Raw genomic sequence first — 113845 nt, 5'->3', positions numbered from 1 at the left:
AGGTCGATGTGTACGACGCCATGCCCTCCGTGGGTCGCAAATTCCTGCTGGCCGGTGTCGGCGGCATGAACATCACCCACTCCGAAGCCTTTCCGGCGTTCCTGGCCCGCTACGGCGAGCGCGCAGCGAACCTCGCACCGTTGCTGCGCAGCTTCGGTGCCGATGAGTTGTGCCGCTGGATCCATGAGCTGGGCATCGACACCTTTGTCGGCAGTTCCGGCCGGGTCTTTCCCACCGACATGAAAGCCGCCCCGCTGCTGCGGGCCTGGCTCAAGCGCTTGCGCGACGGCGGCGTGGCGATCCACACGCGCCATCGCTGGCTCGGTTGGAACGCCGACGGCAGCCTGAAGATCGCCTCGCCGGCAGGCGAACACACGGTGCGACCCGCCGCGACGCTGCTGGCGCTGGGTGGCGGCAGCTGGTCGCGCCTGGGCTCCGACGGCGCGTGGATGCTGCCCCTGGAACAACGCGGCGTCACCCTGGCACCGCTGCAACCGAGCAACTGCGGCTTCGACGTCCAGGCCTGGAGCGAACTGCTGGTCAGCAAGTTCGCCGGTGCGCCGCTGAAGAACGTTGCCCTGGGCCTGGACGACGATGTGCCGCGCCTGGGCGAATGCGTGATCACCGCCACCGGCCTGGAAGGCAGCCTGGTCTATGCCTTGTCGGCGTCGATTCGCGAGGCCATCAACCAACACGGCAGCGCCACGCTCCATCTGGACCTGCTGCCTGGCCGGCCTGTGGACAAAGTCTCCCAGGCCCTGGGCAAGCCACGCGGCTCACGCTCGATGGCCAAGCATCTGCACAGCCAGTTGGGCCTGGATGGGGTCAAGGCCGCACTGCTGCGCGAACTCACCCCCGCCGACGCCTTCGCCGACCCAGCACGGCTCGCCCAGGCCATCAAGGCCCTGCCCATCACCCTGGTCAAGCCTCGTCCGCTGGATGAAGCCATCAGCAGTGCCGGCGGCGTGGTGTTCAGCGGCCTGGACGAGAACCTGATGCTGAAGTCCGTTCCGGGGGTGTTCGTTGCAGGGGAAATGCTCGACTGGGAAGCGCCGACCGGCGGCTACCTGCTCACGGCGTGCTTTGCCAGCGGCCGGGCAGCGGGGTTGGGAATGGTGGAGTTTCTTCGAGACAGCAGCGTTTAAGCTACGAGCCTGGCGCGTCCACTTGCAGCTCGTAGCTTGCAGCTTGCCGCTGCCCCTCTAAGGTTTGCGCTTGCGCGGCCCGGTGTTGAACACCGGCACTTTACGCACAGGCTTGACCGAAGGCTCCACCGGCGCCGCATCACCGCTGTCCACCCATTTGCCCAGGTTGCGCTTGCCGCCACCGCCGGTGGCTTTCGGTTTCTTCGGCTTTTTCGGTTTCTTGATGACCTGGCCGCTGGCGTCGGTTTCCGGGACCCGGTGTTCCGGCTCGAAATCATGCTCCGTTTGCCGAGGCAACGTCTGACGAGTCAGGGTTTCGATGGCTGACAGCAAATTCACTTCGTCGGCGCAGACCAGGGAAATCGCTTGCCCGGTCGAGCCCGCCCGACCGGTACGGCCGATGCGATGGATGTAGTCCTCGGCCACGATCGGCAGGTCGAAATTCACCACCAACGGCAAATCCTCGATATCCAGGCCACGAGCGGCAACGTCGGTGGCGACCAGGATCTGCACCTCACCCACTTTGAAACGGTCCAGGGCACGCTGGCGCGTGGCCTGGGGCTTGTCGCCATGGATGCCATCGGCGTTGACGCCCAGGCCCTGGAGTTTTTCCACCAGCGCATCGACCCCGTTACGGGTCTTGGCGAACACCAGCACCTGCTTCCACTTGTCCTTGCGCATCAAGTGCACGAACAGTTCCGGCTTGCGCTTCTTGTCCACCGTCACCACCCATTGCTTGACGGTGTTGGCCGCCACGTTGCGCGGGCTCACTTCGATGCTCAGCGGGTCGTTGAGCATCTGCCCGGCCAGCAAGCGGATCGCGTCGGAAAAGGTCGCCGAGAACAGCAACGTCTGGCGCTTCTTCGGCAGCGCCCGGTAGATATTCGCCAATTCCTCGGAGAAACCCAGGTCGAGCATGCGGTCGGCTTCGTCCAGCACTAGGGTCTGCAGCTGGTTGAATTTCAGGGCGTTCTGGCGGAACAGATCGAGCAGGCGCCCCGGCGTGGCGACCAGCAGGTCGACGCCTTTGCGCAGCTTCATCATCTGCGGGTTGATGCTGACGCCGCCGTACACCGCGTAGGTGCTCAACGGCAGGTTCTGCGCGTATTCACGCACGCTTTCATGGACCTGCTCGGCCAGTTCGCGGGTCGGCACCAGGATCAGCGCCCGCACCGAGTTGGCCGCCACTTTCGGCCCTTCGGTGGTCAGCAACTGCAACAGCGGCACGGCGAAACCGGCGGTCTTGCCGGTGCCGGTCTGGGCCGCGGCCATCAGGTCACGACCGGCCAGCACCGCCGGCATGGCCTGGGCCTGCACCGGGGTCGGGGTCTGGTAGCCGAGCGCGTCGAGGGCGCGCAGCAAGGGTTCGATCAGGCCAAGGGAGGCGAAAGTCATGGAAATACCGTAGGAAAAGTCAGCGCATGGTGTGCAATGCGCGGCAGTTTACCTCAATTCAGGATTCGACCGGCGCAGGCTTGGGCTTGCGCCACTGGGGCAGCCCGATCAGCACCACGGCGCTGATGATCACCAGCATCGCCAAGGCCTCTTCAATGCCGATGGTCTCGCCGGCAAACACGATACCCAGCAACACCGCCACCGCCGGGTTGACGTAGGCGTAGCTGGTGGCCGCCGCAGGACGGACATGCTTGAGCAGGTACATGTAGGCGTTGAAGGCGATGATCGAACCGAAGAAGGTCAGGTAGGCCAGCGCGAACCAGCCCTCGAACGGCGGTACGCGCTCCAGGTGCTCACCACTGACGAAGCTGCCGATCAGCAGCACCACGCCGCCCACCAGCATTTCAATGGCGCTGGCCATCGCCCCCGCCGGCAGCGGCACGTGTTTGCTCAGCACCGAGCCAAAGGCCCAGGACGCGGCCGCGAACAACAGCAAAGTCGCACCCAACGGGCTCGATTGCAGGTTGGAACCCAGGTTGAGCATGGCGATGCCAATCAAGCCAAGCACGATCCCGGCCCATTCCAGACGGGTATTACGCGCGCCCCAGAAATATCCGCAGAGCAAGGTGAACAACGGCACCGTGGCCACGGCCAGGGCCGCCACCCCGGACGCCACGCCCGAGTGCTCGGCCACGCTGACCGCGCCGTTGCCAAAGCTGAGCAGCAACACGCCGATGAGGGCACCGGCCTTCCACTGCGCCCAGGTCGGCGCCGGTGCCCCACGCCAGCGCAAAAAGCCGTACATCAACGACCCGGCCAACACAAAGCGAATACCCGCCAGGAGCAGCGGCGGCCAATGCTCGACGCCGAGGCGGATCACCAGATAGGTCGACCCCCAGATGACATACAAGGCAAAAAAGGCAGCGATCAATGGCAGAGGAAAACGGCGTAGGCCCGGCATGGTCAGCTCGAAGTCAGGACAAGGAGAGCCGCTATTCTAGAAAGGCGACGAGCGGAAAATAAGCTACAAAACCTGTTTATCGCAGCCATACACTTTTCAAAACAAGGAGATCGACGCTATAAACCGTGCTTTCGAAAGTCATGTCAGTTGGAAGGCCTACCTGTGGATAAATACGACCGCATGCTGCTCGCCGCCCTGTTGGAAAACGGCCGGGCTTCCTACGCCGACCTGGCCCGCAAAGTGAACCTGTCGGCGCCGGCCGTGGCCGAGCGCGTCAGCAAGCTGGAGGCCAGCGGGGTGATCACCGGCTATCAGGCCAAGGTCGACATGGCGAAGATCGGCCTGCCGGTGCAGTGCGTGATCGAACTGCGGATGAACCAGCACGGCAACCAGAAGGCGTACGACGACTTGTGCAAGATCCCCCAACTGACCGAATGCCACCGGGTAACCGGCGACCCCTGCGTGATCATGCAGGCAGCAGTGGGTTCGATGCCGGAGCTGGAAGCACTGATCAACCGCATCGCCAAGTTCGGCTTCAGCAAGACCTCGATCGTGCTGTCCAGCGCCATTGAAAAGCGTGTGCCACTGGGGCAGTTGGAGGGCAACGGGAAATAAGGATCACTGACCCACCTGCGTGGGAGCGAGCTTGCTCGCGAATGCGGTGTATCAGTCGCACATTTACCGACAGCCCCACCGCATTCGCGAGCAAGCCCGCCCCCACAAGGGTTCTGTGGTGCGCTCAGAATCCGCGATGGCGCTTGAGATGTTCATTGATCTTGGCCGCCGGCACTTTCTGCAGGCGGCACAACAGATCATGGGACAACGTCTGCAACCCATGCTTTTGCCGCAGCTCCGAGGCCAGATGCGCGGTGAGGTTGGCGGCCATTTCGGCGTCGGCCATGGCCCGGTGCGCCTGGCCGGTGTGGGGCAGGCCGGCGAAGGTGTTGAGCGTGCCGAGCTTGTGGTTCGGCGCAGCCGGCATCAGGCGCCGGGCCAGCAGCAACGAGCAGGCGAAGTTCTGCAGGCGGGTGCGCTTGATTCGTCCCAGTTCGAAGTCCCAGAACTTCTGGTCGAACGCGGCGTTATGAGCCAGCAGCGGCGTGATGCCGACAAACTCATTGACCTCGTTCATCACCTTCTCGGCCGGCGGAGCGCTGCGCAGCATGGCGTTGCTGATGCCGGTCAGTTGCTCGATGAAGGCCGGAACGCGCACACCGGCATTCATCAGGCTCTGGTAACGGTCGACAATCCGGCCCTGTTCGAGGATCACCACGGCAATCTCGGTGGCCCGGCAACTGCTGCTGGGAGTGATGCCGGTGGTTTCAAAGTCGATGACTGCGATGCGTTCCAAACCTGCTGAACTCCGTAAAAATCAATTCTTGAGCAACAACGCGCCTTCGATGGGCACGTAGCGGCTGGCGGCGCGGATCAACGAGTTGGCGGTCAGCCCCGGCACGCCATAGGCCACCGCCTGCACGCCATGCTTGCTGATGATGCGTTCAAGCAGCATGTCGAAATCGCCATCGCCGGAGGCCAGCACCACTTCATCGACATGGTCGGCGGCGTCCATGATGTCCAGCGTGATGCCCACGTCCCAATCGCCCTTGGCCGAGCCGTCGCTGCGCTGGATGTAGGGCTTGAGCTTCACGGTGAAGCCCAGGTTGCGCAGGATCTGCTGGAACTGCTGCTGCTTGCTGTCGCCACGGTCGATCGCATAGGCATAGGCCTCGACGATCTGCCCCTGCTTGCTGACATCGGCCCACAGCGCGGCGTAGTTGAAGTGACAACCGTAGGCCTGGCGCACCGTGTAGTAGAGGTTCTGGACATCGGCGAACACTGCAATTTTCTTCACCGCGTTTCCTCTTGGCTGCACGAGCGCAGGCCATCTGGCCCGAAAAGTCGCCAGTATGCCAGCCAAGGGGAATGTTCCGCGAATAATCGGCCCGAGGCGCCAGGGCGCCCCGGACGAATGGCAGGTCAGACGAAGGAGTCGTCGTCGCCGAAGAAGGACCCGTCGTCGCTGTAGTCGGCGTCGCTGAAACCATCCGAATCGTTGCCGTACGCCTGGTTATCGGCCACGCGCTGGTCATCGCCCCAGCCGTTGTCACCGGTGTCATTGACCGGTTGAGCGGGCTCTTCCTTGATGACTTCGACGATCTCCTGGGGTTGCTGGCCGCTGTGAAACAAGCTGCTGATGCCTTGTGCCAGCATGACGCCACCGGCCACGCCCGCGGCGGTTTTCAGCGCACCGCCCAGGAAGCTGCTCGCCGCCGGGGCCTGCTGTGGCGTTGCGCCATAATTGCCCGGCGGCGCGTTGAAGCCTTGTTGGGCCGGGGCATTGAAAGACGACCGGGGCGGCTCGCGCCAGCCGCCACCGCTGGAGGGCGGTGGGCTCGCCGGACGGGCGTCGCGATTGCTGCCGCCGAAAATACTCGACAGAAAACCACCGCCACCACTGCTTGATGCCGGCGCCTGGCTCCGGGCCTGCTGCAGCTCGGCCTGCAATTGCTCGACTTGCTGGGCGAGCTGCCGGTTCTGCTCATCCAGACGCTTGATCGCGGCCTCCTGCACCAGAATCGCCTGGGCCATGAAATAGCCCGCGGCGGGCTGGCTCGCCAGGTGTTCCTTGATCCGCGCCTCGGCCTGGGCGTCGCGCGGGGCTGAATCCTTTTCGGCTTGTTGCAGCCGTGAAAACAGTCCATCGATCAGGGTTTGTTCTTCGCTGTTCATGGCGACCTCATCAGATTGCCGGGTAGAAAACCATTCCGATCACAAGACCGGTGCCCATCAGTAATGGGGCTTGCCTGGGCGGTTTCAACGGTCTTTACCAGATGTTTACGTTTGCTTGTGCGGGCACCTGATCGGTTAAAGTGTCGGACCGCTTTTAGACCTGCGATGCGACCCATGAATCCGTTTGACGTGCTGCGCGACTCTTTGTATTTCTCCAAGCGCCATCTGGGCCGGATCGCCCAGCTGTGCCTGCCCTTGGTCATACTCGAGGCCCTGCTGCAGCAAGGCGTGGACAGCGCCGTCGGCCCGGAAGGCTTTCCCGGCTACAGCGTGATCGTCGGGCTGCTGGTGTATCCGCTCTATACCGCCGCGCTGATTCTGTTTCTCGACGCCCGCAGCCGCGGCGAGGCGCCACGCCCGCGCGACCTGCTCGCCACGGCACTGACCCTGTGGCCACGCTTTGCCTTGTTGACCGCCCTCAACACGCTGCTGATCCTGGTGGGCATTACCTTGTACTTCCTGCCGGGCCTGTGGCTGATGGTGACCCTGGCCTTCAGTGAATACCTGCTGGTGCTCAGAGGCCTGACGCCGCTGGCCGCCATGAAGGAAAGCCTGGCCATGAGCCGCGGCAATTTCTGGCGGATCCTGGCGTGCATCCTCTGCGTGATGGCGCCGCTGTGGCTGCTCAAGGGCGCCAGTGTCTCGGCGTATCCGGGCCCCCTGAACCCGGTCATCAGCCTGTTGATCGACAGCGTCCACAGCTTCCTGCAACTGTTCACCAGCGTGGTGTTGTTCCGCATCTTCATGCTGCTCGAAGCAAGGCCCGAGAACCGCTGAGCCACGCGGCGCAAGTCCCGGGCTTGGGCTTGGAAACCGCTCTCGGTTATGCTCGGGCTCACTTTTGCGTTCGCCCATAAGCTGAGCCATGACCCGTCTACTGCGCTATACCCTGCTGGGCCTGCTGTTGATCCTGTGCCTGGCCGCCCTGGCGATCTACGGTTCGACCTGGCGCCCACACCCCCGGGAAACCCTGCCGGTCAGTTGCGCCGCCAACGCAGCGCCACTGATGCCCGGCCAGGCCTTGAAGGTGATGACCTGGAACGTGCAGTTCCTGGCCGGCAAGCGCTACGTGTTCTGGCACGATCTGGCCCAGGGCGACGACGAAAGTCCGACCCTGGAAGACATGGCCTTCAGCCTCGATGAAGTGGCGCGGGTCATTCGCGACGAGCAACCCGACATCGTCCTGCTCCAGGAACTGGACCATGGCGCCAAGGCCAGCGACTACCAGGATCAGCTCAAGCTGTTGCAGGAGCGCCTGGCCGATCTCTACCCCTGCGCCACCAGCGCCTTCGACTGGAAGGCCGAGTTCATCCCCGACCCGCATATCTTCGGCAGTGTCGGTCGACAACTGGCGACGCTGAGCCGCTATCGCATCGACCACGCCGAACGGGTGCAACTGCCGGTGGCCGATGCCAACTTCATCAGTCGCCAATTCCAACCCAAGGATGCCCTGCTGGTGAGTTACCTGGCGCTCAAGGACGGTGGTCGCCTGGCAGTGCTCAACACCCACCTGGAACGGGCCACCGAACCGGACGAGACCTTGCCCCGGCAAGTGGCCGCCGTGGCCAGGGCCTTGGACAAACTCGAATCGTCCGGCACGCCGTGGCTGATCGGCGGCGATTTCAACCTGCTGCCCCTCGGCCAATACCGACGCCTGCCGGTAGAACAGCGCACGCCCTACTCCGCCGACAGCGCCCTGCACCTGCTGTGGGACAAGTACCCGATGATCCCCACCAACAACGAAGCCAGCGGCATCGACCGCGAGCACTGGCTGACCCACTACCCGAACGACCCGGGCCTCAACGGCCCTGACCGCACCGTCGACTACCTGTTCTACAGCCCGCGGATCAAGCGGGTGCAAGCCCAGGTACGCCAGGACGACACATTGCGGATCTCGGACCATCTGCCGGTGATTGCACGGTTTCTGTTGCCGGCCGCCCCCTAGCCACTCCGCCAGCCCTGACAGCCGCCCATGGAATGCACGCCCCACTGATCGGACTCACCTGGAGAACTCCCCATGACCGTCATCGCGCTGATCAACCCTGAGCATGACCCCCACCTGATCGCCGATTGCCTGATCAGCGCCGACGGGCCGGACAAGCGCCAGTCAATGTCTGTCTGGGTGCCTTCGCTGGGGCTGATACCGACTGACTGGCATGACCAGGACGGGCCGTTCCATATCGCCCGCATGGGGCGTAAAACCTACCTCCTGCCGAACCACAGCGGCATGCTCGCCTTTGCCGGGGACTGCCGGTCGGCCTATGAATTCTGGGTGGCGTTATCACAATCCATCGAGATCAAGCTCGGCTATCAACCCGACGCGCTGATTGAGGCGGCCATGATCGATCAGGTCCTGATGAGCATGGGCGCGACCGCGAGCGCCTTCCACATGCTGGGTGTGCTGCTGGATGGACAAGGCGGCCGGCGCGCCTATGTCCATCGCCCCGAAGCCACGGTGACCACCGAGCACTTTGGCACCTGCTACCTGGCCGGCTCCGGGACGCACCACCTCAAAAGCAAGATTCAAACCGAAGACCAACGCTTCACGTCCATCCAGCATTGGGACTGGGCACACATTTCGCCGACTGAAGAACTGGCGGAGTCCGTGTGTTCCGACATGCTCTACTACGAATCCGACATCAACAACGGGCGCAGGCCCAACACTCCTATCCATGACAGGTTCGGTGGCTTCTACGAATGGTATGGCATCGCAGCGGCCGGGATAAAAACCATGCCGCCCAGAATCGACCTGAACATCCTCGTCAAGGACGATTGCCTGTACCTGACCCGACTGCATTTTTGCGAAACCGTTCACCCGCCCGCCGGCGATCCTCTCTTCAAAGGCTCGCAGATCATCCTGAAGGTCCTGACGTTCTGCCTGCGCACCCAGGCGTTCGACCCGCACAGGCTGTTCGACAACCTGACATTCACTTTCAAGCGGGCGGACGGGGTGCTCATCGAGCGCTTCTTCAACCATTACGACAGGCAGGCCGGTTCACCGCTGTCGGACCCCAGGATTTCAGGAACCGTTCCGGCGGACGTCCTGCAAAAGGATTTTGGCGATGGCTTGTCCGTCAAGAGAGTGCGCCTGACGGTCTCGATCAACGGCTATGCGGTGGCAAAAGGGGTGACCGAAAGCGACGAATCGCTCGCCCCCGCCAGGCTCCAATACACCAACGGCCAACTCTCGGTGACCTTCTGCGAGAAAATAGGCCTCTTGATTGCAGACATCGTGGAAAGGCACCTGAGCCAGCCGCCTGCCACGAAACCGGCTTGAGTCCAACGCCGACGCATCGTCAGGCCTTGCGCGGCTTGGCCCGCGCCGTCGCCTCCGCCACCAGCGGATCGTCAGGCCAGTAATGCTTGGGGTAATGGCCCTTGAGGTCTTTCTTCACCTCGGCGTAGGTGCTGCGCCAGAAGTTCGCCAGGTCCTGGGTGACCTGCACCGGCCGGCGCGCCGGTGACAACAGGTGCAGCTTGACGACCTGGCGGCCACCGGCGATGCGCGGGGTGTCGGCCAGGCCGAACAGCTCCTGCAGGCGCACCGCCAGGATCGGCGGGTGTTCGCTGTAGTCCAGACGGATCGACGACCCCGAGGGCACGCTCAGATGGTGCGGCGCCAGTTCATCCAAGCGTTGCGGCAGCGGCCAGGGCAAGCGGTTGTGGACGATACTCGAGAGGTCCAGGTTGGCAAAATGACTGAGGCGCGACACCCGTCCCAGGTACGGCATCAGCCAGTCTTCGAGGCTGTCCAGCAATGCCCCGTCGCTGACGTCCGGCCATTCGCTCTCGCCCTTGGCCTCCAGGTCGAGCCGGCGCAACAGCGCCACCCGCGCCTGCCACTGGCGCAGTTCCGGGGTCCAGGGCAACAGTTCCAGGCCCTTGCGCCGCACCAGGTTCACCAACGCCTGACTGCGCGACGCCTCGTCCAGGCCGGTCAGCGGCTCGCGACTGAGCACCAGTTCGCCGACCTTGCGCTGGCGCTCGGCACGCAGCACGCCTTCGCGCTCGTCCCAGTCCAGTTGATCCACGGTGCGCACCTGCTCGGCCAGCACCGAGTCGAACAGCGCCGGGTCGATATCCGTCGCCAGGTAGATCCGTTCTTCCCGCTGGCCCTGGCGGCTGCCCAGGTCGGCGACCACCAGCCACGCATGTTTCATCAGGCTGTCGGCCTCGGCGAACTGAGCCGCGCGGCCGTTGGCCAAGCGATACTCCGCGCCGCCGGGCCGCCGCTGTTGCGCGACGCGGTCCGGATAGGCCAGCGCCAGCAAGGCGCCGAGCCAGCGTGGGTGATCGGGATCGGCGACGGCTTGTTCGGCTTTGCCTCGTAAATAACCGCGATATTGCCGGGCCAGTTGCCGCGCCCGCTGCACGCCGCCCTGGGCACTGCGAGTCGCCCGTTCTTCGCCGGAGAGCAACACCAGGCGACTGTGCAAGTCCGCGCCAGCGCCGCGCAGAATGTCGCGCTCGCCCAACAGCGCGGCGACGTTGCAGGCCATGTCCGCCAACCCCAGCGCCTGGCCGCGCAACAGCAAATGGGCGATGCGCGGGTGGGCAGGCAGTTCGGCCATGGCCTGGCCGTGGCGGGTCAATTGTTCGCCTTCCAGCGCGCCCAGTCGTTGCAGCAGGTCCTGGGCCTGGGCATAAGCCGCGGCCGGCGGGCTGTCGAGCCACACCAGTTGCTGCGGCGCCATGCCCCAGCGGCCCAGTTGCAGGGCCAACCCGGCCAGGTCCGCCGAGAGAATCTCCGCGCTGGCGTAGGCGGCCAATTGTTCGTGCTGGTCTTCGGACCACAATCGATAGCACGCCCCCGGCTCCAGGCGCCCCGCCCGGCCGGCCCGCTGGGTGGCGCTGGCGCGGGAGATGCGCTGGGTGTCGAGCCGGGTCATGCCGCTGCCCGGATCGAAACGCGGGACGCGAGCCAGGCCGGCATCGACCACCACCCGCACGCCATTGATGGTGAGGCTGGTCTCGGCGATGTTGGTCGCCAGCACCACTTTGCGCTGGCCCGGCGGCGCGGGGTCGATGGCGGCGCGTTGGGCCGCAAGATCCAGTTCACCGTGCAAGGGACACAGCAAGACATTGCCGCCCTCGCCCAGGGCGTCGGCCAACTGCTGGTGAACCCGGCGGATCTCCGCTTGCCCGGGCAGGAACACCAGCACGCTGCCGGTTTCATCGTGCAGCGCTTCCAGCACGGTCTGCACCAGGCGTGGCTCGATGTACTCGCCCAGCTGGAACGGACGCCCCCAACGCACCGTGACCGGGAACATGCGCCCTTCGCTGCGCAGGATCGGCGCATCGCCCAGCAGCCCGGCCAGGCGCTCGCCTTCGAGGGTGGCGGACATCAGCAAGATCTTCAGCGGCTGGTCGTCGCGAAACAGCTCCCGGCCATTGAGGCTCAGGGCCAGGGCCAGGTCGGCGTCGAGGCTGCGTTCGTGGAACTCATCGAAAATCAGCAGCCCCACGCCTTCCAACGCCGGGTCGTCCTGCAAGCGCCGGGTGAGGATGCCTTCGGTGACCACTTCGATGCGGGTCCTGGGCCCCACCTTGCTGTCCAGGCGGATCCGGTAGCCGACCGTTTCACCGACCTTTTCCCCCAGCTCGCTGGCCAGGCGCTCGGCCGCTGCCCGGGCGGCCAGGCGCCGCGGTTCGAGCATGAGGATGGTCTGCCCGGCCAGCCAGGGCTCGTCCAGCAAGGCCAAGGGAACACGGGTGGTTTTACCGGCACCGGGCGGCGCTTCGAGCACGGCTTCATGGCGGGACGCCAAGGCTTGGCGCAGGGCGGGTAAAACTTCATCGATCGGCAAAGAAATCATGCTGGCTCCAAAACAGAGGGCCGAGTATAACGGCGAACTGTTTAGCGTGGTCTGGACTCCAACCAGCAACGCCTTTATCTGCTCAGGAGATTGTGATGCGTATTCCCTTTCGCGTGATCGGCGGCGTCCTGGTCGCTACCCTGCTGACCCAGCTCAGCGCCTGCGGCTCGATCTTCTACCCCGACCGCCGTGGCCAGATCGACGGCAAGATCGACCCGGCGATTGCCGCGCTCGATGCCGTCGGCCTGCTGTTCTACATCATTCCCGGCCTGATCGCGTTCGCGGTGGACTTCGCCACCGGCGCCATTTACTTCGAGCCGGGAAAAAGCGTCCAGATCGAGCCAGAAAAACTCAAGCCGGCCATCAACCCCGACGGCACAGTCAATAACCACGTGTTGCAGGCGATCCTGGAACGCGAACTGGGCCGCAGCTTCCCACTGGACGACCCGCGCCTGATCCAGCACAAGGGCAGCGCACAGCAACTGGCCGCACTCGGTCTCAAACCCGCCGCATGAAGGACGCCACTGAAGGAGCGAGCGCACCATGACCACGGCGACTGAACACGCGCGCCTGCTGCGCCTGGCCACCCGTGCCTCGGTGGCCGTGGCGCTGATCCTGGTAATCGCCAAGGCGCTGGCCTGGTGGCTGAGCGGTTCGGTGAGCATGCTCGCCGGCCTGACCGACTCGGCACTGGACGGCGTCACCTCGCTGCTCAATCTGCTGGCGGTGCATTACGCCCTGCGCCCCGCCGACGATGACCATCGCTACGGACACGGCAAGGCCGAATCCCTGGCGGGCATGGCCCAGGCGCTGTTCATCGGCGGCAGTGCCGTATTGATCGGGTTGCAGGCCATCGAGCGCCTGAAGCAGCCTGTTCCGGTGGAGGCGCCCTGGCTCAGCGTTGGTGTGATCGTGTTTTCCCTGGCGCTGACCGTGGCGCTGCTGGCGCTGCAACATCGGGTGATTCGCGCCACCGGCTCCAATGCCGTGCGTGCCGACTCGCTGCACTATCGCTCCGACCTGTTGCTCAACGGCAGCATCCTGATCGCCCTGGTGCTCGCCGGGTTCGGCTGGTACCAACTCGACGCCTGGTTCGGCCTGAGCATTGCCGCCTACATTTTGTGGAGCGCCATCCAGATCGGCCGGGAAAGTTTTGCGGTGCTGATGGATGAAGAACTGCCCCCGGACGTCAGCCAGCACATGCTGGAACTGGCCTGCGCCGTACCCGGCGTGCTGGGCGCCCATGACCTGCGTACGCGGATCTCGGGCAACCACTGGTTCGTGCAGTTGCACCTGGAACTGCCGGGTGAGTTGACCCTGTCCATCGCCCACGGCATCAGCGACCAGGCCGCCGACGCCATCCATCGCGCTTACCCCAAGGCCGAAGTGCTGGTGCACGCCGACCCGTCGGAAGTGGTCAAGGGCGCGAGGGCCTGATGCGCCGCCTGTGGCGAGGGAGCACACTCCCTCGCCACAAAGGGCGCTGACGCTTCAGTAACTCACCTGGTAACCACGGCTGCTCAGGCAACTGCCCTGGGCCTGCCGGTAGGTCTGCACCACCTCCGGCGCGGGTGGATAGGTGTAGTTGCGCGAGTCGAAACCACTCTGCTGCACCGCCCACCGATAACAGTCGTAGCCGTCCTGGTTGACCTGCTCGGGTGACTGGCCGTTGGCCGGATAAGCCACCACGTCGTAGCTGTTGCCCTGGGGTTGAGGTTGCGGGTTGGCCACCGGCGGCTCGACCACGACGTAATCCTGGGTGTTGGCCTCATAGACGTAATAGGCGCCGGCGGCGAGAAAGAACAGCGAACTGCCGATCCACACCTCTCGAGCGTAATCCGGCAGATACCGGGTACGAATGCCGCGCGGTGGCGCGACCACCACATAGCGTGGCCCTTGCGGGCGATACCAGTAGCCGCCGGAATAGAAATAATCCTGGCCACGATAAGGCACGCGGTAGTTGCGATCCGGGAAGCGGTCGATCACGTACCCCGGGCGATATTGCGGGCCTGGGCCCCAGCCATTGCCGTGCCCGTCCGGGCGGCCGGGCCAATGCTGTTCAGGGCGGTTGTCATGGCTTGGACGTGGCCCGCCGTTGGGATAGCCATCGCCGCGACGCGGGATATCGCGGTAATACCCCGGTTGCGGTTCACGGGTCTGGTTCACGCTGTCGGGTCGCCCCTGGATCGGCAAGTTATTGCCCGGCGGCGACGGCGGCCGGCCGTAGCCATTGGGGTCACGGGGGTCTCGATCATAGGAAGGGCCGCCCTGGCGCTGGGCACCCGGCTCGAACTGCCGGCTGTTGTCGCCTCGGATGATCTCGTTGTTCCGGGACCGAGGTTGCTCGATGTGGCCCTGGTCGTTGCCGCCGCGCGGATCGTAGCCACGGCCGCCGTCCGGGCCTCCGCGGTTTTGCTGATCATCGGCCATTCCCTGCGCACTGACACTTGCCCACAACAGACCAACACCTGCCAAACGCCAGATGCGCGACTTCATGTTATTCCTCACGACGGTTCAGGGCCTGATGATAAGACTGGGAAACCCCCAGGCCGGTTCTGCGACAGGTTATCAGCCACGAGGTTTATTTCGCAGGCATAAAAAAGGGAGGCCCGTCGGCCTCCCCTTTAGAATCTAGTCCGTGCTCGACGCTTTTGACGTCGGCTCACCTCACGCCGTCTTCTGGACAGTGTGCAGCTCGGGGGTCATGAGTGGCCTGTGTGGCTAATTCGAGCACTCACCTTCGGCGCCAGAGCTTGCCTCGCTGCGTTGCCATTCCTCGCCGTAGCGGGCTACGACTCGTCATGGCGCCTTGCGTGGCAAACACTGGCACTCGAAGTTGAGCACACGAATTAGCCGTACAGGCCACTAGCACCGGTGGGTGCTGCGACCGCAGCCGGCCGGATTGGGCGGGCTGCACTGGACTGTTTGTCCGAGCAGTGATCTTGGTGATAAGGATAGGCCTGGGGCGCCGACAGATGATTGCGAATATTGCTCAAATAAACATGGCTTGCGCAATTTTTAGCCCTGGATAGATAATATTCCGCAATTATCCAGATAAAGGCCCGACCGATGAGCAAACTCGACCGATACGACCTGAGTATTCTGGCGGAATTGCAGCGCGATGCACGCATCTCCAATCAGGAACTGGCCGAGCGCATCGGCCTGTCGCCCTCGCCCTGCTCGCGCCGGGTCAAGCAATTGGAAGACGACGGCTACATCACCCGCCAGGTCGCCCTGCTCGACCGCAAGATGCTCGGCCTGAGCCTGACGGCCTATGTGCTGATCGGCATGGATCGCCACACCCCCGAACGTTTCGAAAACTTCGAAGCGGCGATCCGCAACCTGCCCCAGGTGCTGGAATGCAGCCTGGTCACCGGCATGGACGCGGACTACCAGCTCAAGGTGGTGGTGCCGGACATGGACCACTACCAGAAACTGCTGCTGGGGCACCTGACCCGGATCGATGGCGTCACCAGCGTGCGGTCAAGTTTCGTGCTGAACCAGGTACTCAACAGCACCGAGCTGCCGTTGACTCACCTGCGCAGCTGACCGCTTTTGTGGCGGGGGAGCTTGCTCCCTCGCCACAACGCGTCAGCCGATGGATAGCTGCGACACACCGCCGCAGGCCAATCCCGCGCCCGCGCCTCATGCCGTATACTCGCCGCGACTTTTCAACCCCGCTTACGCCGGAGTGTCCTGATGGATCCTGCTGTTTTCGAAGAGTGGATGATGACCGGCCTGGTCAGCATCCTGATCATTTTCATGGGTTTCATCGTCTGGGACCTGGCGAAAAAATCCAAGGCCGGGCGTTTCGGCTCGTTCATCCTGTTTTTCGTGCTGGGTCTGGGCGTCGCGGCGTTCGTCATCAAGAGCGTGGTGATCGGCCTGATCGAAACCGGGGCGTTATAAGCGCGCCGGCACTTCCTTCCACTGGCCCTGATCGAGCCCTTCGAGGGTCCAGTCACCGATCCTGACCCGCACCAGCCGCAGGGTCGGCAAGCCGACCGCCGCCGTCATGCGGCGCACCTGGCGATTGCGCCCTTCACGGATCACCAGCTCCAGCCAGCTCGTGGGCACGCTGAGGCGAAAACGCACCGGCGGGTTGCGCGGCCACAACGCCGGCTCATCCAACTGGCGAGCCTCGGCCGGCAAGGTCATGCCGTCGTTCAGCTCCACCCCCTCGCGCAAACGCTGCAATTGCTCGGCGCTCGGCTCCCCCTCCACTTGCACCCAATAGGTCTTGGCCAGCTTATGCCGGGGGTCGGCGATGCGCGCCTGCAGTTGCCCATCGTTGGTCAGCAACAGCAACCCTTCGCTGTCGCGATCCAGCCGCCCGGCCGGGTAGATGCCAGGCACGTCAATGAAATCCTTGAGCGTCGCCCGCCCTTCACCGTCGCTGAATTGCGTCAGCACGTCGAAGGGTTTGTTGAACAGGATCAGCTTCGGCTCGGCCGGCGGTGCCTTGGCGGCACGACGCGGGGCACTGGCTTGGGGTTTCGCACCAGGGCGGCGGGAGGCGGGATGTGGCGGACGGGGCATGGCGAATACAACATCTAACGGTCAGGGCCACCCATGCTAGTGGCCCGACCGTCAAATGACCACCGTCGGATCAGCGGAACGGCGGCTCGTCGAAGCTGCGCAGCTTGCGCGAATGCAGCGAGTTGAGTTCGGTGCGCAGCAGGTCCAGCGCGGCGATGCCGATCTTCAAGTGCTGGTTGACCGCCCGCTCGTAGAACGCGTTGGCCGACCCCGGCAGCTTGATCTCACTGTGCAGCGGCTTGTCCGAAACGCACAGCAACGTGCCGTACGGCACCCGCAGACGATAGCCCTGGGCGGCGATGGTGCCGCTTTCCATGTCCACCGCCACGGCGCGGGACAGGTTGATCAAGGGCCGTTCCTGGGCCCAGCGCAGCTCCCAGTTGCGGTCATCGTAGGTCAGCACGGTGCCAGTGCGAAGGCGCTTCTTCAACTCGTCGCCCTTTTCCCCGGTGATGTTCGCCGCGGCCTGCTGGAGCGCCAGTTGCACCTCCGCCAGGGCCGGGATCGGGATATTCGGCGGCACCACTCGGTCGAGGATGCCATCACGGCGCATGTAGGCGTGGGCCAGCACGTAGTCGCCGATGGTCTGGGACTGCCGCAACCCGCCACAGTGGCCGATCATCAGCCAGCAATGCGGGCGCAACACCGCCAGGTGGTCGGTGATGTTCTTGGCATTGGACGGGCCGACCCCGATGTTCACCAGCGTGACGCCGTGGCCATCGCTGGCCTGCAAGTGGTAGGCGGGCATCTGGTAGCGGTGCCAGACCACCCCGGCGGCGATGGCCGAGGCTTCGCTGTGGTCCATGTGCTTGTCGATGATCACGTTGCCCGGCAACACCATGCGCACGAAGCGCGGGTCGCTGCGCAGTTGCTCAAGGCCATGGACGATGAACTGGTCGACATAGCGGTGATAGTTGGTCAGCAGGATCCAGGGCTGCACATGGCGCCAATCGCTGCCGGTGTAATGCACCAGCCGACGCAGGGAAAAGTCCACCCGGGCGGCGTCGAACAGCGCCAGGGGCAGCGGGTCGGTGTTTTCCCAGTCGTAGAGGCCGTCGGCGATGCCATCGGTGGCGGCCGACAGGTCGGTGCTGGGGAACACCCGCGCCAGCACCGCGGCGGTCACGCCGGAACCGGCCAGCTCGTCGCCCTGTTCCACCACGTAGGGATAGGGAATGTTCTGCTCGCTGACGCCCACTTCGACAGTGACGGTGAAGTCGTGCATCAGCGGGACCAACTGCTCAAGCAGGTATTTACGGAACGCGGCCGGATGGGTGACGGTCACGCAGTAGGTGCCCGGCAGTTGGACCTTGGCGTAGGCGCGAGTGGTTTGCGGAACTTCACCGTGGCAGTGGTAGGTCAGGCGCAGGGCGGGGTAGCGAAACAGCGCACGTTGCTCGGCATCCGGCTCGATACGGTCCTTGAGATAACGCATGAGCGCCTGGTTCAGCGCGGTGGTCGCACGCTCGTGCAGGGCCGCCAGGCGATCCACGGCTTGTTCGGCGGTTTGAACGACAATAAACGCTTCGGTCACGATCAGCTTCCTGTGTTCTGACTTGCAGGCCCTCATCTTGCCTGCATCGCCGCCCGACGGGAACAGTGGCGTAGTGGACTCGATCGATTCCCTGTGGGAGCGAGCTTGCTCGCGATTGCGGTATATCAGCCACCACAGATGCTGGATGGACCGACGCCTTCGCGAGCAAGCCCGCTCCCACAGGGTTATGTGTTGTGTCTAAAAACCATGCGGGGTGGAGCGCGTCACGATCGCTTCGACATTCAAGCCCCGAGGCAAGGTGCCGTAGGCACGGCCCGCGGCACCCAGGCGGCTGGCGATGAAGGCATCGCTGACGTCGCTGTTGCCCGCTTCGAGCAACAACCTGGCTTGCAGGCCGACGGCGATGTCTTCGGTCAATTGCCGGGCACGGTACTGAATGTCGTCGGTGTCCTTGAACGCTGCCTGCAACCGATGGATATGAGCGGCCAGGCGTTTGTCGCCATGGCCGTCGCCCAGTTCGTTGAACAGCACCTCCAACACGCCCGGCTCCTTCGACAACGCCCGCAGCACGTCGAGGCACTGCACATTGCCGGAACCTTCCCACGTCGAGTTGACCGGCGCCTCCCGGTACAGGCGCGGCAGGATGCTGTCCTCGACGTAACCGGCGCCGCCCATGCACTCGGCGGCCTCGTTGATCATCGCCGGGGCGCGCTTGCAGATCCAGTACTTACCCACCGCCGTCACCAGCCGGGCGAACCGGGCCTCATGGTCGTCGCTCAAGTGGTCCAGCGCCCGGCCCATGCGCAGGCTCAAGGCCAGCGCGGCCTCGCTTTCCAGCGCCAGGTCGGCCAGTACGTTCTGCATCAGTGGCTGCTCGCTCAACAGCTTGCCGCCGACCTTGCGATGCGCGCAGTGATGGCTGGCCTGGGTCAGCGCCTGGCGCATCAGGGCGCTGGAGCCGACCATGCAATCGAAGCGGGTCATGGCGACCATCTCGATGATCGTCGGCACACCGCGCCCTTCCTCGCCGATCATCCAGGCCAGCGCCCCGCGAAACTCCACTTCGCTGGAAGCATTGGAACAGTTGCCCAGTTTGTTCTTCAGGCGCTGGATGTAGAACTGGTTACGGGTGTCGTCCGGGCGATGGCGTGGCAGCAAAAAGCAGGTCAGGCCCTTGTCGGTCTGGGCCAGGGTCAGGAAGGCGTCGCACATCGGCGCCGAACAGAACCACTTGTGACCCACCAGCTCATAGGCCTGGCCGGGGCCGCTGGGGCCCACCGGGAAAGCCTTGGTGGTGTTGGCCCGAACGTCGGTGCCGCCCTGTTTCTCGGTCATTGCCATGCCGAGGGTGACCCCAGCCTTGTGGGCCATACCGACGTTGCGCGGGTCGTACTCGGTGGCGAGCACCTTCGGCAGCCAGCGCTCGGCCAGGTCAGGCTGCAAGCGCAGCGCCGGGACACTGGCGAACGTCATGGTCAGGGGGCAGCCGGTACCGGCCTCGGCCTGGCTGTGCAAATAGGTCATCGCCGCACGGGCCACGTGGGCGCCAGGCTGCGGATGGGCCCAAGGCAAACTGGGCAGGCCATGCTCGACGGCGGTGCGCATTAACTGGTGATAGGCCGGATGAAACTCCACCAGGTCGATCCGGTGGCCGTAGCGGTCATGGCTGGCAAAGACCGGTTTATTCTGGTTGGCCAGGAACCCTGCCTCCATCAGCGGCCCGCCGGCCAGCGCCCCGTACGCATCGATCCGCGCCTGCGCCCAGCCCGCGCCAAAACGCTGGGCCCACTGCTGCAGCGGCAGGTCGATGCGATACAGGTTGGCACCCTCCAGGGACGGTGGCTGGTTGGTGACGTCGTGGGTTTCGGCGAACTGGTGCAGGTTCATGACGGGGCTCCTTGGTCAGCCAGCAGAGGTTCAGTTAAGCACCGCCTCCCGGCCGAACAAAGTGTCATATGCGCCTAAATGTCGGCGCGTTCACCCTGCTTCGGACACAGCACCCGCCGCTGGAGCATGGCCTGCAACGCCTCGAATTTCACCGGTTTGCCCAGGTAATCCACCAGGGCGCCCGACGGGCAGCGCTCATGCCCCAGGTTCGGGCTGACCACCAGCACCGGCAGCTCCTCGCAACCGGGCAGCGTGCGAATCTGGCAGCAGACCGACACGCCGTCGAAAGGTGGCGACTGGCAATCGAGCAACACGGCATCAAAACTTTCGCCCTGCAACAGTTCCAGCGCCGCGCGGCCGCTGTCGGCCGTTCGCACGCGGTAACCCAGCTTGAGCAGCATGCCGCGCATCACCAACTGATCGATGCTGTTGTCGTCCGCCAGCAGCACCGTGCAGTCCTGGGGCAAGCGCGCGCCCAGGCGTTCGCCGAACACGAGCGATGACGGATCAGGCGCGGGCAAGGCGACATCAAACTCGACGTCCAACTGGAAACGACTGCCGCGACCCGGCTCCGAGGTGTGGGTCAGGCGCCCGCCGAGCAACTCCACCAGTTGCCGGCAGATGGCCAGGCCCACGCCGAGGCCGCCATACTCGCGGGTCATCGAACCGTCCAGTTGGAAGAACCGCTGGTACAGGGTCGCTTCACCCAGGTCGGTAAAGCCGATACCGGTGTCGATCACCGCGAACGACAACACCAGCCCATCGAGCTGCGTCGACCGGCCGCTGACGCGCAACGCCAGGCCGCCGACCCGGGTGAACTTGATGGCGTTGTCCAGAAGACACTCCAAGCACTGGGCCAGCTTGCAGCGGTCGCCCAGCAGCCGATCCGGCAGGCTCGGGGCCACGTCCACCTTGAAATCCAGGCCCTTGGCCGCCGCATTGGCCCCGAACTGCACCTCCAATGCCGCGATCACCTCACGCAGGCTGAACGGAACCGGACAGGCCTTGAGCTTGCCAGCCTGCAACTCGGTGAGCGTGAGGATGCCGTTGACCATGCGCATCATGTCCCGCGCCGAACCGGCGGCGGTCTGCTGATACTGGGTCATCTCCTCGTCCATCTCGACGGTCTCCATCAACTCCAACGAACCGATCACCCCATTCATCGGCGTGCGCAGCTCATGGGTCAGGGTAGCGAGGAATTCATCCTTGAGTTTGTTGCCTTGGGCCAGTTGCTGGTTGAGCACCTCCAGTTTCTGCCCGGCGTCGAGCAGGATCTGAGCCTGCTGCTCGCGCATGGCATTGATGCGATCGGCCAGGGCCAGGGACAGCAGCGCCACTTCGATGGCCGAGCCGATCTGGCTGGCGTACATGGTCAGGAACACGTTCGGCAGGTAGCCGAGCACCATCAGCGTATTGACGACGCCGCCCAGCAGAAACGCCGACCAGGCAATGATGAAATACCGCGCCACCCGCAGGCCACGCCACCAGGCAAACAGCCCGGCGGCGAAGATCACCACGGTGAAGACCAGGGCCAGTACCGTTGCCAGGCGCAACGCCAGGGCATAGCTGGTCATCAACGACAGGCCGACCACCACGGCGCTGTAGGCGACCAGGGCCAACAGCAGCCGATCGAGCCAGCGACTATGTTGGGCTGTTTGCAGGAAGCTGCGGGCGAACTGGCTGCCGAACAGGCCTGCGCAGCCGATGAAGAAGGGCGTCGCGGCGTTGGCCCACCAGGGGTTGTCCGGCCAGAAATACTCCACGGCCGCGCCGTTGACCGACAACTGGTAGAGTCCGAACGAAGCGATGTAAACGATGTAATAGAGGTAGCTGGTGTCCCGCACGCTCAAGTAGATGAACAGGTTGTAGACCAGCATCCCCAACAGCACGCCATAAATGATCCCAAGCACGTACAGGCGCACCGGCTGCTGCTCCAGGTAGGCGGTGCTCGACCACAACGTCAGCGGTGCCTGGATCGACCCCTGGCTTTGCAGGCGCAGGTAGACGGTGCGCTGCTGTTCGGGCTTGAAATCGATGCTGAACAGGTAGTTGTTCTGGCGGATTTCACGACTCGCGAAAGGCAGCGCGTCGCCGGTGCGGCGCACCAACTGATACACCCCGGCAGCATCGGGCAGGTACAGGTCGAGATGGTCCAGCGGCGGATACGCCAACTCCAGCAGCCAGGTGCGCTGGGCGTCCGGGTTCGCGGGGCGGTACTGCAGGTCGACTTTCAACCAGAACGCTGAACGCGAGTAGCCGGCGTTCAGCGTGGCTTTGTCATGGGGCTTGAAGCCGCCGGCCGCGGCCTGGGCCAGGACGTCATCGAGGCCGGCATTGCCGCTCGCGTCCTCGAACACTTGCAGGGCTTGGCCCAGGGGCAGGTTTTGGGTGAACTCATCGAATTCCAGAGCACTTGCCAAGGGGGACAAGCACAGTAACAACATCAACAAATAGCGCATTTAAGCCCCAGCATGGCCTGTCCGGTTGAGTCAGGAAGTCCCCCATTCCCTGAGTAGACGTAAAACCGGCATTACCTGTTATGAGTTGGATCCATCCCTAGCATAGCCGTTGATGGCCAATTTGCACCATTGAAATTTTTCCCACAGAAGGCTCTAGAACGGGCGTTCCAGGGGAAAGCATTGAGATAGAGCTGTTGCTTCGGTCAGATTACCGGATAAGCCTCGGGGCCTCGTCACAGGTGCGCGCCGATCGAAGGGTTTGGTGGTAAGCTCGCGCACCATGAATATCTACAGCTCTCGCCCCGTTGTCCTCTGTCTCTCCGGCCACGACCCCAGTGGTGGCGCCGGCTTGCAGGCAGATATCGAAGCCCTGCTCGCCCAGGGCTGTCATGCCGCTCCGGCGGTGACCGCGTTGACCGTGCAAGACACAGTCAACGTCAGTGATTTCCGCGTGCTCGATCGGGCCTGGGTGTTGGCGCAAGCCAATGCCGTGCTCAACGATTCGACGGTGGCGGCGGTCAAGTTGGGCATGCTTGGTTCACTGGAAATGGTCGACACCGTGGTCGAACTGCTCCAGGCGCACCCGCACCTGCCCATGGTCTGCGACCCGGTGCTGCGCGCCGGCGGTGGTGGACGGCTGGGCAAGGACGAGGTCGGCTACGCCATGCGCGAACGCCTCTTGCCCCTGGCGATCATCGCCACGCCCAACCTGCCGGAAGCACGCATCCTCGCCGAACTGCCCGAGGGCAGCGCCGATGAGTGCGCCGAAAAACTGCAGCCTTTCGTCAAGCACCTGTTGATCACCGGTGGCCACGGCGATGAACATGAAGTCCATAATCGCCTGTACAGCCGCGATGGCCGCCGCGAAACCTTTACCTGCCAGCGCCTGCCCGGCAGCTATCACGGTTCCGGCTGCACCCTCGCCAGTGCCCTGGCCGGCCGCCTGGCCCAGGGCGAACAGCTCGCCAGTGCCGTCAAGACCGCACTGGATTACACCTGGCGCACCCTGCGCGACGCCGAGCGACTGGGCCAAGGCCAGTTCGTGCCGCGTCGCCTGCCGCTGGATTTCTGCTCATAGCACCGGAGGCCTGTGGAATGAAATTACGTGGCCTTTACGCCATCACCGACGGCCCGTTGCTGGCCGGCAAATTCCTCGCGTATGTCGAAGCCGCGCTGGAAGGTGGCGTCGCCCTGCTGCAATACCGCGACAAGAGCAACGACGAGGCCCGTCGCCTGCGCGAAGCCGAAGCGCTGCGCAACCTGTGCGAGCGCTACAACACCCAGTTGATCATCAACGACGACGCCGAACTGGCCGCGCGCCTGGGCGTCGGCGTGCACCTGGGGCAGACCGACGGCCCGCTGGCCCCGGTGCGGGCGCTGCTGGGAAGCAAGGCGATCATCGGCTCCACCTGCCATGCCAGCTTGGAGCTGGCCGAGCAGGCCGCCGCCGAAGGCGCCAGCTATGTGGCATTCGGGCGCTTCTTCAGCTCCAGCACCAAGCCCGGCGCCCCCGGCGCACCGCTTGAGTTACTCGCACAAGCCCATGCCAGGCTGCACGTTCCGGTCTGCGCCATCGGCGGCATCACCCTGGACAACGCCGCCCCGCTGGTGGCCCACGGTGTCGACCTGCTGGCCGTGGTCCATGGCCTGTTCGGCGCCGACAGCAGCGCAGAGGTGACGCGCCGCGCCCGCGCCTTCAACGCCCTGCTGCAGCCCCAATAATCTTTTTTTTCGATTTCGAGAGCCCCAACCATGTCCCGTTCCGAAACCCTGTTTGCCAATGCCCAGAAACACATTCCCGGTGGCGTGAACTCTCCCGTCCGGGCGTTCAAGAGCGTCGGCGGCACCCCGCTGTTCTTCAAGCACGCCGAAGGCGCGTATGTGACCGACGAAGACGACAAGCGCTATGTCGACTACGTCGGTTCGTGGGGTCCGATGATCCTCGGCCACAGCCATCCGGAGGTGCTCGACGCCGTGCGCCAGCAACTGGCCCACGGCCTGTCCTATGGCGCACCCACCGCGATGGAAACCGAAATGGCCGACCTGGTCTGCTCGATCGTGCCGTCAATGGAAATGGTGCGCATGGTCAGTTCCGGCACCGAGGCGACCATGAGCGCGATCCGCCTGGCACGCGGGTTCACCGGGCGCGACAGCATCATCAAGTTCGAAGGCTGCTACCACGGCCACTCCGACAGCTTGCTGGTCAAGGCCGGTTCCGGAGCCCTGACCCAGGGCGTCCCGAGCTCGGCCGGCGTGCCGGCGGCGTTTGCCAAGCACACCCTGACCCTGCCGTTCAACGACCTCGAAGAAGTCGAGAAGATGCTCGCCGACGTCGGCCAGGAAGTGGCCTGCATCATCGTCGAGCCGGTGGCCGGCAACATGAACTGCGTACCACCGGCACCGGGCTTCCTCGAAGGCCTGCGTCGCCTCTGCGACCAGCATGGCGTGGTGCTGATCTTCGACGAAGTGATGACCGGTTTTCGCGTGGCCCTCGGCGGCGCCCAGGCCCACTATGGCGTGACGCCGGACCTGAGCACCTTCGGCAAGATCATCGGCGGCGGCATGCCGGTGGGCTGCTTCGGCGGCAAGCGCACCATCATGGAATGCATCGCCCCGCTGGGCCCGGTCTACCAGGCCGGTACGCTGTCGGGCAACCCTCTGGCCATGGCCGCTGGCCTGACCACCTTGCGCCTGATCAGTCGCCCGGGTTTCCATGCCGAGCTGACCGACTACACCACGCGCCTGCTCGACGGCTTGCAGGTTCGCGCCGACGCGGCCGGCATCCCGTTCGTCACCACCCAGGCCGGCGGCATGTTCGGCCTGTACTTCAGCGGCGCCGATGACATCGTCACCTTCGAAGACGTCATGGCCAGCGACGCCGATCGCTTCAAGCGTTTTTTCCACCTGATGCTCGAAGGCGGCGTATACCTGGCGCCGAGCGCATTCGAAGCCGGCTTCACCTCCATCGCCCATGGCGAGGCGGAGTTGAAAATCACCCTCGACGCAGCCGAGCGAGCGTTCGCAGCCTTGAAATAAGCCTGTGGATAACTGACGCTGGCTGATGCCGGCGTCAGTGATTGCCGACAACCCCCTATCCTTTTCCTACGGATTTCGCCGCGAAGCAGCCGTTGGCATTCCCTCGCAGCAGAAAAACGAGTAAAGACTTTGTAAGGATGGCCCCGCTTATTTCATAATGCGCGCTTATTGGATCCCCCGGAGGGTCCGCGCGCCCCTCAGAGGTAAGTCGATTCCCATGAACCGCACCGGCCGCACCCTTGCCTTGGGCTGCCTGTTGCTCCTTCAGCCCCTGCTGGCGAATGCACAGGCAGGCGGCAACTCGTTGTTGATCCCGGCGCTGGGCCGTTGCACGCTCAACACCCAGCCACAAGATCTCGCACCGGCCCTCGACGCCTGTCAAAAAGCGGCGGATGCAGGCGATGCGCAGGCACAGTACGAGTTGGGCGAGTTCTACTACGAAGGCAAGGCTGCGCCGCGCGACCTCAAGCAAGCCCTCGACTATTTCGAAAAAGCCTCGCTGCAAGGCCATGCCCAGGCGCAATTCAAGCTGGGCGGCATGTTCTTTCATGGTGAAGGCGTACCCGCCAACAATGTCCAGGCCTACATCGTCCTGAAGATGGCGGCGGTCAACGGCGCCGAAGACGCCCTGGACACCGCCGACGAAGTCGCCGAGCAAATGCCCCGCGACGAGCTGGAAGTCGCCACCCAGGTGCTCGGGCAGATCTTTCGCAAGTACCTGATGGAACTGCAGAACGCCGACGGGCGCACGCCGTTCTCGCCACTGCCCTGAAACCGCAGCCCCCCAGTGGCTGGGAGTATCTTATTGTGGCGAGGGAGCTTGCTCCCGCTGGGTTGCGAAGCAACCCCAAAGATCCTGGAAGCGCTTCGCACTCCAACGGGAGCAAGCTCCCTCGCCACAAAGCCCGCTTGCAGCAACCAAGAGGCTTTACGCCTTACTTCTCAGGCATCGGCATCGGAAACGGCATCACATTGCCCACCCCACTGCGGGCTTCGCTGATTTTCGGCGTGCCCAGGCGTTCGACTTCGTCGATGCGCACGATCGAGTGCATGGGCACGAAACTGCGTACCACGCCCTCGAACTGAGCCTTGAGCTTTTCCTCGCTCGGGTCGACGACCACTTGCGTGCGCTCCCCAAAGACGAATTCTTCCACTTCCAGGAAGCCCCACAGATCGCTCTGGTAGATCTGCTTGGCGTACATTTCGAACACCTGGCCCTGGTTGAGGAAAATCACCTTGTAGATTGGAGCTTCACGTTTGGTCATGGCTGGCGAAACACATCGGCGGGTAAAAATGAGGGCGCAAACTATAGCATAGCCACTGCTCCGGCAGCGGTAGGAACCCGCTGACTTGTTCCCTATAATGCGCGGTTCTTTGAATCACGTGATGACCCGTCCATGGCCAAGAAGCTTTACATCGAAACCCACGGTTGCCAGATGAACGAGTACGACAGCTCGCGCATGGTCGATCTGCTGGGCGACCACCAGGCCCTGGAAGTCACTGCCCGCGCCGAAGACGCGGACGTGATCCTGCTCAACACCTGCTCGATCCGCGAACGTGCCCAGGACCGGGTGTACTCTCAGCTCGGCCGCTGGCGCGAGCTGAAGCTGGCCAACCCGGACATGGTCATTGCCGTGGGCGGTTGCGTGGCCAGCCAGGAAGGCGCCGCCATCCGCGACCGCGCGCCATACGTGGACGTGGTCTTCGGCCCGCAGACCCTGCACCGCCTGCCCGAGATGATCGACGCCGCGCGCGTGACCAGGCTGCCCCAGGTGGACGTGTCGTTCCCGGAGATCGAAAAGTTCGACCACCTGCCCGAACCACGCATCGACGGCCCGAGCGCCTATGTCTCGGTGATGGAAGGTTGCAGCAAATACTGCACCTTCTGCGTCGTGCCCTACACCCGCGGTGAAGAAGTCAGCCGGCCGTTCGACGACGTGATCGCCGAGATCATCCACCTGGCGGAAAACGGCGTGCGCGAAGTGACGCTGCTGGGCCAGAACGTCAACGGCTATCGCGGCCTGACCCACGATGGACGCCTGGCAGATCTCGCCGAACTGATCCGCGTCGTGGCGGCGGTGGACGGCATCGACCGCATCCGCTACACCACCTCGCACCCGCTGGAGTTCTCGGACAGCCTGATCCAGGCCCACGCCGAGGTCCCGGAGCTGGTCAAACACCTGCACCTACCGGTGCAATCGGGTTCCGACCGGATCCTCGCCGCCATGAAACGCAACCACACGGCCCTGGAGTACAAATCCAAGCTGCGCAAGTTGCGGGCCGCCGTGCCGGGCATCTGCATCAGCTCGGACTTCATCGTCGGCTTCCCTGGCGAAACCGAGAAGGACTTCCAACAGACCATGAAGCTGATCGAAGACGTCGGCTTCGACTTCTCCTATTCCTTCGTCTACAGCCAGCGCCCCGGCACGCCGGCGGCCGACCTGGCGGACGACACCCCCGAAGAGTTGAAAAAAGAACGGCTCAACGCCCTGCAACACCGCCTGAACCAGCAAGGTTTCGAGATCAGCCGACAAATGGTCGGCTCCATCCAGCGGATCCTGGTGACCGATTACTCGAAGAAAGACCCCGGCGAATTGCAGGGACGCACGGAAAACAACCGCATCGTCAACTTCCGTTGCGACACCCCAGCCCTGATCGGCCAGTTCGCCGACGTGCACATCGACGCCGCGCAACCGCACTCCCTGCGCGGCTCCTTGATCCAGTAGTACCTCAGTTTCCTGTGGGAGCGAGCTTGCTCGCGATAGCGGTTCGGCACTCAACATCTGCGTTGAATGTGACACCCTCATCGCGAGCAAGCTCGCTCCCACCAGGGCCACACCAAGCCCTGTGATCGAATTGCCCCGCTTAAGAGCTTTCGCACCCAGCCTACTGGCGCTATCCTTGGTTTCATCTCAATTGCCCCTGGGCGGCTAAAAACGACCTTGAACGCACCCATCGAACCTCATCGTTTCATTCTCGAGCCCTTTGAGGCTCGCCGCTTCGCCAATCTGTGCGGGCAATTCGACGAGCACCTGCGCTTGATCGAACAGCGCCTGGCCATCGAGATCCGCAACCGCGGAAACCAATTCGAGCTGATCGGCGAACCCAAGCACACCACCTCCGCGGAAAACCTGCTGCGCCGCCTCTACCGGGAAACCAAGGGGAGCGAGTTGTCGCCAGACACCGTGCACCTGTTCCTCCAGGAGTCGGCGGTCGAAGAGCTGGACAACCCCGCGCCTTCGGAACCGGCCGTCGCCCTGCGCACGAAAAAAGGCATGATTCGCCCGCGCGGCCTGAACCAGCAGCGCTACGTGAAGGAAATCCTGGGTAACGACATCAATTTCGGCATCGGCCCGGCCGGTACCGGCAAGACCTACCTGGCCGTGGCCTGCGCCGTCGACGCGCTGGAGCGCGAACAGGTACGGCGCATCCTGCTGGTGCGCCCGGCGGTCGAAGCCGGAGAAAAACTCGGCTTCCTGCCCGGCGACCTGACCCAGAAGATCGACCCCTACCTGCGCCCGCTCTACGACGCGCTGTATGAAATGCTGGGCTTCGAATACGTCGCCAAGCTGATCGAGCGCCAGGTCATCGAGGTCGCCCCGCTGGCCTACATGCGTGGTCGCACCCTGAACAACAGCTTCATCATCCTCGACGAAAGCCAGAACACCACGGTCGAGCAGATGAAAATGTTCCTGACCCGGATCGGCTTCGGCTCCACCGCGGTCATCACCGGCGACATCACCCAGGTCGACCTGCCTCGCGGGACCAAGTCCGGGCTGAACCATGTCATCCAGGTGCTCAAGGACGTGCCAGGCATCAGCTTCACGCACTTTTTGCCCAAGGACGTGGTCCGTCATCCGCTGGTGCAGCGCATCGTCGAAGCCTACGAGCGCTTCGAGAGCCGCGCCGACGAAGACACGGCCGAAGGCAAGGGCAGCCGCCACAATGCTTGAACTCGACCTGCAACTGGCCAGCGAATACCCGGCCCCCAGCGAAGCCCAGTTCCGCCAATGGTGTGAACTGGCCTTGCGCCAGCGCAGCGCCGATTCGGAGCTGACGATCCGCCTGGTGGACGAGCCCGAAGGCCGCGAGCTGAACCACACCTGGCGGCAGAAAGACTACGCCACCAACGTGTTGTCATTTCCCGCCGACGTGCCCGACGAACTGCTCGACATCCCGCTGCTGGGTGACCTGGTGATCTGCGTCCCGGTGGTGGAGCGCGAAGCGCGCGAACAAGGCAAGACTGGCGAGGCCCACTGGGCCCATCTGGTGATTCACGGCTGCTTGCATCTGCTCGGTTACGACCATATAGAAGATGACGAAGCCGAGGAAATGGAAGCACTGGAACGAACGTTGCTTGCAGAGCTGGGTCATCCCGACCCTTATACCGGCGACGAACACTGATACATCAACCTGTAACGACAAAGGATTCAGAGTAATCGCTATGAGCGAAGATCGATCGAGCAACGGGCAGAAGTCATGGCTGGGCAAGCTCACCCAGGCTTTTGCCCATGAGCCGAAAAACCGCCAGGAGCTGCTGGAGCTGCTGCGCGATGCACACCAGAACAAACTGCTGGACAGCGAAGCGCTGGCCATCGTCGAAGGCGCCATCCAGGTCGCTGACCTGCAAGTACGCGACATCATGGTCCCGCGCTCGCAGATGATCAGCATCAAGGCGACCCAGACACCCCGCGAGTTCCTGCCCGCGGTGGTCGACTCCGCTCACTCGCGCTACCCGGTCGTCGGCGAAAGCCATGACGACGTCATGGGCGTGCTGCTGGCCAAGGACCTGCTGCCGCTGATCCTTCAGGAAAACGGCGACAGCTTCAACATCAAGGACCTGTTGCGCCCGGCCACCTTCGTGCCCGAGTCCAAGCGCCTGAACGTGCTGCTGCGTGAATTCCGCGCCAACCACAACCACATGGCCATCGTCATCGACGAATACGGCGGCGTGGCCGGCCTGGTCACCATCGAGGACGTGCTCGAGCAGATCGTCGGCGACATCGAGGACGAGCACGATGTCGAGGAAGACAGCTACATCAAGCCCCTGCCCAGCGGCGACTTCCTGATCAAGGCCCTGACGCCGATCGAGAACTTCAACGAATTCTTCGACAGCCAATTCTCCGACGATGAGTTCGACACGGTCGGCGGCCTGGTGATGAGCGCTTTCGGGCACCTGCCCAAGCGCAACGAAACCACGGAAATCGGCTCCTGGCGCTTCCGCATCCTGAACGCCGACAGCCGCCGGATTCACCTGCTGCGCCTGTCGCCCATTGCCCGATAACCCCTACGAGCCCCGCTAAGGACACACATGCGCTGGATAAACCGCCCCGGCTGGCCCGGTAACCTGCTGGCCGTGGCGGCCGGCGCGATCACCACCCTGGCCCTGGCACCGTTCGACATCTGGCCGCTGGCACTGCTGGCGGTCGGACTGTTCTATGCCGGCTTGCGCGAGCTGTCGCCACGCCAGGCGCTCGGCCGAGGCTGGTGCTTCGGCTTTGGTCTGTTCGGCGCCGGCACCAGCTGGATCTACGTCAGCATCCACAACTTCGGTGGGGCCTCGGTGCTGCTGGCCGGGTTGCTGATGCTGTTGTTCATCGCCGCCATTGCCTGGTTCTTTGCCCTGCCGGCCTGGCTGTGGGCGCGCTGGCTGCGGCGCAACGAAGCGCCGCTGGCCGATGCCCTGGCGTTCGCCGCGCTGTGGTTGGCCCAGGAAGCCTTCCGTGGCTGGTTCCTCACCGGGTTCCCGTGGCTCTACTCCGGCTACAGCCAGCTCGATGGCCCCCTGGCCGGCCTCGCGCCACTGGGTGGGATGTGGCTGATTTCCTTCACCCTGGCCCTGACGGCCGCGCTGCTGTACAACGCGCGCCGGTTGATCGGCACCGGCCGCAAGGGCTTCATCGCCGCCGGCGTGGTGTTGCTGGTCGGCCCGTGGGTGGCCGGCATGGCGCTCAAGGGGCATGCATGGACCAGCCCTTCGGGCGACCCGCTGAGCGTCGCGGCGATCCAGGGCAACATCGAACAAAGCCTGAAGTGGGACCCGGAACAGCTCAACGCCCAATTGGCGCTGTACCGCGACATGAGCTTTACCTCCAAGCGCGTCGACCTGCTGGTCTGGCCGGAGACAGCGGTCCCGGTGCTCAAGGAGTCGGCCCAGGGCTACCTGGACATGATGGGCAGCTTCGCCGCCGAGCGGCATTCGGCGCTGATCACCGGCGTGCCGATTCGCCAACTGGTGCGCCACGAAAAGCGCTACTTCAACGGCATCACCGTGACCGGCGAAGGCGACGGCACCTACCTCAAGCAAAAACTCGTGCCGTTCGGCGAATACGTGCCCCTGCAGGACCTCTTGCGCGGGCTGATCGCGTTCTTCGACCTGCCCATGTCGGACTTCGCCCGGGGCCCGGCCGATCAGCCGTTGCTGCAGGCCAAGGGTTACCAGATCGCGCCGTTCATCTGCTACGAAGTGGTCTACCCGGAGTTCGCCGCCGGCCTCTCGGCGCGCAGCGACCTGTTGCTGACCATCAGCAACGACACCTGGTTCGGCACCTCGATCGGCCCGTTGCAGCACCTGCAAATGGCCCAGATGCGCGCCCTCGAAGCCGGACGCTGGATGATCCGCGCCACCAACAACGGCGTCACCGGCCTGATCAACCCCTTCGGCCAGATCACCGCGCAGATCCCGCAGTTCGAGCGCGGCATCCTGTATGGCGAAGTGGTGCCGATGCACGACCTGACGCCCTACCTGCAATGGCGCTCGTGGCCGTTGATCAGCCTGTGCGTGCTACTGCTGGGCTGGGCGCTGATGGCAGGGCGAATGGCCAGGACGGTATAACTCGCTCCCCATGTGAATGAAAAACCCCGTGGCGAGGGAGCTTGCTCCCGCTGGACTGCGCCAGCAGGCCCCTGTTTTTCAGGGGCCGCTTCGCGCCCCAGCGGGAGCAAGCTCCCTCGCCACAATAAGCGTTCACCTTGACGATTCAGCGATAGAACAACCAGTACCCGACCAACCCCACCGCCTCATTCATCAACTGCCCGGACTGCCAGATCGACTTGAACTCCGGCATCCAGCCGCCCAACGGCCGGGCGTTATCCGCTCCCAGGAACCCCACCGGCGCGGGCACCACTTCAAAACCCGAGCGCTCGAAGCTCATGACCGCCCGCGGCATGTGCCAGGACTGGGTCACCACCACGACGCGACGGACACCCTCGGGCAGGAGGATCTCGGCGCTCATCCGGGCATTTTCCCAAGTGGTGCGGCTGCGCCCTTCCTGCCAGCGTACGGTGACCCCGAAATCATCCAGCAGCGAATCGGCCATCAGCTTCGCCTCGCTGGGCGGAGTGCCGTAGTGCAGGCCGCCGGTCGTCAGCACCGGTAGCCCCGACGCCTTGGCCAGTCGGGCGGCATAACGCTGACGCTCAAGCCCCACACCGGTGGGCTGGTCGGCGCCCCAGGCCAAGTCGCCGCGCTCGCGGCCGGAGCCGAGCACGACGATGGCGTCGGCGCGCTGGGCCAGGCTCGTCCATTCACTGCGCGCCAGCGGCGGCTCCTGCTCCAGGGCCTTGGCGCTCCACTGCACCACCACGGGCAGGCTCATCAGCCAGAAGCCGCCCAGGCCCACGATAAAGCACAGGCGAGCCAGGCGCGGCCGGGAGTTGCGCCACCACCAGGCAAGCGCCAGCAGCAGCAAGAGAATGCCCGGCGGCAAGAGAAGTTGTTTGATGAAATAGCGAAACGGCATCGGGCATCTCCATAGATGCCCGAAGCCTAAGTGGGTTGACGCAAAGCGACAACAGATTCGAAAGGACCTTGAATCAAAAGAGCGACCTGGGTGGGTCCGGTTCTAGTTCAACTACATTGACCGGAGCCTGACGGCTTCCTTGTCCGGCGTCCGGTCCTTGAGCCATACCACCTTGGCCGAACGGGGCGCCTCGTGACGCTGGGGTACCTGGGCTCCGCTCGGGCGGGCCGGGTGTCCGACCTGTTCGAGGTAAGCCTTGACCAGTTCGAACTCTGCGGGGCTGAGGCCGCGCAGTTCCAGCTCTGCCGGGCGCTCGTCGCGCAAACGACCGGCGGTTCTTGCAGCGTCCAGGGCCATCCCGAGACGATCGATCAGTTTTTCGTACAACTCAGGTGTCGTTACTTTTCGCTGTGATTCAACCATCCCTCACCTCATTGAAGATAAGACTCACTCCCCATTGAGAAGCTTAGCTTCGCTTGGCAAACCGGCAGGACGCCGCGACCAACGGCCCTGAACGCCCGACACGGGCGGTGGTCGGCAACCGCCGGCATGCAATCAGGGTTTCCCTCGGCAGAGCGCGGTCATGTATGCTACGGCGCTTCCTGTAACTCCACTTCCAGCTTGGCTGGGCATCGAGAACGCCGCATACGGCGTCGTCTGCGTCCAGCATGGCAACGAAGAGGATTGGGCCACCCCATTCAGTACAAAAGTAGCCATGCACGAACACTACCAGCCCCGTGAAATCGAAGCCGCCGCCCAGTCTTTCTGGGACGAGCAAAAGTCCTTTGAAGTCAGTGAACAGCCAGGCAAGGAGACCTACTACTGCCTGTCGATGTTCCCTTACCCCAGCGGCAAGCTGCACATGGGGCACGTGCGCAACTACACCATTGGCGACGTGATCTCCCGCTACCAGCGCATGCAAGGCAAGAACGTCCTGCAACCCATGGGTTGGGACGCCTTCGGCATGCCGGCGGAAAACGCCGCGATGAAGAACAACGTGGCGCCCGCCAAGTGGACCTACGAAAACATCGCCTACATGAAGTCCCAGCTGCGCAGCCTGGGCCTGGCGGTGGACTGGTCTCGCGAGGTCACCACCTGCAAGCCCGACTACTACCGTTGGGAGCAGTGGCTGTTCACCCGCCTGTTCGAAAAAGGCGTGATCTACCGCAAGAATGGCACCGTGAACTGGGACCCGGTGGACCAGACCGTACTGGCCAACGAGCAAGTGATCGACGGTCGCGGCTGGCGCTCCGGCGCGCTGATCGAAAAGCGCGAGATCCCGATGTACTACTTCAAGATCACCGCCTACGCGGATGAACTCCTGGAGAGTCTCGACGAGCTGACCGGCTGGCCCGAGCAGGTCAAGACCATGCAGCGCAACTGGATCGGCAAGTCCCGGGGCATGGAAGTGCAGTTCCCCTACGACGTCGCCTCGATTGGCGAAGCCGGCACCCTGAAGGTCTTCACCACCCGTCCGGACACCCTGATGGGCGCCACCTACGTGGCCGTGGCCGCCGAGCACCCGCTGGCGACCCTGGCGGCCCAGAACGATCCCGCGCTGCAGGCGTTCATTGCCGAATGCAAGGGCGGCAGCGTCGCCGAAGCCGACGTCGCCACCCAGGAAAAGAAAGGCCTGCCGACCTCGCTGTTCGTCGAGCACCCGCTGACCGGCGAGAAACTCCCGGTGTGGGTCGCCAACTACGTGCTGATGCACTATGGCGATGGCGCCGTCATGGCGGTGCCGGCCCACGACGAACGCGATTTCGAGTTCGCCCACAAGTACAACCTGCCGGTCAAGCCCGTGGTCCGCACCAGCGCCGGTGACCAGACCCCGGCGCCGTGGCAGGACGCCTACGGCGAACACGGCGAGCTGATCAACTCAGGCGAATTCAACGGCCTGGATTTCGCAGGTGCGTTCGACGCCATCGAAGTGGCCCTGATCAAGAAGAACCTCGGTGCCTCCCGCACCCAGTTCCGCCTGCGCGACTGGGGCATCAGCCGTCAGCGCTACTGGGGCTGCCCGATCCCGATCGTGCATTGCGGCACCTGCGGCGATGTACCGGTACCGGAAGATCAACTGCCCGTGGTCCTGCCGGAGGACGTCGTACCCGATGGCGCCGGATCGCCCCTGGCCCGCATGCCCGAGTTCTACGAATGCAGTTGCCCGAAATGCGGCGCACCGGCCAAGCGCGAAACCGACACCATGGACACCTTCGTCGAGTCCTCGTGGTACTACGCCCGCTACGCCTCGCCGCACCATGAAGGCGGCCTGGTGGAAAAATCCGCCGCCGACCACTGGCTGCCGGTGGACCAGTACATCGGCGGTATCGAACACGCCATTCTCCACCTGCTGTATGCGCGCTTCTTCCACAAGCTGATGCGCGACGAAGGCCTGGTGAGCTCCAACGAGCCCTTCAAGAACCTGCTGACCCAGGGCATGGTGGTCGCCGAGACGTATTATCGTCGCGAAGCCAACGGCGCCTACACCTGGTTCAACCCCGCCGATGTCGAGCTCGAACGCGACAGCAAGGCCAAGGTCATCAGCGCCAAGCTGATCGCAGACGGCCTGCCGGTGGAAATCGGCGGCACCGAGAAGATGGCCAAGTCGAAGAACAACGGCGTCGACCCACAGTCGATGATCGACCAGTTCGGCGCGGACACCTGCCGCCTGTTCATGATGTTCGCCTCGCCGCCCGACATGAGCGCCGAATGGTCCGACTCCGGCGTCGAGGGCTCGCACCGCTTCCTCAAGCGCGTCTGGCGCCTGGCCCAGGCCCACGTGGCCCAGGGCCTGCCGGGCAAGCTGGACGTCAACGGCCTGAACGACGAACAAAAAGCCGTTCGCCGTTCGATCCACCTGGCCATCAAGCAGGCCAGCCATGACGTCGGCCAGAACCACAAATTCAACACCGCCATCGCCCAGGTGATGACGTTGATGAATGTCCTGGAAAAAGCCGCCCAAGCCACCGAACAGGATCGCGCCTTGCTCCACGAAGGCCTGGAAGCGGTGACGCTGCTGCTGGCGCCGATCACCCCGCACATCAGCCACGAGCTGTGGAATCGACTGGGTCACGCCGACCCGGTGATCGACGCCCGCTGGCCGTTGGTGGACGAAACCGCGCTGGTGCAGGACAGCCTGACCCTGGTCATCCAGGTCAACGGCAAGCTGCGCGGCCAGATCGACATGCCGGCCAGCGCAACGCGCGAAGAAGTCGAAGCCGCCGCACGGGCCAACGAGAACGTGCTGCGCTTCGTCGATGGCCTGACGATTCGCAAAGTGATCGTCGTGCCCGGCAAACTGGTCAACATCGTCGCAAGCTAATTGGATCGGGCGCCTGGCCGCGGGCCGGGCGCCGAATATGACCTGGGAGGCCGCGTTGTCGGCCCATAGGGTTTCAAGGGGAGCAACAAGATGATCAAACGTAATCTGCTGGTCGTGGGCCTGGCGGTCCTGTTGAGCGCCTGCGGCTTCCAGCTGCGTGGCACCGGCACCACCGAGCTGGCTATCAAGGAGCTGGACCTCAGTGCGCGGGACGCCTACGGCGAAACCGTGAAAATGCTGCGCGACACGCTCCAGAACAGTGGCGTGAAGGTCTACAACGGCGCGCCCTACAAGCTGGTGCTGACCAATGAACAGCAAAGTCAGCGCAGCCTGAGCTACGCCGGCGCCGGGCGTTCGGCCGAATACGAGCTGACCAACGTGCTGAGCTATGAAATCCGTGGCCAGAACAACCTGTCGTTGCTGGACGACAAGCTCCAGGTGCAGAAGGTCTACCTGCACGACGGCAACAACATCACCGGCTCCGACCAGGAATCGACCCAGGTGCGTGGCGAAATGCGTCGCGAGCTGGTACAGCGCATGATGCTGCGCCTGCAACGCCTGAGCCCGGCCCAGTTGGAGCAATTGCAACAGACCGCCGACGCCCGCGCCAAGGCCGAAGCCGACGCGCTGGAAGCGGCACGCAAGGCGGAGGCGGAAACACCGCAGCAGTCGCCTCTGGAAGTCCCGGCTGAATAAGCCGTGCGGGGTGCTCCGGCGCCCCGCCCATCTGCGCTCATGAGCTGCATTCCATGAAACTGGCCCCCGCCCAACTCGGCAAGCACCTGCAAGGCGCCCTCGCGCCGGTCTACATCATCAGTGGCGATGACCCATTGCTGTGCCAGGAAGCTGCCGACGCCATCCGCAGTGCCGCTCGCCAGCAAGGGTTCGATGAACGCCAGGTGTTCGCCGCCGACGCCAATTTCGATTGGGGCACGCTGCTGCTGGCCGGTGCGAGCATGTCCCTGTTCGCTGAAAAGCGCCTGCTGGAGCTGCGCCTGCCGTCCGGCAAGCCCGGTGACAAGGGCGCCGCCGCGCTGATCGAGTATTGCTCGCGGCCTGCCGAGGACACGGTCCTGCTCATCAACCTGCCGAAACTCGATGGCAGTGCGCAGAAGACCAAATGGGGCAAGGCCCTGGTGGAGGGTCAGCAAACCCAGTTCGTGCAGATCTGGCCGGTGGATGTCAGCCAACTGCCGAGCTGGATCCGCCAGCGCCTGTCCCAGGCCGGCCTCTCGGCCAGCCAGGACGCGGTGGAGCTGATTGCCGCCCGCGTCGAAGGCAACCTGCTGGCCGCGGCCCAGGAAATCGAAAAACTCAAGCTGATGGCCGAAGGCGGGCAAATCACCGTGGAAACGGTGCAGGCCGCCGTGGCCGACAGCGCTCGCTTCGATGTCTTCGGGCTGACCGATGCGATCCTCAACGGCGAAGCTGCCCACGCCCTGCGCATGCTTGAAGGCTTGCGAGGCGAAGGCGTCGAGCCACCGGTGATCCTCTGGGCGCTGTCCCGGGAATTGCGCCTGCTGGCCAATCTGTCGTTGCAGTACAGCCAGGGTGTACCGCTGGACAAGGCCTTCAGCCAGGCCCGCCCGCCCGTATGGGACAAGCGCAAGCCGCTGATGAGCAAGGCCCTGCAACGTTACTCGGCGCCGCGCTGGGCACAACTGTTGCTCGAAGCACAGCGCATCGACGCGCAGATCAAGGGCCAGGCCGCTGGCTCGCCGTGGATGAGCCTGAGTCGGTTGTCGCTGTTGATGGCCGGGCAGCGACTGGCGCTTCCAGCGGAATAAACACCGCCTTGCCAGATGCTTTTGTGGCGAGGGAGCTTGCTCCCGCTGGATCGCGAAGCGATCCCAAAAAAGCGATGAGCGCTACGCACTCAAGCGGGAGCAAGCTCCCTCGCCACACAAGCGCGCTGGTCGCAAACCCTGTACACATTCCGCCGGCCTGCCAGGACTGGACAGCCCCCCAACTCTGGCCCATGATTCGCCCCGCACAACCCACCCCCATGAGAGATCCAACCATGAGCAAAAAGCCATCCCGGCATGGCCCCAACAAGGCCAAGTCCATCGTCGCCCAGCCCCTGTTCCGCAGTCGCCAGGAACGACCCGCCAAGGGCAAAGGCAGCTACCGCCGCGAAGCCTTCCAGTCTGACAACTGGGAGGCTTCTTGCTTTCTGGCCGCTTGAAACACCTGGACAAGCCCTACAGCCCTTTCGCATGTTAAGGTCAGCACCTGATTTGTATTTCTGGACCCGTGCATGCCCTTTTGTCTTTCCCGTCGCTTGCCCCTGCGCCAGCTGATTGCCGCCACCAGCATCGCCCTGCTGGTCGCCTGCGCTGAAAAACCCACCGCCGCCGACGCCCAACCGCTCCAGACCGTCCCCGCCGTGACCGCCCCGGCCGTGGTGCCGCCTGTCGTGCCCACTGGTGAAAACCTGGACATCGTCCCCACCCAGACCTTCGCTGAATGGCAGGCCGGGTTTCGCAAGGACGCCTTGGCCGCCGGGATCCGTCCCGATCTGTTCGATCGCGCGTTCATCGGCGTCAGCCCCGACATGAGCGTGATCAAGGCCGATCGCAGCCAGCCGGAATTCACCCGCCCCGTGTGGGAATACCTCGATGGCGCCCTGTCGCCGCTGCGGGTCAACAAAGGCAAGGCGCTGATCCAGCAGAACGCCCAAGTGCTGCAGAGCATCGAGCAACGCTACGGCGTCGATCGCGACGCGCTGGTGGCGGTGTGGGGCATGGAAAGCAACTTTGGCCAGTTCCAGGGCACCAAGTCCGTGATCAATTCCCTGGCGACCCTGGCCTACGAAGGCCGACGCCCGGGTTTTGCCCATGCGCAATTGATCGCCGCCCTGCAAATCCTGCAACAGGGCGATATCGCACCGGAAAAAATGCTCGGCTCCTGGGCCGGCGCCATGGGCCAGACCCAGTTCATTCCCACCACGTACAACACTCACGCGGTGGATTTCGACGGCGATGGCCGCCGGGACATCTGGGGCAGCTCCACCGACGCCCTGGCCTCCACCGCCCACTACCTGCAAAGCTCCGGCTGGCAACGCGGCCAGCCGTGGGGGTACGAGGTAGAGTTGGAAAAGGGTTTCGACTACGCCCTGGCCGACGGCACGACCCGCAAACCCTTCTCAGAATGGATACGCCTGGGGGTTTCCACCTACGACGGCATGCCGATCCCCCCGGCTGAACGGCAACTCTCCGCGGCCCTGTTGCTGCCCGCCGGCCATCGCGGCCCGGCGTTCCTGGTGTTCGACAACTTCCGCGCCATCCTCAAGTACAACAACTCTTCGTCATACGCACTGGCGGTGGGTTTATTGTCGGGGCGCTTCAGCGGTACCGGGCTGGTGTATGGCCAGTGGCCCAAGGATGACCTGCCGCTGAGCCGCAGCGAGCGCATCGAACTGCAGACCTTGCTGAGCACGCATCAATACGACGCCGGCACCCCCGACGGCATCATCGGCGCCAACACCCGCAAGGCAATCCGCAGCGCCCAGCAGTCACTCGGCTGGCCGGCGGATGGGTATCCGACGCATAAGCTGCTGGAGGCGTTGCGTAGCCGTTGAAGGTTGTCTTAATGGCCACTGCCGCTTTCGCGGGCAAGCCCGCTCCCACAGGTTGATCGTGTTTCCATGAAGGGACGCGGTCCCTGTGGGACCGGGCTTGCTCGCGAAGACTGAGTCGCAGACGACACAGGATTAGCGTGTAACCACCACATCCTGCTCCAGCACCAGCCGCTTCTCCCCCGCATCCAGCCTGACCAACGCCCCCATCGGCAAGGTCAGGTTCGGATCACAATGCCCACTGCGCCAACCGGACAGCACCGGAATGCGCAACGGCTCGAAGGTCTGCTTGAGCAGGCGATTCAACGCTTCGACCTCCACCCCCGCCACATCCCCCACCAGCACGCCGCGCAGCTTGGCCAACGTGCCAGCCAGGCGCAACTGGGTCAGCAGCCGGTCAATGCGATACAGCGGCTCGTTGACGTCCTCAATGAGCAGGATCACACCGTCTGCGTCGATCTGGTAAGGCGTGCCCATGGTCGCGGCAATGATCGAAAGGTTGCCCCCCAGCAAACGCCCATGGGCGATGCCGGGCTGGACAGTGGTCAATGGATAGGCCTCGGGATGACTCAGCACACTGCCGGCCTTCAACTGCCCATGCAACAGGCTGAAAAACGAGGTGACAGTCGGGGGTTGTTTGTCGCCCAAGAGATCGGCATTGAGCAACGGCCCGTGAAAGGTGACGAATCCGGCATAACGGTTGATGGCCAGGTGCAGCGCGGTGATGTCGCTGTAGCCGACGAAAGGCTTGGGGTTGCGCCGCAACAGGTCGTAATCGATGCGATCGAGCAAGCGTGGGGTGCCGTAGCCGCCGCGCAGGCAGATGATGGCACTGACCTCAGGGTCGGCGAAGGCTGCATGTAGATCGTTGAGCCGTACCTCGTCGCTGCCGGCCAGGTAGTTTTGCTTTTCGTAGACGCCTGGGAATATTCGCAGTTCGTGCCCCCTTGAGCGCATCCATTGGATGGCTTTTTCCGTGTCCAGGGGGGCGGGGCCGGCGGGGGCGATCAGGGCGATCAGGCCTTTGGGGGGGAGGGCTGGGACGGGGTGATGAGGGGTTAGGGTGTCCATGGGCTTCCGGTTTGTCGGCTTGCTTAGTGTGTATATCCGTTTTTTTTGTAACGGCCACTTAGGGTTCCGCCCTTACGGCGGGTTACTTTTTTCAAACGCCAAAAAAGTAACCAAAAACGCTGTGCCCCACCACTCGGCACCTCGCCTAGGCGAGGTGTTCCCTCACTCCGGCATTGCGCCGTGGGCCCGCCGCGAAGGGCCCTCCATGGCCCAGCGCGGCTAACCCGGCATCCGTGCCGGGTTGCCCACTGCGCAATGCCTGCGTTCGGCCATCGTGGTTGATGGGGCGTTCAGATCAAAGTCAAAAGCAAAGCAAAGCAAAGCAAAGCAAAGCAAAGCGAGGGCACGCTCAGCATGTGTGTAGCTGATCCACCGCCATCGCGAGCAAGCTTTGCTCCACGGCCCAGACCCACAGCGTTGTAAGGATGCAGAACCGCCCAAAACAGACCAGCCACCAGACTGCTTCGCTTTTGACTTTGATCTTGATCTTGATCTTGCGCCCCATTAACCACGATGGCTGAACGAAGGTATTGCGCAGTGGGCACCTCGGCATGGATGCCGAGGTAGCCGCGCTGGGCCATGGATGGCCCTTCGCGGCGGGCCCGCGGAGCAATGCCTTCGTTCAGGCATGCCGAGCCTAGGCGAGGCACCGAGTGGTGGGGCGAAGCGTTTTTGGTTACTTTTTTGGCGTTTGAAAAAAGTAACCCGCCGTAAGGGCGGAACCCTAGGTAGCCGTTACACAAAAAACGGATATACCCACCATCCCAAAAACCAACGCTAAAAAATCAGGAGCCGAGCAACTCAGCCTTGACCAGTTTCGCCTGCTCATCCGCATGATACGAAGACCGTACCAACGGCCCCGAAGCCACATTCTTGAACCCCATCTTGTACCCCTCCTCGGCAAACCAGGCAAAGGTATCCGGATGCACAAAACGCTGCACCGGCAGGTGACTACGCGAAGGCTGCAGATACTGCCCCAGGGTCAGCATGTCGATGTCATGCTCACGCATGCGCTTCATGACCTCGATGACCTCATCATCGGTCTCCCCCAGGCCCAGCATCAGCCCGGACTTGGTCGGAATGTGCGGCATCATCTGCTTGAAGCGTTGCAACAGGGTCAGCGACCACTGGTAGTCCGAGCCCGGACGCGCAGCCTTGTACAGGCGCGGTACGGTTTCCAGGTTGTGGTTGAACACATCCGGCGGCTCGGCGGCGGTGATTTGCAGGGCGATGTCCATGCGGCCACGGTAGTCGGGCACCAGGGTTTCGAGTTGCACGTTCGGCGACAGCTTGCGGATCTCGCGGATGCAGTCGGCGAAATGTTGGGCGCCACCGTCACGCAGGTCGTCGCGGTCCACCGACGTGATGACCACGTACTTGAGCTTCAGGTCGGCAATGGCCACGGCCAGGTTTTCCGGCTCGCTCGCGTCCAGTGGCTTCGGCCGGCCATGGCCGACGTCGCAGAACGGGCAGCGACGGGTGCAGATGTCACCCATGATCATGAACGTGGCGGTGCCACCGGAGAAGCACTCGCCCAGGTTCGGGCAGGACGCCTCTTCACAGACACTGTGCAGCTTGTGCTTGCGCAGCAGCGCCTTGATACGGTCGACCTCCGGGGAAACCGGGATGCGCACGCGAATCCAGTCGGGTTTCTTCGGCAGTTCGGTGGTGGGGATAATCTTGACCGGGATGCGTGCAACCTTCTCGGCGCCGCGCAGCTTGACGCCGGCCTCGACCTTGGCACGCGGGGCCGGACGCTCGGTAACATCCTGCGTCGGGATTATGGTTTGCACTGCATCAGTAGTCATATCAGTCGATTCCGCCCGTGAGGGTCGTCTGCTCAGCGTAGTCGAGGTGTTTGACGAGCTGCGCGCGCAGCCGGGCACTTACCTCGGCAAATTCAATCGATCCTGCGTGATCGCGCAACTGGGTCATCGCCAGCCCCGCATAGCCACAGGGATTAATCCGTCGAAACGGTTCAAGGTCCATGTCCACGTTCAAGGCCAGGCCATGAAACGAGCAACCGTGGCGAATCCGCAGCCCCAGGGAGGCGATCTTGGCCCCGTCGACGTAGACCCCCGGCGCATCCGGCTTGGCCGCGGCCGTCACACCGTAGCTGGCCAGCAGCTCGATCAGGCAGGTTTCCATGCGGGTGACCAGCTCGCGCACGCCGAACCCCAGCTTGCGCACATCCAGCAACAGGTAGGCGACCAGTTGGCCGGGACCATGGTAGGTCACCTGGCCGCCGCGGTCGACCTTCACCACCGGGATATCCCCCGGCAGCAACAGATGCTCGGCCTTGCCGGCCTGGCCTTGGGTGAACACCGGCGGATGCTCCACCAGCCAGACTTCATCGTCGGCGGTGTTGCCCCGTTCGTTGGTAAAGCGTTGCATCGCGTGCCAGACCGGCTCATAGGCCATCTGGCCCAGTTCGCGAAAACCCAGCGTGCCCGGCATCACAACACCATGTGTACGAAACCGGTCGCCCGCAGTTCGCTGTTGATGTCGTAGAGCTGTTCCTGGCCGGTGGCCAGGATGTGCAACTGGATCGTCGTGTACTTGCCGTTGGTGCTCTGGCGCTCGGCCAGGGTCTTGAGGTCAACGGTCGCATGTTTCTCAAGGATCGCGATGATCTTGTCCTTGAAGCCCACGCCGGTGTCGCCGATCACCTTGATCGGGTAATCCGCGCAGGGGAATTCGATTTTTGGAGCCTTTACTTCTGGGTCTGTCATGGCGTAACGGCCTCGTAAGCCCGGGTAACGAACATGGCCCCGCACCGGATCGGAACGGGGCCATGCAGGTCAACAGCTGGAATCAGTTGAACAAGCCGTAGAAGAATAGACGGATGCTATCCCACATGCGGCGGAAGATACCACCTTCCTCGACCGCGTCCAGCGCGATCAAGTCGGCGCTGTGCACCACCTTGTCGTCCAGTTTGACTTCGACTTTACCGATCACGTCGCCCTTGGCGATAGGGGCGGTCAGTTGCGGGTTCATGGTCATGCTGGCAGCGAGCTTCTTGAGCTGGCCTTTAGGCAGAGTCATGGTCAGGTCCTGGGCCAGACCGGCCTTCACCTGGCTGCTGGTGCCTTTCCAGACCTGGGCCTGGGCCAGCTCGGTGCCCTTCTGGTAGAAGGTCTGGGTTTCGAAGAAGCGGAAACCGTAGGTCAGAAGCTTCTGGGTCTCGGCGGCACGGGCCACTTCGCTGTTGGTGCCGAAGACGACGGCGATCAGGCGCATGCCGTCACGCACGGCCGAAGACACCATGCAATAGCCAGCCTCTTCGGTGTGACCGGTCTTCAGGCCATCGACGGTCTTGTCGCGCCACAGCAGCAGGTTGCGGTTAGGCTGCTTGATGCCGTTCCAGAAGAACTCCTTCTGGGAGTAGATGGCGTAGTGCGCCGGGTCTTCGTGGATGATCGCCCGTGCCAGGATGGCCATGTCGTGAGCCGACGAGTAGTGCTCGGGGTTCGGCAGGCCGGTCGGGTTCATGAAGTGGCTGTTGGTCATGCCCAGGTCGGCCACGGTCTTGTTCATCATGTCGGCGAACGCGTCTTCGCTGCCGGCGATGTGCTCGGCCAGGGCGACGCTGGCGTCGTTGCCGGACTGGATGATGATCCCGTGCAGCAGGTCGCTGACGGTCACTTGCGAGCCCACCTTGATGAACATCCGCGAACCGCCGGTACGCCAGGCGTTCTCGCTGACGGTCACCGGATCGTTTTCACCGATCTGGCCGCGACGGATTTCCAGGGTGGCGATGTAGGCGGTCATCAGCTTGGTCAGGCTGGCCGGTGGCAGGCGCTGGTCACCATTGTTCTCCACCAGCACGTTGCCGCTGCTGGCATCCATGAGCACATAGGACTTGGCGGCCAATTGTGGCGGCGATGGCATCATCTCGACCGCGAACGCGGCAGGTGAAAGCAGCAGCGGGACTAGCAGGCAAAGGCGTTTGGCAAAGGTGGTGATGTTCATCCGTCTCTCGAAATCGCTAATGGAAACTGCCCGGAGGCAATACTTAACAGGCAACCTTCCTGGCTATGCCGATCAATCAAAAACAAGGCCTGCTCCGTATCCCGTGGCGAGGGAGCTTGCTTCCGCTGGAGTGCGAAGCGCTCCCAAAAAGGAAGGGCCGCTCCGCAGCCCAGCGGGAGCAAGCTCCCTCGCCACAGGGGTTGTGCCGGACTTAACTGATTGGCAGTGACCTCTTGGCTGCCGCGTATTGTAGTTGCTCACTCACATCCCTTGCCGGGCTTTTTGTTATGCGTGGAGCCAACAACCTGACCCGCTCGAACCGCAAGCGGGCCATCAATCAATCACTCGGCGGTGACCAGGCTCGGCGAACCGAGATTGGCCAGGCGCACGCTGTTCTGCACCTGCTGGACCTCACCCGGAGAACCGATCGGCCCCAGGCGCACCCGATGCAGGGTCTGCTGGTTGCGCACGATCGAGCTGATGAACACCGGGGCGCTCACCATCGAGCTGAGCTTGGACCGGAGCAGTTCGGCAGCGTCCGGGTTGGCGAACGCGCCCACCTGCAGATACTGGCCAGACGCTGTTGCAGAAGCGTTTTTTTTTGCTTCCAACTGCACCGGCACTACGGCCGCCGCGTGCTGCTGCGGCGGTGGCGTCCATTGTTCGACCGTGCCGGTGGAAGCGGTTACGGTCGGCGCGGCATTTTGCGCCACTTTTGGCTCGTTGAGCATCAAAGGCGCCGGACGGCCACGTTGGGCCCACCATTCCTGCGGGTCGATGCCCTCGACCTTGACCCGCGCGGTGCCGATTTCAGCGTAACCGAGCTTTTTCGCCGCCGCGTACGACAGGTCGATGATACGGTCGGAATAGAACGGCCCACGGTCATTGACCCGCAGGATCACGCTCTTGTTGTTGTCCAGGTTGGTCACCCGCACGTAGCTGGGCAGCGGCAGCGTCTTGTGGGCCGCGCTCATGCCGTACAGGTCATACACCTCGCCATTGGCAGTGTTCTGGCCGTGGAACTTGGTGCCATACCAGGATGCCGTGCCCGAGGCGACGTAGCGCTTGGAGTCGGCCATCGGGAAATAGGTCTTGCCCAGCACGGTGTAGGGGTTGGCCTTGTAGGGTCCGGTGTGCAGGGTCGGGGTGGCGTCGGGGATGCGCGAGACATCGACGTCCCACCATGGCGCACCGTCCTTGTGGGCACGGTTGATGTCCAGCCCCGGCGCCGAGCGCACGGCGGTGGAGTTTTTCTGCGCCGGCGCGCGGCTGGTCGAACAGCTGACGACCAGCAGCGACAGCGCAGCCAACACCACGAGCTTGAGGGGCTTGGCTTTCAGGGGTTGATAGGTAGGCAATGCCCGCATTATTTGACGCCCCGTGCTTTGACCAGCTCTTCAGACAGCTGATATACGGCCATGGCGTACATCACACTGCGGTTATAACGCGTAATCGCGTAGAAATTCTTCAGGCCCATCCAGTACTCGGGGCCCTGCTCGCCTTCCAGGCGCATCGCGGTGACCGGCATGTCGTCACGCAGCGCATCATGACTCGACCAGCCCAACGCCCGCAACTCCCCGACGGTTTTCGTCGGCTCGATGCCTTCGGTCAGGCCTTCGTCCACCTGGTCGCCACGCACGTCGGCGCGACTGACCACCGGCTGGCCGGCTTCCCAGCCGTGACGCTTGAAATAGCTGGCAACACTGCCGATGGCATCGGTGGGGTTGGTCCAGATATTGATGTGGCCGTCGCCGTCGAAGTCCACCGCGTAGGCGCGGAAGCTGCTGGGCATGAATTGCGGCAGGCCCATCGCCCCGGCGTAGGAACCCTTGAGGGTCAACGGGTCGACCTGTTCCTCGCGGGCCAGCAGCAGGAACTCACGCAGCTCCTTGCGGAAGAACTCGGCGCGCGGCGGGTAATCGAAGCCCAGGGTCGACAGCGCGTCGATCACCCGGAAATTGCCGGTATTGCGGCCAAAAAAGGTCTCGACACCAATGATGGAGACGATGATCTGGGCCGGCACGCCGTATTCCTGCTCGGCACGGGCCAGCGCGGCTTCGTGCTGGCGCCAGAAGTCCACGCCCCGGGCGATACGGGCCTCGGTGATGAACATCGGCCGGTATTCGCTCCATTGCTTGACCCGCTCGGCAGGCCGGGAAATGGCATCCAGGATCGACTGCTTGCGTTCGGCCTCGCGGAACACGCCCATCAGCTGTTCCCCGGCGAAACCGTAGTCGCGGGTCATCTCGCCGACGAATTCAGCCACTTGGGGCGAGCCTTCGTACTCGCCCGCCAGGACCTGCGGCGTACCACCGAGAAAGCCCACCAGGCCGATCCACGGCGCATATCGCGTCGACCAGCCACGCATTGCTTGCATTGAACTCTTCACCTTATTCAAACCTGTGCGATCCACTTGCGATGGGTATGGATCGACATCAAAACCCCAAACGCTGACAGTAGTGTCACCAGCGAAGTTCCTCCGTAGCTAATGAAGGGCAACGGCACCCCCACCACCGGCAACAGGCCACTGACCATACCGATGTTGACGAAAACATACACAAAAAACGTCATGGTCAGGCTGCCCGCCAACAACTTGCCAAACAGCGTCTGGGCCTGGGCGGTGATCACCAGCCCTCGGCCGATCAGCAGCAGGTAGATCAGCAACAGCACGCAAATGCCCACCAGGCCGAACTCCTCGCCCATCACCGCGATGATGAAGTCGGTGTGGCTTTCCGGCAAAAAGTCCAGGTGCGACTGGGTGCCCATCAGCCATCCCTTGCCGAATACCCCGCCGGAACCGATGGCGGCCTTGGACTGGATGATGTTCCAGCCGGTGCCCAACGGGTCGCTCTCGGGGTCGAGGAACGTCAGGACGCGTTGCTTCTGGTAGTCGTGCATGACGAAGTACCACATTGCCACCGACACCGGCACCGCCGCGGCGACCACGCTGAGGATCCAGCGCCAGCGCAAGCCCCCCATGAACAGCACGAAGGCGCCGCCGGCCAGGATCAGCAGCGAGGTGCCGAGGTCTGGCTGGCGCACGATCAGGATGAACGGGATCCCGATCAGCAACAGGCTGATGCACACGTGCTTGAGCTGGGGCGGCAAGGTGCGCTTGGACAAGTACCAGGCGATGGTCGCCGGCATGATGATCTTCAGGAATTCCGAGGGCTGGAAGCGAATTACCCCGGGGATGTTGATCCAGCGGGTGGCGCCCATGGCGTTGTGGCCCATCACGTCCACCACCACCAGCAGGCTGACACCGATCACATAGGCCAACGGCACCCAGCGTGCCATGAAACGCGGCTCCAACTGGGCAATGACGATCATCGACACCAGGCCGATGCCGAACGAGGAGGCCTGCTTGGCCAGCAGGTCCCAGCTCTTGCCGCTGGCCGAATACAGCACGAACAGGCTGCCGGCGGCCAGGGTCAGCAGCAGGATCAGCAGAGGGCCATCGATGTGCATGCGCTGCAACAGGGTGGCACGACGGCGCATCACGTCTTCGCTGGAGAGGATGCGGTCGAAATTATTCTTCACGGGCCGTAGCCTCCGCGGTGATGGGGCTTGCGTACTCGGGCTTGAGCTGGCCGTGCTCGTCCAGCAACCAGGCGTCCATCACCTGGCGCACCACGGGCGCGGCGACACCGGAGCCCGACTCACCGTTCTCGACCATCACCGCCACGACGATTTTCGGATTGTCGGCCGGGGCAAAGCCGACGAACAGGGCGTGGTCGCGGTGGCGCTCCTGGACCTTGGAGCGGTCGTACTTCTCACCCTGCTTGATCGCGACCACCTGGGCCGTACCACTCTTGCCGGCGATGCGGTACGGCGAACCGATGGCCGCCTTGCGGGCCGTACCGCGAGCCCCGTGCATCACCTGCTGCATGCCGTTGTTGACCTTCTGCCAGTCCGACGGGTTGTGCAGGATGATGTCCGGCATCGGGTTCGGGTCCACCGGCTTCTGGCCTTCGATGGTCTTGGCCAGGTGCGGGCGATACCACTTGCCCTTGCTCGCCACCAGCGCTGTGGCCTGGGCCAGTTGCAAAGGCGTGGCCTGCATGTAGCCCTGGCCGATCCCCAGGATCAGGGTTTCGCCGGGGAACCAGGCCTGGCGCCGGGTGGCGCGCTTCCACTCCCGGGACGGCATCAGGCCGGGGGATTCTTCGAACATGTCCAGGGAGACCTTCTGGCCGATGCCGAACTTGTTCATGTAGGACGACAGCCGATCGATCCCCAGCTTGTGGGCCAGGTCATAGAAGTAGGTGTCGTTGGACCGCATGATCGCCGTTTCCAGGTCCACGTAACCGTCGCCGGTGCGGTTCCAGTTGCGGTACTTGTGGTCGTAATTGGGCAGCATGTAGTAGCCCGGGTCGTAGACGCGGCTCGACGCCGTCACCACGCCGGAATCCAGCCCGGCAATCGCCACGGCCGGCTTGATGGTCGAGCCCGGCGGATAGAGGCCGCGCAGCACCCGGTTGAACAGCGGCCGGTCGATGGAGTCACGCAGCTCGGCGTAGGCCTTGAAGCTGATGCCGGTCACGAACAGGTTCGGGTCGAAACTCGGCTGGCTGACCATCGCCAGGACCTCGCCGGTATTCGGATCCAGCGCCACCACGGCGCCCCGGCGCCCGCCCAGCGCCGCTTCGGCGGCCTCCTGCAGCTTGATGTCCAGGCTCAGGACGATGTCCTTGCCGGGGATCGGGTCGGTGCGCTTGAGCACCCGCAGTACCCGGCCACGGGCATTGGTCTCGACTTCTTCGTAACCCACCTGGCCGTGCAGCTCGGGCTCGTAGAAGCGTTCGATACCGGTCTTGCCGATGTGGTGGGTGCCGCTGTAGTTGACCGGGTCGAGGGTCTTGAGCTCTTTCTCGTTGATCCGCCCCATGTAGCCGACCGAGTGGGCAAAGTGCGGCCCCTGGGGATAATGCCGCACCAGTTGCGCCACTACCTCGACGCCGGGCAGGCGGAACTGGTTCACGGCGATCAGGGCGATCTGCTCCTCGGTCAGCTCGAACAGGATCGGCACCGGCTCGAACGGCCGGCGCCCCTGGCGCATGCGCTTCTCGAAGATCGCCCGGTCCTCGGGGGTCAGTTGCAGCACTTCGACGATCACGTCGAGCACCTGCTGCCAGTCGCCGGAACGCTCGCGGGTCATGCTCAGGCTGAAGCTGGGCCGGTTGTCCGCCACCACCACGCCATTGCGGTCGAAGATCAGCCCACGGGTCGGCGGAATCGGCTGCACGTGCACCCGGTTGTTTTCCGACAGGGTCGAGTGGTACTCGTACTGGATCACCTGGAGGAAGTACAACCGCGCGATCAGCACCCCGATCAGCGTCACCACCGTGATGGCGCCGAACACGACGCGGCCCCGTACCAGGCGGGCGTCTTTTTCGTGGTCCTTGATGCGGATCGGCTGAGGCATGGGGCAGGATTACTTGTGGTAAGGGTGTCCGGACAGGACTGTCCAGGCACGGTACAACTGTTCGCCGATCAGGATCCGCACCAGCGGATGCGGCAACGTCAACGGCGACAACGACCAGCGTTGGTCGGCCCGGGCACAGACTTCCGGCGCCAGCCCTTCGGGGCCGCCGACCATGAAATTGACCGTGCGCGAATCCAGCCGCCAGCGATCGAGCTCCACCGCCAGTTGCTCGGTGCTCCAGGGCTTGCCATGGACTTCGAGGGTGACGATCCGCTCGTTCGGCCCGACCTTGGCCAGCATGGCTTCGCCTTCCTGGCGGATGAAGCGCGCCACGTCGGCGTTCTTGCCACGGGTATTGAGCGGAATTTCCACCAGTTCCAGCGCCAGTTCGGACGGAAGACGCTTGGCATACTCATGCCAGCCTTCTTCCACCCACTTGGGCATGCGGGAACCGACGGCGATCAGGCGCAGTCGCACAGCGAACCCTTACTGCTGGTCTTTGTTGAGCTTGGTGAAATGCTCATGGGTGTTTTCCGGGCTGTGGTGACGGGCATCCGCCGCACGGCTCTGCTCGGCACCGGCCCACAGGCGCTCCAGGTCATAGAACTGGCGGGCCGAGGCGGTCATCATGTGCACGATGACGTCATCCATGTCCAGCAGGACCCAGTCGCTGTCGCCCTTGCCTTCTTCACCCAGCGGCTTGACGCCCTGGGCCTTGACCGCTTCGCGGACCTTGTCCAGCATCGCGCCGATCTGGCGGTTGGAGGTACCGGTGGCGATGATCATGAAGTCGGTAATGCTCTGCTTGTCACGAACGTCGATCACCTGGATGTCCTGGGCCTTGACGTCTTCCAGGGCGGCAACGGACACCTTGACCAGTTCTTCGCCGGCCAATGCGGCGCCCACGTGGGCCTCTACCGGCAGCGGGGCGCTCTTGAACGTGCCCTTGCGCTTAACTTTGCTTACGTCTTTGTCAGTCATATAAAACTCGTTTTGCTCATGTGTTCGGGCGCTTCGCTACACGCATTCACGTGCCTTGAAGCGCGCCTCTTTCAGTTCGACGCACGGTACAGCCCGTGCGCATCGATGTAGGCCAGGACCGCGTCGGGCACCAGGAAACGTACCGACTTACCGCTGGCCAGCAGTTGACGGATCTGGGTGGCGGATACCGCGAGCGGCGTCTGCCAGACGAATGCAATCTGTCCGCTCGGCCCTTTCAGGGCCAGCGGGTCGCTCACCGAGCGAGCCGCCAGCAGGTTGCGCAAGGCATCCGGCGGCTCGCTGTCGGCATCCGGGCGTTGCAGCACCAGGATGTGGCAATGCTGGAGCAACTCTCCCCAACGGTGCCAAGTGGGCAGGCCGCAAAATGCGTCCCAGCCCAGAAGCAGAAAAACCTGGGCATCGGCGGCCAGTTCGGCGCGCATCAGCTCCAGGGTGTCAATGGAGTAGGACGGTTTGTCCCGCAGCAATTCGCGGGCGTCCACGACCAACGGCGCCACACCGGCCACCGCGCACTCGACCATCGCCAGACGGTCCTGCGCCGAAACCCTCGGCATCTCCCGATGAGGCGGCCTGGCGCTGGGCGTCAGGCGTAGCTCATCGAGGCCCAGGGCATCGGCCACTTCCAGCGCACCGCGCAAATGGCCGATGTGCACCGGGTCGAACGTGCCACCCAGGATGCCGATGCGCTTTGGCGAGGTGGTCGCCGTCACAGCGGTCTTAGTCATAGGGGCCAGTGGGTCAAGGTCGCCCAAGTCAGGCCGGCTCCTGCCCGCGCAACTGGCCGTCGCCCACCACGATGTACTTCTCGCAGGTCAGGCCTTCGAGCCCCACCGGGCCGCGGGCGTGCAGCTTATCAGTAGAAATGCCGATCTCGGCACCCAATCCGTATTCGAAACCGTCGGCGAAGCAGGTCGGGGTGTTGATCATCACCGAGGCCGAGTCCACCTCGGCCACGAAGCGCCGGGTTTCGCCCTGGTGCTCGCTGACGATGGCGTCGGTGTGATGGGAACCGTGGCGATTGATGTGCTCGATGGCCTGGTCCAGCCCGTCGACCACGCGGATCGACAGGATCGGCGCCAGGTATTCGGTGTCCCAGTCTTGTTCGGTGGCGGCCACCGCCTCGATGATCGACCGGGTGCGCTCGCACCCACGCAGCTCGACGCCTTTTTCGCGGAACTGGGCCGCCATCGCCGGCAGGAAGGCCTGGGCCACGGCCTGGTCCACCAGCAGGGTTTCCATCGCGCCGCAGATGCCATAACGGTAGGTCTTGGCATTGAAGGCAATGCGCTGGGCCTTCGGCAACTCGGCGTGGGCACTGACGTAGACGTGGCAGATGCCATCCAGGTGCTTGATCACCGGCACGCGGGCATCACGGCTGATCCGCTCGATCAGGCCCTTGCCACCGCGCGGGACGATGACGTCGACGAACTCCGGCATGCTGATCAGCGCGCCGACGGCGGCGCGGTCGGTGGTTTCCACCACCTGCACGACGGCCGCCGGCAGATCGGCCTCGGCCAGGCCGCGCTGGATGCAGGCGGCGATGGCGCGATTGGAATGGATCGCCTCGGAACCGCCACGCAGGATGGTCGCGTTACCCGACTTCAGGCACAGGCTGGCCGCATCGATGGTCACGTTGGGCCGCGACTCGTAGATGATCCCGACCACACCCAGCGGCACGCGCATCTTGCCCACCTGGATGCCCGACGGCCGGTAGCTCATGTCGCGGATCGCGCCGACCGGGTCCGGCAATGCCGCGACCTGACGCAAGCCGACGATCATGCCGTCGATGCGGGCCGGGGTCAGCGCCAGGCGTTCGAGCATGGCCGGCTCGAGGCCATTGGCCTGGCCGGCGGCCAGGTCGAGCTCGTTGGCGGCGGACAACTCGGCGCGAGCGGCGTCCAGCGCATTGGCGGCGGCTTGCAGGGCGCGGTTCTTCTGCGCGGTGCTGGCACGGCCGATGATGCGCGACGCGTCGCGAGCGGCGCGACCCAGGCGGGTCATGTAGTCAAGAACGGACTCAGTCATGGTCTGTGTGGTCTTGGCGGTGAGGAAAGCGGCAGATTATAGCTGTCGTAACCCTCGACTAACAGCATGGACTCACAGCGGTGACCGGCGGAGGATCAAAAAGGCGCCGACAGCCCGGTTCACGTGCGTGTTCAGTGGTGATTAAGCTTCGCATTGCTATCATCGCCCTTCCTTTGGCCTCACTGCGTCTATCGCCATGACCGATCCAACCCCTTCGCCCCAGCCCAAGGCCCTGCCCCACGGCTTTTTCGATCGCGACGCCCAAATGCTTGCCCAGGACCTGTTGGGCAAGGTCATCCGCCACAAGGTCGGGGACCTGTGGCTCAGCGCGCGGATCATCGAGACCGAAGCGTATTACTTCGCCGAAAAAGGCAGCCACGCCTCACTCGGCTACACGGAAAAACGTAAGGCTTTGTTTCTGGATGGCGGCCACATCTATATGTACTACGCCCGGGGAGGCGATTCGTTGAACTTCAGCGCCCAGGGCCCAGGCAATGCCGTGCTGATCAAGTCGGCCTATCCGTGGGTCGATGCCGTCTCCGGCCCGGCGAGCCTGGCGCAAATGCTGCTGAACAACCCCGACGCCCAGGGCCAGCCGCGCACGCCGCAGAAGCTCTGCGCCGGCCAGACTTTGCTGTGCAAGGCCTTGGGGCTCAAAGTGCCGGAATGGGACGCCAAACGCTTCGACCCCGAGCGCCTGCTGGTGGAAGATGTCGACGTGCCGACGGTCAATGTCATCCAGACCACCCGCCTGGGGATCCCGCAAGGGCGCGACGAGCACCTGCCCTACCGTTTCGTCGACGCGGCCTACGCCCCCTGGTGCACCCGGAACCCGCTGCGACGCGGACAGGTCGAAGGTCGCGATTATTTTTTGCTTTCATAAACACACCGCACAACCCTGTGGGAGCGAGCTTGCTCGCGATAGCGTCGAGTCAACTGAATGGATGTTGACTGACACACCGTAATCGCGAGCAAGCTCGCTCCCACAGTTGATCTTCAGTGACCGCAGGTTTTGTGTTCACAACAGAATCCCACAGGGGGTTCGGTGCATGCCGATCAATATTCAATGGAGTTGTTCTTATGAGCCAATGGCTCGATAGCATCACCGGCTGGCTGAGTGTCAATCCGCAATGGCTGGCGGTGGCGGTGTTCATCGTCGCCTGCGTGGAATGCCTGGCGATTGCCGGGTTGATCGTGCCGGGCACGGTGTTGTTGTTCGCGATCGCGGTGCTGGCCGGCAGCGGCGCGCTGTCGCTGGGCGAAACCTTGCTGCTGGGGTTGCTCGGCGGCTTGCTGGGGGACCTGGTGTCGTATTTCCTCGGCCGCCACTTCCACCAGAACATCCGGCGTCTGCCGGGGCTGCGGCATCACCCGGAATGGATGAACGCGGCCGAGAGCTACTTCCAGCGCTACGGCATCGCCAGCCTGCTGGTGGGGCGCTTCATCGGCCCACTCAGGCCTATGCTGCCGATGGTGGCCGGGATGTGCGACATGCCGTTCCCGCGCTTCGCCGCCGTCAGCCTGCTGGCCGCCTCCGGCTGGACCGTGGCGTACCTGCTGCCCGGCTGGGCCACCGGCGCGGCGTTCCGCCTGCCACTGCCCGAAGGTTTCTGGCCACAGGCCGGGGTGGTGGTCGGCAGCATCGCGGTGATGATCGGCCTGAGCGTCAACAGCAGCATGCGCCGTCACCGGCATGCCACCGCGCTGATTGCCGGCCTGGGCCTGGTGATCCTGATCGGCCTGTTCATCGGTTTTCGCTACCTCACAGCCTTCGACCAGGGGTTGATGACGCTGGTCCAGGAGCACCGCAGCCCGACGCTGGACGAAATCGCCGTGACCTTCACGCTGATCGGCGAATTCCACTTCATGCTGATCTTCAGCTCCCTGCTGACCGGCCTGCTGTTATTGGCGCGCCAATGGCGGCAGGCAATCTTCGCCGGCGGCACGATGCTGCTCACCTCCCTGGCCAATACCGGCAGCAAGCACTTCTTCGCCCGTGTGCGCCCAGAGATTCTCACCGACCCACTGACCAGCTACAGCATGCCCAGCGGCCATGCCTCCGGTGCGTTCGCGCTGTTCCTGGCGCTGGCCGTCCTGGCCGGTCGCGGCCAACCGCCCCGCCTGCGCCTGACCTGGCTGCTGCTGGGCTGCCTGCCGGCGCTGGCGATTGCCTTGTCGCGGGTGTATCTCGGTGCTCATTGGCCGAGCGACATCATCGCCGGCGCCATGCTCGCCGCCTGTGTCTGCGCCGCCGTCCTGTGGCTGAGCCAACGCCAGGCGCCGCTACCGGCCATGCCGCCGAAAATCTGGTGGCTGATCCTACCGGCGATGGTGGCCGCGTTCAGCTTCTTCAGCTTCCGGCACCTGCCCCATGGCCTGCTGCGGTATGCCTATTGAGCGGCAGACCAATGAACACTTGAGATCCCTGTGGGAGCGGGCTTGCTCGCTCCCACAGGGGATCAGTGTTATTCAGTGAAATATGAGTGGGGTCAGGCGAAGAGTTCGCCCTGCAACTCATCGAGCAAGGCCTGGATCGCATCCAGGCGCTGCTGTGGGTCATCGAGTTGCAGCAGGTCGATCTTGTCCAGTTCGTTGAACGGCAACAGATAGGCCAGCTGGTTGGCCAGCGATTGCTGGCCGGTCGCTTCGGTGCCCATGTTCAAGGCTTCGACCATCGGGTGCTCGGCCAGGGCCTTGAGCAACGCCACCAGGTCGGCGTCCTCGTCCTGCAGCGGTTGCTCCGGCTCGTCCTCCAGCCACTCGACATCGGCGACCGTCAACTGATCCGGCTGGACGCTGCTGCCATGCACGATAAAACGCCGCCCGCCCTTCACGCGGATGCCCAACAGGCCGTTGTCCTGCTGGGAAAAGTCGGTGATCAGCGCCTCGCAGCCCACCCGCGCATAACCTTCCGGGGCAATGCCCACTTCCTCGCCATCGAGGATGCACACCACCCCGAACCCTTCGCCTTTTTTCATGCAGCGGCCGATCATGTCGAGGTAGCGCGCCTCGAAAATCTGCAAATCGAGGATGCAACCGGGGAACAACACGGTGTTCAACGGGAAAAGCGGCAAGCTCATAACCAGTTCCTTAGACTGTCATCGACACCACCAACGGCAGCAACACCGCCGTGGCTACGCCCATCAGACTCATCGCCAGCGCCGCAAAAGCACCGGACTCTTCGCTTTCCTGCAAGGCCACGGACGTGCCCACCGCATGGGCCGCCAACCCCAACGCCATACCGCGGGCCTCCGGGCTGTGCACCTTCAATCCGTTGAGGATACTCGGGCCCAGAATTGCCCCAAGCACGCCCGTGATCAAGACGAACACCGCCGCCATGGCCGCCACGCCGCCAATCTGCTCGGCCACCAGCATGGCGATCGGCGAGGTCACGGACTTGGGCGCCATGGTCATCAGAATCATGTGCTCGGCGCCGAACACCCAGCCCAGCAGCACCGCAGAGCCGGTGGCGACCACCCCGGCTATCACCAGCGTAGTAAAAATCGGCCAGAACAATTGGCGGATCCGCCGCAGGTTCAAATACAACGGCACCGCCAGGGCGACCGTGGCCGGCCCCAGCAGGATACTGAGGATTTCAGTGCTCTTGCGGTATTCGGCGTAACCAATGCCGCAACCGACCAGCACGCCGATCAGCAACACCATCGACATCAGCACCGGCTGCAGGAATACCCAGCGGGTCTTTTCGAACGCCGCCAATACCAGTTGATAGGCGCCCAGGGTGATGCCGATGCCGAACAGCGGATGATGGATCACCGAGGTCCAGGCGCCTTGCCAGTCGAGGATCATTCGCTGTCCTCCGCCGCGGCGACGTGACGCCGTGCCAGGCGCTGCATCAACACCCCGGTCAGGGCCACGGACAGGATCAACGACAAGGTCAATGCGCCGACGATGGCCCAGAAATCGGCCGCGATTGCCCGCGCATAGACCATCACCCCCACCGCCGGCGGGACCAGCAACAACGGCAAGTAGCGCAACAGGCTGCCGGCGGCCAGGCTCAGCGGCTCACTGACTTCGCCGCGCATGATCAGGTAACCCAGCAACAGCAGCAGCCCCACGATGGGCCCGGGCAACACCGGCAGGAACAAATGATTGATCGCAGTGCCCAGCAATTGGAACAGCACCAGCCAGGTCAGGCCCCGTAGCAACATCCGCTCTCTCCCCTGCAACAGATCCAATGAACGCGCCAACTCTGTTCACGGCGTGACGGTGTGGCGAGGGAGCTTGCTCCCGCTGGGCTGCGCAGCGGCCCCATTGTATGAGCGCTGCGCACTCAAGCGGGAGCAAGCTCCCTCGCCACGGAATCGAACGCGCACGTCAAGTGAACGGAATCGCAAAGAATGCGCCCGCATTATAAGCATGCCCGCGCTATGGGTCGGCATTCGTAAAAAGCATGGTCGGTGACCTTACGTGCGCGCCATGTTGATCTACAGTGGTTCTCCGGGGGCGCAAGTCCCCGCTCCAGAAAAAGACAACGCCGATGAACCCAAGGAGAGTCTCAATGCCCTACGTCCCCGTTGCAGCGCTCAAAGATTATGTCGGCAAGGAACTTGGACGTTCCGATTGGCTTACCATCGACCAGGACCGCATCAACCTGTTCGCCGAAGCCACTGGCGACTTTCAGTTCATCCACGTCGACCCGGTCAAGGCCGCGCAAACCCCGTTCGGCAGCACCATCGCCCACGGTTTCCTGTCGTTGTCGCTGATGCCCAAGCTGATGGAAGACATCCTGATCCTGCCCGAGGGCGTGAAGATGGTCGTCAACTATGGGCTCGACAGCGTGCGTTTCATCCAGCCGGTGAAAGTCGATTCCAAGGTCCGGCTCAAGGTCGAACTGGTGGACGTCACCGAGAAAAAGCCTGGCCAATGGCTGCTCAAGGCCACCGCCACGCTGGAAATCGAAGGTTCGGAAAAACCCGCCTACATCGCCGAGCCCCTGTCGCTCTGCTTCGTGTAGACCTTCGCGGTTGCGAAACCGCCCAGGGCTGTTTCGCATCGCTTCTCTGTATCCAGAGGGTGCAGCTGCGGCATACTCGTGGCCTGATGACCTGGATCCCGTTATGCGCTTACTCGTTCCCCTGACCCTGACCCTATTGCTCACCGCCTGCGGCGACGGCGAATCGCTGCTGCCTCCCGACGCGCGCCTGCCCGACGGCGGACGCTATCGCGGCGACCTGGTGGACGGCCTGCTGCAAGGCCAGGGGCGTATCGACTACCCCAACGGCAGCTGGTACGCCGGGCAGTTCGACAAGGGCCAGTGGCACGGCACCGGGGAATGGCATGGCAGCAACGGCGAGGTCTACCGCGGCCAGTTCCAGCACGGCCTGTTCCACGGCCAGGGCAGCCTGACCACGCCCACCAGCAGCTACACCGGCGGTTTCAAGCAGGGCCGGCGCGACGGCGAAGGCACGCTCAAGGAAAACGGCATGACCTACCGCGGCGAGTTCAAGGCCGACCGGTACTCAGGCCTCGGGCGCCTGGAGCTCGACGACGGCAGCCAGTACCAAGGCCCCTTCGTCAATGGCAAGCCCAACGGCGAAGGCCAGCGCTTCGATGCCAGCGGCAACCAGTTCACCGGGCACTTCGTCGACGGCCAGCTGCAAGGCAAGGGGACCTTCAACAGCGCCGACGGCGACGTCTATGTCGGCGGTTTCAGGAACAACCAACTCAACGGTCGCGGCCGATACGAAAATGCTGACGGCGACGTCTGGATCGGCCAGTTCAAGGACGGCGCGCTGACCGGCAAGGGTGAATTGATCGGAGCCGATGGCAGCCATTACCTCGGGCAGTTCAACGAGTGGCGATTCACCGGCCAGGGGCGCCTGAACCTGCCCGACGGCAGCTTCTACGTCGGCCAGTTCGAGAACGACAGCTACCACGGGCGCGGCACCTTGGCATTGACTGACGGCACCGTGCAAAGCGGCACCTGGGCCAAGGGCCAACGGGTGCGCGACGCCGATGGCCGGCTGCTGCCGGACGTGCTGGAACTTGGCCTGCTGGCCCAGGGCCGCCTGCTGGAAGACGCCCTCGCCAATATCCCCGCCTCCACCCCGGCGGTGGAGCTGTACAGCCTGACCCTGGGTGGCGATGGCAAGCAAAGCGTGTTCCTGCGCGAATCCGACTACGTCGCCAACATGCTCGCCAGCCGTTTCGGCGCCTTTGGGCAGATCCGCCTGGTGAACCACCGCGATCACCTCGGCGACCGGCCCATGGCCAGCCGCGAAAGCCTGCGCCGCGCCGCCGCCACCCTGGCCGAACGCAGCGGCCCGGAAGACCTGATTTTCATCTACCTGACCAGCCACGGCACCAGCGAGCATGAACTGGTGCTTGACCAGCCCCGCATGGAGCTGGCCGACCTGCCCGCCGACGAACTGGCCGCGGTCCTGGCGCCGCTGAAGAACCGTGACAAGATCGTGGTGATCTCAGCCTGCTACTCCGGCGGTTTCATCCCGGCGCTCAAGGATGAACGTACCCTGGTCATGACCGCCTCGCGGGCCGATCGGGTGTCCTTCGGTTGCTCCGAGGAAGCCAACTTCACCTATTTCGGCGATGCCCTGTTTGCCCAGGCGCTGAACCAGACCGACGACCTGGAGCAGGCCTTCAAGAAGGCCAAGGCCACCGTCGCCGAGCGCGAGCAGGCGGACAACTTCGAAGCTTCCGAGCCGCAGATCTGGGCACCCAGGACGGTCCTTTCCCACTGGCAACTGCTGCGCAAGCAACAGGCGCGAAAAGCATTGCAAAGTGCTGCATTGAACGACGGGGCCACAAAGAGCAACTAAGCTGAACCGTATCAAGGGGGAAACACTATGTACTTGACGCCTCAGCATGTTTTGCTCGCCGGTGCCACCGGGTTGACCGGAGAGCACCTGCTGGACCGGCTGCTCAACGAGCCGACCATCAGCCGGGTCCTGGCACCCTCCCGCCGACCACTGGCCGGGCATCCGCACCTGGAAAACCCGGTTGGGGAGCCGGCCGAGGTGCTGCCCCGCCTCAGCGGCCGGGTCGACATCGCCTTTTGCTGCCTTGGCACCACCATCAAGAAAGCCGGTTCGGAACAGGCCTTTCGCGCGGTGGACCTGGATCTGGTCGTGGCCTTCGCCAAGCGTGCCCGGGAGCTGGGCGCCCGGCACCTGGTGGTGATCAGCGCGCTGGGGGCCGACCCCAAGTCGTCGATTTTCTACAACCGGGTCAAGGGCGAAATGGAAGCGGCCCTCAGGGCCCAGGACTGGCCGCAGCTGACCCTGTGCCGGCCTTCCCTGCTGCTGGGCGATCGCGTCGAACCTCGCCTGGCCGAGCAACTGGCCGGGCCGTTGTCGAAGCTGATCCCAGGCAAATACCACGGCATCGAAGCCTGCCAACTGGCCCGCGCCATGTGGCGCCTGGCACTGGAGGAACAGGACGGGGTGCGGGTGGTAGAGTCGGATGAGTTGCGTAAGTTGGGTAAGTAATTCGGTATCGCCTGGCCAGACACCATCGCGAGCCTACTCGCGATGGGCTTCCTCTCTCAGTCCCCCCGTGGCGAGGGAGCTTGCTCCCGCTGGGCTGCGCAGCAGCCCCAAGTCTTTCAATTACATCCCGCCAGTCGCCCGGAACCCCATCCCCATCGCCGTAAACAACGACAACGGCAACAACACGGTATCGAGCAACGCACTGGCCGGCAGATCGACGCCGGGATAGCTCGGGGCCTCGGCGCCGAAACGGTCCTTGGCGCAGCAGCCGCCATTGAGGGCGTAGAGATCCAGGCGCGTGCCCGCATACACCACCGGCGCACCGGGCTTGGCCGCGTCCAGGGTGCGAGCGGTGGCGCAACCGGTCAGTTGCAGCGCCAGCAGTACCACCAGGATCTTATTCATCGCTGCTCAAATGATGCTCGCCCCAACGCGGCAGCATGTCCTGAGGGATGTTCAGCAGGTTGAGGATCCGCGCCACCACGAAATCGATCAGGTCGTCGATGGTCTGGGGCTGGTGATAGAAGCCTGGCGAGGCCGGCAGGATGGTCACGCCCATGTTCGACAACTTGAGCATGTGCTCCAGGTGAATGCTCGAATACGGCGCTTCCCGCGGCACCAGGATCAGTTGGCGGCGCTCCTTGAGCGTCACGTCCGCGGCCCGTTCGATCAGGTTGTTGCACGCCCCGGTGGCAATCGCCGACAACGTCCCGGTGGAACACGGCACCACCACCATGGCGGCCGGCGCGCCGGAACCGGACGCCACCGGCGACATCCAGTCTTCCTTGCCGTACACGCGAATCTGCCCGTCCGCCGCGCCGGTGTATTCGGTGAGGAAGGCCTGCATCATCTGGGGCTTGGGCGGCAAGGTCACGTCGGTCTCGGTGGCCATCACCAGTTGCGCGGCCTTCGAGATGAGAAAGTGCACCTCGCGGTCTTCCCGCACCAGGCAATCGAGCAGGCGCAAGCCGTACTGGGCACCGGAAGCGCCGGTCATCGCCAGGGTGATGCGCTCCGGACCGTTGTTCATCGCAGCGCCTCGGCCAGTTTGCCGTGCAGGCCGCCGAAGCCGCCATTGCTCATGATCACCACGTGGGTACCGGGCTGGGCCTGGCTTTTCACACGTTCGATGATGCCTTCCAATGAATCGCTGACAATCGAGGGCACGCTGCACAGCGCGGCGGTGGCGCCCAGGTCCCAGCCGAGGTTGGCCGGCGCATACCAGATCACCTGGTCGGCATCGACCACGCTTTCCGGCAGGCCATCGCGGTGCGCGCCCAGTTTCATGGAGTTGGAGCGCGGTTCGATGATCGCAATCAATGGCGCGTCGCCAATGCGCTTGCGCAAGCCGTCGAGAGTGGTGGCGATGGCGGTCGGATGGTGGGCGAAGTCGTCATAGATCGTAATGCCACGCACCTCGGCGACCTTCTCCATGCGCCGCTTGACGCTCTTGAACGCGCTCAGCGCGGCCACGCCCATGGCCGGTACCACGCCGACATGCCGGGCCGCGGCCAGGGTCGCCAGGGCGTTGGCAACGTTGTGCTGGCCGGTCAGGTCCCACTCCACGACGCCTTGGGACTGGCCTTCGAACATCACCTCGAATTGCGAGCCGTCGTCCTTGAGCAACTTCACTTGCCACTGCCCACCCGCACCGGTGGTTTGCACCGGGGTCCAGCAACCCATTTCGATCACCCGCTGCAAGGCTGGTTCGGTGGTCGGGTGAATGACCAGGCCTTCGCTTGGAATGGTCCGCACCAAGTGGTGGAACTGCCGTTCGATGGCTGGAAGATCGGGGAAGATGTCCGCATGATCGAACTCAAGGTTATTGAGGATCGCGGTGCGTGGGCGGTAGTGGACGAACTTCGAGCGTTTGTCGAAGAACGCGCTGTCGTACTCGTCGGCCTCGATCACGAAGAACGGCGTACCGCCCAGGCGCGCCGACACCGAGAAATTCTGCGGCACACCGCCGATCAGGAAGCCAGGGCTCATGCCCGCGTGCTCCAGCACCCAGGCGAGCATGCTGCTGGTGGTGGTCTTGCCATGGGTGCCGGCCACGGCCAGTACCCAGCGGCCCTGCAACACGTGATCGGCCAGCCATTGCGGCCCGGACACGTACGGCAGGCCTTTATTGAGCACGTACTCCACCGCTGGATTGCCACGGGACATGGCGTTGCCGATCACCACCAGGTCCGGCGCCGGCTCCAGTTGTGCCGGGTCGTAGCCTTGGGTCAGTTCAATGCCCTGGGCTTGCAGTTGGGTGCTCATCGGCGGGTAGACGTTGGCGTCGGAACCGGTCACGTGATGGCCCAGCTCCTTGGCCAGGACCGCCATCGAACCCATGAAAGTGCCGCAAATACCGAGAATATGGATGTGCATAGTCGACCTCGTAAAACATGGCCGCAGGTTAGCCTAGGGAGGGGGAAATCGCACCTTGTGTTTCGAACTTACGGCCATTGGGACAGCGCCCGTCCCCAGCTTTTGTGGCGAGGGAGCTTGCTCCCGCTTGGGGGGCGAAGCAGCCCTGAGCTTTTCAGGTCGATCCAAATCCCAAGGCGACTGCTGCGCAGTCGAGCGGGAGCAAGCTCCCTCGCCACAACAGCAATCCACATCCACATCCACAATCAGCAATCAGCAATCAGCAATCAGCGGGCGATGGCATGTTTGCGCAGCTTTCTATACAGCGTATTACGGCTGATCCCCAGCTGCTCCGCCGTGTTGGTCATGTGCCAGCGCGTCTGTTCCAGCGCATTGAGCAACGCCAGCCGTTCGGCATCTTCCAGCGGGTGTTCGGTGGCAGGTGCCGGCTCGACTGGCGGCCGCGCCTGACGAATCATCGCCGGCAAGTCCTCCACGCCAATCCGCCCGTCCTCGCACAGCGCGACGAGGGTGCGCAGCACGTTGCGCAACTGGCGCACATTACCCGGCCAGTCGAACGCCAGCAGCGCCTGGCGCGCCGGCTCGTCGAGGGTGACCATCTCGGCGCCGCGCTCTTCGGCCAGCAGAAAATCCAGCAACTGCGCTTTGTCACCGCGCTCACGCAACGCCGGCAGGGGGATTTCCAAGCCGTTGAGCCGGTAATACAGGTCTTCGCGGAAACTGCCATCCTGCACCCGCTCGAACAACTGCCGGTGGGTGGCGCTGATGATGCGCACGTTCACCGCCTCCGGCTCACCACCGATCGGCACCACCTGCCGGTCTTCCAGCACCCGCAGCAACCGGGTCTGCAAGGCCAGGGGCATGTCGCCGATCTCGTCCAGGAACAAAGTGCCGCCGTCCGCCTGTTGCAGCTTGCCGCGCATGCCTTCCTTGCGGGCGCCGGTGAAGCTGCCGCCGCGATAGCCGAACAGCTCGCTCTCGATCAGGCTTTCCGGGATGGCCGCGCAGTTGAGGGCGACGAAGTGTTTCCCGGCACGCTGGCTGGCGTGGTGCACGGCCTTGGCGAAGGCTTCCTTGCCGGACCCGGTTTCACCGTTGATCAGCAAGGGAACGTCCCGCTCGAAGACCCGCAGCGCCTTGCGAAAATGCGCCTGCAACGACGCATCCCCCAGGCAGATCCCTGGCAGGCGCGCCGGCTCGCTGGGCTTGAGCGCCGGGGCCAGCGGAACCGGCACGCTACGCGGCTGGCCTCGCAACACGGCAAACAGGTGCCGACCGTCACGGGTGCGCAACGGCCAGCTGGCACTGGCGTGGGCGCTGGCCCGTGCGAGCAACTCGTCCAGCGAACAATCGAAAAAGGCTTCCACCGGCTGGCCCAGCAAGCCGCCACGAATGTGCCCGAGCAAATTCAGCGCACTCTGGTTCACGGCGCAAATCCGCCCTTCGCCGTCGAACGCTAGCAACCCTTCGCTGAACAGCCCCACGGACTCGGCCTGCAAATGAAAGCGCAGCAGCCATTGGTTGTCGAAGCAGCGCAGGAAATAACAGCTTTCGATCATCTTGGCCGAGAGGTTGACCAGCGCCATGGTGTGAAACTGGCTCTGGCGCGACACATCCGGCCGGGCCGAGGACACGTCGAGCACGGCCAGCAGTTCGCCATGCGGGTCGAAGACCGGGCTGGCTGAGCAGGTCAGGCCGGTGTGGCGACCGCGAAAATGTTCTTCCTGGTGGATGGTCAGGGCCTGGCGCTCCACCAGGCAGGTGCCGATGCCGTTGGTGCCCTCGCAAGCCTCGCTCCAGTCGGCACCGAGCCAGAGGCCGGCCCGTTCGAAGATCTTGCGCTCGCTGGGGGCGGTAACGCAGTTGAGGATCACCCCGCGGGCGTCGGTCAGCAACACCGCATGGCCGGCGCCGGAGAGCTGCTGATGCAGGCTGGTCATTTCGTTGCCGGCGATGTGCAGCACCTGTTGCAGGCGCTCGCGGCTTTCCAGCACCCGGCCATGCTCAAGCACCGTCGGCGCAAGGTTCTGGGCCGGGTCGAGGTGATAATCCTCAAGGCAGCGCAGCCAGGAACGGGCAATCGACGGATCGCTGCCAGGCCCCTGCAAATGGGCCTTGCCCTGGGTGACCGTCAGGACCTGCTGGGCATGGCGACTCAGATGGTTGCTGTGCATTTCTTATTATTCTCCCCGAAGGACCTGCCTCACTGGAGCAACTGGCGAATATCCAACCGTGAACACCGAACCCCGTGGCGAGGGAGCTTGCTCCCGCTCGACTGCGCAGCAGGCGCAATCGGTGTTGATGCGACAAAAAAGCTTGGGTCTGCTGCGCAGCCCAGCGGGAGCAAGCTCCCTCGCCACAAAAGCTGTCTTATCACCCAAATACATTTGCCAGAGATTCCGATCGAAGCCCAGCATCCTCCAGCCCAACCGCCTTTGCAATGCTGGCGCGACCCATCAGTCACAGGTTGTGCCAGATACGGCACAAAGTGTCACACCCTGCGTACCGCTATCGTCACACAACCCATCCGTTTATCCGAGCAACTCCTCCTAAAGTCTTGATTTCCGGGCCCTGCAAGGCAATGGCCCGACCTTTGCTCTACGCTTGATTACCGGCGCTCAATTTTGCGCGGCCTCCCGTATAAGCACAAAAGCCAAGGAGAACTCATCATGCGTTACGCTCACCCCGGTACTGAAGGCGCTATCGTTTCGTTCAAGAGCAAATACGGTAACTACATCGGCGGCGAGTTCGTCGCGCCTGTCAAAGGTCAGTACTTCACCAATACTTCTCCGGTCAATGGCCAGCCCATTGCCGAATTCCCGCGCTCCACGGCCGAAGACATCGAAAAAGCCCTGGACGCCGCCCACGCCGCCGCGGATGCCTGGGGCGCCACCTCGGTCCAGGCCCGTTCGCTGATCCTGCTGAAAATCGCCGACCGCATCGAACAGAACCTCGAAACCCTGGCGATCACCGAATCCTGGGACAACGGCAAGGCCGTGCGCGAAACCCTCAACGCCGACATCCCCCTGGCCGCCGACCACTTCCGTTACTTCGCCGGTTGCCTGCGGGCCCAGGAAGGCGCCGCCGCCGAGATCGACGGCAACACCGTGGCCTACCACATCCATGAGCCGCTGGGCGTGGTCGGGCAGATCATCCCGTGGAACTTCCCCCTGCTGATGGCCGCCTGGAAACTCGCCCCGGCCCTGGCGGCCGGCAACTGCGTGGTGCTCAAGCCTGCCGAGCAGACCCCGCTGGGCATCTGCGTGCTGATGGAACTGATCGGCGACCTGCTGCCGCCTGGCGTGCTGAACGTGGTGCAAGGCTTCGGCAAGGAGGCCGGTGAGGCCCTGGCCACCAGCAAGCGCATCGCCAAGATCGCCTTCACCGGTTCCACTCCGGTCGGCTCGCACATCATGAAATGTGCCGCCGAGAACATCATCCCGTCCACCGTGGAACTGGGCGGCAAGTCGCCGAACATCTTCTTCGAAGACATCATGCAGGCCGAGCCGAGCTTCATCGAAAAAGCCGCCGAAGGCCTGGTGCTGGCGTTCTTCAACCAGGGTGAAGTCTGCACCTGCCCGTCCCGCGCCCTGGTGCAGGAGTCGATCTACGACGAATTCATGCAAGTGGTGATGAAGAAGATCGAACAGATCAAGCGTGGCGACCCGCTGGACACCGACACCATGGTCGGCGCCCAGGCGTCCGAGCAGCAGTTCGACAAGATCCTCTCGTACCTGGAAATCGCCAAGGGCGAAGGCGCCCAACTACTGACCGGTGGCCAGGTGGAAAAACTCGAAGGCAACCTCGCCAGCGGCTACTACATCCAGCCGACCCTGCTCAAGGGCACCAACAAGATGCGCGTGTTCCAGGAAGAAATCTTCGGCCCGGTGGTGAGCATCACCACCTTCAAGGACGAAGCCGAAGCCCTGGCGATCGCCAACGACACCGAGTTCGGCCTCGGCGCCGGCCTGTGGACCCGCGACATCAACCGCGCCTACCGCATGGGCCGGGCCATCAAGGCCGGTCGCGTCTGGACCAACTGCTACCACCTGTATCCGGCGCATGCCGCGTTCGGCGGCTACAAGAAGTCGGGCGTCGGGCGTGAAACCCACAAGATGATGCTCGACCACTACCAGCAGACCAAGAACCTGCTGGTGAGCTACGACATCAATCCGCTGGGGTTCTTCTAAGCCCTTGGGGCAAGGCAGGTTCTCCTGCTTTGCCCCTTCGACAGCTATCGCGAGCAAGCTCGCTCCCACAGGGATCTGTGGATAACTCTTTTTCCAGGGTTGGCAACGGTTCCACTGTGGGAGCGAGCTTGCTCGCGATGGCGCCCTCACTGACAACATCAATTTACCGCCCCAACGCTCTGGCACGAGCCTTGCGTGCCCGCTCCACACCGCACCCGAAAGTCCAACAGATCAAACAATAAGAAAACAGAGAGGACTTATGACAACTTCCACCCAACTCAAACCCACACTCGGCACCCTGCATTTATGGGGCATCGCCGTTGGCCTGGTGATTTCCGGCGAGTACTTCGGCTGGAGCTATGGCTGGGGCACCGCCGGGACCCTCGGGTTCCTCGTCACCGCGCTGATGGTCGCGCTGATGTACACCTGCTTCATCTTCAGCTTCACCGAACTGACCACCGCCATCCCCCATGCGGGCGGGCCGTTCGCCTACAGCCGGCGGGCGTTTGGCGAAAAAGGCGGACTGATCGCCGGGATCGCCACGTTGATCGAATTCGTCTTTGCGCCACCGGCCATTGCCATGGCCATTGGCGCCTACCTCAATGTGCAGTTTCCGGAACTGGACCCCAAGGTCGCGGCGGTCGGCGCGTACGCGGTGTTCATGACCCTGAACATCCTCGGCGTCAGCATCGCCGCGGCGTTCGAGCTGGTGGTCACCGTGCTGGCGGTGGCCGAATTGCTGGTGTTCATGGGCGTGGTTGCGCCTGGCTTCAGCTTCAGCAATTTCGTGCTCAACGGCTGGTCCGGTGCAAATGAGTTCAGCCTTGCCTCAATACCGGGCATTTTTGCGGCGATTCCGTTCGCGATCTGGTTCTTCCTCGCCATCGAAGGCGCGGCCATGGCCGCCGAAGAAGCCAAGGACCCGAAACGCACGATTCCTCGCGCCTATGTCAGCGGCATCCTGACCCTGGTCTTCCTGGCGATCGGCGTGATGATCATGGCCGGCGGCGTGGGCGACTGGCGGCAACTGTCGAACATCAACGACCCGCTGCCCCAGGCAATGAAAGCCGTGGTCGGCAACAATTCGACCTGGATGCACATGCTGGTCTGGATCGGCCTGTTCGGCCTGGTGGCGAGTTTCCACGGGATCATCCTGGGTTACTCGCGGCAGTTCTTCGCCCTGGCCCGGGCCGGCTACCTGCCGCGGGGCCTGGCAAAACTGTCGCGCTTCCAGACCCCGCACCGGGCAATCCTGGCCGGCGGCGTGATCGGCATCGCCGCGATCTACAGCGACGGCCTGGTGAACCTGCAGGGCATGAGCCTGACGGCCGCGATGATCACCATGTCGGTGTTCGGCGCCATCGTGATGTACATCATCAGCATGCTCAGCCTGTTCCGGCTGCGTAAGGTCGAACCGGACCTGGAACGCACCTTCCGCGCACCGGGCTACCCGATCGTGCCGGGCATTGCGCTGTTCCTGGCCGTGGTCTGCCTGGTGGCGATGGCCTGGTTCAACACCGTGATCGGCCTGGTGTTCCTGGCTTTCATGGTGGTCGGCTACCTGTACTTCCAACTGACCGCCAAACAACGCTCCAGCGCCCCGGCGGACGCTATGCTCACAGGTATATGAGGTTGCATCGGCGCCGGGCCGGGTGTCCAGCGCTGACTTATAAGACGTGCCCGCAGAACCTGCTGGAGGGACTGGGTTCTTCACTGGGTCCAGATTCCCCTTGTGGGAGCGGGCTTGCTCGCGAAGACGGTGTGCCATCCAACACATGTTCTGAATGACACACCGCCTTCGCGAGCAAGCCCGCTCCCACAGGTTGAACCTGGGGTGCATTTGAATGATCAAGAAAACCAGGAGGACACCGCCCATGGCCGCATTCGCCCATTCCGTCGGCGCCCAGACCTATCGCTTCGACAGCCTCAAGGACCTGATGGCCAAGGCCAGCCCGGCGCGTTCCGGGGATTTGCTCGCCGGCGTCGCGGCGCTCAACGATGGCGAGCGGGTGGCCGCGCAAATGGCCCTGGCTGACCTGCCCCTCAGCCATTTCCTGCAAGAAATGCTGATTCCTTACGAAGCCGACGAAGTCAGCCGGTTGATCGTCGATACCCACGATAAACACGCCTTCGCCACCGTCAGCCACCTCACAGTCGGCGGTTTTCGCGACTGGCTGCTCGGCGACGCCGCCGACGAGCACAGCCTGCGCGCCCTGGCCCCCGGCCTGACGCCGGAAATGGTCGCCGCCGTGTCGAAGATCATGCGCGTACAAGACCTGGTGCTGGTGGCGCAGAAAATCCGCGTGGTGACGAAATTCCGCGGCACCCTTGGCCTGCGCGGGCGCCTGTCCACGCGCCTGCAACCCAACCACCCCACCGACGAACCGGCCGGCATCGCCGCAAGCATCCTCGACGGCCTGCTCTATGGCAACGGCGACGCCATGATCGGCATCAACCCGGCCACCGACAGCACGGCCTCGATCTGCGCCATGCTGGAAATGCTCGACGCCATCATCCAGCGCTACGACATCCCGACCCAGGGTTGCGTGCTGACCCACGTCACCACCTCCATCGAGGCAGCCAACCGGGGCGTGCCCCTGGACCTGGTGTTCCAGTCCATCGCCGGCACCGAAGCGGCCAACGCCAGTTTCGGCATCAACCTGAACGTGCTGAAGGAAGGCTACGACGCGGGCCTCAGCCTGAACCGCGGCACCCTCGGCAACAACCTGATGTATTTCGAAACCGGCCAGGGCAGCGCGCTGTCGGCCAACGCCCACCACGGCGTGGATCAACAGACCTGCGAAACCCGGGCCTACGCCGTGGCACGGCATTTCAACCCGTTCCTGGTCAACACCGTTGTAGGCTTCATCGGCCCCGAGTACCTGTACAACGGCAAGCAGATCATCCGCGCTGGCCTCGAAGACCACTTCTGCGGCAAGTTGCTGGGCGTGCCGATGGGCTGCGACATCTGCTACACCAACCACGCCGAAGCCGACCAGGATGACATGGACACCCTGCTGACCCTGCTGGGCGTGGCCGGGATCAACTTCATCATGGGCATCCCCGGCTCCGACGACATCATGCTCAACTACCAGACCACCTCGTTCCACGACGCCCTCTACGCGCGCCAGACCCTGGGCCTGAAACCGGCACCGGAGTTCGAGCAATGGCTGGCGAACATGGGCATCTTCACCCAGGCCGACGGTCGGGTGCGGTTCGGCGACAACCTGCCACCGGCGTTTCGTCACGCCCTGGCTCACCTGGGATGAGTGACCTGCCGATGGATAAAAAACCAGTCGATTCGCAAAACCCCTGGCTGGAACTGCGCCGCCTGACCCCGGCGCGCATCGCGCTGGGCCGCACCGGTACCAGCCTGCCGACCCAGGCACAACTGGACTTCCAATACGCCCATGCCCAAGCACGGGACGCGGTGCACCTGGCCTTCGATCACCAAGGCCTTCGCGCCCAACTGGCCGAGCGCGGCCGCGAGAGCCTGTTGCTCCACAGCGCCGCCAGCGACCGCAACAGCTACCTGCAACGGCCAGACCTGGGCCGCCGCCTGGACGAGGCCTCGGCGCAGGCACTGGACGACTACGCGGCCGCCCATCCCGGCGGCGTGGACCTGGCCATCGTCGTGGCCGACGGCCTGTCGGCGCTGGCGGTGCATCGCCACACCCTGCCCTTCCTGGCGCGCCTGGAGGAACAGCTCGCCGACGACGGCTGGTCGGTGTCGCCGATCGTCCTGGTGGAACAGGGCCGGGTCGCGGTGGCCGATGAAGTGGCCGAACGGCTCGGCGCCAGAATGTCGGTGATTCTCATCGGCGAACGCCCTGGCCTCAGCTCGCCCGACAGCCTGGGGCTGTATTTCACCTACGCCCCCAAGGTGGGGCTGACCGACGCGTACCGCAACTGCATCTCCAACGTCAGGCTCGAAGGCCTGAGCTACGGCATGGCGGCCCATCGCTTGATCTACCTGATGCGCGAGGCCTGTCGCAGACAGCTTTCGGGGGTCAATCTGAAGGACGAAGCCCAGGTCCACACGCTTGAATCGGAAAACGGTGCCGATATGAAAGGTAATTTCCTACTGATGCCGCCCCAAAGCTGATCCGTACTGCCAATTGCGTTTTTGATCCGATTTCAGGCAGCATCAAAAGCACGGCAGAACGCCGTTGTTGTCAGACTCCATGTCGACCTTTGTAAACGAGACCTGCCATGCGGATTATTCAAGCGACCCTGGAACACCTGGACCTGCTGACCCCATTGTTCGTCAAATACCGGGAATTCTATGGCTCGCTGCCATACCCGGACTCGTCCCGGGCCTTTCTCGAAAAGCGCCTGCGTCGCAAGGAGTCGGTGATCTACCTGGCCCTGCCCGATGACGACGACAGCAAGCTGCTGGGCTTCTGCCAGCTCTACCCGAGCTACTCGTCGCTGTCCCTCAAGCGCGTGTGGATCCTCAACGACATCTACGTCGCCGAAGACGCCCGCCGCCAACTGGTGGCCGACCACCTGATTCGCACGGCGAAAAAAATGGCCAAGGAAACCCATGCCGTGCGCATGCGCGTCTCCACCAGCAGCAACAACGAAGTGGCGCAGAAGACCTACGAATCCATCGGTTTCAAGGAAGACACCGAGTTCAAGAACTACGTGTTGCCGATCAGCGACGACATCTGACCCCTGTAGCTGAGTCCCCCTGCCACAACACCAAACCTTCTGTGGCGAGGGGACTTATCCCCGCTGGACTGCGAAGCAGTCCCCTGCCTCTTGTGGCGAGGGAGCAAGCTCCCTCGCCACAAGAGCCTTCACTCAATTGCACGCCACCGAAATCCCTAGCTACAACTTCACCCCGCTCCCCGCCCTCCTGCCCGTATAATCCCGATCTTCCCGGCTTGTAAGAAAAAGCTACACACACCGTAGTCATACTCAAAACCAGCCCCAAATGCCTGCCCCATCAGGCCGTCATCACAGGTGTATTGCATGGATTTCAATCCCCTCGACCTCATTCTGCATCTCGACGTGTACCTCGACATGCTGGTGACCAACTACGGCACTTGGGTCTACGCCATCCTGTTCCTGGTGATCTTCTGTGAAACCGGCCTGGTGGTGATGCCCTTCCTGCCGGGGGATTCGCTGCTGTTCATCGCCGGCGCGGTGGCCGCCGGGGGGGCCATGGACCCGCTCCTGCTGGGTGGCCTGCTGATGCTGGCGGCGATCCTCGGCGACAGCACCAACTACCTCATCGGACGCACCGCGGGCGAAAAACTGTTCAGCAATCCGAACTCGAAAATCTTCCGCCGCGACTACCTTCAGCAAACCCATGACTTCTACGACAAGCACGGCGGCAAAACCGTGACCCTGGCGCGCTTCCTGCCGATCATCCGCACCTTCGCCCCCTTCGTCGCCGGCGTGGGGAAAATGCCGTATGCGCGTTTCTTCGGCTTCAGCGTCCTGGGCACCGTCCTGTGGGTCGGCGGCCTGGTCACCCTCGGTTTCTTCTTCGGCAACGTGCCCTTCATCAAGCAGAACCTGTCGTTGCTGGTGGTGGGCATCATCCTGGTGTCGCTGTTGCCGATGGTCATCAGCCTGGTCCGCAGCAAAATGGGCCAGCGCGCTTCGAAAGCCTGATCGCCCATGTGGTCCCTCAGCAACTGGCGCCGCCAACGCACCCTGGCCAAGCATCCCGTGGCCGAAGACACCTGGCAACGCGTGCGCCATCAGTTGAGTTTCCTCGACGGTATCAGCGCCGCCGAGGACCAGTGGCTGCGTGAAGCCTGCGTGTTGTTCCTGCATGACAAACACCTGACCGCCCTGCCCGGCGTCGAACTGCACCAGGAACAGCGCCTGCTGCTCGCCGCCCAGGCCCAGTTGCCGTTGATGCACCTGGGCGAGCTGAACTGGTACCAGGGTTTCCACGAAATCGTGCTCTACCCCGACGATTTCCTCAGCCCCCAGCGCTACCGAGACGCCAGCGGCATCGAACATGAATGGGACGGCGAACACAGCGGCGAAGCCTGGCCACAAGGGCCGATCATCCTCGCCTGGGACGGCGTGCTCGCCAGCGGCGGCTGGGAGGGCTACAACCTGGTGATCCACGAGCTGGCGCACAAACTCGACATGCTCAACGGCGACGCCAACGGCCTGCCGCCCCTGCACGCCGACATGCGGGTCAGCGACTGGGCCGAGGCCATGCAACAGGCCTACGATGACCTCAATCGCCAACTGGACCAGGACCCGGACGTCGAAACCGCCATCGACCCGTACGCGGCGGAAAACCCGGCGGAGTTCTTCGCCGTCACCAGCGAATACTTCTTCAGCGCCCCAGACCTGCTGCACCAGGCCTACCCGCGAGTCTATGAACAGCTCAAGGCGTTCTACCGCCAGGACCCGTTCGCCCGGCTGCGGCAACTTCAAGCCGAGGATCCGGTCTATCAGGCGTCATACTAAGGTCTCTACGACCCTGGTAACGTGGCAACAGCGGCTGAATATGCCTATAATCGCCGCCACTTTTTGGTCAATCCGACCAGTCATTTGGTCAACTAACGGGGGCACCGCCCAATGAGCTACAGCAAGATTCCGGCTGGCAAAGACCTGCCGAACGACATCTACGTCGCGATCGAAATCCCGGCCAACCACGCCCCGATCAAATACGAAATCGACAAAGACAGCGATTGCCTGTTCGTTGACCGTTTCATGGCCACCCCGATGTTCTACCCGGCCAACTACGGTTACATCCCCAACACCCTGGCCGACGACGGCGACCCCCTCGACGTGCTGGTCGTGACCCCCTACCCGGTTGCTCCAGGCTCGGTCATCCGCGCCCGTCCGGTCGGCATCCTGAACATGACCGACGACGGCGGCGGCGATGCCAAAGTCATCGCAGTGCCACACGACAAACTGTCGCAATTGTATGTCGACGTGAAGGAATACACCGACCTGCCACCGCTGCTGATCCAGCAGATCGAACACTTCTTCGCGAACTACAAAGATCTCGAAAAAGGCAAGTGGGTCAAGATCGAAGGCTGGGCCGGCGCAGACGCCGCCCGCGAAGCCATCACCAAGTCGGTTGCCGCCTACAAGGGCTGATACTGAATGTGTGGAAGAACCCCGGTTTGCACCGGGGTTTTTTTTATGCTTGAATTTAAATAAATACAACTATGTATTAACAACGTTTAACTGCGTTTAGCCCATCTATTTCAAATCCTGCAAACGGAAAGATTGTCTTATAAATCTGCACGACATGTTTATTGCTCAAAACACGGTCGCCTCTAAACTTTCCGTTTATGAAAATTATCTCCAGTGGCGACCGCTTCAGAGCCCTTCTCAAAGAAGCCAACATCCGTTCCGCCGACTTCGCGAAGTTGTACGGTGTGAAATCCCAGCACGTGAACAACTGGTTCAATCGTGGCATTCCGCCCGGTCGCATCCACGCCATCGCGGGCCTGCTGACCGTCAGCCCGCAATGGCTCGCCACCGGAGAAGGCCCGCAAACCCCACTGGGCCTGGGCCCCGGCACCACCTATGAAGCCGCTGAAGTCCAAGGCGTCTACAGCGTGCTGGAAACCCAGGACATCGACCTGCCCTTCTACACCGAAGCCCCGGTCAGCCCGGGCAGCAGCAAGACCCACATCATCGAAGTCCCCGACCAAACCATCCGCCTGCCCCGCAGCCACCTCGAATCCCTGGAAATAAATCCCGGCGACGCCATCTGCACGACCATGGTCGGCGACAGCATGGCCGAACGCATCGAAGACGGCTCGACCCTCGCCATTGACCGCGGCCTCACCCAGGTCGTCGACGGCCAGATCTACGCCCTCGAGCACGACGGCATGCTGCGCATCAAATACCTGCACCGAGTCCCCGGCAACCGCCTGCGCCTACGCAGCCACAACAGCGCCGCCTACCCCGACGAAGTCTTCAGCGCCGAACAGATCGACGCACAGAACATCCGGGTGATTGGCTGGGTCTTCTGGTGGTCGACCCTCAATAAGCAGCGACCGCAGGTGTACGAATGAGCCCGTGGACATAAGGCTGTGACAGGCGCTTTTGTGGCGAGGGAGCTTGTTCCCGCTGGGCTGCAAAGCAGCCCCTGCTTTCCCTCTGAATCACCCTAACCCAATGATTCCACACCACTTACCCCTAGGCGTCCAACCAAAACCCGCGTATCCTGCGCCCCACCTTTGCGAGCCCACGCCTCGCACCGACAAGGCAGATCACTTTCTGACCAAGTCCCACAGCCGGCCGCAAGAGCCGGATGTACGTTTTGAAGGCTGGTAAGGTTTGTCAAAAACGAATTGAATCAGTCAACGAGAAGCCGGCCATAAGCCGGCTTTTTATTTACATCCTGTTTGAAAAAACTGAGTACGCCCTTAAAGAGGCCCGCGAACAGATCGACCAACTCGACCTGTTCCGCAAAAATCTGCAGAGCTTCGTACGCCTTTAAGAGTTTCTCTCGCCAATCGTGCCCATGAAAACCGCGAACTTGAGTAGCTCTATGTATACGCCAAGCATTTGCATCCTATATTGCGAGTAGATCGCCTGCATGAAAACGAGGTGGGGTCGGCGAACTGCAACCAAGCCACTACCGCCTAAGCAAACGTGCCAAGCACACGCTGCGCCTGAGTGAGGAAATTATCGATGCACTGAACGATATCTTCGGTGCCGAGGTGAGCGATGGTGACCAACTGCCGTTCCTCACCGGAATTGCCCAACGTATCGGTCGCCAGGAATTTCGATGAGGAATGAGCCGCAGCCTTTCTGAGAAGGAGAGTATAACCGCATAAATATTGTGGCTTTGAATGATGTCATATTAGAATCAATCTGCATGCCCTATTAGACCCTCGGTTGAGGGTGGGGAACAGCTAGGACAGCGCCCATGTAGATACGCGTAAAGTCAAGGAGACCGCAATGGCAGACGCCAGAAGCATCAAAGATCAGTATTTTGTTTACCACCTGACTTCCATTGAAAACCTGGATGGGATTTTCGCAGCAGGCTTGAAGCCACGGGCCAGCCTCGCTAATTTCACTGACGTTGCAGACAGGGAGATTCTCAAGAAGCGCAAGGGCCTCAACCTTGACAGCTATGTTCCCTTTCATTGGTTTGCTGGCAACCCCTTTGATGGCCGCGTGCAACTTGACCATCCGCAATCAAGGTTCGTGCTGATATCTGTTTTCAGAACATTTGCCAAGGAAAAGGGGTGGAAGATCATCCCGCAGCATCCACTTGCGGATGAGGCAATTCAGCTCCTCGATTACAGCGCTGGTTTCCAAGCCATCAATTGGGAGCTCATGAATACCCGCGAATATCAAAACCACGAGTGCAAAAACGTTTGTATGGCTGAATGCCTGTCCCCACACGTGGTTTCACCCGAAAACTTTTCCAGGATTTACGTCCCAAACGATGAGGTCAAACAGCTTTGTGAGGCTAAAATGCGTCCAGCCAATCTAGCGACGCCCATCAGTGTGAACCCCGGAATGTTCCTATAAATGATCTACAACAGACTGAATCCAGAGAAAGCTCTGATTTGGCGTATCGTCCATCGGGACAACCTGCCTTGGATTCTGGATAACGGTCTGCACTGTGCAAACTCGAACGTTCAGTCACCGCAGTACGTAAACATCGGCAACCCTGACCTGATCGACAAGCGCCGAACCCGACAAGTCCCGATAGCGCCTGGAGGGGTATTGGCCGACTACGTGCCCTTCTATTTCACCCCCTTCTCTGTGATGATGAAAAATATCCACTCGGGGCGGAGTGTTCAGCAGCGCAGCAATGACGAGATCGTGATTTTGGTCTCCAGTCTGTACCTCGTTGAGCAGATGGGCTTTCCGTTTGTCTACACGACCGCGCATGCCTACCCGGATTGGACAGACTACTACAGTGATCTGACGAATCTCGACCAGATCGATTGGTCTATCATTCAACGACGCGATTTCAAGCGCGAACCTGACGACCCTCGGAAGATGGAGCGGTATCAGGCCGAAGCGCTGATCCACAATCACCTACCGATTACAGGACTCCTTGGCATCATGTGCTACACCGATGCAATGAAAATACGCATAGAGCAGGACGTGGCCGTAAGGGGCCTGGCGTTGCCTGTTCATGCGCGTCCGGGATGGTATTTCCAATGATCCGCTTTACCCAAGGCAACCTTCTAGAAGCCAAAACCGAAGCCCTCGTCAACACGGTGAATACCGTGGGCGTGATGGGTAAAGGTATCGCGCTGATGTTCAAGGAGCGCTTCGCCGAGAATTATCGCCTGTACTCGGCTGCCTGCAAGGCGCACGAAGTGGAGACAGGCAAGGTTCACGTGACGGCGGTCAACGAGCTGGAGGGTCCGCGTTGGATCGTGAACTTCCCGACCAAACGGCACTGGCGATCACCGTCGCAGATGGCGTGGATAACCGAAGGCTTACACGATCTGCGTCGTTTCCTGATTGAAAACGATGTGAAGTCCGTCGCGGTTCCACCGCTGGGCGCTGGCAACGGTGGCTTGAAGTGGCCGGAGGTTCGCGAGCAGATTGTTGAGATCATGAGTGATCTTGATGTCGATATACTGGTGTTCGAGCCTTCCAACCAGTATCTGAACGTCGCTAAGCGTAGCGGTGTGGAGAAGCTCACGCCTGCTCGTGCGCTGATTGCCGAACTGGTTCGTCGCTACTGGGTTCTGGGTATGGAATGCAGCTTGCTTGAGATTCAGAAACTGGCCTGGTTCCTTGAGCGCGCTATCGAAAAGCTGCCCAATACCGAAAACCCTTTAAATCTTCAGTTTGTAGCTCATAAGTACGGGCCGTATGCCAACCGGTTGGAGCATCTGCTCAATAACCTGGATGGCAGCTACCTGCATTGTGACAAGCGCATCAGTGATGCGGGTATCAGTGATGTGATCTGGTTTGACGAAGGGCGCAAAGCATTCTTGCAGACCTACCTTCAAACAGAAGCCAAGGAGTACGCCCAGGCCTTGGAGCGCACCGCCGAGCTGATCGATGGTTTTGAGTCGCCTTTCGGCATGGAATTGTTGGCTACGGTTGATTGGCTGCTGAGCCAGGATGGGATTTCCCCGACTGTTCCTGCCGTGCGCGAGGCGTTGAAGCACTGGGATGGCGGAGCGGGTGCTGCGGCTCGTAAAAGCAAGCTGTTCGATGATCAGGCGCTTGGGATTGCGCTCAAACGGCTTACTTCCAGTAGTTTCAGACCAGAGATAGCGACCTGTTAGGGGTAACGTCCATCTCAGCCGGGTAATTTGTGCAGCAGGCTGTTGCACAATCTCAATGCTCCTCGCTTCGAGACCCTCGGTAAATTGTGCAAGTGCCTCTTGCACAATTTGAGTACATCGCTTAAGTCGCGCATCTCCCAGAACATCCTACAGCAATACTTCCTACATCCAAATACCGCTTCAACTCCGGACAAAACGTATCCCCTCTTGGGAACCATCCTACAACTTTCTGTTTTAGGACCTTGCTACCATTCGCCCAGAGCATTCCGACCTCATTAAAATATGCACCCCGTCGAAATACTACAGCCAAACCTTTTAGAGTTTACTCATGACGAAACCTGCCGAAGAATCGACACCCATAACCCAAGTACCCCCCATGCTAGCCGCCCCTCGGTTCTACATCGTTTCGAAAAACAAATTCATCGTTATGTTTTTATTAACCCTTGGCTACTATTACACCTACTGGCTGTACAAAAACTGGAAAACATACAGGATCACCACCAATGCAAGAGTGCTGCCTTTGATACGCACCATCATGGGCGTGCTATTTATTTATTCATTACACATGAAAATAGATCGACAATTACATATTTCTCACACGCACTACAAATGGCACCCGCGCCTACTTGCATTTGCACTTATAGTTTCCGAGTTCGTGGGGATTTATGCCGCATTCTGGCCGAGCGCACCAGGAGCTCATCCAGCCATTCCAGCAGCAACATTGTTTTTTAACCTGTTTTGCCTACTTCGAGTTCAGTCAGCCATTAACCATCTGGAAAATGATCCGCTAGGTCAGCAAAACTCCAAAATAACTGCTGCCAACTGTTTCTGGATTTCACTGACTGGTGTTGGACTGGCCCTGCTGATCTACATGGCAGTGATGGTGGAGTTATAAACCACCATGAAAAAAAAGGTCTTGCCGAGCAAGACCTTTTTTCATACCTGGGGTGAGCGCGGCCCCTGGTTACCTCACTTCAACAATATCCAAAGCCCGATTCGCCAGCAGCTCACTCACCTCAATCACCTGCAAAATCCCCAACGCAAAATGCCGTCGTGATCCCTCAAGACCAAACGCCAAATCACTGATCATGGCATTGGCCGAAGCCAGGTTTTCACTGAGATTAGCCAGCAGACATTCCGAATCAACATCCGGTGCGATACAGAAGATGGTGCCGGGCTTGTCAGGCGTTTCGTCCTTCGGCGTAGGCTTCAGGTAGTAGTAATCCAACGCCCGGTTGGCAGCGTCATCAAGCTTATTGTTACGAGCAGACTGAGCGCGAGATACATGCTCATCTGCGGTCGGAGGGTTCGGTGTAATTTTTGCCATCGACTTAGGTTCCTGTAAGTGATGCCGCAGCCACCTCGCGACTAAACGAGAGGGCGGCAGCTGTGCGCAGGTTAGTCGACCGGTGAACCTAAGAATCCCGGCGCGCCCGGGGGCGCCCTGCGCACAGCCACCATCAATACAGGAACAGCACAGCCTGTCCGACGGGACTTGGTACGCCTTAGGTTGAGACGGGCGACTAAACCCGATCACTGATGTTCAGTGATAGGACTCAAACTACCGACGCCCTCCAAGGTGCACAAGCCGGCGGATTTTGGCGTAGTTGTAGGCAATAGCGCAAGGCGATGTAGGTCGGGGCTAGCCTCGTGGAATCACGATAAACAGCTGGTCAGGATGTGGCTGATGAGCCGTTATCGCGAGCTGGCTCGCTCTCACAGTGGGCGCGCGGATGCCTGCTATGGCGGTGAATCTGTTGGTTTGATGTGCCTGATCCGGCTCGGTCTACGCAATAGGGCAAACAAAACTCCTGGCGCCCCCGGCTGCAACGCCCATCAAGTTTACCGGTCTTTGATCGATGGCTTGGAGTCGAACCAACGCCATGCCTTCACGTCGGTACACTGAGCTGCCCTCTGAATCAGCGTGAACGACATACCCTCCGTGTTTTACACCCACGCGTTTTTTTTCGAGCTCGATGCTGGCCGAGACCAGGACATGAAAATCCAGTACGTTGTTCTTATGCAGGATCGTTGCGCCCACAAAGTGTTCTGCACATATTTCCAAAGCGATTTGCAGCCCATGAACAGCAGGGGTTTCTCGATAACCGCCTGGCATGAATATCTTGTCGAACCATAACTCCGCCCCATATAACTCTTCCAGTCCTTCGTTTCCTATGTTGGGGTAGCGTTTATGCTGATAAAAAACGTTTCCTTGCCAAATGATGAAACCGGTATTCCTGACGATTCCATGTGCGGCTCTCGGGCCTCTTGATCCCATATCGGTGATGACCGCTTTCGTAGACCTTGCGTAATCGCCATAAACCCCCTTGTTCAAGCGATCCCTCTGCGGTATTTCGTCCACCACCGCGTCCATTTCCGCACCATATTTAGCCTTGTTGATGTCCCTGGCCTGCCCCAAGGATTTCAACTCCCCCGTCTCCCTTTTCAACATCCTGGAATCGGGTCGCACCATTGATTTGGACCACAGTGTCGTACCTGGGACCACTATCAGGGTCGGGTTTCTATTTGAGACATCCACCCATGCAGCCCGGATGATTTCCTTTTCTTCTTCCGAAAGAAACGAAACAGGTTTTTCCTTGGAAAAGAAGTATTCGGGGGCGACAGCCAGACAGTAATCCAATTGATGCTGAACGACATTAGCGGCGAATATTGTTGTCGCCATGTGCTCCAGGGCTTTAATCCTGTTGTGTATGTGGACAAGGCTATCCCTGACCGGGATTCGTAATCTGCGCGTATCGAAGTCCCAGATCACCACTAGCACGTTTGGCATCCTTTCCTCCCCCTGGCCGCTGAGCGGTGCCGCAAGCCGGATGGCCGCATGGTGCGTTAAGGCACTTGGCGCATGTCCAGGAAAATTCAGCTTAGGTGAGCCAACGCATTCAAACAAACCACCTTGACTGGATGACTTCTCATGCACCACCAAAATCTGGCGACTCATTGCTTCCTAGATGCCTACCCGCACGCATTCTCGAGAAATACCCGCCAGCAAACCTTCAACCTATCGTAATCTCGCACCTGTAAAAGCCCAGCCCCGCAACCGGCGAGACCTCATCCCGATGCCCTCTATCTACCAACTCAAGCCCGCCTTCCAGAACCTTCTGCGCCCCACCGTCCAACGGCTCTACGACAAGGGCGTCACGGCGAACCAGGTCACGCTGCTGGCCGGAGTGATTTCCGTGCTGGTGGGGGTGGTGGTCGCCTGGTTTGCCAGCCATCCGTGGGTGTTTGCGCTGGTCCCCGCGTGGATGTTCCTGCGCATGGCCCTGAACGCCGTGGATGGCATGCTGGCGCGGGAGTTCGGCCAGCAATCGCATCTGGGCGCCTACCTCAATGAGCTATGCGATATCATCGCCGACGCTGCCCTGATCCTGCCTTTCGCCCTGCTTCCCGATGCCAGCCTGCTGTTGGTGCTGGGGGTCACGCTGCTGGCGCTGTTCAGTGAATACGCCGGTGTGCTGGGGGCGATGGTCGGGGCTTCGCGGCGCTATGACGGGCCCATGGGCAAAAGTGACCGGGCCTTTGTGCTTGGCGTGCTGGCGACCGGCATAGCGTTGGGCTGGCTCGGCGCCGCGTGGGTCAACGGTGTGATGGCGGTGGTTGCCGCCCTGCTGGTTTATACCTTGGTCAATCGGGTCCGTCGTGGCCTGGACCAAGTGAAGCAAAACGCTCCCTCAGCATAAAGGAACTTGCAATGCGCGAAGCTCAAGACCGGACATTCATCACCCATGACGGCGTGGAGTTGTTCTACCGGCACTGGCCGGCCGTGGCCGCGGACCCGGGTGAACCCCGCAAGGCCGTGCTGTTGTTTCACCGGGGTCATGAGCACTCCGGGCGCATCGCGCACCTGGTGGATGAACTGGATCTGCCCGGCTTCGAATTTTTCGCCTGGGACGCACGGGGCCACGGCCAGTCGCCCGGCGCACGGGGCGACAGCCCGAGTTTCGCCACCAGCGCGCGGGATGTGCAGACCTTCTGCGACCATATTGGCGCAACGCACCAGATCGACGAACAGAACATCGCCGTGGTGGCGCAAAGCGTCGGTGCGGTGATCGCCTCCACCTGGGTCCACGACTACGCGCCGCGCATTCGCTCGCTGGTGCTGGCCTCGCCGGCGTTCAAGGTGAAGCTCTACGTGCCGTTCGCCCGTCCGGGGCTGGCGCTGATGCGCAAGTTTCGCGGCAACTTCTTCGTCAACAGCTACGTCAAGGCCAAGTTCCTCAGCCATGATCCAGAGCGGGTGGCGTCCTACGACAACGACCCGCTGATCACCAAGGCGATTTCGGTGAACGTGCTGCTGGGCCTGTACGAAGCCGCCGATCGCGTGGTGGCCGACGCCCAGGCGATCCAGGTGCCGACGCAGCTGTTGATCTCCGGCTCCGACTTCGTCGTGCATCGCAAACCCCAGGAGCAGTTCTTCGAACGGCTGGGCAGCGTGCACAAGGAAAAACACATCCTGCCGGGGTTCTTCCACGACACCCTGGGCGAGAAGCACCGCGCGCCGGCCGTCGCCAGCGCCCGCCGCTTCATCCTGCAGAATTTTGCCCGCCCGCTGGACCGCCCTTCCTTGCTGGATGCGGACCGCCTCGGCGCGACCTGCGCCGAGTCCGAAGCCCTGGCAACACCCCTGCCCCACAATTCGCCGCGCGACCTGTACTGGCGCATGACCCGCGCCAGCATGCGCTTTGGCAGCAAACTGTCGGCCGGGGTGAAGCTGGGGTTCGACACCGGGTTCGATTCCGGCAGCACGCTGGACTACGTCTACCGCAACCGCCCCACCGGCACCTCGCCGATCGGCAGGATGATCGACCAGAACTACCTGAACTCCATCGGCTGGCGCGGCATCCGTCAGCGCAAGTTGCACGTCGAAGAGCTGTTGCGCCTGGCGATGGGCAAGTTGCGCGATGAAAATCGCGAGGTGCGCATCGTCGACATCGCGGCCGGTCATGGCCGCTACATTCTCGAGGCATTGCAAGGCATCAGCCCGCTGCCGGAATCGATCCTGCTGCGTGACTACAGCGACATCAACGTGCGCGACGGCAGCGCGCTGATCGTCGAAAAAGGCCTGGGCGAGATCGCGCGCTTCGTCAAGGGCGACGCCTTCGACCGCCAGGACCTCGCGGCCCTGGACCCCAAGCCGACCCTCGCCGTGGTGTCCGGCCTGTACGAGTTGTTTGCCGACAACCAGATGGTCGGCGGTTCTCTCGCCGGCCTGGCCGAAGCCGTGGAGCCCGGCGGTTTCCTGGTCTACACCGGCCAGCCGTGGCACCCGCAACTGGAGCTGATCGCCCGCGCCCTCACCAGCCACCGCGCTGGCCAGGCCTGGGTGATGCGTCGACGCAGCCAGGCCGAGATGGACCAACTGGTGGAAGCGGCGGGTTTCCGCAAGATCACCCTGCGGGTCGATGAGTGGGGCATCTTCAGCGTTTCGCTGGCGCAGCGCGTGCAGTGATGAGCGCTGTCATCGCCCCGCCTCGCGAGCCCGGCCTGCTGAAACCGGCGGTGTGCTGGCTACTGCTGCTCGCCCCGCTGTTCTTCAGCACCTACGGCTTCGCCACCTGGGTCACCTCCCAGCGTGACGACGTCGGCAGCCTGGTGTTCGGCTGGGAAAGCCACATGCCATTTTGGGCCTGGACCATCGTGCCTTACTGGTCGATCGACCTGCTCTACGGCCTGTCGCTGTTGCTGCCCACCAGCCGCGCGGAACTCAAGCGCCACGCGTTGCGCCTGCTCACGGCGCAGGCAATCGCCGTCAGTTGCTTCCTGATCTGGCCGTTGCGCTTCACCTTCCCTCGGCCGGAAATGGACGGCGTGTTCGGTTGGCTGTTCGACGTGCTGGCCGGCTTCGACAAACCGTTCAACCAGGCGCCGTCGCTGCACATCGCCTTGCTGGTGATTCTCTGGGTCTGCTACCAGCGGCACTTGCAGGGTGCCTGGCGTTGGCTGATGCACGTCTGGTTCGCGCTGATCGGGGTGTCGGTGTTGACCACTTACCAGCATCACTTCGTCGATGTGCCGACGGGCGCGCTGGCCGGCTGGCTGTGTGTCTGGCTGTGGCCATTGGACCGGCCGAGCCCGCTGCAAAGCGCTCGCCTGACCACCGACCGCAGCCGCTTGCAACTGGCCCTGCGTTACGGCGTGGGCGCGGCGGCGTTGTGCGTCCCGGCGTTCGCCTGGGGCGGCGCGTGGCTGTGGTTGATCTGGCCGGCGGTGGCGGTGCTGCTGGTGGCGCTGAATTATCTGTTGTTGGGCGCCGATGGTTTTCAGAAGCGCGCCGATGGCCGGTTGAGCCCGGCGGTGCGCTGGTTGCTGGCGCCCTACCTGGCGGCGGCCTGGGTCAATTCCCGTTGGTGGACACGTCAGCATCCGCAACCGGATCACGTGACCGATAACGTCTGGCTGGGGCGCGTCCCGACGCCGCTGGAGTTGCAGGACAGCGCGTTTGCCGGGGTGCTCGATCTCAGCGCCGAATTGTCCATGGACAGCCACGCCATCGCCTATCGCTCGCTGCCGGTGCTCGACCTCACGGCGCCCACCACCGAACAATGCCTGGAAGCCGCGCAGGCCATCGACAGCCTGCGTCAACACGGGCCGGTGCTGGTCTGCTGCGCCTTGGGCTATTCGCGCAGCGCCACGGCCGTGATCGCCTGGTTGCTGCACAGCGGCCGGGCGGCGAACGTGGACGCCGCGATCGTGCAGATCCAGCGCGTTCGCCCACGCATCGTCCTGCATCAGGCTCACCGCCAGGCACTGGAACCGCTACGCCAAGGCGCGCGCCATGAGTGACCTGCAGCTGCACACCGTGGCGAGCCTGCTGCGCCGGGGCCATTGCCTGGATCAGTTCTCCACCGGCCTGACCCTGTTGGCCGCGCTGCTGGGGCTGGGGCAATGGCTGCTGGGCAACGTCAATCCGTGGCTGCTGCTGTTCAGCGGCGTGCTGTTCAGCCTCGGCGTGCTGCAAAAATACTGGGCGCTGCGGGTGGCGTTCGATGCCGATCTGTTCCAGCGCATGGCCGACGATCAGCAACCGTTGGCCGAACGCACCCAGGCGCTGGACCAGGCCCTCAATACGCTCGGCCTGCAACCGGCCGAACGCGCCGGCCGCCCCTGGACCGAACGCAGCCTCGGCGCCCTGCGGCTGCTGCGCAGGCAGTCGCTGCTGCTGGCGGCACAAGTTGTCTGGACGCTGGGCTTCATCCTGGCCAGCCCTTGGTTAGCTTTTTCAGGATAAGGAATCCTCATGTTCGAACCCGTGGTTGCCAATCTCATCACCTCCGCCGCCCGCATGGTCACCGGCGCCCGCAGCCTGTGGCTCGGCAGTTCGCCGCGACCGGTACAGCGGATCTACTTCGCCAACCACAGCAGCCACGGCGACTTCGTGCTGCTCTGGGCCTCGCTGCCGCCAGCGCTGCGCAAGCTGACCCGGCCCGTGGCGGGCTCCGACTACTGGCAGAAGAGCCCCTTGCGTCGCTACATCATCAACCGGGTGTTCAACGGTGTGCTGGTGGACCGCGAACGCAAGGACCCTTCCTACAATCCCTTGCAACCGATGCTCGAAGCCCTGGAGAACGGCGACTCGCTGATCATCTTCCCCGAGGGCACGCGCAACCCGGAGGAAGGCTTGCTGCCCTTCAAGAGCGGGATCTACCACCTGATGAAAAGCCACCCCGAGGTCGAGGTGATCCCGGTGTGGATCGCCAACCTCAATCGCGTCATGCCCAAGGGCCGGATGCTGCCGCTGCCGCTGTTGTGCACCACCAGTTTCGGTGCGCCGCTGAGCATCGAAGAGGGTGAAAGCAAAGAGCAATTTCTTGAACGCAGCCGTGCCGCCCTGCTGGCACTGGCCCCGGAGCACGTCTGACATGGATCGATATACCGTGATGTTGTTCAGCGGGATTGGCGCCATCCTGGTGCTGGCTTCGCTGATCGGTTTCATTCTCAAGCTCAAGACCCGCGGCACGCCGAACTCGGTCATCGACAACCTCAACGCGCGGATCAACGCCTGGTGGATCATGGTGCTGGTGATCGGCGTCGCGTTCTGGCTCGGCAATGCGGCGGTGATCCTGTTGTTCTATGCCGTGTCGTTCTACGCCCTGCGCGAATTCCTCACCCTGACGCCGACCCGGCGCAGTGACTACCCGGCGCTGGTGGCCGCGTTCTACCTGGCGCTGCCGCTGCAATACCTGTTGATCTACTACGACTGGTACGGGCTGTTTTCGATCTTCATCCCGGTCTACGTGTTCCTGCTGCTGCCGATTCTGGCGTCCCTGGGTGGCGACAGCACGCACTTTCTGGAGCGCGCTTCCAAGGTGCAGTGGGGGTTGATGATCGCGGTGTTCTGCATCTCGTTCGTGCCGGCGCTGCTGACCCTGGACATCGCCGGTTTCGAAGGCCGCAACCTGTTGCTGATCGCGTACCTGGTGATCGTGGTGCAACTGTCGGACGTGCTGCAGTACGTGTGCGGCAAGCTGTTCGGCAAGCACAAGATCGCCCCCAACCTGTCCCCGTCGAAAACCGTCGAGGGCTTTGCCGGCGGGATCTTCCTGGCTTCGCTGATCGGTGGCGCGCTGTGGTGGATCACCCCGTTCAATCCCTGGCAGTCGTTCCTGATCGCGTTGCTGATCAACCTGCTGGGTTTTGCCGGCGGCATCGTCATGTCGGCGATCAAGCGCGACCGCGGCGTCAAGGACTGGGGCCACATGATCGAAGGCCACGGCGGCATGCTCGACCGGTTGGACTCGGTGTGTTTTGCCGCGCCAATCTTCTTTCACCTGGTGCGGTACTGGTGGACTTGAGCAATCTGTGAGGGCGGGCTTGCTCGCGAAGGCGGCAGTACAGTCAACATTGATGTTGCTTGTCACATCGTCTTCGCGAGCGAGCCCGCTCCCACAAAAGCTCCGTTGCACTTCACGCTGCGGCAATCAATCCAGAATCAGGTGCGGCAAGAACCGGCTTGAATCCTTGGTGATCAGGCTGTTGTCTTCGCGCACGCCAATGCCGGCCGCCTGGTCGCCGATGACCCAGGAGCCGATCAGCGTGTAGCTGTCGCCAAAGCGCGGCAGGGGCGCGAGCTGCTGGAGGATGAACGGTGCGTCGGTGTAGGGACCGTCTTCCTTGACCACCAGGCCATCGGCCGTCTGCAGTTCAATGTTGGCGCCTTCCCGGGAAAAGAACGGCTTGCGCACCCAGCCCTTGGGCACAGGGGTGCCGGGGTTGGGGTCCAGGTGGGCCTCGAGCAGGTTCGGGTGGCCTTTGTTGAACTCCCACAGCAGCGGCAGGATGCCCTTGTTGGAAATGATCGATTTCCAGGCCGGTTCGAAAAACTGCGTGTCACTCTCGGCGATCGCCGCGCCGAAGGGCTCGTGGAAGATGAACTCCCAGGCGTGCAGCTTGAACAGATGGGGAATCCAACGCTCCTGCAAGTCGACGAAACGGCCTTCATTGTTCAGGCCGATGTCCTCGATGTCGATGTGCCGCGACTCGATGCCGACAGCCTCCGCGATGAGGCGCAAGTAATCGGTGGTGCCCTTGTCCTCGACCGAATCCTTCATCGAGGCAAAGTAGAACGGCTGGGTGAGCTGCAATTGGGCAAACGCCTGGTGCAGCTTGGTGTCGATGCTGTTGAACTGGTCGACATGCTGGGGCAGCAGGCCGCGCTCGATGCATTGCTCCAGCCAGCCCCACTGGAACGCCGCCGCCTCGTAGAGGCTGGTCGGCGTGTCGTAGTTGAGCTCCAGCAGCTTGGCGGGGCCGTTGCCGTTGTAGGAGAAATCCATGCGCCCATACAAGTGCGGATGGCCTTCGAGCCATGACGTGCGGACCATGTCGAAAAACGCCGGGGGAATGCTCAGGCGCTCCAGCATTTGCTCGCTCTGCACCACGCGGGCGACAAGGTCCATGCACATGTCATGGAGCTCGGTGGTGGGGTCTTCGAGATCGTCCTCGATCTGCTTGAGCGTGAACTGGTAGTACGCGCTTTCGTCCCAGTAGGGTTCGCCGTCGATGGTGTGAAACAGGAAGCCGAGGCGCTCGGCCGTCTGCTTCCAGTCATGCCGCTCGGCGCAATGGATCTTCTTCATGGCCTTCGCTCCTCAGCCGCCGGAGCTCGAACCGCCCCACCCGCTGCGGGCGCTGGCCTTGCTGCCGAAGCCGCCACGGGAGGTGGAGGACGCCACGGAAATCGGCTTGCTGGTGCGAATCGAATCGGTGTAGCCGCCGTAGCGCGCCTGGTTGGACTTGGTGAAGGTCGAGCCTCTGGAAACCCGCTGGGACAGGGTCGAGGACCCGTAGTCACCGCGATCATCGCGATAGCGGTAAACCGGCTCGGAGTAATAGCTGTTGCGGTTGCTGCTCAGCATGTTGCCGATCAACAGCCCGGTCAGCAGGTTGCTGAAGCCCGAGCCGCCCGTGTTCGCTTCCGAGGCCGGCAGTTGGGCCCTGGCCGCGTCTACCTGGGATTGGGTGACCTCGCCATCGGCGCTCAGCTCGAAACCGCCCAGCTTGGGGATGAACTTGCCGTTCGAGTCCAGCTGGCACCAGTCGGCGACGAAGTCGGCATCGCAATCGGCGCGGTTGTCGTACACCGGCGCAATGCGGCGATGCTCGGCCATGGCGTTCATGAAGGCGTCGGAACAGACATCCACCGGCAGCTTTTCATCGACACACTGTTGCACGGACTGGAAGTTGTATTTTTTCTGCAACTGGTAGGTTTTTTCCGTCGGCCCGCAACCGGATATCGCCATGGCGACCGATGCGGCCAGCGAAAGCTGAACGTACTTGCTTCGTTTCATCGCAGGCTCCTGGCGCAATCAGTTCGTGGAAGGCGTCATGCACGCGGCGTTCAACAGGCCGACGCTGATGGCCACCGCGGCGATGTAAATACCAGCGGCGATTTCGCCCTGCTTGATGCGCGCTGAAGCGCCCTTGAGCACCAGGCTGGTCACCAGGAAGGCCAGCAACTGGACGAACGCGGCTATCACTGCCCAGACGATGAAATCGAGCAGGCTGACCGAGTAGGCAATCACGTTGCTGGCCGGGATGGCGAAGCCGATGAGCGCGCCACCCAGGGCAATGGCGGCGGCCACGTTACCCGAGCGGATCAGTTCGAATTCCTTGTGCGGCGTGACGTGGATGTAGATGAACTGGAACAGCGCGAACAACACGGCGGCGCCGAGGATGTACAGAACGAAGCCGAACACGGCGGCTTTGTTCAGGGAAATGGAGAGTGCTTCAAACATGGACGTCTTCCTTATTCAAATGGTGTGCAGGTCTGTGGTGTACAGCGAAATGCCCAGCGAAGTACTCAGGCTGATCGTCCCTTCGGCGTCTTCCTCGACGGAGAACAACAGGAACTCGCGACGATCCGTCAGGCCGGTGTCGCGGGCGTACAGCATCGAACGGTGCTCGACGGTGTAGGACTCATCCGGGTTGCTCACGCGTTCGCTCAATGCCACCAGTTCGGTCTGACCGTCCTCGGTGCCCCATTCGCGGGTGTATTCGACGCCGTCATGGGTGTAGGTCGGCAGGCCGATCAAGCTCTGGGGGCCGGCCAGGCGACGCAACTCGGCTTCGCTGTTAACCGTGACGTAGCTTATGTAGTTGAACAGGATCACCGATTCGACCTGCCCATCCACCGCGCCACTGGTGTGCACTTGCAGCCAGTAGTCTTCGTCGTTCATGTAGAAACGCGCCAGCCAGTTCGACTGGCCCAGGTCGACGACACCCATACTCCAGATTTCCTGGGCGCCTGGGATGATCACGGCGCTGTTGCCGTCGAGCAGCAACTTCAGCGTGTTGTCGAACCCCACGCCCTTGCCGTAGGCCAGGCCCAGCGGCCCGTTGGCAGGCAGGGCCGCGCTGGTGGTGGTGTTCGCATTCGGGGCTTCGAGCCCCATCAACTGTTTAAACCATCCCATTGGAGATGTCCTTGAGACGTGTGGAAGCAATGTAGAAGAGTTCGCCACCCTCGACGCGCGTGGCGCCGGGCGGGTTGATCGACGGGTGCTGGGCACCGATGGCGCGGTAACCGATCAGCGTAGCGTTATGTTGCTCTTTCATCCGCGTGTACAGCTCGCCGAACGTGGTTTCGAAACGCTCGGGCAGTTTCATCAGGTACTGGGTGGCGCCCTGGCCCACGCACAGCAACTCGTTGATGATCACGGACGAGCCTGGGTCCTGGGAGGCGCGCACCAGCATTTCAATCGCCATGCTCGACGTGCATTCCAGGCTGGGTGCGTAGGCGCTGGCGAGGGCGGCGGTTTCACTGTCGTTGAAGTGGGCGACCACATGCCCGGCCGGGCCGAGCTGGTTGACCGCCAGTACCGTGGCAAGGGTCAGGTCGTCGGAGTGGGTGCGGACCAGGACGCGCTCGGCACCGGGCACGCCAGCGCGCCGCAACAGCGCGACGGAAGACAGGCTATCGCCCTTGATGAAGGACGCCTGGCCGGGCATGGGGTTTTCTTCGAGGTCGCAGTCGCAAATGACGATCAGGTTGTCGTTGGACGTTTCGTCTTGCAGCAGTAACTCAATGACCCGCTCGCTGGAGCCCCCTTCCCAGCCGACGAGAACGGTGTGTCCGACGGTGCCGGTGAAATCGCCCTTGCCCTTCATGCCTTTTCTCCATACATCGATGACGCTGCTGGTGGTCTTGCCGATGGCCGCCGTGAGCAGCGCGATGCCGCCGAGCATGACCCAGGTCGCAACGAAAATCCGCCCCGCCGCGGTCTGTGGCGACAGGTCGCCGTAGCCGACGGTAAGCGTGGTGGTGAGATAGAAATAGATAAACGTGGCGGCGGCGATCAGGTGTTGCTCGCCCAGCAGCACCAGGCCGATCCAGGCCGTGGCCAGGTGCACGCCCACAGCCATGACCAGGCCGGCCCAGCCGAAGCGCTGGAAGAACGACGATGCGTAGGCACGCAATAGAAGGAAAATCGACATCGTGTCCCTGACTCCGTGGGGCTTGGTTCCTGGCGACGTCATCGCGCTGACCGCGGGGGCTCAGACGCGGTTACCGGGCAGCATTAAACCTGCTGCGAAGCTTGGATAAAAGTACCTGCGTCACAATTACATCCAGGAGCGCCGAACACGATTGCAGCGAGGGAGCTGGCTCCCACTGGGGCGCGAAGCGGCCCCAGAGAATGGGACTGCTGCGCAGTCCAGCGGGAGCAAGCTCCCTCGCCACAGGTTTTGTGCTCGGCCTGCCTTGGTTGTTCAGCCCGAACAGATTACTCCGCCGATTTTTTCTTCAGGCGTTCCAGGATCGCATTGGCGCTGCCTTCGTTCGGCGTGATGCCGGCTTCGCGCAACTTGCGCTCCAGGTCGGTGCCGGTGGAGGCATCGGCCAGTTCGTCCTGGGCTTGCAACTCAGCCGCACGCTGCTGCTGCTTGGCTTGCAGGCGATTCAACGTGCCGACGGCGGTTTCCAGCTTGCCGTTGGCACCGCCGCTGGCGATGGAGGCACTGACCTGGGCCTTCTGCACGCTTTCCCGGGCCTTGGCCATGTCCACTTGCTGGCGCAGGCTCTTGATCCGGCTTTCGGCCTTGGTGATGTCCTTGCGCATGTTCTCGGCATAGCCACCGAATTCGGCCGCCTGCTTCTGCTCGACGTCCAGTTCGTTGGTCAGGGTCGAAATGGCCTCGGCCACTTCCAGCGCCAGGTCTTCACGGTTGGCCTGGATCGCGGCCAGGGCCTTGGACTCCAGGTCCTTGATCTTGGCGTTGTATTCGCCGACACGGTCGGTCGCCAGTTTGTGCTTGGCCATGATGGTGACCAGCTCGCGCCGGGCGTTGGCCAGTGCGGTGTCGGCGTCGCGGATTTCCTGGTCGAGGATGCGCAGGGCCTGTTGATCGACGATCGCTTCGCCGACTTCGCTGGCACCGCCACGCAGCGCGGTGAACAATTTGCTCCAGATGGACTGAGTCATTGGATAGGTTCCTGTCGGCGAATTAGATGAAGAAGCGTTCGAAGGCTTCGCTGGCACGCTGGACGTTGTCGACCAGGGTCTTGACCTCGGTGACGACGTTGGTCAGGTTGGACCCTGCACTCAGCGCACCGAACATGTTGTAGACGACTTGCCCGTTGGGCATGGTCTCGATGCCGATCGAGGACAGCGGGAACATTTCCCGGCTGCGCAGGACCGCGTCGTTGAAGGCCGTTACGTCGTTGATCGACTCGATGTCCACCAGGACGGTATCGACGATGATCTGGTCGCCCACCACCGCGATGTAGATGGGCAGGCCCCCGAAGTCGTTCATCTCCAGCTTGATGCTGGACTCGGAGCCTTGGACGAGGGAGAGGGTGATTTCATTGGCAACCACTTCATCCAGTGCCTGCAAGGCGCTGTAGAGGCGATCGATGTTCCAGTTGTTACCTGCGCTCATGTAATCCTCCGTCATGATTGAGCCCGCCAGAATCGGCTGGCGTAGCTGTTTCTCCATCTGCTTGAGCAGGCTCCGGTTTTCCGGAAGCACCCAAGTTTCATGTTTCACATACCCGGCGGCACTCAGGCCCGCGCGCATCTGCTTCATGTAGAAGCTCGACGGTTTTTTCGCGGCAGGCTTGGAGCGCTCTGCGTCGAGGCTCGCCGAATCTGCTGGAGAGCTGTTTGGCATGGTGCTGACCCCACTGTGAAAAACTCACGCGTGAGAAACACTACAGGTAACGTTCACAACCCTCAATAGCTCACGCGTGAGATTTTTCACACCTGCGCACAGCCATTGAAACACCCTGTGGGAGCGAGCTTGCTCGCGAAGGCGTCAGGCCAACCAACGCCTTGGCAGCTGTTGCACCGCTTTCGCGAGCAAGCCCGCTCCCACAAGGAGGCCCTACGGATAACTGAAACTCTTGACCAACGTCAGCTCGCCCACCGCCCTCATCGGCACCACGAAGGTCTCGATTTTTTCGCTCGGCGTGCCTTCCTCGGTGATCACCGTCACCTGCGCGGTGGTCAGGGCTTGCACCGCTTCGGTGCCGCCGCTTTCCCCGCCCTCTTCACCTTCGTTCTCGTCGGCGATATCACGGTAACCGCCGCCGTAGTAGTTCACGTACACCAGGTACTGGCCCTTGATCGGTGCAGGCATCGAGAAGATTTCCGGGCCATAGCCGGTGGTGACGTCGACGTCGAGGGCCGCGCCATTGGGGGCCACGCGGTCGCCGTACCAGATGTGCGCTCCGTCGGGCGTGACGAGGTGCAGGTCCAGGTCGGTGCCGTCGCTGTCCCAGGTCAACAGCACCCGCAGCTTGGCCGGGCTGGCGCCGCCGCTGGTGTGGAGAAACTGCGTGCGATGGCGATGTTGGCCATCGGGGCTGCGCACTTCGACGCTGTTGCTGCCATTGGGGAAGGAGAACGGCCGGTCGAAGCGGCCTTCAGGGTCGAGCTTGAGCGGCATGCTCACGCCGTTGACGATGAGCTTGCCCGGCTCGCGCTCGCCCTTGGGCGCCGCGGCGATCTGGCCGGTGATGCGCGCGGTGGCGGCCTGCCCCTGGGGCGTATTGACCGACGAGGCCGGGTAGTTGACGACCTGGCTGTAGTTTTCGCCGTCACCGCCCGGCGCGCCGCTGCGCCAGCCGCCGATCGGGGTATCGAGCTTGACGGGGTCGGCGGCGTAGGTCGATGGCAACGCGGTCAGGGCGCAGAGCAACAGCAAGACCTGTGGATAACGGAGTGTCATGGTCTATTCCAGCAAGAGGTGACGGGCGAGCCCTTCGATATAGTCTTCGTCCTGGCCGTTGGGATGTGCTTCAAAGGCCAGGTGCAGGTATTCATGTGTCAGGTCGAGGCGGTCTTGCAGCGACAGCACGCCGCGCACGTAGATGCGCTGGCGCTCGCGGTCGACATAAGGCCGGCCGAAGGCAACGCGGCAGACGGCGAAGGTGCTGATCTCGTTGTAGCCGACTTCGCTTTCCAGGCGCGAACGCCAGCCCCGCCGCTGTTTCAGCAGCCAGTCCTGGGCCGCGGGCAGCGCCTCGCAGGACGCCACCGGATTGTCCCAGCGGCTGAGGCTGGCGCGGGGGTAGGCGTGCAACAGGATGGCGTCGTAGCGCTGGCCGGCGTTGGCTTGCTCCACCGCTTGCAGCCAGGACAATTTGTCCGGGCCGGCCTGGTCGGAGTGATAGGTCACGTCGATGCCGGCCAGCACCAGGTCGCTGGTCCAGGCTGCGATGGCCCGGGTTTCAGGGGCGGCCGGGCGAGGCGCGACACGCTGGCGGTGGCTGCTGTCGTCAATGCTCAGGCAGTCGCCATGGCGCTGGGCGTTCTGCAGCAGGTAGGTGCGGATCGCCACGGCCAGCGCCTTGGCGGCCTCGGCGGGTTCAGCCTTGGCTTCGCGTTGCAGAACCCGGGCGACGTACTCCTCCCGATCCAGTCGCGCGACCAGCTTGCCGGGCGTCAGGAACAGTTCGCCATCGCTGTGGATATCCAGTTGGTTGCCGTTGGCGAACTCGACCCGGTAATCACCTCGCAGTTGCCCCGGTGTGGCCGGACGGTCGCCGGACAGCACCCGCTGCAATGGATAGCGGGCAAACAGGCCCACCTCCACGCAGCGCCCGGTTTCCGCCGGCCAGCGGGACGGCAGCGCCGCCGCCAAACCCTCACCATAGACCTTCAGGACCTGCTGGCTGGTGCCACGCCCACCGGCCCAGACGGGCGTGCCGTCCACCAGCCAACCGGCGAAACCGCCCTGGCGCGATGCAGGGCCCTGGTCGCCCAGCCAGCTCCAGGTCTTGACCCGCAGGCGACTGCCCAACTCGCCCACCAGCCGGCCGTCCGCCGCGTTGAGCACCACGTCCAGCAGCACCCGGCGCGCCTGATCCTGAGCCGGCAAGGAAGCCAGGGCCTTGAGCAGCTCGGCGACCGGCACTTGGGTCTGGGGTTGCAGGGTCGGCAGGTCCAGCAGCCAGGCCGGTGCCTGGCGGGCTTGCCAGTAGTCACGCCAGTTGGCCGCCGAGAGCCCGAGCCGCTGCGGCTCGAAGTACAAGCCGCAAGACTTCACCAGGGCCTGGTCGCGGCCGATGCTCTGCCCGGCATTGCAGCAATAGACTTCTTCCTTCGATTCACCGCGACAGGCATAGGCCGGCTCGCGAGCATTGGTGTCCACCAGCCAGGCGTAGACGAATAGTTTCCACAGGCTGCCCAACGGTGCCTGCAAGGTGTCGGGCAGCGGCTGGCGATCCAGCACCTGCGCCGGGCTCACCCGCAGCAGTTGGCCGTCGAAGGCCAGGCGCAGCGGCTCGTCCTGCGCCGTTGCCAGCGCAGGAATCAAGCACAACAGACACCAGGCCAGCCGCCTGCGCATGTCAGTTGACCGTGACCTGACCGAGCGCCGGTTTCTGTTCCCGCGCCTGATTCTGCGGCGCGTAGACCTGGGTGAAGCGCACCGGCGGCAGGTTGAACTGGCCCTTCTGGGAGAAGCGCACCAGATGACGCAAGCGCAACTCGCCACTGAGGGCATCCACCGGCACCGCGTAGGCCATCTGGCCCGGCTCGAAGCGCGCCTTTTCCAGGGCCGTCGGTTCGCTGTCGGCCTTGCCCACCAATTGGATGCCCCAAGTGGTGCGCTCCACATCGGCGCCCGGCGGCAGCGGCACTTCGAGCATGCCGTAGCGCAGCGGCGTCGGCGCCTTGCTGTTGATGATCACTTCGTCCAGGTACAGGCTGTCGCTGGACAACGGTTTGTTGCCCACCGGTTCGAGCTTGAAGGTGAACGCTTCGTCGCCCGGCACCAGGCGTGACAGGCGACGGGTGATCGAGACGGCCATCGATGCCACGGGCGGTTGCTGGCTCTGGAAGCTCAGGGCTGCTTGCAGCGGACGTTCCTGGGCACCGTTGAGGGCCAGCGAGGTCGGAACCTGCGCGCCCTGCCATTGCCAGTAGGTTTCACCGGTGGCGCCTTGTCGGGCTTTCCAACCGTCACCCGGCGTCAGCGTGACCGCCGGCGCAGCTTGTTCGATGCTGCGTTGCAGCCAGCTCAAAACCAGGGCCCGCTCCAGGGTCGACTGTTGTGGCAGCACTCGCTCCAGCAAAGCCTTGGCGCGAGCAGGGTCAAAGGCTTGCAGCGACAGCACCAGTGCCTCGGCAAACGGTGCGGAACTGACCGCCAGTTGCTGCTGCGCAGCGTCCACCTGGCGATTGAACGCCTCTGGCAACGGCATTTTCAGCTGCCTGGCCAGGGACGCGGCCAAGACGCGGGCGCTCGCCAGGCCCAGGGCCGAATCCGGCGCGTTCATGACCAGGCTGTCTTCACCGCCGTCCATCACGCTGTCGGCACCCGCGCCACGAGCCTTGGCCAGGTCGTCCATCAGGCCGCTGAGCAAGGTGTTCACCGGCAGTTGCATCTGCTTGGCGAACGACAGGATCAGCGCCCGCTGCAACAGCGGCGTATCACCGGCCTGCTTGGCGTAGACCTCCAGCACGCGCTGCCAGTGTTCCGGCGGCAGGCTGATGTCCAGGGCCTTGCTGGCGTACCAGTCGGCGTAATAGGCATAAGCGGTCAGGAATGCATCCGGCTCACCGTCCTGGCCCCACCAGGTGAAGCTCGCCGACGGCCCGGCCATCTGCACCAGGCGCAGGCGACTGTTTTGCATGATCAGGCGCAAGCGGTCACGGGTCTGGGGGCTCGACGCCAGGCTCGGGTACGCGATGCTCAACGGCAGCAATTGGCTGGCCGTCTGTTCGACGCCACCATAGGGGTAGCCCAGCAGATCGTCCAGGGCCGACCGGAACAGCGCTTGCGGACTGTCGTCCAGGCGCAGGCGGATATCACTGGCGTCGGCCGGCAGGTTCAGCGGGGTATCGCCGCCCGCCACATCGACACGCTGGCCCTGGGTCACTTGCCAACCACTGCCACTGGCGTTCAGGTTCACGGCCAGGGCGTCCTGCGTCTCGCCGTTCAATTGCAGCTGGACGCTCAGGTCGCCGCTGCTCAATTCCATGGCCGGCAGCGCCACGTAGTTGATGCCTTTCTTGAGTTCCGCCACCAGCCGTTGTTCAGCACCGGCGTAACGGATCAACAACTCGGCCTTCAACGGTTTCTCCGACTGGCTGAAGGCGAACAGGCCCAATTGCGGCTTGTCGCCCGCGCGGAAGCGGGTCGGGCCGCTCCACTTCAGGTACAGCGGTTTTTCCGAAGCGATGAATTGTTTCTTCTGGCCCACCCGGCCATCGTCGGCGATGGCCCGGGCAGTAATGCGCCAGCGGGTCAGGGAGTCCGGCATCTTGAAGGTGAAACGGGCCTTGCCACTGGCATCGGTGACCAGCTCCGGCTGCCAGGCAGCGGTGTCGACGTCTTCACGACGCGGGCGCTCCAGCACCTTGACGCCACGCTCGCTGCGGTTGGCCTTGCCCGGTGCGCCTGGGCTGCCCGGCAATGCCACGTCGTAGCTGATGAACGATAGGCTGGCGCTGGTGCGTACGTTGTTGCGCCGCGGGTGGTAGAAGAACTGGTCGATGGTCGGCGCCACTTCCGGCTGCAGGGCGTAGACCATTTCGTCCACCACGCTGACCGTCAGGTGCGCCGGGATCGCCTTTCCGGCGAACTGGGTGCTCAGGTCCACGGTGACCGTGTCGCCCGGCCGGTAGCTGGCCTTGTCGGTGACAACGGCGACGTCGATCTGCGGCGTGACCACCTTCAGACCGGCGTTCTGGAAGCTGTACTGGCCACCCTTGGTGTAGAGCACCGAGAACGTCATGTTCGGCGCAAAGGCGTCCTTGACCGGGATGCGCGCGCGATACTGGGTCTCGCTGAGCTTTTCCATCTTCAGCCAGTCGCCGCCCTTGGACAGCAGCGCCGTGGCCTCGACCTTGTCACGTTCCAGGGACAGCAGCGCATCGCTGACCGGCTCAGGGAACGTGATCAATGCCAGGGCTTCGTCGCCGGTCTTGTACTCGGCTTTATCGAGGACGATCTCGACAGTGCCCGGCACGGCCTTGATGCCGTCGCCCGTCACCGCATGGGCGGTGGCGCCGATGACCCGGCCGTGTTCGTCCTTGAGGGTCAGGTTGTAGGTACCGGGCCGGTCGAAGGTCAGGCTGAAGCCTTTGTCCTTGGCCGTCAGCTTGCCGTCGCCGGTGCTCTGGTCTTCCAGGCGCACCCAGGCGTAGCTGCCCGGTGTCACGGCTTTGCTTTGCTCGCTGCCACCTACGTTGGCGTAGCTGAACGCGACCTTCTCGCCGACCGCACTGAAACGCTGGCGGGCGCCCAGGCTGAAGTTCGCCGCGCCGCGGTCGATCAGGATTTCCTTGGTGGTCTTGACCCGATACGCCGCGCCATCGCTGGCGAATACGGTGAGGGTGTAGCGGCTCGGCTTGTCGGCGGCCGGCAGGTCAAGGGTCGCGTTGCCCTTGTCATCGGTGGTGACTTCGCTGCTGGTCAGTTCTACCGGGAATTGCCCCAGGTATTGCAGCTCGTTGTCCACCATCGACAGTTGCTGGGCGCGCAGGCTCAGGCTGACCTTGGCATTGACCACCGGCTTGCCGTCCGGGTACAGCAACACGAGGTTGCCCTTGACCGGTTCGCCCGTGCGGTAGTCCTGCTTGGCCAGGTTCAGGGCGATCTCGAAGTGCGGCTTGATGTATTCGGCCACACGGAAGGCGCTGCTGTAGAGCTGGTCCTTGTAGCTGAAGCGCAGCTCATAACCACCGGCGACGGCGTTTTCCGGCAGTTGGAAGCGGCCTTGGGTCCCGGCCTTGGAATCGAGCTTCAGGGCCAGGGTCTGCAAGGCGGTGCCGGTGGCATCCAGCACGCTGACGTTGACGTCGGCGGCCGTCGGCTGCACCGAATCACGGGCGTTCTTGAACTCACGACCGACGATCTTCAACGATACCCAATCCCCCGGACGGTACAGCGGCCGGTCTGTGAAGGCGTAGAGCTTGGTGTCGTAGATTTCGCTGTCGTAGTAGAAGTTTTCCGAAACGAAGACCCCGCCCTCCTCGTCCTCGCCAATGACGAACGAACGCTCCGGGCTCACATGCTTGAGGCGCAGCAAGCCATCCTCGTCGGTGGCACCGCTGCTCATCACGCCCAGGCCGTCGGTCCACAGCACGTTGACCTTGGGCACCGAACGCCCTTCATGCTTGCGCGCGGCCCAGACCAGCAACTCGTCGCCGGCGATCTTGCTCACCGCCACGGTGTTGGAAACGAAGACCATGGTGGTGGCCCGGTACTTGCCGATCAGCGCTTCCACCAGGTACAGGCCTGGTTTCAATTGGCCCAGCGGCACGTAGACGTTGCCCGGGGCGACGCTGACGAACTCACTGGACGAACCGGCCAGGTTGACCCCGGCAGGCGGCTGGATCGGCTTGGCTTGCCACAGCGGGTAACGGAACTGGCTGACCACCGGCAAGCCCGGGATCAAGGCAAACTGGGCCGGTGCGTCGTACGGCGTCGGCGCGACCAGGGCGTCGCCGATCTTCAGCTCCGGCACTTCTTCGGTCACTTGCTGGCGAGACTCGTAGGAGAACGCCCGCTGCATCACCCGGCGGGACTTGCGATACCAGTTATCCCACAGGTACGCGAGGGTGTTCGACAGGCCTTCGCCCTTGAACTGGCCGTCACTGACCACGCGGTGCAGGTTTTTCTGGCGCTTGAGGAAATCCAGCGGCTTGTCGATGCGATAGACGCGAATGTCGGCGCCGCCATAGGGCTCCATGCGGAACCGACGGTAGTCGCGGCCCGGCGCTTCGAGGCGAACCATGGCCTGTTCGTCGCTGGCGAAACTGCTGTCGGCCAGCAGGAAGAAGCTCTCGCCGGACACGGGGGTGTAGCCGCTGGGCTCCACCGTATCTTCGGCGTTGACGACAGGTGCCAGCAACAAGGCAAACAGCAGGGGTAGTTTCGAACACAAGCGCAGCATGCGGGCACCGGTCATTGGGAGAGAAAGTTGAGTCGATAGACGCCGATGAAGTTGGGGTTGGCTGCGTCGGGTATCCATCGGGTGTCCTTCCAGTTCATGAGTTGTTGCAGGCTTGCGGAGCGCATGCCGTTGTCGGTAGGGGTGGTGGTGCCGGTGTGATAGGCGATGTAGCGGCCCATCCAGATCATCAGGTGCTGGTCGTCGCCCTGGTCGAAGAACATCAGGTCGCCGGGGCGGGCCTGGGCGACATCGCGGCCCACCAGGCGGCTGTTGAACTGGATCAGCTTGATGGCGTTGACGTAAGGGCCGACCTTGCCGCCGCCCTGCTGCCATTGTTGGGCGAGGCGGCGCTGCGCATCGCTCAACGGCAGTTCAGGTGGCAGGTAGCGGTTGGACAGGCCATTGCTGCGCAGCCATTTGTCGTCGTGGACCTTCAGCGCCTCGTTGGCCGCAAAGCGCACCAGCCCGGCACAATCCTGCTGGTACCAACGCGGGCTCGGGCCCCGGGTCAGTTGCTCCTGGGCGATGCGCACGAACCAGGCCCGAAAGACCTTGGACTGCTCCACATCCAGCGCCGGCGTCTCGAGCGCGAACGCCTGCCCCGCCAGCAACAGCGCCAGCAGCAACACCCACGACCGGGGATTGCGCATCCGTGCGGTCACAGCGCTTTCCATTCCAGCGGCAGCCATTGCCAGTGACCGTCCGGCTCACTGCCGGCCGGCAACGTCAGGGCGTACTTGCCGTAGCCACCGAGGGTGCGCAGCTTCGGAATCAGATAGGTTTGCGCGGCGTTGTAGAACACCGGCTCCATGTCCTGGGGCAGGCTGTCGAGGGTTTCGTGCTGCATCAACTGCGCGATGGAGTCCGGGCCGAAATAGATCGGCATCAGCAGGTCCTTGGGCACCACATCGGCCATCGGCGGGAAGCGCTTGTCGAGGGTGCCGAGGGCCTTGTCCACCAGCTTGTCGTCCAGGGAAAACAACAGCGTCGAACCGTGGCGCGCCAGGCTGACCCGCATGAACGCCTTGCCGGTGATGGCGTCCGGTTGCAGCGAATCCTTGGCCAGGTAAGGTCCGAAGTTGGAACTCACCTGCCGTTGCCACTGGTGCATCGCGCCTTCCTGCTTCTCGACCACCGGGAAGGCGTGCTCAGCGACATTGTTTTCGTAGGCGCCCACCATCGAACCGAACAACTGGCCCAGGTCGGCGTCGAGCTTGCCGTCGTCTTCGTTCAGGCTCGCCACCAGCAACGGCGTGTAAAGACGCGAATCGGCGTACCAGCACAGGCCGGCCGCGCCGGTCACGTGGTCGATCATGGCCTGGGCGGCCTTTTCATCGGCGCCAAGTTTTACCAGCAGCGGCTTCTGGGGCGCAGCCGCCAGGGGCAAGGTCACGCAGGCGCTGGCGCCCATGGGCATGGCTTGCCAGATCGGCTTGAAGTCGAAGTCTGGCTGGTTCTCCAGTTCGTCCATGGCCAGGAAGCTGTGCCAGCCCTTGTCGTCCATGTCGAAGCGCAGCCCGGCGAAATTCGGGATGAACCGCTGGTAGCCCATGGCGAGCACGCTGGCGTTGACCGAGATGCGTTGCTTGACCTGCGGTGCCTTGGCCGGCAGGCCGAAGGCTTCGGGGAAGAGTTTGTCGCCGTTGAGCAGCGCCGCCAGGGCGGTGGTCGACACACTGCCGCGCTCCTCCGATGGGCCGTTGGCCGGGTCGTAGAGCTTGGTCGGGTTGGACAGCACCACCAGCTTGTCGCCATGGGAGGCGAAGACCAGGGACTTGCTGGCGTTGTAGGTCAGTTGATAGAGCGCGACATCGTCGCCGCCGACCCGCAGGTCGCTGAGTTTGCTCAGTTGCGTATCGTCCAGGGCAACCTTGGCCAGCGGCTCCAGCACCTTGGCCAGGCCACCGCGGTCCATCACCAGCAGGAAATCCTTGAGGCGACCATCGGCGCCGCGCCACAGCGCGACATCGGCCGGCTGGTCGAACAGTTCCTCGATCAGGCTGTCCTGCAACTTCAGGTCATGCTCGTAGATGATCCGGCGCAGGCTGCCGATCAGGCCGAGGCGGTCGGCGTGGGCCTCATAGTAGAAGACGAAGTCTTCGGTGAGCGTGGCCTTGAGGAACGGTACCGCCAGCAGGTCCTTGGGCAACTGGCTCAGGGAATGGGCCTCGAGCAAGCCGTCGGGGCGGCTCAGGCCGAGTTTCTCCAGGGCCAGCGCCGTGGGCGGCGCCTTGGGCTTGTGCATGAACCAGCCCAACCCGGCGGCTACACCGGCCACCAGGCACAGCCCGATCAGCAACGCCGGCCAGCGACGCGCAGGTTTAGCGACAGGTGTCGCAGTGGTCGGGGAAGCAGTGTTGTCGCTCATATTCACAAGGGCCTGTTCATCCGTGGAGCGGAATTAGTAGTTGAAAGTCTTGACCAGCAGCAGATCGCCAATGGCGCGCAGGGGCACGACAAAGGTCTCGCGTTTTTCGTCGACGGTGTTTTCGTTGAGCACCAGGTTGATCTGCGAGGTGATCACCTCGTTCTGGTTGCTGCCTTCATCGAAGTTGTAGCCACCGCTGCCGTAGTTGCCCCAATAGTTCACGTAGACCAGGTAGGTGCCGTGCATCGGCGCGGTCATGGTGAACATTTCCGGGCCGGGGCCATCGACGCCATCCGGGTCCAGGCCGCCGCCGTTGCTCAGCGCAGGCTGGCCGAAGAACGCATGTTGGCCGTCCGGTGTGACGATATGCAGATCCAGCTCGGCCTTGGGGTCGTCCCAGCCCAGCACCACTCGGATCTGCGCCGGCGTGCGCAGGTTGTTGGCTTCATAGAACTGCACCCGCTTGAGCGACCGGCCTTCGGAACTGCGCACCTCGACGCTGTTGGAACCGGCGCCGAACGCATACGGCCGGGCGAAACGCCCTTCGTCGTCGGTATAGAGGTTCAGTGGATTGCCGTTGACCGCCAGGCTGTGGGGTTGGCGCATCGTGCCCATAGCCTTGATCTGGCCTTCGATCATTGTGCGGTTGCGCTGTACGCCCCGATCGATGGGGGGCGTGGGATAGGCAACCTGGGGATTTTCCGTACGGTCGAGCAGGCCACTGTAGCGCCAGCCGCCCACCGGCTCGGACATCTGCGCCGAAGGCTGCGCCCACGCCAAGGGTGCGACCACCAACGCGATCAACAGTGTAGGAAAACGCATGTATGCCTCCTGCCATGCACAACGCAACCTGGCGCCCTTCCCCGGCGCATTTTTTATCATTTATCAGGTTTCGTCCGAAAGCCCGCCATACGGGGGCTGTAGATGGCGCGAAGGTTAGCGATTCGGCCAATGATTCACAATCGGGGAACGCGCGATTCTGTGTGGGAAATCACGGACTGAACCGAGCGTGAGCCGATTAGCGTGCGTATTCGGCTCACGAAATGAGCCGAATACGTAAAAATTGTACAAATTCTGAGCAATTGATGGCGCGTCAGGCAACACGGCCCCCCTCCGTCGCGCGCCCCAAGCGGGACCAAGCGCCCTCGCCCCAAAAGCCAGGCCGCAGCGTCTGGCACAGCCTCATCTGCCCCGCCTGACCCTGCCCCCCCTGATTTGCCCCAACCCCCCATGTCTGCTAGTGTCGCGCCGGTTTAACAGTCAACCGGAAGAGCCGCCATGGCCCGTAAAAAAGCAGCACTGGATTTCGAACAATCTCTGGCCGACCTGCAAACGCTGGTCGAGCGGCTGGAGAACGGCGAATTGTCGCTGGAAGACTCGCTGACCGCCTTCGAGCAGGGTATCGGCTTGACTCGCGACTGCCAGGCGGCGCTGGCCCAGGCCGAGCAGAAAGTGCAATTGCTGCTCGAACGCGACGGCGAGTTGACCGAAGAGCCTTTCGACGCGGAACAGCCTGAATGATCGCCGCCTATCAGGCCAGCAGCCAGGCCCGGGTCAATGCTGCATTGGACACCTTGTTCAGCGCCCCGAGCCCGGAGCTGGCGCGGTTGTACGAAGCCATGCGCTACAGCGTGATGAACGGCGGCAAGCGTGTCCGCCCGCTGCTGGCCTATGCCGCCTGCGAAGCGCTGGGCGGCGAGGCTCGGCAGGCCAACGGCGCGGCGTGCGCGGTGGAGCTGATCCACGCCTACTCGCTGGTCCACGATGACCTGCCGGCCATGGACGACGACGACCTGCGCCGCGGCCAGCCCACCACGCACAAGCAATTCGACGAAGCTTGCGCGATTCTTGCCGGCGACGGGTTGCAGAGCCTGGCCTTCAGCGCCCTGCTCGACCCCGCCCTGAGCGATTGCCCGGCGCAGATCCGCCTGGACATGGTCAGTACCCTGGCGCTGGCGGCGGGCCCTGCCGGCATGGTCGGCGGTCAGGCCATCGACCTCGGCTCGGTCGGCTTGAAACTGGACCAGGGCGCGCTGGAATACATGCATCGGCACAAGACCGGTGCGCTGATCGAGGCCAGCGTGAAGCTGGGCGCCCTCGCCAGCGGTCGGGCCACGCCGGAGCAGTTGCATGCCTTGCAAGCCTACGCCCGGGCCATCGGCCTGGCGTTCCAGGTGCAGGACGACATCCTCGACGTCGAAAGCGATACCCAGACCCTCGGCAAGCGCCAGGGCGCCGACATCGCCCGCGACAAGCCGACTTACCCGGCCCTGCTCGGCCTCGATGCCGCCAAGGCCTACGCCCTGGAGCTGCGCGACCAGGCCCTGGCCGCGCTGCGACCCTTTGACGCGGCGGCCGAGCCGTTGCGTGAGCTGGCCCGCTATATCGTCGAACGACGCAACTGATACGGGGTCAACCCTTCAGACTGCGTATCGGCCAAGTTCCGGCCAACGCGTGGGCAGCTTGCGATGCATAAGGTAAACTGCCGCCTCTTTCTATACCTATAACGATTCGCCTGATGCCCACGACGTTTCAAGAGATTCCCCGCAAGCGCCCGACCACGCCCCTGCTGGACCGTGCCAACACGCCGGACGGCCTGCGCCGGTTGGGTGAAGCCGAGCTGGAAACCCTGGCCGATGAGTTGCGCCTGGAACTGCTCTACACGGTCGGTCAGACCGGTGGGCACTTCGGAGCCGGCCTGGGCGTCATCGAGCTGACGATCGCCTTGCACTACGTGTTCGACACCCCGGACGACCGGCTAGTGTGGGACGTGGGGCACCAGGCCTACCCGCACAAGATCCTCACCGGCCGTCGCGAGCGCATGGGCACGTTGCGCCAGAAGGACGGCGTGGCAGCATTCCCGCGCCGCTCCGAGAGCGAATACGACACCTTTGGCGTCGGCCACTCCAGCACGTCCATCAGCGCCGCCTTGGGCATGGCCATTGCCGCCCGCCTGCAGAACAGCGACCGCAAGGCCATTGCCGTGATCGGCGACGGCGCACTGACCGCGGGCATGGCGTTCGAGGCGCTGAACCACGCGCCGGAAGTCAACGCCAACATGCTGGTGATCCTCAACGACAACGACATGTCGATCTCGCGCAACGTCGGCGGCTTGTCCAACTACCTGGCGAAGATCCTCTCCAGCCGCACCTACGCCAGCATGCGCGAAGGCAGCAAGAAGGTCCTGTCGCGCCTGCCCGGTGCCTGGGAAATCGCCCGGCGCACCGAGGAGTACGCCAAGGGCATGCTGGTTCCCGGCACGCTGTTCGAAGAACTGGGCTGGAACTACATCGGCCCCATCGACGGCCACGACCTGCCCACATTGATCGCCACCCTGCGCAACATGCGCGACCTCAAGGGCCCGCAGTTCCTGCACGTGGTCACCAAGAAGGGCAAAGGCTTCGCCCCGGCGGAAGTCGACCCGATCGGCTACCACGCCATCACCAAGCTCGAACCCCTGGACGCACCGGCCGCCGCCCCGAAAAAAGCCGGCGGGCCGAAGTATTCCGGCGTGTTCGGCCAGTGGTTGTGCGACATGGCCGCCGCCGATCCGCGCCTGGTGGGCATCACCCCGGCCATGAAGGAAGGCTCGGACCTGGTGGCGTTCAGCGAACGCTACCCGCAGCGCTACTTCGACGTGGCGATTGCCGAGCAGCACGCCGTGACCCTCGCCGCCGGCATGGCCTGCGAAGGCGCGAAACCGGTGGTGGCGATCTATTCGACCTTCCTGCAACGCGGCTATGACCAATTGGTGCATGACGTGGCGGTGCAGAACCTCGACGTGTTGTTCGCCATCGACCGTGCCGGCCTGGTGGGCGAAGACGGTCCGACCCACGCCGGCAGTTTCGACCTGTCGTTCCTGCGCTGCATCCCCGGCATGCTGGTGATGACCCCGAGCGATGAAAACGAGCTGCGCAAAATGCTCACCACCGGCCACCTGTTCAATGGCCCGGCGGCGGTGCGCTACCCCCGTGGCACCGGCCCGAATGCGCCCATTGAAGCCAACCTCGACCCCATCGAGATCGGCAAGGGCGTGATCCGTCGCCAGGGTCGGCAAACCGCGCTGCTGGTGTTCGGCGTGCAACTGGCCGAAGCCCTCAAGGTCGCGCAGACCCTGGACGCCACGGTGGTGGACATGCGCTTCGTCAAACCCCTGGACGAAGCGCTGGTCCGCGAGATCGCGGCGGGCCATGAACTGCTGGTGACCGTCGAGGAAAACGCCATCATGGGTGGTGCCGGCGCAGCAGTCAGCGAGTTCCTGGCCCGGGAAAACCTGCTCAAGCCGGTGTTGCACCTGGGCCTGCCGGACATCTACGTCGAACACGCCAAGCCTGCCCAGATGCTGGCCGAGTGTGGCCTGGACGAGGCCGGCATCGAAGCCTCGGTGCGCCAGCGATTGCAGTTGCTGGGCCTGTAATTTTCAGCCCACACAACCCCCTGTGGGAGCGAGCTTGCTCGCGATAGCGGTGTGTCAGCCAATGGGTTAATTGACTGATCTTCCGCTATCGCGAGCAAGCTCGCTCCCACATTGGTTTTGTGTAGACCAAATAATCACGGAACACCCATGAAACTGCGCCTGGCCCTCACCCTGTCCCTGCTGCCAACCCCCGACCTGCTGGCCGACACGTTCGAGCGCGAGCAGGCACTGAAGCTGCCCGACATCGTGATCAGCGCCAACCGCCAGGTCGAGGCGCGAAATGACAGCAGTGCCGCCAACACGGTCTTCACCCGCGACGACATCGAACGCTTGCAGCCGGCCAGCGTCAGTGACCTGCTCAGTCGCGTGCCGGGGGTGCAGGTCGCGCCGCTGGGTGGACGCGGCAGCCTGCCGGGGATCTACATTCGCGGCACCAAGTCGGCCCAGAGCCTGGTATTGGTGGACGGCCAGCGCATCGGCAACGCCACCTCCGGTGACAGTAACCTGCAACGGCTGAATATCAACCAGATCGAGCGAGTGGAAGTACTGCGGGGCTCGCGCTCGGTCCTCTATGGCGCCGATGCAGTGGGCGGAGTCATCCAGATCTTTACCCGTCGAGGCCATGAACAGGGCGTGCAACCGCGCCTGCACCTGGGCGCCGGCAGTCACCAAACCTGGGAACGCAGCCTGGGGCTGTCCGGCGGCGATGAACAGACGCGCTTCAACCTCGGCGCCAGCCTGGACGAATCCGCTGGCACCAATCGGACCCACACCTCCTACGCCAGCGACCGCGACGACGACGCCAACCGCAACCAGTCGCTGAGCCTGAGCCTGAGCCATGCGCTGACAGACGGCCTGGAAGTCGGGCTGAATCTGCTGGATAACCGCGGCAAGAGCGAATACGACAACCCGTTCGGCCGCTTTGACCCGGCGACGTTCGAATCACTGCCCCAGCAGCCGTACAGCGAGTTTGCCGTGAGCAGCTTCAGCAGCTACGTGGATGGACGCATCAACGACACCTGGAAATCCCGCCTCGAAGTGGGCCACAGCGAGAATCGCGAGAAGACCTTCGACAAGCTCAGCGATGTCCGCGAAGTGTTCAACACCTACCGCGACTCCGTGACCTGGCAGAACGACGTGACGCTGGATGAGCACAACAGCCTGATCGTGGGCGGCGACTGGTATGAGGATCGGGTCAACAGCAGTACACCGTTCGACGAGGACAGTCGCTGGAACCGCGCCGCGTTTATCCAGCACCGCTACCAGGCCGAGGCGTTTTCCACCGAATTGGGCCTGCGACGCGACCAGAACCAGCAATTCGGCGGCCAGAACAGTTGGAGCGGCACCCTCACCCTGCCGGTTTCGCCGGGCAACGACCTGTTGCTGACCTACAGCGAAAGTTTTCGCGCGCCGACCTTCAACGACCTGTACTACCCGGACTACAGCAACCCGAACCTCACCCCCGAGACCGCCAAGAGCTACGAACTGCAATGGCGCAGCCAATTGGGAGAGGACACCCGCCTGGAGACCTCGCTGTATCGCACTGACCTCAAGGACGCGATCATTTTCGGCAGCCAGTCACGCCCGCAGAACGTCGCCTCGGCGCGGATCAACGGCGTCGAAATGGCCTTGATGCAGGATCTGTTCGGCTGGCAGGGCAACCTGGCCGTGGCCGTGATCGACCCACGGGACAGGGACAGCGGCCACACCCTGGCCCGCCGCGCCCGCCGGACCTTGAGCCTGGACCTGGACCGCTCATTCGACCGACTGAGCCTCGGTGCGACCTGGCAAGCGGTGAGCAGCAGCTACGACGATGAGAACAACCGCCATGCGCTGGGTGGCTATGCCCTCCTGGGCTTGCGCAGCGGGTGGGCGCTGAGCCGGGAAGTGAAGTTGGAAATGAAGGTGGATAACCTGCTGGACAAAGGTTATAGCCGGGCGCTGTATAGCCATGATGGGGCCCAGTATGGGTATCGGGAGGAAGGTCGGACGTGGTTGTTTGGGGTGACCTGGACACCGTCACTCTGATCCAGAGTTTGTGGTGCCTGGACTGGCCCCTTCGCGGGCGAGCCCGCTCCCACAGTTGATCGATGTTGCCGCCCAGGACGCGGTCATCTGTAAGAGCGAGCTGGCTCGCGATTGCAGGCGCCTGGGTCTATTTATCCGGCGCAATCAACTCACACAACCGGGCCGTCGCCTCGATCATCTGCCCACTGGGCCGCTCCAGCCCCTTGTCGGTCACCCGCAGCAACCGCTCTTGCGCCACCGGCCAGGCTTTCCAGGCATCGAGCTGGGCCTGTTCCGTGGCCAGGATCGCCTGCGGCTTGCGCTGCAACACCGACTCCACGCTCACTTGCGGCGCCGGCAGGCTCAGGTCGGCGAACACATTGCGCGCGCCGCACACCGCCAGGGCATCGCTGATGATCTGGCCACCGCCCACGGTATAGAGCGGCCGATCCCACACCTGATAAAACACCGGCAGCGGTGGCTCGCGCCGGTAGCGTTGGCGCAGGCCCTCCAGGCGCTCGCGCAACTGCGCCGCGCGTTGCATGCCCCGTTCCGGCCGGCCAAGCTGCGCGGCGATGGCTTCGATTTGCGTGATCAACTGGTCGAGGTCGTGGGGGTCGACCACGTGGATGGCGATGCCCAGGCCCTTGAGCTGCTCACGCTGGGCCGGTCCTACGCTGCCGGGCCAGAGCAGGAGCAGGTCGGGCTTGAGGCTGAGCAAGCGCTCCATGTCCAGTTGCCCGTAACGCCCAACCGAAGGCAGGTTGCCCAGCACGGCGGGACGCTCACCGCCGTCCAGCACGCCCACCAGCAGGTCGGCGCAATCGAGCTCGACAACGATTTCCGATAACGAAGGCGCCAGGCTGACCACCCGTGGGGCCGCAACCGCCGAGGCACTGACGGCCAGCAGCACAACCGCCAGCCAGCGGTGCATCAGCCGAGTTGACGCGGGATGCGGTACAGGTAGAACAACACGGCCGTGGACAACGCCAGCAGCATCAACGGCACCGCTTCGAGGCCGACGAATACCGCCAGCGCACCGACCCAGGCCGGCAGCGCGGCGACCAGGAGCGCCGCACGCCGACGGGCCGCCAGGCGAATCCAGGCTTGGGGCTCATCCGCCGTGTCGAGGGCTTTCTGGGTGGCGATCAAGGCGTTCTTGTAGGGCCCGAAGAAACGCAGGCTGACAAACATCGACGCCACGCCCGCAATGAACAACGGCATCGCCAGCACCGGCAGGATCGCCTCGCCCTGACCGAACACCGCGTTGATCACGAACAGCGGCAGCAAGGCCAGCGCCAGGTACTGCCACCACGTGACGGACAGGCGCCGCCGGACCTGACCACGCGTCACGCCCGGTCGACCTCGCCCTGGTGCTCGTTGCCCATCATGTGGTCGAGCTTGCTGGCCTTGGTCGCCAGGTAGAGCTTGTTGTGGGGGTTATGACCGGTGTGCAGCGGCACGCGCTCGGCCACGACGATGCCCATGTCGGTCAACGCCTTGACCTTGCGCGGGTTGTTGGTCATCAACCGCAAGGACGTGACCCCCAGGTGCTGGAGCATCGGCTGGCAGATGCTGTAGTCGCGCATGTCGGCGGCAAAGCCGAGGCGCTCATTGGCCTCGACGGTATCCGCGCCGCCATCTTGCAACTCATAGGCGCGAATCTTGTTCAGCAGGCCAATGCCCCGCCCTTCCTGGCGCAGGTACAGCAATACGCCACGGCCTTCGCGGGCAATCGCCTGCAAGGCCGCCTCGAGTTGCGAACCGCAATCGCAGCGCTGGCTGAACAAGGCATCGCCCGTCAGGCATTCGGAATGCAGGCGGCCGAGCACCGGTGCGCCGTCGGCGAAATCACCCAGGCTCAGCACGACGTGCTCGCGGCCGGTGGCTTCATCGAGAAAACCATGCATGGTGAATTGCGCAAAGGGCGTTGGCAGCTTGGAAGCGGCAACAAAAACGACAGGCACCGGTGTGCTCCTGATCTAGTACTGGAGTTTCGCAGAGGCGGGCATTGTAACAGCACGTCAAGACAGACGCTTAGGCTGAATTGTCGGCCATAACCATCGAAAAGTTTGATTACGGCTTCGGTGGATTGCCATTCTCGTCGAACGGATAGGGTTGTTTCCAACGCTCGAAGATCGGTTTCAACTTGCCGTTCTTGACCAATACCTCCATGCGCCGGTCGAACAGCGCGCGCAAGGCCCGGCCGTTCTCGTTGTTGGCAAACCCCAGGTAGAGCGGCAGGTTGATCAACGGCGAGAGCTTGTACTGCTGGGGATTGTCGGCCTTGGCGAGCACCTGCTGGATCTCCATCAGCGCATCGATATAGAAATCGGCGCGATCATGGGCAAGCATCGGCAAGATCCCCACCGCCCGGTGAATTTCGTTGTAACGCCGGATGTTGGGCAGGTAGCTGTTGTATTCGTAGCCACGCATCCACACCAGCCGGTAGTTGCCGACGGTGGTCAGCGTCGGGGACGGCTTGGAAGCCAGCCCCAGGGCATAGATATGATCGACGTCGTAGTGCCAATGAGGGTAGAGCAGGCCTTCGGTTTCATCGCGGTAGGCGCCCACCTGTGCGTCGACTTCGCCGCGCTGCACCAACCCGATCGAGCGGGTGTACGGCACGCTGCGGATCTCCAGCTTGACGCCTTCAGGCTCGAACACCTCGCGCAGGATGTCCCAGGCCATGCCCTGGCCATCGGCCTGGGTGTAATTGGCCCACTCCTCGCTGGCCGCGCGGATCTTGCCCGGCAGCGGCGCCGGGTCGGCCGCTCGCACGCCGAGGCAGGCCCCCAGACACAGCAACAGCAGTAGTGCGCGGCTGACGCCCATTCCTGGCTCCCTCAGGTGAAACACCACACCAATCCTTGCATTGCCAGCCAGGCAAAGACCCCGGCCAGGACATCGTCGAGCATGATACCGACGCCTCCGTGAACATGCCGGTCGATCCAGCGGATCGGCCATGGCTTGAGGATATCGAAGAAGCGAAACACCAGGAAACCCATTATCAGCCAGTACCAGCCTTCCGGCACCAGCCAGAGGGTGATCCACATGCCGACCATTTCGTCCCAGACGATGCCTTCATGATCGTGCACCCGCAGGTCATCCGCCACTTTGCCACAGAGCCAGAAGCCAAACAGCATGGTGAGGCCCAGCATCAGCCAGTAGCCCCAGTCCGGCAACATCTGCCACAACGGTATGAAGGGTAGCGCAACCAGCGAGCCCCAGGTGCCCGGCGCTTTAGGCAAGGTTCCCGAACCGAAGCCGAAGGCCATGAAATGCCAGGGATTGCGCCAGACCGAGGGTGGAACGAACTCCGCCGGGACCTGGTTGGGATGATCTGTCACGGTGTCTCCCGAAAATGTTGGTAGCCCCGGATGTGCGGGGTGATGTCCTGTCCATGGCGGTCGACCAGCGAAACGCCCTCGCCTGCCGCTACGCGACCGATCACATGGATCGGCCAGCCTTCGGCTTGCAGCGCCGACAACCCGGCCGGCGGCAAGGTAAACAGCAACACGTAATCGTCGCCGCCACTCAGGGCCGCATCCGTCGCGCCCGGCACGCCAAGGAACGTCACTAAAGCCTTGGACAACGGCAGGCGGTCCCGTTCAACCTCAATGGCCACGGCGGATGCCTGGGCAATATGTCCGCAATCGGCCAGCAGGCCATCGGAAATATCCATTGCCGCGCGGGCCTTGCCCCGCAGCGCCAGGCCCAGGTCGATCTGCGGCCGGGGCGACCAGTAGTGTGCCAGCAGGGGGGCGGCGACAGCGGTTTCGGCGATGCGCTGGCCAAGCACCAGCGGCAAGGCGCCAGCGGCGTTGCCCAACTCGCCGCCGACGCAGAGCAGATCGCCAGGTTGCGCGCCGCCACGGGTCAGGGCCTGGCCGACAGGCACTCGGCCAAACACCGTCAGGGTCAGGCTCAACGGCCCTCGCGTGGTGTCACCGCCCACCAGCGTTACGCCACAGGCCTGGGCCATCTGGTTCAAGCCGCGGGCATAGGCCAGCAGCCAATCGGCGGTTACCGTCGGCAGGGTCAGGGCAAGGGTAAAGGCAACCGGAGTGGCGCCCATGGCGGCCAGGTCGCTGACCGCAACGGCCAGCGAGCGCTGGCCGAGCAGGAACGGATCGCAGGGATCAGGGAAGTGCACACCGGCCACGAGGGTGTCGGTGGACACCGCCAGTTGCTCCCCAGCAGGCACAGCCAGCAAAGCGCAGTCGTCGCCGATCCCCAGCGCGACGCCCTCGCCGCCCTGCGCACAAGGCGCGGCGGCGAAGT

Annotated in this window: 107 protein-coding genes and 1 pseudogene (2 of these 108 running past the window's edge); 52 read left to right on the top strand and 56 right to left on the bottom strand. The window is 63.1% G+C overall.

The window, feature by feature from the left end; translation table 11 throughout:
• On the top strand, window positions 1-1145 hold the 3' portion of the coding sequence (locus AD664_RS02770) for a TIGR03862 family flavoprotein (RefSeq protein ID WP_157061531.1). It extends 100 nt beyond the left edge of the window; 1145 of the gene's 1245 nt are visible here — the last part of the coding sequence; its start codon lies off the left edge, out of view; the stop codon is at window positions 1143-1145.
• A 57-nt stretch (window positions 1146-1202) separates the two neighbouring features.
• Here the strand turns inward: AD664_RS02770 and AD664_RS02765 are convergent, their stop codons facing one another.
• Together AD664_RS02765 and yedA are read right to left on the bottom strand one after the other, a co-directional pair.
• Entirely contained in the window at window positions 1203-2540 is a 1338-nt protein-coding gene (locus AD664_RS02765; protein ID WP_053144225.1) for a DEAD/DEAH box helicase, read from the bottom strand.
• Window positions 2541-2598: 58 nt separating this feature from the next.
• Window positions 2599-3501, bottom strand: a complete 903-nt coding sequence (yedA, locus tag AD664_RS02760; RefSeq protein WP_053144223.1) for a drug/metabolite exporter YedA — start codon at window positions 3499-3501, stop codon at window positions 2599-2601.
• Between the two features lie 162 nt (window positions 3502-3663).
• On the opposite strand from yedA, the gene AD664_RS02755 reads away from it, so the two are divergent.
• A complete protein-coding gene (locus tag AD664_RS02755) occupies window positions 3664-4116 on the top strand; it encodes an Lrp/AsnC family transcriptional regulator (RefSeq protein ID WP_042728456.1) in 453 nt (150 codons plus the stop codon).
• Window positions 4117-4240: 124 nt separating this feature from the next.
• On the opposite strand, the gene AD664_RS02750 is transcribed toward AD664_RS02755, so the two are convergent.
• The 3 genes from AD664_RS02750 to AD664_RS02740 all read right to left on the bottom strand — a co-directional run bounded on the left by AD664_RS02750 (window position 4241) and on the right by AD664_RS02740 (window position 6231).
• Window positions 4241-4852, bottom strand: a complete 612-nt coding sequence (locus AD664_RS02750; RefSeq protein WP_047736323.1) for a PolC-type DNA polymerase III — start codon at window positions 4850-4852, stop codon at window positions 4241-4243.
• A 21-nt stretch (window positions 4853-4873) separates the two neighbouring features.
• Complete coding sequence (locus tag AD664_RS02745; protein WP_030140338.1) at window positions 4874-5353, bottom strand: NYN domain-containing protein; 480 nt, start codon at window positions 5351-5353, stop codon at window positions 4874-4876.
• A gap of 125 nt (window positions 5354-5478) precedes the next feature.
• Complete coding sequence (locus AD664_RS02740) at window positions 5479-6231, bottom strand: DUF2076 domain-containing protein (protein ID WP_053144221.1); 753 nt, start codon at window positions 6229-6231, stop codon at window positions 5479-5481.
• A gap of 174 nt (window positions 6232-6405) precedes the next feature.
• Between AD664_RS02740 and AD664_RS02735 the strand changes: the two genes are divergently transcribed.
• The 3 genes from AD664_RS02735 to AD664_RS02725 all read left to right on the top strand — a co-directional run bounded on the left by AD664_RS02735 (window position 6406) and on the right by AD664_RS02725 (window position 9568).
• Entirely contained in the window at window positions 6406-7068 is a 663-nt protein-coding gene (locus AD664_RS02735) for a YciC family protein (RefSeq protein ID WP_053144219.1), read from the top strand.
• A gap of 88 nt (window positions 7069-7156) precedes the next feature.
• Window positions 7157-8236, top strand: coding sequence for an endonuclease/exonuclease/phosphatase family protein (locus AD664_RS02730; protein WP_053144217.1), 1080 nt, complete (start codon window positions 7157-7159; stop codon window positions 8234-8236).
• Window positions 8237-8308: 72 nt separating this feature from the next.
• Window positions 8309-9568 (top strand): hypothetical protein, encoded by a 1260-nt coding sequence (locus AD664_RS02725; protein ID WP_053144215.1) that lies wholly within the window; start codon window positions 8309-8311, stop codon window positions 9566-9568.
• A 19-nt stretch (window positions 9569-9587) separates the two neighbouring features.
• Here the strand turns inward: AD664_RS02725 and hrpB are convergent, their stop codons facing one another.
• Window positions 9588-12107, bottom strand: coding sequence for an ATP-dependent helicase HrpB (hrpB, locus tag AD664_RS02720; protein ID WP_053144213.1), 2520 nt, complete (start codon window positions 12105-12107; stop codon window positions 9588-9590).
• Between the two features lie 95 nt (window positions 12108-12202).
• Here hrpB and AD664_RS02715 point away from each other — a divergent pair, with 95 nt between their 5' ends.
• Both AD664_RS02715 and AD664_RS02710 read left to right on the top strand, forming a co-directional pair.
• Window positions 12203-12622: a hypothetical protein gene (locus tag AD664_RS02715; RefSeq protein ID WP_042731233.1), complete on the top strand. Its 420-nt coding sequence runs from the start codon at window positions 12203-12205 to the stop codon at window positions 12620-12622.
• A gap of 28 nt (window positions 12623-12650) precedes the next feature.
• Complete coding sequence (locus tag AD664_RS02710; RefSeq protein ID WP_053144211.1) at window positions 12651-13544, top strand: cation diffusion facilitator family transporter; 894 nt, start codon at window positions 12651-12653, stop codon at window positions 13542-13544.
• A 54-nt stretch (window positions 13545-13598) separates the two neighbouring features.
• Here the strand turns inward: AD664_RS02710 and AD664_RS02705 are convergent, their stop codons facing one another.
• Window positions 13599-14603, bottom strand: coding sequence for a DUF6515 family protein (locus AD664_RS02705; protein ID WP_053144205.1), 1005 nt, complete (start codon window positions 14601-14603; stop codon window positions 13599-13601).
• Window positions 14604-15176: 573 nt separating this feature from the next.
• On the opposite strand from AD664_RS02705, the gene AD664_RS02700 reads away from it, so the two are divergent.
• Window positions 15177-15656, top strand: a complete 480-nt coding sequence (locus AD664_RS02700; RefSeq protein ID WP_025215622.1) for an Lrp/AsnC family transcriptional regulator — start codon at window positions 15177-15179, stop codon at window positions 15654-15656.
• 150 nt (window positions 15657-15806) lie between these two features.
• Window positions 15807-16016 (top strand): DUF2788 domain-containing protein, encoded by a 210-nt coding sequence (locus AD664_RS02695; protein WP_042732667.1) that lies wholly within the window; start codon window positions 15807-15809, stop codon window positions 16014-16016.
• Here AD664_RS02695 and AD664_RS02690 read toward each other — a convergent pair.
• From AD664_RS02690 to AD664_RS02675, 4 genes are all read right to left on the bottom strand, one after another.
• Window positions 16011-16646 carry a pseudouridine synthase gene (locus tag AD664_RS02690; protein WP_053144203.1) on the bottom strand — a complete coding sequence of 212 codons (636 nt, stop codon included), beginning with the start codon at window positions 16644-16646 and terminating at the stop codon, window positions 16011-16013. The genes AD664_RS02695 and AD664_RS02690 overlap by 6 nt on opposite strands.
• 70 nt (window positions 16647-16716) lie before the next feature.
• Window positions 16717-18216, bottom strand: coding sequence for an AMP nucleosidase (gene amn, locus AD664_RS02685; protein ID WP_161796129.1), 1500 nt, complete (start codon window positions 18214-18216; stop codon window positions 16717-16719).
• A gap of 162 nt (window positions 18217-18378) precedes the next feature.
• Window positions 18379-20028 carry an acyl-CoA dehydrogenase family protein gene (locus tag AD664_RS02680; RefSeq protein WP_053144201.1) on the bottom strand — a complete coding sequence of 550 codons (1650 nt, stop codon included), beginning with the start codon at window positions 20026-20028 and terminating at the stop codon, window positions 18379-18381.
• Between the two features lie 74 nt (window positions 20029-20102).
• Window positions 20103-22487: a hybrid sensor histidine kinase/response regulator gene (locus AD664_RS02675; protein WP_053144200.1), complete on the bottom strand. Its 2385-nt coding sequence runs from the start codon at window positions 22485-22487 to the stop codon at window positions 20103-20105.
• A 280-nt stretch (window positions 22488-22767) separates the two neighbouring features.
• Between AD664_RS02675 and AD664_RS02670 the strand changes: the two genes are divergently transcribed.
• The 4 genes from AD664_RS02670 to AD664_RS02655 all read left to right on the top strand — a co-directional run bounded on the left by AD664_RS02670 (window position 22768) and on the right by AD664_RS02655 (window position 26295).
• A complete protein-coding gene (locus AD664_RS02670) occupies window positions 22768-23565 on the top strand; it encodes a hydroxymethylpyrimidine/phosphomethylpyrimidine kinase (protein WP_053144198.1) in 798 nt (265 codons plus the stop codon).
• Between the two features lie 17 nt (window positions 23566-23582).
• Window positions 23583-24209, top strand: a complete 627-nt coding sequence (gene thiE, locus AD664_RS02665) for a thiamine phosphate synthase (protein WP_053144196.1) — start codon at window positions 23583-23585, stop codon at window positions 24207-24209.
• Window positions 24210-24239: 30 nt separating this feature from the next.
• Window positions 24240-25523 carry a glutamate-1-semialdehyde 2,1-aminomutase gene (hemL, locus tag AD664_RS02660; protein WP_053144194.1) on the top strand — a complete coding sequence of 428 codons (1284 nt, stop codon included), beginning with the start codon at window positions 24240-24242 and terminating at the stop codon, window positions 25521-25523.
• A 217-nt stretch (window positions 25524-25740) separates the two neighbouring features.
• The gene (locus AD664_RS02655; RefSeq protein ID WP_042732295.1) at window positions 25741-26295 is read left to right on the top strand and encodes a tetratricopeptide repeat protein; all 555 of its coding nucleotides are present in this window, start codon (window positions 25741-25743) and stop codon (window positions 26293-26295) included.
• A 163-nt stretch (window positions 26296-26458) separates the two neighbouring features.
• Here AD664_RS02655 and AD664_RS02650 read toward each other — a convergent pair whose 3' ends face one another.
• On the bottom strand, window positions 26459-26788 hold the full coding sequence (locus AD664_RS02650; protein ID WP_053144191.1) for a DUF1820 family protein: 330 nt from the start codon (window positions 26786-26788) through the stop codon (window positions 26459-26461).
• Window positions 26789-26920: 132 nt separating this feature from the next.
• On the opposite strand from AD664_RS02650, the gene miaB reads away from it, so the two are divergent.
• The 5 genes from miaB to lnt all read left to right on the top strand — a co-directional run bounded on the left by miaB (window position 26921) and on the right by lnt (window position 32358).
• Entirely contained in the window at window positions 26921-28249 is a 1329-nt protein-coding gene (miaB, locus tag AD664_RS02645) for a tRNA (N6-isopentenyl adenosine(37)-C2)-methylthiotransferase MiaB (RefSeq protein WP_053144189.1), read from the top strand.
• 216 nt (window positions 28250-28465) lie between these two features.
• The gene (locus AD664_RS02640; protein ID WP_047736337.1) at window positions 28466-29476 is read left to right on the top strand and encodes a PhoH family protein; all 1011 of its coding nucleotides are present in this window, start codon (window positions 28466-28468) and stop codon (window positions 29474-29476) included.
• A complete protein-coding gene (gene ybeY, locus AD664_RS02635) occupies window positions 29469-29927 on the top strand; it encodes an rRNA maturation RNase YbeY (protein WP_053144188.1) in 459 nt (152 codons plus the stop codon). The genes AD664_RS02640 and ybeY overlap by 8 nt, the downstream gene beginning before the upstream one ends.
• A gap of 40 nt (window positions 29928-29967) precedes the next feature.
• Complete coding sequence (locus AD664_RS02630; protein ID WP_053144186.1) at window positions 29968-30807, top strand: HlyC/CorC family transporter; 840 nt, start codon at window positions 29968-29970, stop codon at window positions 30805-30807.
• A gap of 27 nt (window positions 30808-30834) precedes the next feature.
• Window positions 30835-32358 carry an apolipoprotein N-acyltransferase gene (gene lnt, locus AD664_RS02625; protein WP_053144185.1) on the top strand — a complete coding sequence of 508 codons (1524 nt, stop codon included), beginning with the start codon at window positions 30835-30837 and terminating at the stop codon, window positions 32356-32358.
• 145 nt (window positions 32359-32503) lie between these two features.
• Here the strand turns inward: lnt and AD664_RS02620 are convergent, their stop codons facing one another.
• Entirely contained in the window at window positions 32504-33265 is a 762-nt protein-coding gene (locus AD664_RS02620) for a YdcF family protein (RefSeq protein ID WP_053144184.1), read from the bottom strand.
• A gap of 111 nt (window positions 33266-33376) precedes the next feature.
• Window positions 33377-33688: a hypothetical protein gene (locus tag AD664_RS02615; RefSeq protein ID WP_053144183.1), complete on the bottom strand. Its 312-nt coding sequence runs from the start codon at window positions 33686-33688 to the stop codon at window positions 33377-33379.
• Between the two features lie 292 nt (window positions 33689-33980).
• On the opposite strand from AD664_RS02615, the gene leuS reads away from it, so the two are divergent.
• The 5 genes from leuS to AD664_RS02590 all read left to right on the top strand — a co-directional run bounded on the left by leuS (window position 33981) and on the right by AD664_RS02590 (window position 40167).
• A complete protein-coding gene (leuS, locus tag AD664_RS02610; protein ID WP_053144179.1) occupies window positions 33981-36587 on the top strand; it encodes a leucine--tRNA ligase in 2607 nt (868 codons plus the stop codon).
• 90 nt (window positions 36588-36677) lie between these two features.
• Window positions 36678-37283 carry an LPS assembly lipoprotein LptE gene (gene lptE / locus AD664_RS02605; protein ID WP_042732825.1) on the top strand — a complete coding sequence of 202 codons (606 nt, stop codon included), beginning with the start codon at window positions 36678-36680 and terminating at the stop codon, window positions 37281-37283.
• A 53-nt stretch (window positions 37284-37336) separates the two neighbouring features.
• Window positions 37337-38374, top strand: coding sequence for a DNA polymerase III subunit delta (holA, locus tag AD664_RS02600; RefSeq protein WP_053144177.1), 1038 nt, complete (start codon window positions 37337-37339; stop codon window positions 38372-38374).
• Window positions 38375-38607: 233 nt separating this feature from the next.
• On the top strand, window positions 38608-38772 hold the full coding sequence (gene arfA, locus AD664_RS02595) for an alternative ribosome rescue factor ArfA (RefSeq protein ID WP_030140368.1): 165 nt from the start codon (window positions 38608-38610) through the stop codon (window positions 38770-38772).
• A gap of 72 nt (window positions 38773-38844) precedes the next feature.
• The gene (locus AD664_RS02590) at window positions 38845-40167 is read left to right on the top strand and encodes a lytic murein transglycosylase (RefSeq protein WP_053144175.1); all 1323 of its coding nucleotides are present in this window, start codon (window positions 38845-38847) and stop codon (window positions 40165-40167) included.
• Between the two features lie 132 nt (window positions 40168-40299).
• Here AD664_RS02590 and AD664_RS02585 read toward each other — a convergent pair whose 3' ends face one another.
• The 14 genes from AD664_RS02585 to AD664_RS02525 all read right to left on the bottom strand — a co-directional run bounded on the left by AD664_RS02585 (window position 40300) and on the right by AD664_RS02525 (window position 53659).
• Window positions 40300-41235 (bottom strand): LD-carboxypeptidase, encoded by a 936-nt coding sequence (locus AD664_RS02585; RefSeq protein WP_053144173.1) that lies wholly within the window; start codon window positions 41233-41235, stop codon window positions 40300-40302.
• 290 nt (window positions 41236-41525) lie between these two features.
• Complete coding sequence (locus AD664_RS26775) at window positions 41526-41816, bottom strand: hypothetical protein (protein ID WP_083454120.1); 291 nt, start codon at window positions 41814-41816, stop codon at window positions 41526-41528.
• A gap of 204 nt (window positions 41817-42020) precedes the next feature.
• Window positions 42021-43043, bottom strand: coding sequence for a lipoyl synthase (gene lipA, locus AD664_RS02580; protein WP_053144171.1), 1023 nt, complete (start codon window positions 43041-43043; stop codon window positions 42021-42023).
• Between the two features lies 1 nt (window position 43044).
• Complete coding sequence (gene lipB, locus AD664_RS02575) at window positions 43045-43692, bottom strand: lipoyl(octanoyl) transferase LipB (protein WP_053144169.1); 648 nt, start codon at window positions 43690-43692, stop codon at window positions 43045-43047.
• A complete protein-coding gene (locus AD664_RS02570) occupies window positions 43692-43967 on the bottom strand; it encodes a DUF493 domain-containing protein (protein WP_042730295.1) in 276 nt (91 codons plus the stop codon). Before AD664_RS02570 ends, lipB begins: the two co-directional genes overlap by 1 nt.
• A gap of 82 nt (window positions 43968-44049) precedes the next feature.
• Window positions 44050-45207, bottom strand: a complete 1158-nt coding sequence (locus tag AD664_RS02565; protein WP_053144168.1) for a D-alanyl-D-alanine carboxypeptidase family protein — start codon at window positions 45205-45207, stop codon at window positions 44050-44052.
• Window positions 45208-45548: 341 nt separating this feature from the next.
• Window positions 45549-46574, bottom strand: coding sequence for a septal ring lytic transglycosylase RlpA family protein (locus AD664_RS02560; protein ID WP_053144164.1), 1026 nt, complete (start codon window positions 46572-46574; stop codon window positions 45549-45551).
• A complete protein-coding gene (mltB, locus tag AD664_RS02555) occupies window positions 46574-47584 on the bottom strand; it encodes a lytic murein transglycosylase B (protein WP_053144162.1) in 1011 nt (336 codons plus the stop codon). The genes AD664_RS02560 and mltB overlap by 1 nt, the downstream gene beginning before the upstream one ends.
• A gap of 17 nt (window positions 47585-47601) precedes the next feature.
• Window positions 47602-48705: a rod shape-determining protein RodA gene (gene rodA, locus AD664_RS02550; protein ID WP_053144711.1), complete on the bottom strand. Its 1104-nt coding sequence runs from the start codon at window positions 48703-48705 to the stop codon at window positions 47602-47604.
• A gap of 31 nt (window positions 48706-48736) precedes the next feature.
• The gene (gene mrdA, locus AD664_RS02545) at window positions 48737-50632 is read right to left on the bottom strand and encodes a penicillin-binding protein 2 (RefSeq protein ID WP_042730299.1); all 1896 of its coding nucleotides are present in this window, start codon (window positions 50630-50632) and stop codon (window positions 48737-48739) included.
• A 9-nt stretch (window positions 50633-50641) separates the two neighbouring features.
• Window positions 50642-51109, bottom strand: a complete 468-nt coding sequence (gene rlmH / locus AD664_RS02540; RefSeq protein WP_003185785.1) for a 23S rRNA (pseudouridine(1915)-N(3))-methyltransferase RlmH — start codon at window positions 51107-51109, stop codon at window positions 50642-50644.
• A 9-nt stretch (window positions 51110-51118) separates the two neighbouring features.
• Window positions 51119-51613 carry a ribosome silencing factor gene (rsfS, locus tag AD664_RS02535; RefSeq protein ID WP_042730300.1) on the bottom strand — a complete coding sequence of 165 codons (495 nt, stop codon included), beginning with the start codon at window positions 51611-51613 and terminating at the stop codon, window positions 51119-51121.
• 71 nt (window positions 51614-51684) lie between these two features.
• Complete coding sequence (nadD, locus tag AD664_RS02530) at window positions 51685-52359, bottom strand: nicotinate-nucleotide adenylyltransferase (protein ID WP_053144708.1); 675 nt, start codon at window positions 52357-52359, stop codon at window positions 51685-51687.
• A gap of 28 nt (window positions 52360-52387) precedes the next feature.
• Window positions 52388-53659: a glutamate-5-semialdehyde dehydrogenase gene (locus tag AD664_RS02525; protein WP_053144160.1), complete on the bottom strand. Its 1272-nt coding sequence runs from the start codon at window positions 53657-53659 to the stop codon at window positions 52388-52390.
• Between the two features lie 196 nt (window positions 53660-53855).
• On the opposite strand from AD664_RS02525, the gene AD664_RS02520 reads away from it, so the two are divergent.
• Window positions 53856-54542, top strand: a complete 687-nt coding sequence (locus tag AD664_RS02520) for a DNA-3-methyladenine glycosylase (protein WP_053144158.1) — start codon at window positions 53856-53858, stop codon at window positions 54540-54542.
• A 197-nt stretch (window positions 54543-54739) separates the two neighbouring features.
• Complete coding sequence (locus AD664_RS02515; RefSeq protein WP_042730303.1) at window positions 54740-56056, top strand: bifunctional DedA family/phosphatase PAP2 family protein; 1317 nt, start codon at window positions 54740-54742, stop codon at window positions 56054-56056.
• A gap of 92 nt (window positions 56057-56148) precedes the next feature.
• Here the strand turns inward: AD664_RS02515 and AD664_RS02510 are convergent, their stop codons facing one another.
• The 3 genes from AD664_RS02510 to AD664_RS02500 are packed head-to-tail and all read right to left on the bottom strand — an operon-like array spanning window position 56149 to window position 57828.
• Window positions 56149-56739 carry an LON peptidase substrate-binding domain-containing protein gene (locus tag AD664_RS02510; protein ID WP_047736344.1) on the bottom strand — a complete coding sequence of 197 codons (591 nt, stop codon included), beginning with the start codon at window positions 56737-56739 and terminating at the stop codon, window positions 56149-56151.
• Between the two features lie 10 nt (window positions 56740-56749).
• A complete protein-coding gene (locus AD664_RS02505) occupies window positions 56750-57466 on the bottom strand; it encodes an LrgB family protein (protein WP_042730305.1) in 717 nt (238 codons plus the stop codon).
• Entirely contained in the window at window positions 57463-57828 is a 366-nt protein-coding gene (locus AD664_RS02500) for a CidA/LrgA family protein (RefSeq protein WP_053144156.1), read from the bottom strand. The genes AD664_RS02505 and AD664_RS02500 overlap by 4 nt, the downstream gene beginning before the upstream one ends.
• A gap of 350 nt (window positions 57829-58178) precedes the next feature.
• Here AD664_RS02500 and AD664_RS02495 point away from each other — a divergent pair, with 350 nt between their 5' ends.
• The 3 genes from AD664_RS02495 (at window position 58179) to AD664_RS02485 (ending at window position 61125) form a co-directional block, all read left to right on the top strand.
• The gene (locus AD664_RS02495; RefSeq protein ID WP_047736345.1) at window positions 58179-58634 is read left to right on the top strand and encodes a MaoC family dehydratase; all 456 of its coding nucleotides are present in this window, start codon (window positions 58179-58181) and stop codon (window positions 58632-58634) included.
• Window positions 58635-58737: 103 nt separating this feature from the next.
• Window positions 58738-60456, top strand: a complete 1719-nt coding sequence (locus AD664_RS02490; protein ID WP_053144153.1) for a C13 family peptidase — start codon at window positions 58738-58740, stop codon at window positions 60454-60456.
• A 27-nt stretch (window positions 60457-60483) separates the two neighbouring features.
• On the top strand, window positions 60484-61125 hold the full coding sequence (locus AD664_RS02485; RefSeq protein ID WP_053144152.1) for an oxidoreductase: 642 nt from the start codon (window positions 60484-60486) through the stop codon (window positions 61123-61125).
• Between the two features lie 120 nt (window positions 61126-61245).
• Here the strand turns inward: AD664_RS02485 and AD664_RS02480 are convergent, their stop codons facing one another.
• The 4 genes from AD664_RS02480 to AD664_RS02465 form a co-directional block, all read right to left on the bottom strand.
• Window positions 61246-61530 carry a YceK/YidQ family lipoprotein gene (locus tag AD664_RS02480; protein ID WP_053144149.1) on the bottom strand — a complete coding sequence of 95 codons (285 nt, stop codon included), beginning with the start codon at window positions 61528-61530 and terminating at the stop codon, window positions 61246-61248.
• Window positions 61523-62155, bottom strand: a complete 633-nt coding sequence (gene ubiX, locus AD664_RS02475) for a flavin prenyltransferase UbiX (protein ID WP_042732905.1) — start codon at window positions 62153-62155, stop codon at window positions 61523-61525. The genes AD664_RS02480 and ubiX overlap by 8 nt, the downstream gene beginning before the upstream one ends.
• Window positions 62152-63501 carry a UDP-N-acetylmuramate:L-alanyl-gamma-D-glutamyl-meso-diaminopimelate ligase gene (gene mpl, locus AD664_RS02470; protein ID WP_047736348.1) on the bottom strand — a complete coding sequence of 450 codons (1350 nt, stop codon included), beginning with the start codon at window positions 63499-63501 and terminating at the stop codon, window positions 62152-62154. The genes ubiX and mpl overlap by 4 nt, the downstream gene beginning before the upstream one ends.
• A gap of 266 nt (window positions 63502-63767) precedes the next feature.
• Window positions 63768-65675, bottom strand: a complete 1908-nt coding sequence (locus AD664_RS02465; RefSeq protein ID WP_053144146.1) for a sigma-54-dependent Fis family transcriptional regulator — start codon at window positions 65673-65675, stop codon at window positions 63768-63770.
• A gap of 495 nt (window positions 65676-66170) precedes the next feature.
• Here AD664_RS02465 and AD664_RS02460 point away from each other — a divergent pair, with 495 nt between their 5' ends.
• The 14 genes and pseudogenes from AD664_RS02460 to AD664_RS02395 all read left to right on the top strand — a co-directional run bounded on the left by AD664_RS02460 (window position 66171) and on the right by AD664_RS02395 (window position 79799).
• Window positions 66171-67691, top strand: a complete 1521-nt coding sequence (locus AD664_RS02460; protein WP_042732236.1) for an aldehyde dehydrogenase family protein — start codon at window positions 66171-66173, stop codon at window positions 67689-67691.
• A 259-nt stretch (window positions 67692-67950) separates the two neighbouring features.
• Window positions 67951-69321 carry an ethanolamine permease gene (gene eat / locus AD664_RS02455; RefSeq protein WP_053144144.1) on the top strand — a complete coding sequence of 457 codons (1371 nt, stop codon included), beginning with the start codon at window positions 67951-67953 and terminating at the stop codon, window positions 69319-69321.
• 244 nt (window positions 69322-69565) lie between these two features.
• Window positions 69566-70960, top strand: coding sequence for an ethanolamine ammonia-lyase subunit EutB (locus AD664_RS02450; protein WP_053144142.1), 1395 nt, complete (start codon window positions 69566-69568; stop codon window positions 70958-70960).
• A gap of 11 nt (window positions 70961-70971) precedes the next feature.
• Window positions 70972-71796 carry an ethanolamine ammonia-lyase subunit EutC gene (gene eutC, locus AD664_RS02445; protein WP_053144705.1) on the top strand — a complete coding sequence of 275 codons (825 nt, stop codon included), beginning with the start codon at window positions 70972-70974 and terminating at the stop codon, window positions 71794-71796.
• A gap of 107 nt (window positions 71797-71903) precedes the next feature.
• Window positions 71904-72365 (top strand): N-acetyltransferase, encoded by a 462-nt coding sequence (locus tag AD664_RS02440; RefSeq protein WP_042732233.1) that lies wholly within the window; start codon window positions 71904-71906, stop codon window positions 72363-72365.
• Window positions 72366-72668: 303 nt separating this feature from the next.
• Window positions 72669-73316 carry a DedA family protein gene (locus AD664_RS02435; protein WP_047736353.1) on the top strand — a complete coding sequence of 216 codons (648 nt, stop codon included), beginning with the start codon at window positions 72669-72671 and terminating at the stop codon, window positions 73314-73316.
• 6 nt (window positions 73317-73322) lie between these two features.
• Entirely contained in the window at window positions 73323-74135 is an 813-nt protein-coding gene (locus AD664_RS02430) for a zinc-dependent peptidase (protein ID WP_053144140.1), read from the top strand.
• Between the two features lie 111 nt (window positions 74136-74246).
• Window positions 74247-74774 carry an inorganic diphosphatase gene (gene ppa, locus AD664_RS02425; protein WP_003205933.1) on the top strand — a complete coding sequence of 176 codons (528 nt, stop codon included), beginning with the start codon at window positions 74247-74249 and terminating at the stop codon, window positions 74772-74774.
• Window positions 74775-74971: 197 nt separating this feature from the next.
• Window positions 74972-75703, top strand: a complete 732-nt coding sequence (locus tag AD664_RS02420; protein ID WP_053144139.1) for a helix-turn-helix transcriptional regulator — start codon at window positions 74972-74974, stop codon at window positions 75701-75703.
• Window positions 75704-76038: 335 nt separating this feature from the next.
• Window positions 76039-76417 (top strand): annotated as a pseudogene (locus AD664_RS27770) (type I restriction endonuclease subunit R); the annotation flags it as partial.
• A gap of 178 nt (window positions 76418-76595) precedes the next feature.
• Entirely contained in the window at window positions 76596-77174 is a 579-nt protein-coding gene (locus AD664_RS02410; RefSeq protein WP_053144135.1) for a DarT ssDNA thymidine ADP-ribosyltransferase family protein, read from the top strand.
• Window positions 77175-77819 (top strand): DUF4433 domain-containing protein, encoded by a 645-nt coding sequence (locus AD664_RS02405; protein ID WP_053144133.1) that lies wholly within the window; start codon window positions 77175-77177, stop codon window positions 77817-77819.
• A complete protein-coding gene (locus AD664_RS02400) occupies window positions 77816-78904 on the top strand; it encodes a macro domain-containing protein (RefSeq protein WP_053144131.1) in 1089 nt (362 codons plus the stop codon). The genes AD664_RS02405 and AD664_RS02400 overlap by 4 nt, the downstream gene beginning before the upstream one ends.
• Window positions 78905-79232: 328 nt before the next feature.
• Window positions 79233-79799: a hypothetical protein gene (locus AD664_RS02395; RefSeq protein WP_053144129.1), complete on the top strand. Its 567-nt coding sequence runs from the start codon at window positions 79233-79235 to the stop codon at window positions 79797-79799.
• A 69-nt stretch (window positions 79800-79868) separates the two neighbouring features.
• Here the strand turns inward: AD664_RS02395 and AD664_RS02390 are convergent, their stop codons facing one another.
• Together AD664_RS02390 and AD664_RS02385 are read right to left on the bottom strand one after the other, a co-directional pair.
• A complete protein-coding gene (locus AD664_RS02390; RefSeq protein WP_053144126.1) occupies window positions 79869-80231 on the bottom strand; it encodes a DUF6124 family protein in 363 nt (120 codons plus the stop codon).
• 459 nt (window positions 80232-80690) lie between these two features.
• Window positions 80691-81863 carry a hypothetical protein gene (locus AD664_RS02385; protein ID WP_172679687.1) on the bottom strand — a complete coding sequence of 391 codons (1173 nt, stop codon included), beginning with the start codon at window positions 81861-81863 and terminating at the stop codon, window positions 80691-80693.
• Between the two features lie 118 nt (window positions 81864-81981).
• Here AD664_RS02385 and AD664_RS02380 point away from each other — a divergent pair, with 118 nt between their 5' ends.
• From AD664_RS02380 to AD664_RS02355, 6 genes are read left to right on the top strand one after another with little or no spacing between them, the layout of a single operon-like run.
• Window positions 81982-82605, top strand: a complete 624-nt coding sequence (locus AD664_RS02380; protein ID WP_053144124.1) for a CDP-alcohol phosphatidyltransferase family protein — start codon at window positions 81982-81984, stop codon at window positions 82603-82605.
• A gap of 11 nt (window positions 82606-82616) precedes the next feature.
• Window positions 82617-84374, top strand: a complete 1758-nt coding sequence (locus AD664_RS02375; RefSeq protein WP_053144123.1) for a bifunctional alpha/beta hydrolase/class I SAM-dependent methyltransferase — start codon at window positions 82617-82619, stop codon at window positions 84372-84374.
• Window positions 84374-85708: a phosphatase PAP2/dual specificity phosphatase family protein gene (locus AD664_RS02370; RefSeq protein WP_053144121.1), complete on the top strand. Its 1335-nt coding sequence runs from the start codon at window positions 84374-84376 to the stop codon at window positions 85706-85708. Before AD664_RS02375 ends, AD664_RS02370 begins: the two co-directional genes overlap by 1 nt.
• A complete protein-coding gene (locus AD664_RS02365; protein WP_047736360.1) occupies window positions 85701-86153 on the top strand; it encodes a hypothetical protein in 453 nt (150 codons plus the stop codon). The genes AD664_RS02370 and AD664_RS02365 overlap by 8 nt, the downstream gene beginning before the upstream one ends.
• A gap of 9 nt (window positions 86154-86162) precedes the next feature.
• Window positions 86163-86783, top strand: a complete 621-nt coding sequence (locus tag AD664_RS02360) for a 1-acyl-sn-glycerol-3-phosphate acyltransferase (RefSeq protein ID WP_042730584.1) — start codon at window positions 86163-86165, stop codon at window positions 86781-86783.
• A gap of 1 nt (window position 86784) precedes the next feature.
• A complete protein-coding gene (locus tag AD664_RS02355) occupies window positions 86785-87717 on the top strand; it encodes a phosphatidate cytidylyltransferase (RefSeq protein WP_042730583.1) in 933 nt (310 codons plus the stop codon).
• 126 nt (window positions 87718-87843) lie between these two features.
• Here the strand turns inward: AD664_RS02355 and AD664_RS02350 are convergent, their stop codons facing one another.
• The 13 genes from AD664_RS02350 to AD664_RS02290 form a co-directional block, all read right to left on the bottom strand.
• Window positions 87844-89001 (bottom strand): glutathionylspermidine synthase family protein, encoded by a 1158-nt coding sequence (locus tag AD664_RS02350; RefSeq protein WP_053144119.1) that lies wholly within the window; start codon window positions 88999-89001, stop codon window positions 87844-87846.
• Between the two features lie 12 nt (window positions 89002-89013).
• Window positions 89014-89712: a DUF1190 domain-containing protein gene (locus AD664_RS02345; RefSeq protein ID WP_042730581.1), complete on the bottom strand. Its 699-nt coding sequence runs from the start codon at window positions 89710-89712 to the stop codon at window positions 89014-89016.
• A gap of 18 nt (window positions 89713-89730) precedes the next feature.
• A complete protein-coding gene (locus AD664_RS02340) occupies window positions 89731-90159 on the bottom strand; it encodes a DUF350 domain-containing protein (RefSeq protein WP_042730580.1) in 429 nt (142 codons plus the stop codon).
• Between the two features lie 15 nt (window positions 90160-90174).
• Window positions 90175-90837 (bottom strand): DUF2491 family protein, encoded by a 663-nt coding sequence (locus AD664_RS02335; protein ID WP_053144116.1) that lies wholly within the window; start codon window positions 90835-90837, stop codon window positions 90175-90177.
• Window positions 90824-91858 carry an ion channel gene (locus AD664_RS02330; RefSeq protein ID WP_053144114.1) on the bottom strand — a complete coding sequence of 345 codons (1035 nt, stop codon included), beginning with the start codon at window positions 91856-91858 and terminating at the stop codon, window positions 90824-90826. Before AD664_RS02330 ends, AD664_RS02335 begins: the two co-directional genes overlap by 14 nt.
• Window positions 91859-92145: 287 nt before the next feature.
• Window positions 92146-92844, bottom strand: a complete 699-nt coding sequence (locus AD664_RS02325) for a PspA/IM30 family protein (protein WP_042732433.1) — start codon at window positions 92842-92844, stop codon at window positions 92146-92148.
• A gap of 22 nt (window positions 92845-92866) precedes the next feature.
• On the bottom strand, window positions 92867-93448 hold the full coding sequence (locus AD664_RS02320; RefSeq protein WP_123579635.1) for a YjfI family protein: 582 nt from the start codon (window positions 93446-93448) through the stop codon (window positions 92867-92869).
• A 297-nt stretch (window positions 93449-93745) separates the two neighbouring features.
• Complete coding sequence (locus AD664_RS02315; RefSeq protein WP_042732431.1) at window positions 93746-94591, bottom strand: YfaP family protein; 846 nt, start codon at window positions 94589-94591, stop codon at window positions 93746-93748.
• 3 nt (window positions 94592-94594) lie between these two features.
• On the bottom strand, window positions 94595-96214 hold the full coding sequence (locus AD664_RS02310) for a DUF2300 domain-containing protein (RefSeq protein WP_053144112.1): 1620 nt from the start codon (window positions 96212-96214) through the stop codon (window positions 94595-94597).
• A gap of 1 nt (window position 96215) precedes the next feature.
• A complete protein-coding gene (locus AD664_RS02305; RefSeq protein ID WP_083454117.1) occupies window positions 96216-100784 on the bottom strand; it encodes an alpha-2-macroglobulin in 4569 nt (1522 codons plus the stop codon).
• Window positions 100781-101419 (bottom strand): DUF1175 domain-containing protein, encoded by a 639-nt coding sequence (locus AD664_RS02300; RefSeq protein ID WP_162489263.1) that lies wholly within the window; start codon window positions 101417-101419, stop codon window positions 100781-100783. Before AD664_RS02300 ends, AD664_RS02305 begins: the two co-directional genes overlap by 4 nt.
• A gap of 8 nt (window positions 101420-101427) precedes the next feature.
• Window positions 101428-103137, bottom strand: coding sequence for a DUF2138 domain-containing protein (locus AD664_RS02295; RefSeq protein WP_053144108.1), 1710 nt, complete (start codon window positions 103135-103137; stop codon window positions 101428-101430).
• 33 nt (window positions 103138-103170) lie between these two features.
• Window positions 103171-103959 carry a YfaP family protein gene (locus AD664_RS02290; RefSeq protein WP_042731665.1) on the bottom strand — a complete coding sequence of 263 codons (789 nt, stop codon included), beginning with the start codon at window positions 103957-103959 and terminating at the stop codon, window positions 103171-103173.
• Window positions 103960-104415: 456 nt separating this feature from the next.
• Between AD664_RS02290 and AD664_RS02285 the strand changes: the two genes are divergently transcribed.
• The 4 genes from AD664_RS02285 (at window position 104416) to AD664_RS02270 (ending at window position 109582) form a co-directional block, all read left to right on the top strand.
• Complete coding sequence (locus AD664_RS02285) at window positions 104416-104658, top strand: exodeoxyribonuclease VII small subunit (protein WP_003185917.1); 243 nt, start codon at window positions 104416-104418, stop codon at window positions 104656-104658.
• Window positions 104655-105542, top strand: coding sequence for a (2E,6E)-farnesyl diphosphate synthase (ispA, locus tag AD664_RS02280; RefSeq protein ID WP_053144106.1), 888 nt, complete (start codon window positions 104655-104657; stop codon window positions 105540-105542). Before AD664_RS02285 ends, ispA begins: the two co-directional genes overlap by 4 nt.
• Window positions 105543-105655: 113 nt before the next feature.
• Window positions 105656-107554, top strand: coding sequence for a 1-deoxy-D-xylulose-5-phosphate synthase (gene dxs / locus AD664_RS02275; RefSeq protein WP_042731668.1), 1899 nt, complete (start codon window positions 105656-105658; stop codon window positions 107552-107554).
• Between the two features lie 147 nt (window positions 107555-107701).
• Window positions 107702-109582 (top strand): TonB-dependent receptor domain-containing protein, encoded by a 1881-nt coding sequence (locus AD664_RS02270; protein ID WP_053144104.1) that lies wholly within the window; start codon window positions 107702-107704, stop codon window positions 109580-109582.
• 127 nt (window positions 109583-109709) lie between these two features.
• Here AD664_RS02270 and AD664_RS02265 read toward each other — a convergent pair whose 3' ends face one another.
• The 6 genes from AD664_RS02265 to thiL form a co-directional block, all read right to left on the bottom strand.
• Window positions 109710-110495: a cobalamin-binding protein gene (locus AD664_RS02265; RefSeq protein ID WP_053144102.1), complete on the bottom strand. Its 786-nt coding sequence runs from the start codon at window positions 110493-110495 to the stop codon at window positions 109710-109712.
• Complete coding sequence (locus AD664_RS02260; RefSeq protein WP_053144100.1) at window positions 110495-110914, bottom strand: hypothetical protein; 420 nt, start codon at window positions 110912-110914, stop codon at window positions 110495-110497. Before AD664_RS02260 ends, AD664_RS02265 begins: the two co-directional genes overlap by 1 nt.
• Window positions 110911-111528 (bottom strand): GTP cyclohydrolase II, encoded by a 618-nt coding sequence (gene ribA / locus AD664_RS02255; RefSeq protein ID WP_053144098.1) that lies wholly within the window; start codon window positions 111526-111528, stop codon window positions 110911-110913. The genes AD664_RS02260 and ribA overlap by 4 nt, the downstream gene beginning before the upstream one ends.
• A gap of 109 nt (window positions 111529-111637) precedes the next feature.
• On the bottom strand, window positions 111638-112396 hold the full coding sequence (locus AD664_RS02250) for an ABC transporter substrate-binding protein (protein ID WP_053144096.1): 759 nt from the start codon (window positions 112394-112396) through the stop codon (window positions 111638-111640).
• A gap of 11 nt (window positions 112397-112407) precedes the next feature.
• Window positions 112408-112911, bottom strand: a complete 504-nt coding sequence (locus AD664_RS02245; protein ID WP_053144094.1) for a phosphatidylglycerophosphatase A — start codon at window positions 112909-112911, stop codon at window positions 112408-112410.
• Window positions 112908-113845 carry the 3' portion of a thiamine-phosphate kinase gene (gene thiL / locus AD664_RS02240; RefSeq protein ID WP_053144093.1) on the bottom strand. It continues 28 nt past the right edge of the window, so 938 of the gene's 966 nt are visible here — the last part of the coding sequence; its start codon lies off the right edge, out of view — the gene reads right to left on this strand; its stop codon occupies window positions 112908-112910. Before thiL ends, AD664_RS02245 begins: the two co-directional genes overlap by 4 nt.

The organism is Pseudomonas sp. P97.38 (assembly GCF_001269745.1).
GTDB lineage: Bacteria > Pseudomonadota > Gammaproteobacteria > Pseudomonadales > Pseudomonadaceae > Aquipseudomonas > Aquipseudomonas chlororaphis_E.
The sequence above is the reverse complement of the archived record's forward strand: the minus strand, read 5'-3'. Positions and strand labels throughout refer to the sequence as shown.

Coding starts and splice junctions, on each gene's coding strand:
- AD664_RS02315 (WP_042732431.1), bottom strand. CDS start 94,591: ATGACACTCCGTTATCCACAGGTCTTGCTGTTGCTCTGCGCCCTGACC.
- leuS (WP_053144179.1), top strand. CDS start 33,981: ATGCACGAACACTACCAGCCCCGTGAAATCGAAGCCGCCGCCCAGTCT.
- AD664_RS02680 (WP_053144201.1), bottom strand. CDS start 20,028: ATGAACCTGCACCAGTTCGCCGAAACCCACGACGTCACCAACCAGCCA.
- AD664_RS02430 (WP_053144140.1), top strand. CDS start 73,323: ATGTGGTCCCTCAGCAACTGGCGCCGCCAACGCACCCTGGCCAAGCAT.
- rsfS (WP_042730300.1), bottom strand. CDS start 51,613: ATGACTGACAAAGACGTAAGCAAAGTTAAGCGCAAGGGCACGTTCAAG.
- AD664_RS02710 (WP_053144211.1), top strand. CDS start 12,651: ATGACCACGGCGACTGAACACGCGCGCCTGCTGCGCCTGGCCACCCGT.
- lipA (WP_053144171.1), bottom strand. CDS start 43,043: ATGACTACTGATGCAGTGCAAACCATAATCCCGACGCAGGATGTTACC.
- AD664_RS02585 (WP_053144173.1), bottom strand. CDS start 41,235: ATGGACACCCTAACCCCTCATCACCCCGTCCCAGCCCTCCCCCCCAAA.
- AD664_RS02335 (WP_053144116.1), bottom strand. CDS start 90,837: ATGGGATGGTTTAAACAGTTGATGGGGCTCGAAGCCCCGAATGCGAAC.
- rodA (WP_053144711.1), bottom strand. CDS start 48,705: ATGCGCCGTCGTGCCACCCTGTTGCAGCGCATGCACATCGATGGCCCT.
- arfA (WP_030140368.1), top strand. CDS start 38,608: ATGAGCAAAAAGCCATCCCGGCATGGCCCCAACAAGGCCAAGTCCATC.
- AD664_RS02370 (WP_053144121.1), top strand. CDS start 84,374: ATGAGCGCTGTCATCGCCCCGCCTCGCGAGCCCGGCCTGCTGAAACCG.
- AD664_RS02715 (WP_042731233.1), top strand. CDS start 12,203: ATGCGTATTCCCTTTCGCGTGATCGGCGGCGTCCTGGTCGCTACCCTG.
- AD664_RS02525 (WP_053144160.1), bottom strand. CDS start 53,659: ATGACTGAGTCCGTTCTTGACTACATGACCCGCCTGGGTCGCGCCGCT.
- amn (WP_161796129.1), bottom strand. CDS start 18,216: ATGAGGGCCTGCAAGTCAGAACACAGGAAGCTGATCGTGACCGAAGCG.
- AD664_RS02410 (WP_053144135.1), top strand. CDS start 76,596: ATGGCAGACGCCAGAAGCATCAAAGATCAGTATTTTGTTTACCACCTG.
- AD664_RS02485 (WP_053144152.1), top strand. CDS start 60,484: ATGTACTTGACGCCTCAGCATGTTTTGCTCGCCGGTGCCACCGGGTTG.
- mrdA (WP_042730299.1), bottom strand. CDS start 50,632: ATGCCTCAGCCGATCCGCATCAAGGACCACGAAAAAGACGCCCGCCTG.
- AD664_RS02435 (WP_047736353.1), top strand. CDS start 72,669: ATGGATTTCAATCCCCTCGACCTCATTCTGCATCTCGACGTGTACCTC.
- AD664_RS02510 (WP_047736344.1), bottom strand. CDS start 56,739: ATGAGCTTGCCGCTTTTCCCGTTGAACACCGTGTTGTTCCCCGGTTGC.
- lipB (WP_053144169.1), bottom strand. CDS start 43,692: ATGCCGGGCACGCTGGGTTTTCGCGAACTGGGCCAGATGGCCTATGAG.
- AD664_RS02390 (WP_053144126.1), bottom strand. CDS start 80,231: ATGGCAAAAATTACACCGAACCCTCCGACCGCAGATGAGCATGTATCT.
- ybeY (WP_053144188.1), top strand. CDS start 29,469: ATGCTTGAACTCGACCTGCAACTGGCCAGCGAATACCCGGCCCCCAGC.
- AD664_RS02495 (WP_047736345.1), top strand. CDS start 58,179: ATGCCCTACGTCCCCGTTGCAGCGCTCAAAGATTATGTCGGCAAGGAA.
- AD664_RS02480 (WP_053144149.1), bottom strand. CDS start 61,530: ATGAATAAGATCCTGGTGGTACTGCTGGCGCTGCAACTGACCGGTTGC.
- ppa (WP_003205933.1), top strand. CDS start 74,247: ATGAGCTACAGCAAGATTCCGGCTGGCAAAGACCTGCCGAACGACATC.
- AD664_RS02250 (WP_053144096.1), bottom strand. CDS start 112,396: ATGGGCGTCAGCCGCGCACTACTGCTGTTGCTGTGTCTGGGGGCCTGC.
- AD664_RS02350 (WP_053144119.1), bottom strand. CDS start 89,001: ATGAAGAAGATCCATTGCGCCGAGCGGCATGACTGGAAGCAGACGGCC.
- ubiX (WP_042732905.1), bottom strand. CDS start 62,155: ATGAACAACGGTCCGGAGCGCATCACCCTGGCGATGACCGGCGCTTCC.
- lptE (WP_042732825.1), top strand. CDS start 36,678: ATGATCAAACGTAATCTGCTGGTCGTGGGCCTGGCGGTCCTGTTGAGC.
- AD664_RS02505 (WP_042730305.1), bottom strand. CDS start 57,466: ATGATCCTCGACTGGCAAGGCGCCTGGACCTCGGTGATCCATCATCCG.
- AD664_RS02450 (WP_053144142.1), top strand. CDS start 69,566: ATGGCCGCATTCGCCCATTCCGTCGGCGCCCAGACCTATCGCTTCGAC.
- ispA (WP_053144106.1), top strand. CDS start 104,655: ATGATCGCCGCCTATCAGGCCAGCAGCCAGGCCCGGGTCAATGCTGCA.
- AD664_RS02490 (WP_053144153.1), top strand. CDS start 58,738: ATGCGCTTACTCGTTCCCCTGACCCTGACCCTATTGCTCACCGCCTGC.
- AD664_RS02630 (WP_053144186.1), top strand. CDS start 29,968: ATGAGCGAAGATCGATCGAGCAACGGGCAGAAGTCATGGCTGGGCAAG.
- AD664_RS02400 (WP_053144131.1), top strand. CDS start 77,816: ATGATCCGCTTTACCCAAGGCAACCTTCTAGAAGCCAAAACCGAAGCC.
- AD664_RS02345 (WP_042730581.1), bottom strand. CDS start 89,712: ATGAAACGAAGCAAGTACGTTCAGCTTTCGCTGGCCGCATCGGTCGCC.
- AD664_RS02615 (WP_053144183.1), bottom strand. CDS start 33,688: ATGGTTGAATCACAGCGAAAAGTAACGACACCTGAGTTGTACGAAAAA.
- AD664_RS02690 (WP_053144203.1), bottom strand. CDS start 16,646: ATGCCCCGTCCGCCACATCCCGCCTCCCGCCGCCCTGGTGCGAAACCC.
- dxs (WP_042731668.1), top strand. CDS start 105,656: ATGCCCACGACGTTTCAAGAGATTCCCCGCAAGCGCCCGACCACGCCC.
- AD664_RS02590 (WP_053144175.1), top strand. CDS start 38,845: ATGCCCTTTTGTCTTTCCCGTCGCTTGCCCCTGCGCCAGCTGATTGCC.
- thiE (WP_053144196.1), top strand. CDS start 23,583: ATGAAATTACGTGGCCTTTACGCCATCACCGACGGCCCGTTGCTGGCC.
- AD664_RS02500 (WP_053144156.1), bottom strand. CDS start 57,828: ATGTTGCTACGGGGCCTGACCTGGCTGGTGCTGTTCCAATTGCTGGGC.
- AD664_RS02675 (WP_053144200.1), bottom strand. CDS start 22,487: ATGCGCTATTTGTTGATGTTGTTACTGTGCTTGTCCCCCTTGGCAAGT.
- AD664_RS02320 (WP_123579635.1), bottom strand. CDS start 93,448: ATGAAGCAGATGCGCGCGGGCCTGAGTGCCGCCGGGTATGTGAAACAT.
- AD664_RS02440 (WP_042732233.1), top strand. CDS start 71,904: ATGCGGATTATTCAAGCGACCCTGGAACACCTGGACCTGCTGACCCCA.
- AD664_RS02360 (WP_042730584.1), top strand. CDS start 86,163: ATGTTCGAACCCGTGGTTGCCAATCTCATCACCTCCGCCGCCCGCATG.
- AD664_RS02560 (WP_053144164.1), bottom strand. CDS start 46,574: ATGCGGGCATTGCCTACCTATCAACCCCTGAAAGCCAAGCCCCTCAAG.
- AD664_RS02705 (WP_053144205.1), bottom strand. CDS start 14,603: ATGAAGTCGCGCATCTGGCGTTTGGCAGGTGTTGGTCTGTTGTGGGCA.
- AD664_RS02670 (WP_053144198.1), top strand. CDS start 22,768: ATGAATATCTACAGCTCTCGCCCCGTTGTCCTCTGTCTCTCCGGCCAC.
- mltB (WP_053144162.1), bottom strand. CDS start 47,584: ATGCAAGCAATGCGTGGCTGGTCGACGCGATATGCGCCGTGGATCGGC.
- AD664_RS02570 (WP_042730295.1), bottom strand. CDS start 43,967: ATGACAGACCCAGAAGTAAAGGCTCCAAAAATCGAATTCCCCTGCGCG.
- AD664_RS02515 (WP_042730303.1), top strand. CDS start 54,740: ATGAGCCAATGGCTCGATAGCATCACCGGCTGGCTGAGTGTCAATCCG.
- hemL (WP_053144194.1), top strand. CDS start 24,240: ATGTCCCGTTCCGAAACCCTGTTTGCCAATGCCCAGAAACACATTCCC.
- AD664_RS02725 (WP_053144215.1), top strand. CDS start 8,309: ATGACCGTCATCGCGCTGATCAACCCTGAGCATGACCCCCACCTGATC.
- AD664_RS02325 (WP_042732433.1), bottom strand. CDS start 92,844: ATGACTCAGTCCATCTGGAGCAAATTGTTCACCGCGCTGCGTGGCGGT.
- AD664_RS02355 (WP_042730583.1), top strand. CDS start 86,785: ATGGATCGATATACCGTGATGTTGTTCAGCGGGATTGGCGCCATCCTG.
- AD664_RS02330 (WP_053144114.1), bottom strand. CDS start 91,858: ATGTCGATTTTCCTTCTATTGCGTGCCTACGCATCGTCGTTCTTCCAG.
- AD664_RS02565 (WP_053144168.1), bottom strand. CDS start 45,207: ATGAACATCACCACCTTTGCCAAACGCCTTTGCCTGCTAGTCCCGCTG.
- AD664_RS02650 (WP_053144191.1), bottom strand. CDS start 26,788: ATGACCAAACGTGAAGCTCCAATCTACAAGGTGATTTTCCTCAACCAG.
- hrpB (WP_053144213.1), bottom strand. CDS start 12,107: ATGATTTCTTTGCCGATCGATGAAGTTTTACCCGCCCTGCGCCAAGCC.
- nadD (WP_053144708.1), bottom strand. CDS start 52,359: ATGACTAAGACCGCTGTGACGGCGACCACCTCGCCAAAGCGCATCGGC.
- AD664_RS02310 (WP_053144112.1), bottom strand. CDS start 96,214: ATGCGCAGGCGGCTGGCCTGGTGTCTGTTGTGCTTGATTCCTGCGCTG.
- mpl (WP_047736348.1), bottom strand. CDS start 63,501: ATGCACATCCATATTCTCGGTATTTGCGGCACTTTCATGGGTTCGATG.
- AD664_RS02735 (WP_053144219.1), top strand. CDS start 6,406: ATGAATCCGTTTGACGTGCTGCGCGACTCTTTGTATTTCTCCAAGCGC.
- AD664_RS02405 (WP_053144133.1), top strand. CDS start 77,175: ATGATCTACAACAGACTGAATCCAGAGAAAGCTCTGATTTGGCGTATC.
- lnt (WP_053144185.1), top strand. CDS start 30,835: ATGCGCTGGATAAACCGCCCCGGCTGGCCCGGTAACCTGCTGGCCGTG.
- AD664_RS02765 (WP_053144225.1), bottom strand. CDS start 2,540: ATGACTTTCGCCTCCCTTGGCCTGATCGAACCCTTGCTGCGCGCCCTC.
- AD664_RS02375 (WP_053144123.1), top strand. CDS start 82,617: ATGCGCGAAGCTCAAGACCGGACATTCATCACCCATGACGGCGTGGAG.
- AD664_RS02365 (WP_047736360.1), top strand. CDS start 85,701: ATGAGTGACCTGCAGCTGCACACCGTGGCGAGCCTGCTGCGCCGGGGC.
- eat (WP_053144144.1), top strand. CDS start 67,951: ATGACAACTTCCACCCAACTCAAACCCACACTCGGCACCCTGCATTTA.
- holA (WP_053144177.1), top strand. CDS start 37,337: ATGAAACTGGCCCCCGCCCAACTCGGCAAGCACCTGCAAGGCGCCCTC.
- AD664_RS02465 (WP_053144146.1), bottom strand. CDS start 65,675: ATGCACAGCAACCATCTGAGTCGCCATGCCCAGCAGGTCCTGACGGTC.
- AD664_RS02290 (WP_042731665.1), bottom strand. CDS start 103,959: ATGCGTTTTCCTACACTGTTGATCGCGTTGGTGGTCGCACCCTTGGCG.
- AD664_RS02730 (WP_053144217.1), top strand. CDS start 7,157: ATGACCCGTCTACTGCGCTATACCCTGCTGGGCCTGCTGTTGATCCTG.
- yedA (WP_053144223.1), bottom strand. CDS start 3,501: ATGCCGGGCCTACGCCGTTTTCCTCTGCCATTGATCGCTGCCTTTTTT.
- AD664_RS26775 (WP_083454120.1), bottom strand. CDS start 41,816: ATGGCCCAGCGCGGCTACCTCGGCATCCATGCCGAGGTGCCCACTGCG.
- AD664_RS02460 (WP_042732236.1), top strand. CDS start 66,171: ATGCGTTACGCTCACCCCGGTACTGAAGGCGCTATCGTTTCGTTCAAG.
- eutC (WP_053144705.1), top strand. CDS start 70,972: ATGGATAAAAAACCAGTCGATTCGCAAAACCCCTGGCTGGAACTGCGC.
- AD664_RS02385 (WP_172679687.1), bottom strand. CDS start 81,863: ATGAGTCGCCAGATTTTGGTGGTGCATGAGAAGTCATCCAGTCAAGGT.
- AD664_RS02295 (WP_053144108.1), bottom strand. CDS start 103,137: ATGAGCGACAACACTGCTTCCCCGACCACTGCGACACCTGTCGCTAAA.
- AD664_RS02655 (WP_042732295.1), top strand. CDS start 25,741: ATGAACCGCACCGGCCGCACCCTTGCCTTGGGCTGCCTGTTGCTCCTT.
- AD664_RS02300 (WP_162489263.1), bottom strand. CDS start 101,419: ATGCGCAATCCCCGGTCGTGGGTGTTGCTGCTGGCGCTGTTGCTGGCG.
- AD664_RS02395 (WP_053144129.1), top strand. CDS start 79,233: ATGACGAAACCTGCCGAAGAATCGACACCCATAACCCAAGTACCCCCC.
- AD664_RS02305 (WP_083454117.1), bottom strand. CDS start 100,784: ATGACCGGTGCCCGCATGCTGCGCTTGTGTTCGAAACTACCCCTGCTG.
- AD664_RS02700 (WP_025215622.1), top strand. CDS start 15,177: ATGAGCAAACTCGACCGATACGACCTGAGTATTCTGGCGGAATTGCAG.
- AD664_RS02420 (WP_053144139.1), top strand. CDS start 74,972: ATGAAAATTATCTCCAGTGGCGACCGCTTCAGAGCCCTTCTCAAAGAA.
- AD664_RS02285 (WP_003185917.1), top strand. CDS start 104,416: ATGGCCCGTAAAAAAGCAGCACTGGATTTCGAACAATCTCTGGCCGAC.
- AD664_RS02340 (WP_042730580.1), bottom strand. CDS start 90,159: ATGTTTGAAGCACTCTCCATTTCCCTGAACAAAGCCGCCGTGTTCGGC.
- miaB (WP_053144189.1), top strand. CDS start 26,921: ATGGCCAAGAAGCTTTACATCGAAACCCACGGTTGCCAGATGAACGAG.
- AD664_RS02520 (WP_053144158.1), top strand. CDS start 53,856: ATGACCGATCCAACCCCTTCGCCCCAGCCCAAGGCCCTGCCCCACGGC.
- AD664_RS02695 (WP_042732667.1), top strand. CDS start 15,807: ATGGATCCTGCTGTTTTCGAAGAGTGGATGATGACCGGCCTGGTCAGC.
- AD664_RS02620 (WP_053144184.1), bottom strand. CDS start 33,265: ATGCCGTTTCGCTATTTCATCAAACAACTTCTCTTGCCGCCGGGCATT.
- AD664_RS02270 (WP_053144104.1), top strand. CDS start 107,702: ATGAAACTGCGCCTGGCCCTCACCCTGTCCCTGCTGCCAACCCCCGAC.
- AD664_RS02265 (WP_053144102.1), bottom strand. CDS start 110,495: ATGCACCGCTGGCTGGCGGTTGTGCTGCTGGCCGTCAGTGCCTCGGCG.
- AD664_RS02380 (WP_053144124.1), top strand. CDS start 81,982: ATGCCCTCTATCTACCAACTCAAGCCCGCCTTCCAGAACCTTCTGCGC.
- AD664_RS02740 (WP_053144221.1), bottom strand. CDS start 6,231: ATGAACAGCGAAGAACAAACCCTGATCGATGGACTGTTTTCACGGCTG.